General features: G+C 55.0%; 99 protein-coding genes, 2 tRNA genes and 3 pseudogenes (1 of these 104 only partly in view). 37 read left to right on the forward strand and 67 right to left on the reverse strand.

The genetic code is table 11. The annotated features are described in order from the left end of the window. Together FHC51_RS00445 and gutQ are read left to right on the forward strand one after the other, a co-directional pair. Nucleotides 1-372, forward strand: partial view of a DNA-binding transcriptional repressor gene (locus tag FHC51_RS00445; RefSeq protein ID WP_103180889.1) — the 3' end only. 402 nt of this gene lie to the left of the window's left edge; the window shows 372 of its 774 coding nt (coding positions 403-774); its start codon lies beyond the left edge, outside the window; it ends in the stop codon at nucleotides 370-372. Beyond that, complete coding sequence (gene gutQ, locus FHC51_RS00450; protein ID WP_220434664.1) at nucleotides 365-1,330, forward strand: arabinose-5-phosphate isomerase GutQ; 966 nt, start codon at nucleotides 365-367, stop codon at nucleotides 1,328-1,330. Before FHC51_RS00445 ends, gutQ begins: the two co-directional genes overlap by 8 nt. On the opposite strand, the gene norR is transcribed toward gutQ, so the two are convergent. Beyond that, on the reverse strand, nucleotides 1,327-2,841 hold the full coding sequence (gene norR / locus FHC51_RS00455; RefSeq protein ID WP_103822673.1) for a nitric oxide reductase transcriptional regulator NorR: 1,515 nt from the start codon (nucleotides 2,839-2,841) through the stop codon (nucleotides 1,327-1,329). The two genes, gutQ and norR, sit on opposite strands and share 4 nt — an antisense overlap. A gap of 189 nt (nucleotides 2,842-3,030) precedes the next feature. Between norR and norV the strand changes: the two genes are divergently transcribed. The 4 genes from norV (at nucleotide 3,031) to FHC51_RS00475 (ending at nucleotide 7,722) form a co-directional block, all read left to right on the forward strand. Then, nucleotides 3,031-4,479 (forward strand): anaerobic nitric oxide reductase flavorubredoxin, encoded by a 1,449-nt coding sequence (gene norV / locus FHC51_RS00460; RefSeq protein WP_220434665.1) that lies wholly within the window; start codon nucleotides 3,031-3,033, stop codon nucleotides 4,477-4,479. Next, nucleotides 4,476-5,609 carry an NADH:flavorubredoxin reductase NorW gene (norW, locus tag FHC51_RS00465; protein WP_220434666.1) on the forward strand — a complete coding sequence of 378 codons (1,134 nt, stop codon included), beginning with the start codon at nucleotides 4,476-4,478 and terminating at the stop codon, nucleotides 5,607-5,609. The genes norV and norW overlap by 4 nt, the downstream gene beginning before the upstream one ends. Before the next feature lie 164 nt (nucleotides 5,610-5,773). After that, nucleotides 5,774-5,926 (forward strand): hypothetical protein, encoded by a 153-nt coding sequence (locus FHC51_RS00470; protein WP_168194452.1) that lies wholly within the window; start codon nucleotides 5,774-5,776, stop codon nucleotides 5,924-5,926. Nucleotides 5,927-6,069: 143 nt separating this feature from the next. Continuing rightward, nucleotides 6,070-7,722, forward strand: a complete 1,653-nt coding sequence (locus FHC51_RS00475; RefSeq protein ID WP_220434667.1) for an SgrR family transcriptional regulator — start codon at nucleotides 6,070-6,072, stop codon at nucleotides 7,720-7,722. Here FHC51_RS00475 and FHC51_RS00480 read toward each other — a convergent pair whose 3' ends face one another. Beyond that, nucleotides 7,723-8,736 carry a LacI family DNA-binding transcriptional regulator gene (locus FHC51_RS00480; RefSeq protein WP_114385870.1) on the reverse strand — a complete coding sequence of 338 codons (1,014 nt, stop codon included), beginning with the start codon at nucleotides 8,734-8,736 and terminating at the stop codon, nucleotides 7,723-7,725. 244 nt (nucleotides 8,737-8,980) lie between these two features. Between FHC51_RS00480 and ascF the strand changes: the two genes are divergently transcribed. From ascF to FHC51_RS00510, 6 genes are all read left to right on the forward strand, one after another. Continuing rightward, nucleotides 8,981-10,432, forward strand: coding sequence for a PTS cellobiose/arbutin/salicin transporter subunit IIBC (gene ascF, locus FHC51_RS00485; RefSeq protein WP_220434668.1), 1,452 nt, complete (start codon nucleotides 8,981-8,983; stop codon nucleotides 10,430-10,432). A gap of 18 nt (nucleotides 10,433-10,450) precedes the next feature. Next, nucleotides 10,451-11,875: a 6-phospho-beta-glucosidase gene (locus FHC51_RS00490; protein WP_220434669.1), complete on the forward strand. Its 1,425-nt coding sequence runs from the start codon at nucleotides 10,451-10,453 to the stop codon at nucleotides 11,873-11,875. A gap of 195 nt (nucleotides 11,876-12,070) precedes the next feature. Beyond that, entirely contained in the window at nucleotides 12,071-13,069 is a 999-nt protein-coding gene (locus FHC51_RS00495) for an ABC transporter substrate-binding protein (RefSeq protein WP_220434670.1), read from the forward strand. Then, the gene (locus FHC51_RS00500) at nucleotides 13,069-14,106 is read left to right on the forward strand and encodes an iron ABC transporter permease (RefSeq protein ID WP_103822681.1); all 1,038 of its coding nucleotides are present in this window, start codon (nucleotides 13,069-13,071) and stop codon (nucleotides 14,104-14,106) included. Before FHC51_RS00495 ends, FHC51_RS00500 begins: the two co-directional genes overlap by 1 nt. Continuing rightward, the gene (locus FHC51_RS00505) at nucleotides 14,106-14,867 is read left to right on the forward strand and encodes an ABC transporter ATP-binding protein (protein WP_220434671.1); all 762 of its coding nucleotides are present in this window, start codon (nucleotides 14,106-14,108) and stop codon (nucleotides 14,865-14,867) included. The genes FHC51_RS00500 and FHC51_RS00505 overlap by 1 nt, the downstream gene beginning before the upstream one ends. 13 nt (nucleotides 14,868-14,880) lie before the next feature. Next, nucleotides 14,881-16,113 carry an MFS transporter gene (locus tag FHC51_RS00510; protein ID WP_220434672.1) on the forward strand — a complete coding sequence of 411 codons (1,233 nt, stop codon included), beginning with the start codon at nucleotides 14,881-14,883 and terminating at the stop codon, nucleotides 16,111-16,113. A 402-nt stretch (nucleotides 16,114-16,515) separates the two neighbouring features. Here the strand turns inward: FHC51_RS00510 and FHC51_RS00515 are convergent. Beyond that, nucleotides 16,516-16,611: pseudogene (locus FHC51_RS00515) on the reverse strand (IS1 family transposase); the annotation flags it as partial. Continuing rightward, nucleotides 16,605-16,670, reverse strand: a pseudogene (locus FHC51_RS23180) (IS1 family transposase); the annotation flags it as partial. The pseudogenes FHC51_RS00515 and FHC51_RS23180, both read right to left, overlap by 7 nt. 122 nt (nucleotides 16,671-16,792) lie before the next feature. Here FHC51_RS23180 and FHC51_RS00520 point away from each other — a divergent pair. Together FHC51_RS00520 and FHC51_RS00525 are read left to right on the forward strand one after the other, a co-directional pair. After that, a complete protein-coding gene (locus tag FHC51_RS00520; RefSeq protein ID WP_255584716.1) occupies nucleotides 16,793-17,851 on the forward strand; it encodes a bifunctional transcriptional activator/DNA repair enzyme AdaA in 1,059 nt (352 codons plus the stop codon). 8 nt (nucleotides 17,852-17,859) lie between these two features. Then, entirely contained in the window at nucleotides 17,860-18,618 is a 759-nt protein-coding gene (locus FHC51_RS00525; RefSeq protein WP_220434673.1) for an isocitrate lyase/phosphoenolpyruvate mutase family protein, read from the forward strand. A 203-nt stretch (nucleotides 18,619-18,821) separates the two neighbouring features. Here the strand turns inward: FHC51_RS00525 and FHC51_RS00530 are convergent, their stop codons facing one another. Beyond that, nucleotides 18,822-19,166 (reverse strand): nitrous oxide-stimulated promoter family protein, encoded by a 345-nt coding sequence (locus FHC51_RS00530; protein ID WP_103822686.1) that lies wholly within the window; start codon nucleotides 19,164-19,166, stop codon nucleotides 18,822-18,824. Between the two features lie 189 nt (nucleotides 19,167-19,355). On the opposite strand from FHC51_RS00530, the gene FHC51_RS00535 reads away from it, so the two are divergent. After that, a complete protein-coding gene (locus FHC51_RS00535) occupies nucleotides 19,356-19,586 on the forward strand; it encodes a SymE family type I addiction module toxin (protein WP_220434674.1) in 231 nt (76 codons plus the stop codon). Nucleotides 19,587-20,332: 746 nt separating this feature from the next. On the opposite strand, the gene FHC51_RS00540 is transcribed toward FHC51_RS00535, so the two are convergent. From FHC51_RS00540 to FHC51_RS00570, 7 genes are all read right to left on the reverse strand, one after another. Then, entirely contained in the window at nucleotides 20,333-20,695 is a 363-nt protein-coding gene (locus FHC51_RS00540) for a hypothetical protein (protein ID WP_220434675.1), read from the reverse strand. Further along, nucleotides 20,692-20,937 (reverse strand): hypothetical protein, encoded by a 246-nt coding sequence (locus FHC51_RS00545; RefSeq protein ID WP_220434676.1) that lies wholly within the window; start codon nucleotides 20,935-20,937, stop codon nucleotides 20,692-20,694. Before FHC51_RS00545 ends, FHC51_RS00540 begins: the two co-directional genes overlap by 4 nt. Further along, complete coding sequence (locus tag FHC51_RS00550; RefSeq protein ID WP_220434677.1) at nucleotides 20,930-21,157, reverse strand: hypothetical protein; 228 nt, start codon at nucleotides 21,155-21,157, stop codon at nucleotides 20,930-20,932. The genes FHC51_RS00545 and FHC51_RS00550 overlap by 8 nt, the downstream gene beginning before the upstream one ends. After that, complete coding sequence (locus tag FHC51_RS00555) at nucleotides 21,147-21,968, reverse strand: ATP-binding protein (protein ID WP_220434678.1); 822 nt, start codon at nucleotides 21,966-21,968, stop codon at nucleotides 21,147-21,149. The genes FHC51_RS00550 and FHC51_RS00555 overlap by 11 nt, the downstream gene beginning before the upstream one ends. Nucleotides 21,969-22,336: 368 nt before the next feature. Next, the gene (locus FHC51_RS00560; RefSeq protein ID WP_220434679.1) at nucleotides 22,337-23,005 is read right to left on the reverse strand and encodes a hypothetical protein; all 669 of its coding nucleotides are present in this window, start codon (nucleotides 23,003-23,005) and stop codon (nucleotides 22,337-22,339) included. Next, a complete protein-coding gene (locus tag FHC51_RS00565) occupies nucleotides 23,002-24,201 on the reverse strand; it encodes a hypothetical protein (RefSeq protein ID WP_220434680.1) in 1,200 nt (399 codons plus the stop codon). The genes FHC51_RS00560 and FHC51_RS00565 overlap by 4 nt, the downstream gene beginning before the upstream one ends. A 3-nt stretch (nucleotides 24,202-24,204) precedes the next feature. Then, nucleotides 24,205-25,227, reverse strand: a complete 1,023-nt coding sequence (locus FHC51_RS00570) for a hypothetical protein (protein ID WP_220434681.1) — start codon at nucleotides 25,225-25,227, stop codon at nucleotides 24,205-24,207. A 1,197-nt stretch (nucleotides 25,228-26,424) separates the two neighbouring features. Between FHC51_RS00570 and FHC51_RS00575 the strand changes: the two genes are divergently transcribed. Both FHC51_RS00575 and FHC51_RS00580 read left to right on the forward strand, forming a co-directional pair. Next, nucleotides 26,425-26,628: an AlpA family transcriptional regulator gene (locus tag FHC51_RS00575; RefSeq protein ID WP_220434682.1), complete on the forward strand. Its 204-nt coding sequence runs from the start codon at nucleotides 26,425-26,427 to the stop codon at nucleotides 26,626-26,628. A 150-nt stretch (nucleotides 26,629-26,778) separates the two neighbouring features. Further along, a complete protein-coding gene (locus FHC51_RS00580; protein WP_220434683.1) occupies nucleotides 26,779-27,819 on the forward strand; it encodes a hypothetical protein in 1,041 nt (346 codons plus the stop codon). Between the two features lie 163 nt (nucleotides 27,820-27,982). Here FHC51_RS00580 and FHC51_RS00585 read toward each other — a convergent pair whose 3' ends face one another. Next, nucleotides 27,983-29,263, reverse strand: a complete 1,281-nt coding sequence (locus FHC51_RS00585; RefSeq protein ID WP_220434684.1) for a site-specific integrase — start codon at nucleotides 29,261-29,263, stop codon at nucleotides 27,983-27,985. A 214-nt stretch (nucleotides 29,264-29,477) separates the two neighbouring features. Between FHC51_RS00585 and mutS the strand changes: the two genes are divergently transcribed. Continuing rightward, complete coding sequence (gene mutS / locus FHC51_RS00590; RefSeq protein WP_220434685.1) at nucleotides 29,478-32,039, forward strand: DNA mismatch repair protein MutS; 2,562 nt, start codon at nucleotides 29,478-29,480, stop codon at nucleotides 32,037-32,039. Nucleotides 32,040-32,192: 153 nt separating this feature from the next. Here the strand turns inward: mutS and FHC51_RS00595 are convergent, their stop codons facing one another. The 3 genes and pseudogenes from FHC51_RS00595 to FHC51_RS00605 all read right to left on the reverse strand — a co-directional run bounded on the left by FHC51_RS00595 (nucleotide 32,193) and on the right by FHC51_RS00605 (nucleotide 34,462). Then, nucleotides 32,193-32,432 carry a non-oxidative hydroxyarylic acid decarboxylases subunit D gene (locus FHC51_RS00595; protein WP_114316919.1) on the reverse strand — a complete coding sequence of 80 codons (240 nt, stop codon included), beginning with the start codon at nucleotides 32,430-32,432 and terminating at the stop codon, nucleotides 32,193-32,195. 10 nt (nucleotides 32,433-32,442) lie between these two features. Then, nucleotides 32,443-33,870 (reverse strand): annotated as a pseudogene (locus tag FHC51_RS00600) (non-oxidative hydroxyarylic acid decarboxylases subunit C). Further along, nucleotides 33,860-34,462, reverse strand: a complete 603-nt coding sequence (locus FHC51_RS00605; protein WP_220434686.1) for a non-oxidative hydroxyarylic acid decarboxylases subunit B — start codon at nucleotides 34,460-34,462, stop codon at nucleotides 33,860-33,862. Before FHC51_RS00605 ends, FHC51_RS00600 begins: the two are co-directional and overlap by 11 nt. A gap of 172 nt (nucleotides 34,463-34,634) precedes the next feature. On the opposite strand from FHC51_RS00605, the gene FHC51_RS00610 reads away from it, so the two are divergent. Then, on the forward strand, nucleotides 34,635-35,051 hold the full coding sequence (locus FHC51_RS00610) for a MarR family winged helix-turn-helix transcriptional regulator (protein ID WP_220434687.1): 417 nt from the start codon (nucleotides 34,635-34,637) through the stop codon (nucleotides 35,049-35,051). Next, entirely contained in the window at nucleotides 35,048-35,425 is a 378-nt protein-coding gene (locus FHC51_RS00615; RefSeq protein ID WP_220434688.1) for a DUF4440 domain-containing protein, read from the forward strand. Before FHC51_RS00610 ends, FHC51_RS00615 begins: the two co-directional genes overlap by 4 nt. A 51-nt stretch (nucleotides 35,426-35,476) precedes the next feature. On the opposite strand, the gene rpoS is transcribed toward FHC51_RS00615, so the two are convergent. Beyond that, nucleotides 35,477-36,469 carry an RNA polymerase sigma factor RpoS gene (rpoS, locus tag FHC51_RS00620; protein ID WP_103180911.1) on the reverse strand — a complete coding sequence of 331 codons (993 nt, stop codon included), beginning with the start codon at nucleotides 36,467-36,469 and terminating at the stop codon, nucleotides 35,477-35,479. 60 nt (nucleotides 36,470-36,529) lie between these two features. Further along, a complete protein-coding gene (gene nlpD, locus FHC51_RS00625) occupies nucleotides 36,530-37,594 on the reverse strand; it encodes a murein hydrolase activator NlpD (RefSeq protein WP_231604353.1) in 1,065 nt (354 codons plus the stop codon). Here nlpD and FHC51_RS23140 point away from each other — a divergent pair. Further along, nucleotides 37,500-37,703 carry a hypothetical protein gene (locus tag FHC51_RS23140; RefSeq protein WP_231604148.1) on the forward strand — a complete coding sequence of 68 codons (204 nt, stop codon included), beginning with the start codon at nucleotides 37,500-37,502 and terminating at the stop codon, nucleotides 37,701-37,703. The genes nlpD and FHC51_RS23140 overlap by 95 nt on opposite strands. 66 nt (nucleotides 37,704-37,769) lie before the next feature. On the opposite strand, the gene FHC51_RS00630 is transcribed toward FHC51_RS23140, so the two are convergent. The 11 genes from FHC51_RS00630 to cysG all read right to left on the reverse strand — a co-directional run bounded on the left by FHC51_RS00630 (nucleotide 37,770) and on the right by cysG (nucleotide 46,566). Further along, the gene (locus tag FHC51_RS00630; RefSeq protein ID WP_220434689.1) at nucleotides 37,770-38,396 is read right to left on the reverse strand and encodes a protein-L-isoaspartate(D-aspartate) O-methyltransferase; all 627 of its coding nucleotides are present in this window, start codon (nucleotides 38,394-38,396) and stop codon (nucleotides 37,770-37,772) included. Beyond that, entirely contained in the window at nucleotides 38,390-39,151 is a 762-nt protein-coding gene (gene surE / locus FHC51_RS00635) for a 5'/3'-nucleotidase SurE (protein WP_103180914.1), read from the reverse strand. The genes FHC51_RS00630 and surE overlap by 7 nt, the downstream gene beginning before the upstream one ends. Beyond that, nucleotides 39,126-40,181, reverse strand: coding sequence for a tRNA pseudouridine(13) synthase TruD (gene truD / locus FHC51_RS00640; RefSeq protein WP_220434690.1), 1,056 nt, complete (start codon nucleotides 40,179-40,181; stop codon nucleotides 39,126-39,128). Before truD ends, surE begins: the two co-directional genes overlap by 26 nt. Beyond that, nucleotides 40,178-40,657: a 2-C-methyl-D-erythritol 2,4-cyclodiphosphate synthase gene (ispF, locus tag FHC51_RS00645; protein WP_220434691.1), complete on the reverse strand. Its 480-nt coding sequence runs from the start codon at nucleotides 40,655-40,657 to the stop codon at nucleotides 40,178-40,180. The genes truD and ispF overlap by 4 nt, the downstream gene beginning before the upstream one ends. Then, nucleotides 40,657-41,367: a 2-C-methyl-D-erythritol 4-phosphate cytidylyltransferase gene (gene ispD, locus FHC51_RS00650; RefSeq protein WP_220434692.1), complete on the reverse strand. Its 711-nt coding sequence runs from the start codon at nucleotides 41,365-41,367 to the stop codon at nucleotides 40,657-40,659. Before ispD ends, ispF begins: the two co-directional genes overlap by 1 nt. A gap of 19 nt (nucleotides 41,368-41,386) precedes the next feature. Continuing rightward, nucleotides 41,387-41,698, reverse strand: coding sequence for a cell division protein FtsB (gene ftsB, locus FHC51_RS00655; RefSeq protein WP_032613637.1), 312 nt, complete (start codon nucleotides 41,696-41,698; stop codon nucleotides 41,387-41,389). Between the two features lie 167 nt (nucleotides 41,699-41,865). Further along, entirely contained in the window at nucleotides 41,866-42,189 is a 324-nt protein-coding gene (locus tag FHC51_RS00660) for a DUF3561 family protein (RefSeq protein ID WP_103822696.1), read from the reverse strand. A 58-nt stretch (nucleotides 42,190-42,247) separates the two neighbouring features. Next, nucleotides 42,248-42,853, reverse strand: a complete 606-nt coding sequence (cysC, locus tag FHC51_RS00665; protein WP_103822697.1) for an adenylyl-sulfate kinase — start codon at nucleotides 42,851-42,853, stop codon at nucleotides 42,248-42,250. Continuing rightward, nucleotides 42,853-44,280, reverse strand: coding sequence for a sulfate adenylyltransferase subunit CysN (cysN, locus tag FHC51_RS00670; RefSeq protein WP_220434693.1), 1,428 nt, complete (start codon nucleotides 44,278-44,280; stop codon nucleotides 42,853-42,855). Before cysN ends, cysC begins: the two co-directional genes overlap by 1 nt. Nucleotides 44,281-44,289: 9 nt before the next feature. Beyond that, nucleotides 44,290-45,198, reverse strand: coding sequence for a sulfate adenylyltransferase subunit CysD (gene cysD / locus FHC51_RS00675; RefSeq protein ID WP_015963247.1), 909 nt, complete (start codon nucleotides 45,196-45,198; stop codon nucleotides 44,290-44,292). 9 nt (nucleotides 45,199-45,207) lie between these two features. Next, a complete protein-coding gene (cysG, locus tag FHC51_RS00680; protein WP_114316909.1) occupies nucleotides 45,208-46,566 on the reverse strand; it encodes a siroheme synthase CysG in 1,359 nt (452 codons plus the stop codon). A gap of 240 nt (nucleotides 46,567-46,806) precedes the next feature. Between cysG and FHC51_RS00685 the strand changes: the two genes are divergently transcribed. Further along, complete coding sequence (locus tag FHC51_RS00685; RefSeq protein ID WP_220434694.1) at nucleotides 46,807-47,859, forward strand: aminopeptidase; 1,053 nt, start codon at nucleotides 46,807-46,809, stop codon at nucleotides 47,857-47,859. Between the two features lie 346 nt (nucleotides 47,860-48,205). Here FHC51_RS00685 and FHC51_RS00690 read toward each other — a convergent pair whose 3' ends face one another. The 4 genes from FHC51_RS00690 to cysJ form a co-directional block, all read right to left on the reverse strand. Further along, nucleotides 48,206-48,418 (reverse strand): DUF4177 domain-containing protein, encoded by a 213-nt coding sequence (locus FHC51_RS00690; protein WP_220434695.1) that lies wholly within the window; start codon nucleotides 48,416-48,418, stop codon nucleotides 48,206-48,208. A gap of 260 nt (nucleotides 48,419-48,678) precedes the next feature. Then, entirely contained in the window at nucleotides 48,679-49,413 is a 735-nt protein-coding gene (cysH, locus tag FHC51_RS00695) for a phosphoadenosine phosphosulfate reductase (RefSeq protein ID WP_220434696.1), read from the reverse strand. A 76-nt stretch (nucleotides 49,414-49,489) separates the two neighbouring features. Further along, nucleotides 49,490-51,202 (reverse strand): assimilatory sulfite reductase (NADPH) hemoprotein subunit, encoded by a 1,713-nt coding sequence (gene cysI, locus FHC51_RS00700; RefSeq protein WP_220434697.1) that lies wholly within the window; start codon nucleotides 51,200-51,202, stop codon nucleotides 49,490-49,492. Continuing rightward, complete coding sequence (gene cysJ / locus FHC51_RS00705; protein ID WP_220434698.1) at nucleotides 51,202-53,007, reverse strand: NADPH-dependent assimilatory sulfite reductase flavoprotein subunit; 1,806 nt, start codon at nucleotides 53,005-53,007, stop codon at nucleotides 51,202-51,204. The genes cysI and cysJ overlap by 1 nt, the downstream gene beginning before the upstream one ends. Nucleotides 53,008-53,314: 307 nt before the next feature. Between cysJ and queD the strand changes: the two genes are divergently transcribed. Next, a complete protein-coding gene (queD, locus tag FHC51_RS00710; protein ID WP_220434699.1) occupies nucleotides 53,315-53,677 on the forward strand; it encodes a 6-carboxytetrahydropterin synthase QueD in 363 nt (120 codons plus the stop codon). On the opposite strand, the gene FHC51_RS00715 is transcribed toward queD, so the two are convergent. Then, nucleotides 53,678-56,002, reverse strand: a complete 2,325-nt coding sequence (locus FHC51_RS00715) for a helix-turn-helix domain-containing protein (protein WP_220434700.1) — start codon at nucleotides 56,000-56,002, stop codon at nucleotides 53,678-53,680. A gap of 171 nt (nucleotides 56,003-56,173) precedes the next feature. Here FHC51_RS00715 and FHC51_RS00720 point away from each other — a divergent pair, with 171 nt between their 5' ends. Further along, on the forward strand, nucleotides 56,174-57,343 hold the full coding sequence (locus FHC51_RS00720; RefSeq protein WP_220434701.1) for a M20 aminoacylase family protein: 1,170 nt from the start codon (nucleotides 56,174-56,176) through the stop codon (nucleotides 57,341-57,343). 26 nt (nucleotides 57,344-57,369) lie between these two features. Next, complete coding sequence (locus FHC51_RS00725) at nucleotides 57,370-58,764, forward strand: MFS transporter (protein WP_114316903.1); 1,395 nt, start codon at nucleotides 57,370-57,372, stop codon at nucleotides 58,762-58,764. A 20-nt stretch (nucleotides 58,765-58,784) separates the two neighbouring features. Here FHC51_RS00725 and queE read toward each other — a convergent pair whose 3' ends face one another. After that, nucleotides 58,785-59,456: a 7-carboxy-7-deazaguanine synthase QueE gene (queE, locus tag FHC51_RS00730; protein WP_103822707.1), complete on the reverse strand. Its 672-nt coding sequence runs from the start codon at nucleotides 59,454-59,456 to the stop codon at nucleotides 58,785-58,787. Between the two features lie 249 nt (nucleotides 59,457-59,705). Between queE and FHC51_RS00735 the strand changes: the two genes are divergently transcribed. Continuing rightward, nucleotides 59,706-60,920, forward strand: coding sequence for a glycosyltransferase (locus tag FHC51_RS00735; protein ID WP_156239684.1), 1,215 nt, complete (start codon nucleotides 59,706-59,708; stop codon nucleotides 60,918-60,920). Nucleotides 60,921-60,976: 56 nt separating this feature from the next. Here FHC51_RS00735 and eno read toward each other — a convergent pair whose 3' ends face one another. From eno to rlmD, 5 genes are all read right to left on the reverse strand, one after another. Next, the gene (gene eno, locus FHC51_RS00740) at nucleotides 60,977-62,272 is read right to left on the reverse strand and encodes a phosphopyruvate hydratase (RefSeq protein WP_103822709.1); all 1,296 of its coding nucleotides are present in this window, start codon (nucleotides 62,270-62,272) and stop codon (nucleotides 60,977-60,979) included. Between the two features lie 82 nt (nucleotides 62,273-62,354). Beyond that, entirely contained in the window at nucleotides 62,355-63,992 is a 1,638-nt protein-coding gene (gene pyrG / locus FHC51_RS00745; RefSeq protein ID WP_103180932.1) for a glutamine hydrolyzing CTP synthase, read from the reverse strand. Between the two features lie 224 nt (nucleotides 63,993-64,216). Then, a complete protein-coding gene (gene mazG / locus FHC51_RS00750; RefSeq protein ID WP_220434702.1) occupies nucleotides 64,217-65,008 on the reverse strand; it encodes a nucleoside triphosphate pyrophosphohydrolase in 792 nt (263 codons plus the stop codon). Between the two features lie 69 nt (nucleotides 65,009-65,077). Beyond that, nucleotides 65,078-67,315 carry a GTP diphosphokinase gene (relA, locus tag FHC51_RS00755; RefSeq protein ID WP_103822711.1) on the reverse strand — a complete coding sequence of 746 codons (2,238 nt, stop codon included), beginning with the start codon at nucleotides 67,313-67,315 and terminating at the stop codon, nucleotides 65,078-65,080. Nucleotides 67,316-67,367: 52 nt separating this feature from the next. Beyond that, a complete protein-coding gene (gene rlmD / locus FHC51_RS00760; RefSeq protein WP_220434703.1) occupies nucleotides 67,368-68,666 on the reverse strand; it encodes a 23S rRNA (uracil(1939)-C(5))-methyltransferase RlmD in 1,299 nt (432 codons plus the stop codon). Between the two features lie 57 nt (nucleotides 68,667-68,723). On the opposite strand from rlmD, the gene barA reads away from it, so the two are divergent. After that, complete coding sequence (gene barA, locus FHC51_RS00765) at nucleotides 68,724-71,495, forward strand: two-component sensor histidine kinase BarA (RefSeq protein ID WP_220434704.1); 2,772 nt, start codon at nucleotides 68,724-68,726, stop codon at nucleotides 71,493-71,495. Nucleotides 71,496-71,533: 38 nt separating this feature from the next. Here the strand turns inward: barA and FHC51_RS00770 are convergent, their stop codons facing one another. The 8 genes from FHC51_RS00770 to syd all read right to left on the reverse strand — a co-directional run bounded on the left by FHC51_RS00770 (nucleotide 71,534) and on the right by syd (nucleotide 80,043). Further along, on the reverse strand, nucleotides 71,534-72,673 hold the full coding sequence (locus FHC51_RS00770; protein ID WP_114385846.1) for a glycerate kinase: 1,140 nt from the start codon (nucleotides 72,671-72,673) through the stop codon (nucleotides 71,534-71,536). 87 nt (nucleotides 72,674-72,760) lie between these two features. Beyond that, a complete protein-coding gene (gudD, locus tag FHC51_RS00775; RefSeq protein WP_168194507.1) occupies nucleotides 72,761-74,101 on the reverse strand; it encodes a glucarate dehydratase in 1,341 nt (446 codons plus the stop codon). A gap of 12 nt (nucleotides 74,102-74,113) precedes the next feature. Further along, entirely contained in the window at nucleotides 74,114-75,454 is a 1,341-nt protein-coding gene (locus FHC51_RS00780) for an enolase C-terminal domain-like protein (RefSeq protein WP_103822956.1), read from the reverse strand. A gap of 2 nt (nucleotides 75,455-75,456) precedes the next feature. After that, nucleotides 75,457-76,809, reverse strand: a complete 1,353-nt coding sequence (gudP, locus tag FHC51_RS00785) for a galactarate/glucarate/glycerate transporter GudP (RefSeq protein ID WP_103822716.1) — start codon at nucleotides 76,807-76,809, stop codon at nucleotides 75,457-75,459. Between the two features lie 484 nt (nucleotides 76,810-77,293). After that, on the reverse strand, nucleotides 77,294-77,743 hold the full coding sequence (locus FHC51_RS00790) for a flavodoxin (protein ID WP_220434705.1): 450 nt from the start codon (nucleotides 77,741-77,743) through the stop codon (nucleotides 77,294-77,296). A gap of 3 nt (nucleotides 77,744-77,746) precedes the next feature. Beyond that, the gene (gene truC, locus FHC51_RS00795) at nucleotides 77,747-78,541 is read right to left on the reverse strand and encodes a tRNA pseudouridine(65) synthase TruC (protein WP_114316896.1); all 795 of its coding nucleotides are present in this window, start codon (nucleotides 78,539-78,541) and stop codon (nucleotides 77,747-77,749) included. After that, on the reverse strand, nucleotides 78,538-78,864 hold the full coding sequence (locus tag FHC51_RS00800; protein ID WP_220434706.1) for a YqcC family protein: 327 nt from the start codon (nucleotides 78,862-78,864) through the stop codon (nucleotides 78,538-78,540). The genes truC and FHC51_RS00800 overlap by 4 nt, the downstream gene beginning before the upstream one ends. 633 nt (nucleotides 78,865-79,497) lie before the next feature. Next, the gene (gene syd / locus FHC51_RS00805; protein WP_220434707.1) at nucleotides 79,498-80,043 is read right to left on the reverse strand and encodes a SecY-interacting protein; all 546 of its coding nucleotides are present in this window, start codon (nucleotides 80,041-80,043) and stop codon (nucleotides 79,498-79,500) included. 68 nt (nucleotides 80,044-80,111) lie between these two features. On the opposite strand from syd, the gene queF reads away from it, so the two are divergent. The 5 genes from queF to xni all read left to right on the forward strand — a co-directional run bounded on the left by queF (nucleotide 80,112) and on the right by xni (nucleotide 86,576). Beyond that, nucleotides 80,112-80,954: an NADPH-dependent 7-cyano-7-deazaguanine reductase QueF gene (gene queF, locus FHC51_RS00810; protein WP_114385843.1), complete on the forward strand. Its 843-nt coding sequence runs from the start codon at nucleotides 80,112-80,114 to the stop codon at nucleotides 80,952-80,954. Nucleotides 80,955-81,070: 116 nt separating this feature from the next. Further along, nucleotides 81,071-82,435, forward strand: a complete 1,365-nt coding sequence (ppnN, locus tag FHC51_RS00815) for a nucleotide 5'-monophosphate nucleosidase PpnN (protein ID WP_103822722.1) — start codon at nucleotides 81,071-81,073, stop codon at nucleotides 82,433-82,435. Between the two features lie 549 nt (nucleotides 82,436-82,984). Next, a complete protein-coding gene (locus FHC51_RS00820) occupies nucleotides 82,985-84,274 on the forward strand; it encodes an HAAAP family serine/threonine permease (protein WP_220434708.1) in 1,290 nt (429 codons plus the stop codon). A 63-nt stretch (nucleotides 84,275-84,337) separates the two neighbouring features. Next, the gene (locus FHC51_RS00825; RefSeq protein WP_220434709.1) at nucleotides 84,338-85,705 is read left to right on the forward strand and encodes an L-serine ammonia-lyase; all 1,368 of its coding nucleotides are present in this window, start codon (nucleotides 84,338-84,340) and stop codon (nucleotides 85,703-85,705) included. A gap of 112 nt (nucleotides 85,706-85,817) precedes the next feature. Continuing rightward, the gene (gene xni / locus FHC51_RS00830; RefSeq protein WP_220434710.1) at nucleotides 85,818-86,576 is read left to right on the forward strand and encodes a flap endonuclease Xni; all 759 of its coding nucleotides are present in this window, start codon (nucleotides 85,818-85,820) and stop codon (nucleotides 86,574-86,576) included. Between the two features lie 91 nt (nucleotides 86,577-86,667). Here xni and rlmM read toward each other — a convergent pair whose 3' ends face one another. From rlmM to FHC51_RS00850, 4 genes are all read right to left on the reverse strand, one after another. After that, nucleotides 86,668-87,768: a 23S rRNA (cytidine(2498)-2'-O)-methyltransferase RlmM gene (gene rlmM, locus FHC51_RS00835; protein WP_114385840.1), complete on the reverse strand. Its 1,101-nt coding sequence runs from the start codon at nucleotides 87,766-87,768 to the stop codon at nucleotides 86,668-86,670. After that, nucleotides 87,761-88,156: a DUF423 domain-containing protein gene (locus FHC51_RS00840; RefSeq protein ID WP_039029918.1), complete on the reverse strand. Its 396-nt coding sequence runs from the start codon at nucleotides 88,154-88,156 to the stop codon at nucleotides 87,761-87,763. The genes rlmM and FHC51_RS00840 overlap by 8 nt, the downstream gene beginning before the upstream one ends. 45 nt (nucleotides 88,157-88,201) lie before the next feature. Continuing rightward, nucleotides 88,202-89,116: a glycine cleavage system transcriptional regulator GcvA gene (gene gcvA, locus FHC51_RS00845; RefSeq protein WP_103180950.1), complete on the reverse strand. Its 915-nt coding sequence runs from the start codon at nucleotides 89,114-89,116 to the stop codon at nucleotides 88,202-88,204. A 350-nt stretch (nucleotides 89,117-89,466) separates the two neighbouring features. Next, entirely contained in the window at nucleotides 89,467-89,694 is a 228-nt protein-coding gene (locus tag FHC51_RS00850) for a YgdI/YgdR family lipoprotein (RefSeq protein ID WP_032613722.1), read from the reverse strand. 192 nt (nucleotides 89,695-89,886) lie between these two features. Here FHC51_RS00850 and csdA point away from each other — a divergent pair, with 192 nt between their 5' ends. Together csdA and csdE are read left to right on the forward strand one after the other, a co-directional pair. Continuing rightward, complete coding sequence (gene csdA, locus FHC51_RS00855; protein ID WP_220434711.1) at nucleotides 89,887-91,092, forward strand: cysteine desulfurase CsdA; 1,206 nt, start codon at nucleotides 89,887-89,889, stop codon at nucleotides 91,090-91,092. After that, nucleotides 91,092-91,532: a cysteine desulfurase sulfur acceptor subunit CsdE gene (gene csdE / locus FHC51_RS00860; RefSeq protein ID WP_156239692.1), complete on the forward strand. Its 441-nt coding sequence runs from the start codon at nucleotides 91,092-91,094 to the stop codon at nucleotides 91,530-91,532. The genes csdA and csdE overlap by 1 nt, the downstream gene beginning before the upstream one ends. On the opposite strand, the gene tcdA is transcribed toward csdE, so the two are convergent. Then, the gene (tcdA, locus tag FHC51_RS00865) at nucleotides 91,523-92,329 is read right to left on the reverse strand and encodes a tRNA cyclic N6-threonylcarbamoyladenosine(37) synthase TcdA (RefSeq protein ID WP_103822728.1); all 807 of its coding nucleotides are present in this window, start codon (nucleotides 92,327-92,329) and stop codon (nucleotides 91,523-91,525) included. The genes csdE and tcdA overlap by 10 nt on opposite strands. Before the next feature lie 70 nt (nucleotides 92,330-92,399). After that, entirely contained in the window at nucleotides 92,400-93,497 is a 1,098-nt protein-coding gene (gene mltA, locus FHC51_RS00870; RefSeq protein WP_103822729.1) for a murein transglycosylase A, read from the reverse strand. 207 nt (nucleotides 93,498-93,704) lie between these two features. Between mltA and FHC51_RS00875 the strand changes: the two genes are divergently transcribed. Next, nucleotides 93,705-93,781: transfer RNA gene (locus FHC51_RS00875), tRNA-Met, on the forward strand. Between the two features lie 43 nt (nucleotides 93,782-93,824). Beyond that, nucleotides 93,825-93,901: transfer RNA gene (locus FHC51_RS00880), tRNA-Met, on the forward strand. 103 nt (nucleotides 93,902-94,004) lie between these two features. Here the strand turns inward: FHC51_RS00880 and amiC are convergent. Continuing rightward, complete coding sequence (gene amiC / locus FHC51_RS00885; RefSeq protein WP_103180955.1) at nucleotides 94,005-95,258, reverse strand: N-acetylmuramoyl-L-alanine amidase AmiC; 1,254 nt, start codon at nucleotides 95,256-95,258, stop codon at nucleotides 94,005-94,007. Nucleotides 95,259-95,487: 229 nt separating this feature from the next. Between amiC and argA the strand changes: the two genes are divergently transcribed. Next, nucleotides 95,488-96,819 carry an amino-acid N-acetyltransferase gene (argA, locus tag FHC51_RS00890; RefSeq protein ID WP_103180956.1) on the forward strand — a complete coding sequence of 444 codons (1,332 nt, stop codon included), beginning with the start codon at nucleotides 95,488-95,490 and terminating at the stop codon, nucleotides 96,817-96,819. Between the two features lie 48 nt (nucleotides 96,820-96,867). Here argA and recD read toward each other — a convergent pair whose 3' ends face one another. The 12 genes from recD to rppH all read right to left on the reverse strand — a co-directional run bounded on the left by recD (nucleotide 96,868) and on the right by rppH (nucleotide 115,196). After that, nucleotides 96,868-98,688: an exodeoxyribonuclease V subunit alpha gene (gene recD, locus FHC51_RS00895; RefSeq protein ID WP_220434712.1), complete on the reverse strand. Its 1,821-nt coding sequence runs from the start codon at nucleotides 98,686-98,688 to the stop codon at nucleotides 96,868-96,870. Then, complete coding sequence (gene recB / locus FHC51_RS00900; protein ID WP_220434713.1) at nucleotides 98,685-102,230, reverse strand: exodeoxyribonuclease V subunit beta; 3,546 nt, start codon at nucleotides 102,228-102,230, stop codon at nucleotides 98,685-98,687. The genes recD and recB overlap by 4 nt, the downstream gene beginning before the upstream one ends. Beyond that, nucleotides 102,227-105,109: a pitrilysin gene (gene ptrA / locus FHC51_RS00905; protein WP_220434714.1), complete on the reverse strand. Its 2,883-nt coding sequence runs from the start codon at nucleotides 105,107-105,109 to the stop codon at nucleotides 102,227-102,229. Before ptrA ends, recB begins: the two co-directional genes overlap by 4 nt. Before the next feature lie 141 nt (nucleotides 105,110-105,250). Further along, nucleotides 105,251-108,625: an exodeoxyribonuclease V subunit gamma gene (gene recC, locus FHC51_RS00910; protein ID WP_220434715.1), complete on the reverse strand. Its 3,375-nt coding sequence runs from the start codon at nucleotides 108,623-108,625 to the stop codon at nucleotides 105,251-105,253. A gap of 11 nt (nucleotides 108,626-108,636) precedes the next feature. Next, entirely contained in the window at nucleotides 108,637-108,960 is a 324-nt protein-coding gene (locus FHC51_RS00915) for a prepilin-type N-terminal cleavage/methylation domain-containing protein (RefSeq protein WP_220434716.1), read from the reverse strand. Further along, nucleotides 108,945-109,349 (reverse strand): DUF2509 family protein, encoded by a 405-nt coding sequence (locus FHC51_RS00920; RefSeq protein ID WP_220434717.1) that lies wholly within the window; start codon nucleotides 109,347-109,349, stop codon nucleotides 108,945-108,947. The genes FHC51_RS00915 and FHC51_RS00920 overlap by 16 nt, the downstream gene beginning before the upstream one ends. Next, complete coding sequence (locus FHC51_RS00925; RefSeq protein WP_220434718.1) at nucleotides 109,346-109,909, reverse strand: prepilin peptidase-dependent protein; 564 nt, start codon at nucleotides 109,907-109,909, stop codon at nucleotides 109,346-109,348. The genes FHC51_RS00920 and FHC51_RS00925 overlap by 4 nt, the downstream gene beginning before the upstream one ends. After that, nucleotides 109,900-110,364, reverse strand: coding sequence for a prepilin peptidase-dependent protein (locus FHC51_RS00930; RefSeq protein WP_220434719.1), 465 nt, complete (start codon nucleotides 110,362-110,364; stop codon nucleotides 109,900-109,902). The genes FHC51_RS00925 and FHC51_RS00930 overlap by 10 nt, the downstream gene beginning before the upstream one ends. A 183-nt stretch (nucleotides 110,365-110,547) precedes the next feature. Further along, nucleotides 110,548-111,342: a thymidylate synthase gene (thyA, locus tag FHC51_RS00935; protein ID WP_103180965.1), complete on the reverse strand. Its 795-nt coding sequence runs from the start codon at nucleotides 111,340-111,342 to the stop codon at nucleotides 110,548-110,550. A gap of 6 nt (nucleotides 111,343-111,348) precedes the next feature. Next, complete coding sequence (gene lgt / locus FHC51_RS00940; protein WP_103180966.1) at nucleotides 111,349-112,221, reverse strand: prolipoprotein diacylglyceryl transferase; 873 nt, start codon at nucleotides 112,219-112,221, stop codon at nucleotides 111,349-111,351. A gap of 185 nt (nucleotides 112,222-112,406) precedes the next feature. Beyond that, nucleotides 112,407-114,653: a phosphoenolpyruvate--protein phosphotransferase gene (gene ptsP / locus FHC51_RS00945; protein WP_103822738.1), complete on the reverse strand. Its 2,247-nt coding sequence runs from the start codon at nucleotides 114,651-114,653 to the stop codon at nucleotides 112,407-112,409. A gap of 12 nt (nucleotides 114,654-114,665) precedes the next feature. Next, a complete protein-coding gene (gene rppH / locus FHC51_RS00950; protein ID WP_103180968.1) occupies nucleotides 114,666-115,196 on the reverse strand; it encodes an RNA pyrophosphohydrolase in 531 nt (176 codons plus the stop codon). Nucleotides 115,197-115,343: the final 147 nt, after the last annotated feature.

Raw genomic sequence — 115,343 nt, forward strand, 5'->3', positions numbered from 1 at the left:
GAACAAACCATCCTGATGCCCGGCGGCACCTTCCGCAAAAAATCGGCCTCGTTTCACGGCCAGCTGGCGGAGAACGCCTTCGACCATTTCAGCTTCGACCGCCTGTTTATGGGCACCGACGGCATCGATCTCAACGCGGGCGTCACCACCTTCAACGAAGTGTTCAGCGTCAGTAAAGCGATGTGCAATGCCGCCAGGGAGGTGATCCTGATGGCGGACTCGTCAAAGTTTGGCCGTAAAAGCCCGAATATTGTCTGTAGCCTGGAGAGCGTCGATAAGCTGATTACCGACGCGGGCATCGATCCGGCGTTCAAAAAAGCGCTGGAAGAGAAAGGAATCGACGTGATTGTAACCGGAGAGCGTGATGAGTGATTTTCTGTTAAACGCGGGTCGCCAGACCCTGATGCTGGAACTGCAGGAGGCCAGCCGCCTGCCGGACCGTCTGGGGGAGGATTTTGTTCGCGCAGCCAATACCATTATTCACTGCGACGGGAAGGTGATCGTCTCGGGCATCGGCAAATCCGGACACATCGGCAAGAAGATTGCCGCGACCCTTGCCAGCACCGGCACCCCGGCCTTCTTTGTCCATCCTGCTGAGGCGCTGCACGGCGATCTGGGGATGATTGAGAGCCGCGATGTGCTGCTGTTTATCTCCTACTCCGGCTCGGCAAAAGAGCTGGATTTGATCCTCCCGCGTTTGCAGGAAAAATCGGTGGCGCTGCTGGCGATGACCGGCAAGTCCCGCTCGCCGCTGGCGCTGGCGGCCAACGCCACGCTGGATATTTCGGTGGAGCGCGAAGCCTGCCCGATGCACCTCGCCCCGACCTCCAGCACCGTCAACACCCTGATGATGGGCGATGCGCTGGCGATGGCGGTGATGCAGGCCCGCGGCTTTAATGAAGAAGATTTTGCCCGCTCTCACCCGGCAGGCGCCCTGGGGGCACGTTTGCTGAATAAGGTGCACCACCTGATGCGCACCGACGAGGCCATCCCGCAGGTCAAACTGAATACCAGCGTGATGGACGCGATGCTGGAGCTGAGCCGTACCGGGCTGGGGCTGGTGGCGGTCTGCGATGATGACCAGCAGGTGAAAGGGGTCTTCACCGACGGCGACCTGCGCCGCTGGCTGGTGAGCGGCGGCAAACTGGAGATTACCGTCAGCAACGCCATGACCGCCGGTGGCCTGACGCTGAATGCCGACAGCCGCGCCATTGAAGCCAAAGAGCTTTTGATGAAGCGCAAAATCACCGCCGCGCCGGTGGTGGATAGCCATGGCCGCCTCTGCGGTGCCATCAACCTCCAGGATTTCTACCAGGCAGGCATTCTCTAACCCTTAAGACCTAGACGTTTCGCCAGCCGGTGCAGGTTGGCGACGTCGGTCTCCAGCGCCCTCGCGCTCGCCGCCCAGTTGCGGCTGTTCTGCTCCAACGCCCGGACGATCATCTGGCGCTGAAACGCCTCCGTCGCCTCACGCAGGTTCTGATTCTCAACGCGCGGCGTCTCCGGCGTTACCACCGGCGTGCTCTCATCATGCAGGGCAAAGTGCTGCGCGTGGATCACCACTTCATCCCCTGCCCGCGCCGCCCGGGCCAGTACTACCGCCCGGTGAATGGCATGTTCCAGTTCGCGCACGTTACCCGGCCAGGCGTAGCTCAGCAGATGCGCCCGGGCGCCGGGGCTTAGCACCACCCGGGATAACCCCATCCGCAACCGGCACTGTTCACAGAAATAGCCTGCCAGCAGTACCACATCTTCGCCACGCTCGCGCAGCGGCGGCACCGAAAGCGGAAACACACTCAGGCGGTGGTACAGATCGGCGCGGAAATTCCCGGCTAACACCTCTTCGCGCAGATCGCGGTTGGTGGCGGCCAGCACCCGCACGTCGACCCGCAGGCTGCGGTCGTCACCCACCCGCTGGATATCGCCATACTGCAACACGCGCAGCAGCTTGGCCTGCAATGCCAGCGACAGCTCCCCAATCTCATCCAGGAACAGCGTGCCGTTATCGGCCATCTCAAACTTACCGCTGCGGTTGCTGATGGCCCCGGTAAACGCCCCTTTGACGTGACCAAAGAGCTCGCTCTCCGCCACGCTTTCCGGCAGCGCGGCGCAGTTGAGATAGACCAGCGGATTCACCGCCCGGGGAGAAGCCTGATGAATGGCTTTTGCCACCAGCTCTTTACCGGTGCCGGTCTCCCCTTCGATCAGCACGTTCAGGTCGGAGGCAGCGACAATCTCAATCTCTTTTTTCAGGCTCACCATGCCCGGCGAGAGGCCAATCATCTCGGTGCTTTGTACCTGCTCAAACCCCGTCGGGCGGGTGGAGAGGGTGTTCTGGCTCTCGAGCTGCTCAATCAGCAGGGCATTATTCAGCGCCCCGGCGGCCAGGGCGGCAATCAGCCTCAGCTCCTCGTCGCTAAAGGTATCGAACTGGTCCGGCGACATGCCGTCGAGGGTCAACGCGCCAATCAGGTTCTGCCCGGCAAACAGCGGCAGGCCGATACAGGCGTGTACCTTCAGGCTCTCCTGGCCGGGGATCAACCCGTCGTAGGGATCGGGCAGGTCGCTGTCGGCCGGGAAGCGCACCACATCCCCGGCGCGGGCGATGGTCTCCAGCCGCGGGTGGCCTTCAAGGGTGAAGCGCCGCCCCAGCACATCCTGCGCCAGCCCGTCGATGGCCAGCGGGATAAACTGCCGCCCTTCGTAGCGCAGCAGCGCCGACGCATCGCACTCCAGCACGTGGCGCAGGGTGGAGATCAGCCGCTGAAAGCGATCCTGATGGCCGATCCCGCTCTGCAATTCAATGGCGATTTTCGCCAGCACCTCTACAGAAAAACTCATTGTCGCCTCGTTGTCATTTTGACAATACGCAGTGTCATATTGACTATAGCAGACACAGTCAAATTGACTACCATGGAAGTGCCGTTATTTTTAAAACCATTATAAATCAAAGAATTAAAAAGTTGGCACGCCCCCTGCAATAGACATGACATCTTTCATTTAATTGCGCTGTATTAAGTTGAGGTTGCTATGTCTATTCTGGTTAAAAACAATATTCATTGGGTTGGTCAACGTGACTGGGAAGTACGTGATTTTCACGGAACGGAGTACAAGACGCTGCGCGGTAGCAGCTATAACAGCTATCTCATCCGGGAAGAGAAAAACGTCCTGATCGATACCGTCGATCATAAATTCAGCCGCGAATTTGTGCAGAACCTGCGCAGTGAAATTGATCTGGCCGATATTGACTACATCATCATTAACCATGCGGAAGAGGACCACGCCGGGGCGCTGACCGAGCTGATGTCCTGCATCCCGGACACCCCTATCTACTGCACCGCCAACGCCATCGACTCTATCACCGGCCATCACCACCATCCGGAGTGGAACTTCAACGTGGTGAAAACCGGTGACTCACTGGATATCGGCAACGGCAAACAGCTGATCTTCGTGGAAACCCCGATGCTGCACTGGCCGGACAGCATGATGACCTACATGACCGGCGACGCGGTGCTGTTCAGTAATGACGCCTTCGGCCAGCACTACTGCGACGAACGTCTGTTCAATGACGAAGTGGATCAGGCCGAGCTGTTTGAGCAGTGCCAGCGCTACTACGCCAACATCCTCACCCCGTTCAGCCGTCTGGTGACGCCAAAGATTACCGAGATCCTCGGCTTTAACCTGCCGGTGGATATGATTGCCACCTCCCACGGTGTGGTATGGCGTGATAACCCCACCCAGATCGTCGAGCTGTACCTGAAATGGGCGGCGGACTATCAGGAAGACCGCATCACCATTTTCTACGACACCATGTCCAACAACACCCGCATGATGGCCGACGCCATCGCCCAGGGCATCAATGAAGTTGACCCGAACGTGGCGGTGAAGATCTTTAACGTCGCCCGCAGCGATAAAAACGAAATTCTCACGAACGTCTTCCGCTCAAAAGGCGTGCTGGTGGGCACCTCCACCATGAACAACGTGATGATGCCGAAAATTGCCGGCCTGGTGGAAGAGATGACCGGCCTGCGCTTCCGTAACAAACGTGCCAGCGCCTTCGGCTCTCACGGCTGGAGCGGCGGCGCGGTAGACCGTCTCTCCACCCGTTTGCAGGATGCGGGCTTTGAAATGTCGATGAGCCTGAAGGCGAAATGGCGCCCGGATCTCGATGCGCTGGAAGTCTGCCGTCAGCATGGCCGCGATATTGCCCGTCAGTGGGCGCTCGCTCCGCTGCCGGAAGCCAGCGTGAAACCTGCCGCTCAGGTGGAAGAAAGCGCCAGCGTCGAAGAGTCCACCGCCGACCTCGGCCCCTGCATGCAGTGCAGCGTCTGCCAGTGGATCTACGATCCAACCCTTGGCGAGCCGCTGCAGGACGTCGCGCCAGGAACCCCGTGGAGCGACGTGCCGGACAACTTCCTCTGCCCGGAATGTTCCCTTGGTAAAGATGTATTTGAAGAACTGGCATCGGAGGCAAAATGAGCCACGGTATCGTCATCATCGGCTCGGGCTTCGCCGCCCGCCAGCTGGTGAAAAACATCCGTAAACAGGATGCGAACGTCCCGCTGACGCTTATTGCAGCTGACAGCATGGATGAGTACAACAAGCCAGACCTGAGCCACGTTATCAGCCAGAGTCAGCAGGCCGACGACCTCACCCGCCAGACGGCGGGAGAGTTTGCCGAACAGTTTAACCTGCGCCTGTTTCCTTACACCTGGGTCACCGACATCGACGCCGCCGCCCACGTGGTCAAAGGAAAAGACAAGCAGTGGTCCTATGACAAACTGGTGCTGGCAACCGGAGCCTCGGCCTTCGTGCCGCCGGTTGCAGGCCGCGAGCTGATGCTGACCCTCAACAGCCAGACGGAATACCGCGCCTGCGAAAGCACGTTGCGTGACGCCCGACGGGTGATGATTGTTGGCGCGGGTCTTATCGGCAGCGAACTGGCGATGGATTTTTGCCGGGCCGGGAAAGAGGTCACCCTGGTTGACCATTCCGCCAGCATTCTGTCAGCGCTGATGCCCGCCGAAGTGAGCAGTCGCTTACAACACCGGCTGACCGATATGGGGGTGCATCTGCTGCTGAAATCCCAGCTGCAAAGCCTGACGCAAACCGATACCGGGATCTGCGCCCTGCTGGATCGGGATCGCTGCATTGAGGTCGATGTGGTGATTGCCGCCACCGGCCTGCGCCCGGAGATCGGGCTGGCACAGCGGGCCGGTGCAGAAACAGCTCGCGGCGTGAAGGTCGACAGCTATCTGCAAACCACTCAGCCCGATATTTATGCTCTGGGTGACTGCGCCGAAATTAATGGTCAGGTACTGCCGTTCCTGCAGCCGATCCAGTTAAGCGCCATGTATCTGGCGAAGAATCTGCTCGGGGCCAGTACGCCACTGAAACTGCCTGCGATGCTGGTGAAGGTCAAAACCCCGGAACTGCCGCTGCACCTGGCAGGCGAAACCCAGCGCCAGGATTTGAACTGGCAGATCGCCATCGAAGCCCAGGGGATGGTGGCGAAAGGGGCCGACAACGAGGGCAATCTGCGCGCCTTTGTGGTCAGTGAAGATCGGATGAAGGAGGCCTTTGCCCTGCTGAAAGCATTACCCGTTTAACCCTCAAACTCTTGCTCTACTCGTTGTATGCTTGTCCGATTTTGCCTTTCGCAGCCCCGGTGCCCCGGGGCTTTTTTAATGCGGAACAGCTGTAAAACCGCGTCCTGTTTTAATCCTCTTTTCCGGCCTACTCTGTTGCGGTATTCCTTCACCGGAGACGACAAATGGCAAACTTCACCCAAGAAATAAACTGGCTTGCCGCCTGGTTCAGACAGGTCAGGAAGCATGAACGTATTTTATTTCGCTGGCTCTATCTCAGCCCGGAAGCGCGTATTGAACGGCTACGCGAACTGATGATGCCGGTCAGTAAACGCTGATTGCCTGGCAAATCAAACCGCACCCGATACGTAGGCCGGGTAAGCGAAGCGCCACCCGGCATAACAAACCGCACCCGGCAAAACAGTTATAATCGCGCAAAAAGCCCTACACTCTTCGCAATGCCTTCGTCAGGGATGTCGCCATGCGCCAGCTTCAGAAAATCCGCCAGTATCAACGCCTCTCAGCCCATTACGGCTCAACGCCGCAGCTCACCACCATCACCGAGGTCGCCGAGGTGGCGCTCTGCAGCGAACGCCACGCGCGCACGCTGCTCCGCCAGCTTGCTGAAAGCGGCTGGCTAAGCTGGAAGGCGCAGCCGGGGCGCGGGCATCGCGCTACGCTGCACTGCCTGGTAACCACCAGCGAACTCAGCGCCCCGCTGATGCATGCCTGTCTGGAGAAAGGGGATTATCAGAGCGCGCTACAGCTGGCGGACGGCGATCCGGCCAGTCTGCACCACATCATCACCCCGTTCCTTGGCGGTAAATGGCTCAAGCACCAGCCGACGCTGCGCATTCCCTGGTATCGTCCGCTCACGTCCCTGCATCCGGCGCTGCATCGACGGCGCGCCGAACAGCATATTATCTGCGCGGTACACGCCGGTTTAACCCGTTATGAACCGGGCAAGGCGCAGCCGGTGGCCGACCTGGCGCACCACTGGGCCTGTTCTGACGACGGCCTGCGCTGGCATTTTTACCTGCGCAGCGGCGCGCACTGGCATAACGGCCAGCCGGTAAGCGATGACGATATTTTGAGCGCGGTGCAGCAGCTACTAAGCGATCCGGCCCGCAACAGCGGGTTACTGCATATCGACGCGGTGACCCTTGCCGCCCCGTGGTGTCTGGCGGTTTATCTGCATGCGCCGGACGCTCTGCTGGCGCATCGTCTCGCCCATCCGGTCTGTCGGCTGCCGCATCCCCGTCAGCCAGACGTGGGCGCCGGGCCTTTCACTATTGCCCGCCACCACTCCCATTTTCTGCGCCTTGAACGCCAGCCGTGGTACTTTGGTGCCCATCCGTTGCTGCATGCTATTGAGTTCTGGCGGACCGGCATGGCGACCGATAAAGCGGCATGGATAACGGTAGGAAAAGGTAACACCCGGCAGGAAGCGGTCACCTCCACCAGCGGCGGTTTCGCCTGGCTGATGGTGAATGCGACGCTGCCCGCCGCGCTTGCTGCGTATCTGCGCCAGAGCTTACGCATTCTGAATGAAGAGTGCTTTGCCCGGCGTGAAGATCTGCAGACGCACACCGAAATTCTTCCCGGATTACAGGTTCCCGACCTGCCCGCCCGGCCCGACATCACGCTGCCAACGCGCCTGACGCTGGTGTGCTACAACACGCCGGAACTGCGTGAACTGGCCGGGATGTGGCGGATTCAGCTGCAACAGCGCGGCTGCGAGCTACACACCGACTGGAAAGATCGCGATGGCTGGTATGCCCCCGATACGCTGGCGGGTGCCGATCTGCTGCTGGGAGATCACCTGGCGACCGGGATGACCGGGTTTACGCTGGCGGAGTGGTTTATCTATGAACCGGCCTGGGCTACGGCGCTGGGAGAGGATCGCTGGCAGCAAGAGAAACAGCAGCTGATGCAGTACAGCGACAGCGAAGCGCGTTTTAACGCGCACCTGACGCCCTTTTTCCAGCGCCTGCTGGCGGAGGGCCGCTGCACGCCGCTGTTCCACTACCGCTACCGGATCAACGCCCTGGAAAACGTGCAGGATATGGTGCTGACCGCGGGCGGCTGGCTCGATTTTACCCGCGCCTGGCTGCCTCCGGCGGCCATATTGTGATCAGCGGTGCGGGCCGGGGATGACGGAATCACGCAGCATCAACTCTCCGGCAAAGGTCTGCCGGAAGGTGAAGTCCCCACCATCAAGCATAAAGATCAGGCGGCTGATGGTCTCTTTTACCATCTCTGTCACCGGGACGCGCACGCTGGAGAGGGCCGGTACCACGTAGGGCGCCATCGCAATGTCATCAAAACCCACCACCGACACCGCCTCCGGCACGGCGACCCCGCTGTCGTGGAGTTGCTTGATAGCGCCGATCGCCATATCGTCGTTACTCGCCACCAGCGCGGTAAAATGCTCGCCGCGCGCCAGCAGCGTCGCCACCCCTGCCGCGCCGCTGGCCGGGTGCCATTTACCCTCGACAATCAGCGACTCGCGTAGCGGAATACGGTGCGCAGCAAGGGCCTCTTTGTAGCCCGAAAGGCGTTCGATCCCGGTGGGGGAATCGAGCGATCCGGTGATAAACGCGATATCGCGGTGGCCCTGCTCGATAAGGGTCGATACCGCCGCCTGGCTGGAGGCTTTATGATCTGACCAGACGCAGTGGCTGCTGTTTTTACGCAGGCGTCGGTTGAGCACGATCACCGGCTGGGCGTGTTTCTGGATGATCTCGTCCATCTCATCAACGCTGAGAAAACGCGGGTAGATGATGATCGCATCGCAGCGCATATCCAGCAGGTACTGAATCGCCTCGCGCTCTTCATCGGCGCTGTGCTTACCGTCGGCGAGGATCAGCTGACGTCCCTTCTCTTCGGTCATTCTGGCGGCATGGAACAGCAGCTCGCTGAAATAGACCCCGTGGTAGAGGGTGTTGGTCACCACCAGCCCAAGGGTTTGCGTGCTTTTGGTCGCCAGGTTACGCGCCAGTAAATTAGGCCGATACCCGCTCTCTTCAATCGCCTGAAAAACCTTGTCTTTTGTCTCCTGGCTCACGTAGCCATTGCCCGAAAGCACCCGGGAAACCGTCGCCTTCGAGACCCCTGCCCGCTTCGCCACTTCCAGCATCGTGGTCATGCATCTGTTCCGTCTTAATCCCGTGAGCGGCAGTGTACTGCACCACGTGAAAATTGTCGCAGCGTCTGTCACACGCTTTTTATCACGTCAGGTGATCGCCATCACGAATTTAAAAAATGGCTAAAACGCGATCTTGTTAGATCCCAGGAAACTCTTCATGATTTTGTGGAACCGGTTTCCTATATAAGTTTCATCGCTCACCCCGATGAAGACGTACCTTACTGATAAAACAGGATACAACCCGATGGCCAAAAATTATGCTGCGCTGGCGAATGCCGTTGTCAGCGCGCTCGGCGGCAAAGAGAATATCGTCGCGGTCACCCACTGTATGACCCGACTGCGCTTCGTGGCAAAAGACGAAAGCCTGATCGACAGCGCGACGCTGAAAAGCATCAGCGGCGTGCTGGGCGTCGTGCGCAACGACAACCAGTGCCAGGTGATCATCGGCAATACCGTTTCCCAGGCGTACCGCGAGGTGGTCAACCTGCTGCCCGCCGACATGCAGCCTGCCGCACCCCAGGGGCCGCAAAAGCTGACCCTGAAACGCATTGGCGCGGGCATCCTTGATGCCCTGATCGGCACCATGTCACCGCTGATCCCGGCGATCATCGGCGGTTCAATGGTCAAGCTGCTGGCGATGATCCTCGAGATGACCGGCGTGCTGACCAAAGGCGATCCGACGCTGACGATCCTGACCGTAATCGGCGACGGCGCGTTCTTCTTCCTGCCGCTGATGGTAGCCGCCTCTGCGGCAGTGAAATTCAAGACCAACATGTCGCTGGCGATCGCCATTGCGGGCGTGCTGGTGCATCCGAGCTTTATTGAGCTGATGGCGAAAGCGGCGCAGGGCGAGCACGTTGAGTTCGCGTTTGTGCCGGTGACCGCGGTGAAATATACCTATACGGTGATCCCGGCGCTGGTGATGACCTGGTGCCTGTCCTATATCGAACGCTGGGTGGACAAAATCACCCCGGCGGTGACGAAAAACTTCCTCAAGCCAATGCTGATCGTGCTGATTGCCGCCCCGCTCGCCATCGTCCTGATTGGGCCGCTGGGGATCTGGATCGGTAGCGGCATCTCCGCGCTGGTTTACACCATTCACGGCTATCTGGGCTGGCTCTCCGTCGCCATCATGGGCGCGCTGTGGCCGCTGCTGGTGATGACCGGGATGCACCGCGTCTTTACGCCTACCATCATTCAGACCATTGCTGAAACGGGGAAAGAGGGGATGGTGATGCCGTCAGAAATCGGCGCCAACCTCTCCCTCGGCGGTTCATCGCTGGCGGTGGCGTGGAAAACCAAAAACCCGGAACTGCGCCAGACCGCGCTGGCGGCGGCAGCCTCAGCCATCATGGCCGGGATCTCTGAACCGGCGCTCTACGGCGTGGCGGTGCGCCTGAAACGTCCTTTAATTGCCAGCCTGATCAGCGGCTTTATCTGCGGCGCCGTCGCCGGGATTGCAGGGCTGGCCAGCCACTCGATGGCGGCACCGGGCCTGTTTACCAGCGTCCAGTTCTTCGACCCGGCCAACCCGATGTCCATCGTCTGGGTATTCGGGGTAATGGCCCTGGCCGTGGTGCTCTCTTTCGTGCTGACCCTGATTCTGGGCTTTGAAGATATCCCGGTAGAAGATGAAGCAGAAAAAGCGCGCGCGCTGCAATCCGCACCGGTTCAGGCCAAAGCAGCACAAGCATAAATTTATAGCGAGGTAAGAATGTCAGTTTTTCCACAAGGATTTTTATGGGGCGGCGCACTGGCCGCTAACCAGAGCGAAGGCGCATACCGCGAAGGCGGCAAGGGCCTGACTACCGTCGATATGATCCCCCACGGCGCAAACCGCCTGGCGGTGAAAGTCGGCAAGGAAAAACGCTTTTCGCTGCGTGACGACGAGTTCTATCCCAGCCACGACGCGATCGATTTTTACCATCGCTATAAAGAAGATATCGCCTTAATGGCCGAGATGGGCTTCACGGTATTCCGTACCTCCATTGCCTGGAGCCGTCTCTATCCGAACGGCGACGAGCCGCTGCCTAATAAAGAAGGGATTGCCTTTTACCGGGCGGTGTTCGAGGAGTGCAAAAAGTACAATATCGAACCACTGGTGACCCTCTGCCACTTTGACGTGCCGATGCATCTGGTGACCGAGTATGGCTCCTGGCGCAACCGCAAGATGGTCGATTTCTTTGCCCGCTACGCCCGCACCTGCTTCGAAGAATTTAACGGGCTGGTGAAATACTGGCTCACCTTCAACGAGATCAACATCATGCTGCACAGCCCCTTCTCCGGTGCCGGGCTGGTGTTTGAGGAAGGCGAAAACGAGGATCAGGTGAAGTATCAGGCCGCCCACCATGAGCTGGTCGCCAGTGCGCTGGCAACCAAAATTGCCCATGAGGTGAACCCGCAAAACCAGGTGGGCTGCATGCTGGCGGGCGGTAACTTCTACCCCTACTCCTGTAAACCGGAAGATGTGTGGACGGCATTAGAAAAAGATCGTGAGAACCTGTTCTTTATCGACGTCCAGGCCCGCGGCCGCTACCCGGCCTACTCTGCTCGCCTATTCCGCGAAAAGGGGGTGGTGATTGTCAAAGATCCGGGCGATGACGCACTGCTGACAAACACCGTCGATTTTGTGTCGTTCAGCTATTACGCCTCGCGCTGCGCCTCGGGGGATATGAATGCCAACAACACCAGCGCGGCCAATATCGTGAAATCCCTGCGTAACCCGCATATTGAAGTCAGCGAATGGGGCTGGGGCATCGACCCGCTGGGCCTGCGTATCACCATGAACATGATGTACGACCGCTACCAGAAGCCGCTCTTCCTGGTGGAGAACGGCCTCGGTGCGAAAGATGAGATTGATGCCAACGGTGAGATTAACGACGACTACCGCATCAGCTACCTGCGGGAGCATATTCGCGCGATGGGCGACGCCATAGAAGATGGCATTCCGCTGATCGGCTACACCAGCTGGGGCTGTATCGATCTGGTGGCCGCCTCCACCGGCGAGATGAGCAAGCGCTACGGCTTTATCTATGTTGATCGTGATGATGCGGGCAACGGTACCCTTGAACGCAAACGCAAAAAATCGTTCTGGTGGTACAAGAAAGTGATTGCCAGCAACGGTGCAGATTTAGATTAATCCCCCTTCGCCGGGCGGCGCTACGCTTGCCCGGCCTACAAATCCCCTCTTAAATTCAATAATTTCATAACGTTATTATCGTTCATTGACACCATGAATATATCATTGTATAAAACCCCGCCACAATAAAAATGATATTCATTCTCAGCCATGCTCCCGGGCTGTCATCAATAAATTAATGAAGGATAGCGTTTCATGAAAAAGATCATCAGTGCATTAGGCTTGCTGATCGCGACAGCCGGTTCTGCTTTTGCAACCACCTACCCTCTGACGATCGAGAACTGCGGCTATAAAGAGACTTTCACCAAAGCACCGGAGCGCGTGGTCGCACTGGGCCAGAACACCGTAGAAATTCTCCTACTGCTGGGCCTGCAGGATAAGGTTGCCGCCAGCGCCTTCTGGCCGACCAAAGTGCTGCCTGAACTCGCTGAAAAGAATGAAAAAGTTAAATTGCTGACCGTCGAGATCCCCACCCTGGAGTCTATCCTTGCGCAAAATCCGGACTTCGTTCCGGCCCAGCTGCCGCTGCTGCTGGGGCCAGAGAGTAAAGTCGCCAAACGCGAAGATCTGGCTACCGTCGGCGTGAACAGCTACATGTCGCCGGGCATGTGCGCCACCAAAAAAGATGTGGGCGATATGTACGGCAGCCGCCAGAAGCTGTGGGATATGACCTTCCTGTATAAAGAGATCGAAGATTTCGCCAAAATCTTTAACGTCGAAGATCGCGGCCAGGCGTTAATTGCCGATTTTAAAAAGCGTGAAGCCGACCTGCGGGCTGAATTCAGCAAAAACAAAAAAGACCTCTCATTCGTCTTCTGGTTCTCCAGCTCCTCCCCCTCTTCTGACGCCTACGTCGGCGGCAAAAACAGCGCCTCCGGCTTTATCGCTAACGTGCTGGGTGGCCACAACGCCATCACCTCTGAAACGGAATGGCCGACCGTCGGCTGGGAGAGCATTATCGCGGCCAACCCGGACGTGATCGTGGTCTCCAGCCTCGACCGTAACCGCTGGGCGCTGGATAACGCCGAGGAAAAAATCAAATTCCTGAAAAGCGATCCCGCCGTCAGCCAGCTCGATGCGGTGAAAAAAGGCCACATCGTGGTGATGGACGGCCAGGCGATGAACCCGACCATCCGCACCCTCTACGGCGCGGAGCAGACTGGTGAACAGCTCAGAAAAATGGAACTGAATTAATGACCGCAGTGGTACAACAGACCCGCCTGAACTGGCTGTTGCCAGCTTCGGGTTTCCTGGCGGTGGTCGCGCTGCTGCTGGTTATCGCTTTTGGCGTCAGCGTGGGGGAGCTGTCGATCCCCCTGCAGAGCGTGTTCTACGCCATTACCAATAAAATGGGCTTAACCGAGGTGCCGCTCAATCGCATCTATGAGAGCGTGATCTGGGACTTTCGTCTGAGCCGGGCGCTGGTGGCGGCCTGCTGCGGTGCGGGTCTGGCTATCTGCGGCGCGGTGCTGCAAAGCCTGCTGAAAAACGCCCTCGCCGAACCTTACGTCCTGGGGGTATCTGCCGGGGCGTCAACCGGTGCGGTCTCCGTGGTCGTGCTGGGTATTGGCAGCGGTACCGTGACACTTTCCGCCGGGGCCTTCGCTGGCGCGTTTACCGCCTTCGCGTTTGTGGCCCTGCTGACGAACGGTGCCCGCGGCGGCAGCGAACGCACCATCCTTGCCGGGGTGGCCGCCTCGCAGCTGTTTAACGCCATCACCGCCTGGACCGTCAGCACCTCAGCCAGCGCCCAGCAGGCGCGCGACGTGATGTTCTGGCTGCTGGGCAGCTTTAGCGGCGTGAGATGGCCCGAGTTCCAGATGGTGCTGGTCGCGGTGCTGGTCGGTCTGGCTGTCTGTCTTTGGTACGCCCGGGCGCTCGACGCCTTCACCTTTGGCGATGATGCTGCCGCCTCGCTGGGGATCGCCGTCCCTTGGGTGCGGCTGATCCTGTTCATCGTTACCGCACTGATGACCGCGACCATCGTCAGCATGGCGGGTTCCATCGGCTTTGTCGGCCTGGTGGTGCCACACATGATGCGCTTCTTCTTTGGTCCGCTGCACCGCACGCTGCTTATCGCCAGCGCGCTGGCGGGTGCCATCCTGATGGTGCTGGCGGATATCGCCTCGCGCCTGCTGATCGCCCCGCAAAGCCTGCCGGTCGGCGTCGTTACCGCGCTGGTGGGCGTCCCGTTCTTTGCTGTGATTATCTACCGTTCAAGGAATAAGTGATGAGCATCACTGCTGAAAATATCACCTGGAAGGTGGGTAAAAAGGTCATCGTCGATAATGTCTCGCTGGCAGTATCCCAAGGGCAGACCGTCGGCCTGCTGGGGCCAAACGGCTCAGGCAAATCCTCGCTGCTGCGGATCCTGGCTGGTTTACGCCGCCCCCATAGCGGCACCGTCGCGCTGGATGGCAAAAGCATCAATGGCATCCCGAAAAAGCAGCTCGCCCGGCGGGTAGCCTTTGTGGAACAGCACGGCATGACCGACGCCAACATGCGCGTGCGGGACGTGGTAAAGCTGGGACGTATTCCGCACCACTCCCCTTTCTCCGGCTGGACGGCGCAGGATGACGAAACGGTAAACCAGGCGCTGAAGACGGTGGATATGCTGCATCACAGCGAGCAGGGCTGGCTGAGTCTCTCCGGCGGCGAGCGCCAGCGGGTGCACATCGCCCGGGCGCTGGCGCAAATGCCAACCGAGATCCTGCTGGATGAGCCCACCAACCACCTGGATATTCATCATCAGATGCAATTGATGCGGTTGATTAGCCAGCTGCCGGTCACCAGCATTGTCGCCATTCACGATCTTAACCACGCCTCCATGTTCTGTGATGCGCTGATCGTGATGCAGAAAGGGCGCGTTGTCGCCAGCGGTACGCCGCAGGCGATCCTGACCGAAGAGCTGCTGTGGGAGATATTCCGGGTGAAAACCCGCATTGAGCTCTCCCCCGATCATGGCAAAAAACATATTCACTTCCTCGTCTGAGGCGAGGTAACAGGTGCTATCCATTCGCCCCGCGAAGCAACTCTGGCCGCCTGTCTTACTGGGCAGCCAGTTTGTTTTCAACATCGGTTTTTATGCCGTCGTCCCTTTCCTGGCGATTTTTTTACGCGACGATATGCTGCTCTCCGGCGGCGTTATCGGGCTGGTGCTTGGGCTGCGGACCTTCTCCCAGCAGGGGATGTTTATCGTTGGCGGCGCTCTCTCCGACCGCTACGGCGCGCGCATCATTATTCTTTGCGGCTGCGTTGTGCGGGTGGTGGGCTATCTGCTGCTGGCCTTCGGTTACAGTCTGCCGGTCATTATCGCCGGGGCGTGCCTCACCGGGATCGGCGGGGCGCTGTTTTCCCCTTCCATCGAAGCGTTACTGGCCAAAGCCGGAACCCGCAGCGAGGCGCAGGGAAAACGCAGCCGCGCCGAGTGGTTCGCCCTCTTTGCAGTGTGCGGCGAACTGGGGGCAGTCCTGGGCCCGGTCGCGGGTGCGCTGCTCACTGGTCTGGGCTTTCGTCAGGTGGCGCTGGCCGGGGCCGCGGTCTTCGTGGTGGCGCTGATTGTGCTGTTCTTCTGTTTACCTTCAGGCTCAGCAAAAAACCAGCCGCTGCATATCACTCCCTGGTGGACTACCTTTCGCCAGCCGCGGTTCGTGGCGTTTATCATCGCCTGGAGCAGCTGGCTGTTAAGCTATAACCAGCTCTATCTGGCGCTCCCGGTGGAGATCCAGCGTGCTGGCGGCAGCGAGAAAGATCTTGGCCCGCTGTTTATGCTGGCCTCGGGGCTGGTGATCCTCTTTCAACTCCCACTGGCGCGTTTTGCCCGTCGGGTGGGGGCTGTGCGGATCCTGCCGGTAGGCTTTCTGCTTATCGCCGCCGCGTTTCTGAGCGTCGCGCTTTTTGCACCCTCCGAACCGGCAACCGGCTGGCTGCGCCTGCTGCCTGCGGCCTGTTTTGTCACCCTGCTGACCACCGGCCAGATGCTGCTGGTACCGGCGGGCAAAGATGTGGTGCCGTGGTTTGCGAGTGAATCGACTTTAGGCGCGCACTATGGCGCACTGGCTACCGCTGGGGGCTGCGCGGTGCTGGCGGGAAATTTATTGCTCGGTAATCTGCTTGATCGGGCGCTGACGCCTTCCGCCGGGGCGATCGTTCCGTGGCTGGTGTTGGCGGTGTTTCCACTGTGCAGTGCAATTGCCATGGTCGTTATCTGCCGCCCGATGCGTAGGCCGCGAGGCTAATCGGCTGACGCCACAGCATGCGCGGCCCGGCGCATCACCTGCTCATCTTCTACATAAGACATCCATTCGCCAGATGCCCGAATAAATCGAAGGACAACAGTGAATGCTACTCGGTTTAATGAAAACCAGATTCTTGATGCAGTCTCGATTGTATTCACAGTATGATTACAACAAAACAAAATCCGAAAAAACATTGCAATTCAATAAGATAAAAATATGACTGGTGATTATTATCACAGAATTGCATGCTTTTAAAAAAATCAAATACGATTTTTTTGGTATTTATATCCGTTTAAAATTTAAATTTTATGTGAATAAACTATTAAAAAACTCATATTTAAATAAAAATTCAGTTTTACTCTTTGAACAAATAGATGCCCGTTTTTAGGTAATGACTCCAACTTACTGATAGTGTTTTATGTTCAGATAATGCCCGATGACCTTGTCATGCAGCTCCACCGATTTTGAGAACGACAGTGACTTCCGTCCCAGCCTTGCCTACGCACCACGCCTTCAGTAGCGGAGCAGGAAGGACATCTGATGGAAATGGAAGCCACGCAAGCACCTTAAAATCACCATCATACACTAAATCAGTAAGTTGGCAGCATTACCCGTTTTTAGTCGCTCCCCTCCCCAGCATTCCATTAACATTATTGGAACACCACCCAAACGAGGCATCATGATGCTATTCGATATTCCTTCAGATGACGTTCTTTATAAGGCATTGATTGAACGGGATCCTTCCTATGAAGGCTTTGCATATGTGGGGGTCAAAAGCACAGGTATCTTCTGCAAGCTGACCTGTCCTGCCAGAAAACCCAAAAAAGAAAATTCAACCTTTTATTCATCTATAGGTTCAGCGCTGGAAGCCGGGTTCAGACCTTGCAAACGCTGTAGGCCGATGGCTATCGGCCTGACTCGTGAGCCTATGATTGACCAGCTACTGGATGAGCTGGAAAGTAACACTGATAAAAAGTGGTCCGAAGGTGCCATTGCAGAAATGGGATTCGATCCGTCGACGGTCAGGCGGGCATTCAGACGTCAGTTTGGCATTACTTTTTTAGAAATTGCCCGGCAGAGAAGGATTGGGAAAAGTGTGGAGTCTCTGACTGACGGATCAAAAGTAATCGATGCACAATTAACAGCCAATTATGATTCAGGAAGCGGATTTCGTAATGCAATATCGCGGCATATCGGTGTTTCTCCCAAAAATGCTCATAATAGATTTTACCTTAAAGCAGACTGGATAGAGACCCCTATCGGAACAATGATCGCCATTGCGGATAAATACTCTCTTTATTTACTGGAATTTCTCGACAGAAAAGCGCTGCCAGGCGAAATGGAAAAACTTAAAAAAATCACCAACGCCGAAATTGTTATGGGCCGCGAAGCCCCCATCGATCTCGTTGAGAAAGAGCTTAACTTATACTTCGAGGGTAGAATTTTCCATTTTAATACACCCTTAGCAGAATTTGGCACAAGGTTTACAAGAGGAGTCTGGGATGCGCTGAGAAAAATTCCTATGGGCGAATTAAGAAGTTATTCAGATATTGCTAAAGAGATAGGCAATACCACGGCTTGTCGGGCAGTTGCCCGAGCTAATGGAGCAAATCAAATCTCCATTTTAATCCCATGCCATAGGGTAATTGGCGCAGACGGAACATTAACAGGATATGGTGGTGGACTGTGGCGTAAAAAATGGTTAATCGAACATGAACGCAGAATATCCAATAACTGAGAGGCACTATGAATAAGCACATCGAATCATTTCATCTATTGCACAAAAAGGATCGCCCTCTTTTTCTCTACAATATCTGGGACGCCGGTACAGCCAAAATTCTTGCCACTAATGGCGCAGAGGCGATTGCGACCAGCAGCTGGTCTGTTGCGGAGGCACAGGGATACACTGACGGGCAATCCATGCCTTTTGATGAGTTACTTGTAGTTGTAAAGAATATTGTTAAAGCGGTAAACCTTCCAGTCACTGTCGACTTCGAAAGCGGATACGCTCAGGAATTAAAAGAGGTTTGTGAAAACTTCTCTGCGTTGATTGATATCGGAGTCGCAGGCGTTAACTTTGAGGACCAAAATATCGCTCAGGGTGGTATATTCGGGATAGACAAACAATCTGAAAGAATAACAGCCCTGAGAAAAACAGCAGATAAAATGGGGGTTAATGTTTTCATTAATGCCAGAACAGATATTTTCTTGCAAGAAGATGACCAGAACAAACATATCAACTCACTAGAAGCCGTCATCCACAAAGGACGTGCATATCGTGAGGCTGGCGCAAATGGATTCTTTATTCCTGGTACCACAGACCATTATTTAATAAAACAAGTTTGTTCGGCAGTCGATTTACCAGTAAATATAATGGATTTAAGCAGTAAACCGGACCTTCAGGCTTACAGTAAATCTGGCGTTAGCCGTGTAAGTATCGGTCCAAAATCCTGGATTGAATTTTGTGGGCAACTGAAAGATAAAGCTATAGAAATTTATCGCTAAATTTACCTCACCTATTCATTTAGAAAATATTAATTTCAATTTTCAGAAAGTACTGTAAATAATATACATTAACTTTCTTCAAGCCTGATACATAGCAAGAAAAATGCATTCGGTTGATTTAATAATGGTCAACTATGAGCTATCTCATCTCGCAGTTAAAATGGCAATCTGCCGCCCGATGCGCAGGCCGCGCACCTGAGAGGTTACTTTTTCGGGCGGTACTTTTCCGGCAGCTCTGGCACCGGGCGGCGATCGTCAATCAAATGGCGAATCGTCAGAATCGGGTGACGCCAGAGCATGCGCGGCCCCGCCCAACGCATGACCTGCTTCATCTCTTCACGCTTAGCGGGCTGGTAGCAGTGGACCGGGCACTGCTTGCAGGCCGGTTTCTCTTCACCAAACACGCATTTATCCAGCCGCTTGTCGGCATACGCATTCAGCGCTGCGTAATGCCCCGCCTCTTTAGATGCCTGCGGGCACTGCTTTTCATAGAGCGCGATCATCTTACGGATGGTCTCTTTTTCGCGCGCGATCCGTTTTCCTGCCATAGCCTGATACTCACTGATAAGTTGTATGCATAATACCTTTTTAAATCGGGAAGTTCAGCCCGATTTCATATTTTACATTTCGTTTTCTGAAGACGCTTCGCAGTTCTGCGTTTGTCTCAGGTTCATTTTACTGGCATTTTATACAGGTGTTTATATCACCTGATCCTTGCCCGAGAAAAAGGAGTTTCTATGTCAGATATCAGCATTTCCAGACCCAGCCGCCAGCTCACCGTGGGGTATTTCAGAAAGCGCCATGAGGATCGCAAGACCAAGATCCCGACCCGCTACAGCGTACACGCCGCGCTGAGTTTAAAAGGCGACTGGCTGGAAGAGGCCGGTTTTAAAACCCATTCCCGGGTGCGGGTGCTGGTGGAACAGGGAAAACTGGTGATTGAACTGGTCAATGAAGAGGCGGATTAAGGTAGTGACATTTTGCTGCGCCGGGCCATTTTTTCATGCGACAATAGCGGCAATACACGACCCTAACGTCGCCTGAACAGCACTGTTTTCAAAGAAATGGACATCATCACTCCATGACCACTACTGACAATTCGACGCCCACACCCCCATGATGCATTGGTGTGTTATCACTGATTTTTAATGTTTTTTTAATAAAAAAAACAAAAAACCACACATTGACCTATAGTAACACCTATGTATGACAATTTTATTCAGCATCTCCTTTGAGAAACCGACCAAGGACACATCTTACATCGACTTAAACATGTGCAAAAAATAACATGTAAACTGATTATGCCTGTGTTTTTATAACCTTATCTTACAGGACAATCTAATAGCTATGCTTCATATCCCTATACATTTACCGGTTGTTGTTTTCCTCGCTGAATTACGGGCATTCGTATAAAACAACTCATCCATATCCGGGGTTGGTCAATCTCAAGAATGGGTTGATTAGATGGCTTCTTGATAGACCCAGTGTCACATCAGACCGGGTCGTTAGAAGGAACGATGATTTGAGGTGTTACGACCAGTTATTGCCAGTCAATATGACCAGCCCCCAATGAATGTACTACAAGACATTGGCACGTCCGTATTTGTCATGCATTGAATAAGTGCGTGGTATTGGGAATTTAATATGAGCAGAAGCTACTTCTAACACTAGCGCAGCAAAGCTGCGCCTGAGTATTAGACTCAATATGTCTTGCTTATTCGTATGAAAAATAGATGTTATTATCTGTTTTTAAATTCTTATAAATTTCAGTTAACTCTTTTATATAAGAAAGCTGACTTCTTACCTCCTTAACAGTAGGTTTTTCATCAATATGTTTGAATAGCTTCTCAAGTTCACTTTGCCTCTCACCTTCGACAATTTCAATCAAAATTTTGCGATTATTGCCAATAAGACTTACGGCTAATACAGTATAGTCTTCACCCTCGACAAAAAAACTTTTTTCTTGATATTCGACTTTTTTAGAAAACCCTAATATAGCTAACCTTTCAAAGCAGTAGTCGGATACAGAGATATTTTTGATTTCATTATCTTTATCAATAAATGTTAAATCCATCACTCACCTTCCTTTTTTTCTTTAGTTTCTAACTCTCTGGCAACGACTTCTCTTAAACGTTCAACTTCGTCAGGCTCTACACCTTCATACAATGTCACACCACCTTGCTCAAGTATATTTTTCGTTTTCGGTGATGCAGTTGCTTGAATTATAAGTATATCTATCGTACCCTTCCTTATGATTTCTTGGGCTTGAGAAGGGAGGATATTTCTTCTTGTTTTAATTTCTCCAAATTTTTTATTCATTATTAACACCCTTAATATACTTATACTTCCCAATATATTTATCCAGAGCTTTTATTAGCTCCTCCTTCTTATTAGATGGATACTCAAAGTCCCCTCTGGGATCATTGTTGACAGAAGGAATAACTATAATGTCATGTAATCTTGCAATTTCAACGACTAATTTTGTTGCATCCCTATGCTCTTCCAGTTTTTTTATCATTTTATCTTCATCAGTAATCATTGCAAGTGTCTCTATTATTATTTAGCGCTAATTCATGAAAACTTTTAAATTCAGAAAAATCATTATAACAAATACAACTTTTACCCCCATTAATTAAATTATTTATATAGCCTTTTGAGAAAATTGACTTTAGTTCTCCAAGCGTCATTCTTTTCTGCTTGTAATTTTTAAACATCTCACTAAGCGACCCTTCAACAGTGACATTTGCAAGGGTGGCCAATTCGGCCAGTAATATTTTAAAATCACTCTCGTCAATCTCAATATTAAATCCCTCTTGAAAGTAAAACCTTCTCAAAATAGATGTATCTATATATTCCTTAATATTGGTGGTTGCAATAATAATAAACCTGTAAATATCATTACTTCTAACTAATTCATCTATTATTGTGTTAAAAGTTAAAAGAATTCTTCTTATACTGTCATTGTCATTTTGATGTCTACTCACGGTAAATGAATCCAATTCATCCATAATAATGAAACAATATGAATTATTTTCTTCAATTTCTTTTTTTTTGTTATTAAAATAACTCCTTAAGTTAGATGAAGATTCCCCAAAATTGTGTGAAATAAGTTCATCTATATTCAACCTATTAAGATCAATGTTATATTCATTTTTAAGCCTTTCAAAGATAATACTTGCAACCGAGCTTTTCCCTGTCCCTGGATATCCATTAAATAAAAATGTCGGATATATTGATAGCTGGGATAGTTTTTTGATGTGTGTTTCATCTGAATTCAAAAAAACCTCACACAACTTGTAAAGTTGCTCGATTTTGTCATCTAAACCATATAGTTTATTAGAAGAAGCCAATTCCGTACCTCTTGAGCAAAGTATATTGTTGAGTATCTGTAATATATAATAAAACTAATTGTATCTACAGTATCACTTTTTAGTATTGATTTAAATACATTCCCACATAAAATATGATACATCGACTTATAGAGTTCGCATTAAAAGTTATCAGATAAAATCGAAAAACATGAAAGAAATACTGATTTTGTTACCTTTGGCCAAATTTAATTCTTACATAAGTAAATTTAATCAGGTATTCGTTTAGGTCAGTAAAAGAGGAGCATTTATAGTATTTATCAGATCTCTATAATTTTCATCTAAGTTGTACTGTCACTTAACTTTGATTAACAAAATTAAGCGCCATCATAAAGATGGCGAATATATATTCATTCATTATGGACATTGAACTGCTCTAATAAACTCAGAACTATTTCGATACTATCAACTTGAGTTTTAATTCTACCAAGTTTGGATATTTCAAATGGAATACCTCTAACAAATCCACTTAAAGAATCAATACATCCTGAATTATATTTATATTCTCCCCCGACAAAATCGCTAATATTAAAATTTGAAACCAATTTGATTTTTGCTAAAATATCATTATTCATTTTTAAATTAGAGATGCTTGCTGCATGTATTTTTATATTCTCTCCATTATTGGCACACCAAATAATTTTAGCCAAATCGAATTCAATCGATTTTAATTTAGCATCAGCAGTGACTAAACTTCTTATCATCTGTAACCCATACTTCGTGTTTCGCGGAGGATCAATAAGGCATAATGAAAAGAATGAATTAGCCCTAAAGATAAACTTCATTCTATAATAGTCAACATATTCTATTTTCTCCTCAACTCCATCTAAATTTTCATATGTACGCTCATTAACAATCTTTTCTATAAACTCGCATTCTATATGTGTCTGGCTGGTATATTTAACATCAAACCAAAAGTTATAGTTTACATTGCATCTACTTTCACTAACTGCAACTTGTATTTTATTTAAATCATCAATTGATAAAACTCCTATAGAGATTGTTTTTATTATATTCATTTTAAATCCCCTTGTTTACTATCTTCCCGGTTATCATTTTTTAATTTATCAAACGATTCATAAATCATATTTTCTATAACAGGGAATACTTTATCAAAATTCGCGGAATATATATTACAGTCATCATCCCCATCATCATTTACGATAACGGATTCAATACCTGCTATTCTAAATTTCAAATCGCGGCCATAATGTCTGTCATTAAATGCTAATTCAATTGTTAAAATGGGATTATTCTTGATGAATAAAGCCTTAGCCTGCCATTTTATTCTACTCCTATAAAACCCCTCTTTTATAAATTTCTCAATGTCTTCAGAGCTATCAAGAAACTCACCATCAAAATTGGCATTCAATATTTTTGCCCCAGTAGAATTCTCATCTAGATTTGAATTATCCTCAACTGTTTCTGAGCTAGCATCCTCATGTAAAATATCATTGTCAAGTTCATCTTCATACACTAATTCTGCTTCAGTGGGTTGTTGATCATCAATAATTGTTTTTGCTTTACTTATCCTTACTTTCTGTATACTTAAAAACATTATTTCAGAATTAGTTTTGCAAAGACCTTCAGTAAATGCATTACGCTCTAAAGCATCTGGAATAGCAGAAAGATCCACCTCATGAACTTCAAATTTGTCTTGAGCGTATATATTTTCATATAGACTAATTAGCTCATTTAAAATTTTCGCTATACGTATTGTGTACGTAAAGCGTATAGACAAATATTCACCGTGATTAATAAATTCGATCCAACCACCATATCGTTTCTTTTGTTGATATTTACCCCTACCAAAATCATACTCAGTATAATCAATCTCAATAGAATAACGATCGAGCTCGCGTGAACCACTTATGTTTTCTGTGGCTTTGTATCTAATCCTTTTCTCACTCAGTTTCAATAATACATCATTGAGTTTATTAATATCGAATGTACCAAATATCCTTTTAACTGAATACTGCTCTCTTCTTATTTTTGGAGTCAAGCGATCAGTTAAGTATTGCAACTGAGAATATGAAAAGGGTAGTTCTGAAATAGCATCAATAAGATCATCACGATCCATCATTGATGAAAAAATTATCCCTCGCCTCAAAGCAAGTTTCCTCAATGACAGTGATGTCATTTTTGCTTTATTGGATTGTAGAGCTGTGTATAAATCGCTTTCGTCAGAATAGATTGAAGATTTATATTTAAGCATTTATTAATCCTGGACTAAATGTCTTCTAGACTCACCATTTTGCATAGTGAAGGGAAATAAAGTAACTTTTACTACGGGCATAGAAAGATATTTAATTTTATTTATTTTTTCCAATTGACTATCAGTAAGAGCATAGTTCTCATATCCTCTTTTAGCTTGATTGAAATAGGACATCGCTTGTTGGCAAAAAGGAGTTATAACATAAACCAGATCAAACTGATTTAATAATTGGTAATGAAAAACAAACTCAAATAAGTATATGAATTCTTTACTAGATGTTATAGCTTCATCCCAATAAATATTTAAGACACTTTGTCCGTTGAGTGGATTTTTGTAATTAAAAAGCAGCATTCCAGACGTTATCATTTCTAACGTCGCAGAATGACTAACGCTTGTATCTGCAATGCGATTGTGCTTATCAGGATAGAAAAAACCACATTCATTTCTGGGCGCTATTTTTTCAAGTTGTCTATTTGAGCTATCTTCTTTATCAATATATCTTCTTTCTTTGATGTGCTCTACGACAGTCATCAAAAATCGAATGGTTCTTGGTGTTAAAATATTTAATGTTGAACCCAGTGGTATTTTATATTCTTTTTTAGCAACGTGATTGATAGTATCTAGTAAATCAGAGTCATAATGCTCATCATTGTTGTAGATGAACAACATTCCATGTAAACCATAACGAATTTCACCGCGCCTAAATTTTTCAGCCCATTCCCGGCTATCTCTAGAGCATTCAACTTGTGTTGCAAGACTCTCTATGGCTGAAGTTACTCTCACTTTACTAATAGAAGCCTTAGAATATGACTTCAAATCAGTCTGAACATATTGCATTTCAGCGCTATATGGATCTTTATATGAGAACACAACATCAGTAGGATGAGTTTTTTTATTGTGATGGATATTATTGCATAGCCAATTGATATCTTTGTACTCTTCATTCAACTCCCATTTCATCTCTTTGAAAATGGCATCGGAGATTATAGATGCCATTTCATCAATGTTTTTTGTCTCTCCAGACATATCAACTCCCCTACTGAATGCATTAAGGAAAATTCAAATCTTGAATAAAAAGTTTAATTTTAATTTCTTTATAAATGGTTATTAAATTTGAATGAAACATTTAAATTTGACTACCACTCAACAGAAACCACCTATTAAACTTCTCATTCATTGCCTCTACTTGTACTCAAACCATAGTGACATCTTAAAATAAAGAATTTTTTCATATATAATATAATACTGTTGTGATTTTTTTTCTACTTCTTTTTTAGTCATTTTATTTAATAATGACAAATATCGTGATTTATTCCACACTATTATCTTATGAATGTTTCAATTTTCACTCACGGTATTAAAATGGAGACGATGGGATAAGGATGTTTAAAGATACTCCTTAGTTTTATTTGAAACATTCGTCCATTTTAGGAATACACGTACTTTAACATAACCTGTAGAGCAACCTGCCTACTTATGAGTGCTTAATTTAGCAAGTTATAACGACATCCCTGGCACGCGTGGCTCAGTGTGAGAATGATTATATTCACAGGAGCCAGCTACATAAGGTACAACTCTGTACGGGAGATTAATTAATATTGAATTCATTATTCTAGTATTACACAGCTTAATTTCAGAGAATATTGCACACCCTAATATATACTCGTATAATTTTTAGCATTGTTTTTTCTAGTTTAAGATCCATATTTTAGATTATTAAGGTGTTGAGATTCCAGACTCACAAAAACCGTTAGATATTAAGCGTAAGCATTTACCTCGCCATTGTTAAATTTAGAAAGTATCAACCATCCAAAATAACCACCAGAATGCTCAGCTATAATTACATTTCTATAGTTACATTTATTTTATTTCGAAATAAAATTCAAGCATTATTTATAGGGAATATATTTTAGAACCGGATTTCGACACGTATAAAGTAAGCATAATAGAGATTATCAATCTTTTAATCATACGCGGTCAAGTTTCAAAGTTTCAAAGTTTCAAAGTTTCAAAGTTTCAAAGTTTCAAAGTTTCAAAGTTTCAAAGTTTCAAAGTTTCAAAGTTTCAAAGTTTCAAAGTTTCAAAGTTTCAAAGTTTAGCAAAATAAAATCATCATTTAAGTCATTGTTTTTAAAGCACTTACATGAGATTTTGATGATTAAAACCGGAATCTGTAAAGAGTCTAGGTACCAATTTGGTACGCTTAACTAGCGAATTCAGAACATGTCAAATGCACGTTTAATCAAAATCCGGGCAGTCCTAGAAGTATGCGTACTTTCCCGTGCAACACTTTACCGTCAAATCAAGGCAGGCTATTTTCCTGAACCAGTTCGTCTAACTGGTGGCAAGTCTTCACGTTCTGTTGCATGGAGGGAGGAAGATGTACAGAACTGGATAGCCGAGCGTCAAAAGGTCAATCTTAGATAAAACACATCACCTGTTTAATGGTCACCCTCATGCTTCGCTCTAATAGCACGCTATAGACATATAGCTATATACCATCATATTAGTACGTATATATAGTCAATACTTCATATAACCACGTTATTATATTCACATACTACATAGTGACAAAAAATGTATATAAACAAGAAAAATATAGATTTTAACTATTCACCAAAAGTTGGAAAAGACTTTAAAGGAAGACCAATTAGAATGAGAATTGACAAACTAACTTTAGTTGGTAATATCGATAATCTTTCGCAAGAAAATTTCGTTTATGAGAAACTTGATTCACTTAGCTCTCACAAATACAAAAAATATCGAGTGCAATCGATTCGAGGAATCGACGGAAAACCCTATAGAAAAGCAGTAATAATAAGAAATAAAGTGATACCATCTCCCTTACTGCTAAGAATCGATTATTTCCCCATAAATCATAAAACAGGGGATTTACGTTTAGAACTCCATCCACAACATCTACTCCCAGAAGAAATAGATCGTTTATTATGTTGGTTGAACAAAAAATTAAATATGAAATTAGATGATGTATTATTAAATTCATGGGTTACTCAAGTGGATGTAGCTGTAGATATTCACAGCGCACGACTTGAGTATTATATATGGGGGCTAAAACGTTCAGAGAAAGCTGAATACTTTAACGAAAATAATGGATTGCCTGGCCTAACATTAGGGAGTAGACGATCTCAACTGTATATTTACTGTTATGAAAAAATTGATGGGTATAACGACCCTATAATTCGGAGAATGAAAAGAAGAAGTTTGATGAATATTCAACATAACGATTATGATAGTTTTCTTCGTATTGAGGCACGCTTTAGGCCTAGGAAAAACATAGGAAATAAAAATAAAAGTATGCTACTGAAAAATCTTATGCAAATGGAAAACCCTTTTACTCGACTTACTGTCTACAAAAAAAACCTCAATTTAAAACTAGCTAAAAATGGATTTCTAAAATCATGCCCTTGTAATCCTAGTATGGTAAAACTAAAACATTGCATTAAATTGAGTACAAAAACGTTGCGCTTATCACACAAGCATCTCAATTTGATTTACGAAAGTCAATTACCCTTATTCGACATTAATATGGTATGGGGTTTTTGGCCAAGATGTATAACCAGACTCGGTAGTAGATTGAAAGTTATTATGAAAAAATAATCCATTTTTCTTACAATGTACTTTTACTTAGAATAATGCCTATCCTCAAGGTGAGGCCTTTAAGAAGGCCTCAATACATAAATGCTCACAACCATCGTGTAGTAGTGAGAGGATTTAATTTTGATTACTACGCATAAAATTTCATTTAAAAAACCGTATCAACTTAATTTATATCATCAAGGTAATTAGCCCAGATCTGCAGCCACTTCTTACATTCTGCATCATACTTATAAAGATTATAAACCCCTTCAACGCCCCCCTTGGTATGTCCCAATATTGCCTCCCCTACTTCATTAGGGCATTGCAACCGCGACAATCCAGTTCTCACTGTTCTTCGTAAATCGTGTGGCGTCCAGCTCGGAATATCTAACATTTGCCCTGCTTCACGCATACGCCACGCATTTTCTGTAAGATATTTTTGTAGTATCGGTTGCTTAGTTCGCGATGAGGGGAATAAATACTTGTCAGTATTAAGGCGAAGTATTTTCAGAAATTCTGTTGCCTGTTTAGATAGTTGGACATAACGCTCTACATTCGATTTAGTGTCGCGAAGATGTATAGTCCCTTTTTCCAGATCGACATCTTCCCACGCCATATTACAGACCTCACCTGTACGACACCCCGTCCAAAGCGTCATGCGGAGAACATTTTTTACTGTAGGTGAGTATGCAGATCCAGGCAACCATCGTAATAATTTGGTCAATTCATTTTCACTAAGAACACGTGTACCTCGGTCATTAGTTAATTTGAGGCGAGTCTGTCTGAGACTGGATTTTGCTAATACAGCGGGATTGGCAAAGCTCTCCTCAAATCGCCCAAGCCCAATGGCGAATTCATACGCAAGCGATAACTCCCGCAGCACATTCCCTGCCTGGACCTTTGCCCCGCGAGCGACAACGCTGTTTATCAGGTTCACGACATCATTTCTGGTGATCTCGGCTGCGCTTCGGCTACCCAATTTATCAACAGCATCCGCATAGAGTGTTCTGCGCACTTCCTCCTGTCCCTTCTTCTTTCTCGCCCCTAAAACTAGCTTCCCATCACTTGTTTTACGGTCTTCAATACGTTCTGACAAGTAAAGGTCAACAAGCCCCTTGATGGTTAATACTGGTACCTCCTCTTTCTCAGCTTCCATTTGCTTAAAGAGCTTTTGTTGTTTTAACTCTGTTGCCGGACATCGCCCATCCTGCCGGATTAATTTCAATTCATGTAATTTGGTACGAGCTACAGCGAGTGTGATTTGTGGAAAGTTGCCAATCTTAACTTGAACTAGCTTGCCCGTCAGGGGACTTGTATATCTATAGAAAAAGGATTTTACGCCAGTTTTACCACACGCCACCCTTAAGCCACGGTTTTCCCCCACATCGGCTTTATCATTATCTCCAGCCCTCATCATCTCGACAGCTTTAGATGAAAGTGGCTTCCCATCTTGTTTTCCTGCCACAAAGACTCCGTTATCATATCCTCATGTACTTATGAGAAAAGTGTAGGTTTCATTAGAACAACCTTACATGACTGAAATGTAGGTTTGCAAGCTACATTTCGACCTACACATTTGTGTAGGTTTTCATGAGATCTTATGAGACAAAGTGAGACTAAATGAGACCCAGAAATCACTTTAACTCATTAATTCATATACAGATGGACATCATAACCTGATGAGTACACTAGAAAATTTCGACGCCCACACCCCAATGATGCAGCAGTACCTCAAGCTGAAAGCTCAGCATCCCGAGATCCTGCTCTTTTACCGGATGGGCGACTTTTACGAGCTGTTTTATGACGATGCTAAACGCGCCTCGCAGCTGCTCGACATCTCCCTGACCAAACGTGGCGCCTCGGCAGGTGAACCCATCCCGATGGCCGGTATTCCACATCATGCGGTAGAGAACTACCTGGCGAAGCTGGTTAACCAGGGTGAATCGGTCGCCATCTGCGAACAGATTGGCGATCCGGCCACCTCGAAAGGCCCGGTTGAGCGCAAAGTGGTACGCATCGTCACGCCTGGTACCATCAGCGATGAAGCGCTGTTACAGGAGCGCCAGGATAACCTGCTCGCCGCCATCTGGCAGGAGAGCAAAGGTTTCGGTTACGCCACCCTGGATATCAGCTCCGGGCGTTTTCGCCTGAGCGAACCGGCCGACCGCGAAACCATGGCGGCCGAACTGCAACGCACTAATCCTGCGGAGCTGCTGTATGCCGAAGATTTCGCCGAGATGGGACTGCTTGAGGGGCGTCGCGGTCTGCGTCGCCGTCCGCTGTGGGAATTTGAAATCGACACCGCGCGCCAGCAGCTCAATCTGCAGTTTGGCACCCGCGATCTGACCGGCTTTGGCGTAGAAAACGCGCCGCGCGGCCTGTGCGCCGCGGGCTGTCTGCTGCAGTACGTAAAAGATACCCAGCGCACCGCCCTGCCACATATCTGCTCCATTACGATTGAACGCCAGCAGGACAGCATCATTATGGATGCCGCCACCCGCCGCAATCTGGAGATCACCCAGAATTTAGCCGGTGGTGTGGAGAACACCCTCGCCTCGGTGCTCGACAGTACCGTCACCCCGATGGGCAGCCGTATGCTGAAACGCTGGCTGCATATGCCGGTTCGCGATATTGCCACGCTCACCGCGCGCCAGCAGACCATTGACGCCCTGCAGGATCGGTACAGCGACATTCAGCCGGTATTACGTCAGGTGGGCGATCTGGAACGTATTCTGGCACGACTGGCGCTGCGCACGGCGCGTCCGCGCGATTTAGCCCGCATGCGCCATGCCTTCCAGCAACTGCCGGAACTGCGCAGCCAGCTGGCGGAGGTTGACTGCGCCCCGGTGCAAAAGCTGCGCGAGGCGATGGGCGAATTTAGCGAACTGCGCGAACTGCTGGAAAAAGCCATCATTGAAGCCCCACCGGTGCTGGTGCGTGATGGCGGCGTGATTGCTCCGGGCTACAACGAAGAGCTGGACGAGTGGCGCTCACTGGCCGATGGCGCGACAGATTATCTGGATAAGCTGGAGATTCGCGAGCGTGAGCGCCTTGGACTGGACACCCTGAAGGTCGGTTACAACGCGGTACACGGCTACTTTATTCAGATCAGCCGTGGACAGAGCCATCTGGCCCCTATTCACTACGTGCGCCGCCAGACGCTGAAAAACGCCGAGCGTTACATTATTCCGGAGCTGAAAGAGTACGAAGACAAAGTGCTCACCTCCAAAGGCAAAGCGCTGGCGCTGGAAAAACAGCTGTATGATGCCCTGTTCGACATCCTGATGCCGCACCTTGCGGATCTGCAGCAGAGCGCCGCGGCGCTGGCCGAGCTGGATGTACTGGTCAACCTGGCGGAACGTGCCGAGACGCTGAACTACTGCTGCCCAACCTTCACCGATAAGCCAGGCGTGCGCATTACCGAAGGGCGCCACCCGGTGGTGGAACAGGTGCTGAACGAACCGTTCATCGCCAACCCGCTGAACCTGTCGCCGCAGCGCCGGATGCTGATTATTACCGGGCCAAACATGGGCGGTAAAAGTACCTATATGCGCCAGACGGCACTGATTGCGCTGCTGGCCTACATCGGCAGCTACGTTCCGGCGCAAAAGGTAGAGATCGGCCCTATCGACCGTATCTTTACCCGCGTGGGCGCGGCGGACGATCTGGCGAGCGGTCGTTCGACCTTTATGGTCGAGATGACCGAAACCGCCAACATTCTGCACAACGCCACGGAGTACAGCCTGGTGCTGATGGATGAGATTGGCCGTGGCACCTCAACCTATGACGGGCTTTCGCTGGCCTGGGCCTGTGCCGAAAGCCTGGCCAATAAGATCAAAGCCCTGACCCTGTTTGCTACTCACTATTTCGAGCTGACCCAATTGCCGGAGAAGATGGAGGGCGTAGCGAACGTGCATCTGGATGCGCTGGAGCACGGGGATACCATCGCCTTTATGCACAGCGTGCAGGATGGCGCGGCGAGCAAAAGCTACGGTCTGGCCGTGGCGGCGCTGGCCGGGGTGCCGAAGGAGGTGATCAAGCGCGCGCGTCAGAAGCTGCGTGAGCTGGAAAGCCTGGCGCCAAACGCGGCGGCCACCCAGGTTGACGGAACGCAGATGTCATTGCTGGTGCCAGCCGAAGAGACCTCCCCGGCGCTGGAAGCGCTGGAGAACCTCGACCCGGATTCCCTGACGCCACGTCAGGCGCTGGAATGGATTTATCGTTTGAAGAATCTGGTGTAAAGCCCTGCGGTCTGTATCGCCCGGTGGCGCTATCGCTTACCGGGCCTACGGGGATTTCGTGCGGGCTTTACGCCCGGTGGCGTTATTGCTTACCGGGCCTACAAAAGACGCTGAATCCCAGGCCGGGTAAGGCGTTGCCGCCACCCGGCTTTTTTATCCGCGCTTATCTTCCGCCAGTAACGGCGGAATGGTCGGCACCTGTGGGGCATCGTCGATATCTTTCTGCGTCATGCGAAACGCTTCGGGATAGTGCTCACGGCTGGTGCGGCGCAGCGGCTCGGTATCACGCCAGGTATAGAGACAGTGCTGGCACTGATACACCGTCCAGACATCTTTAACTGGCGACGTCGCCATCACCTCAATATGTTCATCGGCACAACGTGGACAAATCATTTTCCCCTCCTTATTTACGTGCGGCCAGCATCGCAGTCAGTTTTTCAGCCCAGGCTTTGGTTTCAGGCAGATCCTGTACCGGCTGGCTGTAGTGTCCACGCATATCGGGTGCAACCGGTGTGGTGGCGTCGATAATCAATTTGTCGGTGATCCCCGCCGGGCTTGAACCTGGATCCAGCTCCAGCACCGACATATTCGGCAACTGCACCAGATCCCCTGCCGGGTTCACTTTCGACGACAGGGCCCACATCACCTGCGGCAGGTTGAACGGATCGACATCCTCATCCACCATGATCACCATCTTCACGTAGCCCAGACCGTGCGGTGTGGTCATTGCCCGCAGGCCAACGGCACGGGCAAAGCCGCCGTAGCGTTTTTTGGTGGAGATAATTGCCAGCAGGCCGTGGGTGTACATAGCGTTCACCGCCTGCACTTCCGGGAATTCAGCTTTCAGCTGCTGGTAGAGCGGCACACAGGTTGCCGGGCCCATCAGATAGTCGATTTCGGTCCACGGCATCCCAAGATAGAGCGACTCAAAAATCGGTTATGTGCGGTAAGAGACTTTATCGATGCGCACCACGGTCATGTTACGGCCACCGGAGTAGTGTCCGGTGAACTCCCCGAACGGCCCTTCGATTTCGCGTTTGCGGCCTTCAATCACCCCTTCGAGGATCACTTCCGAACCCCAGGGCACGTCAAAACCGGTGAGCGGCGCGGTGGCGATCGGATACGGTCTTTCGCGCAACGCTCCCGCCATCTCATATTCTGATTGATCGTACTTCAGCGGCGTCGCCCCCATCAGGGTGATGATCGGGTCATTGCCCAGGGTGATCGCAATCGGCAGATCCTGCCCGCGCTCTTCCGCTTTATGCAAATGCAGGGCGATGTCATGCATCGGCACCGGCTGCAGACCCAGCTTGCGTTTGCCCTTCACCTCCATGCGGTAGATGCCGACGTTCTGCTTGCCGAAGTGATCCGGATCGAGCGGATCGCGGGAGACCACACAGGCTTTATCGAGGTAGAAACCACCGTCACCGTCGTTCAGGCGGAACAGCGGCAAAATATCGAACAGGTTGATCGCGTCGCCATCCACCGTGTTCTCAGCCCAGGCCGGGTTGGCGCGACGCTCCGGCGCAACCGGGAAGTTATCCCAGCGGCGAATAAACTCGTCGATCTGCTTTTTCACTGGCGTATTTGGCGGCAGCCCCATCGAGATGGCGTGGTTTTGCCAGGATCCGATGGTGTTCATCGTCACGCGGGCGTCGGTAAAGCCGCGGATGTTATCAAACCAGAGCGCAGGTGCGCCATCGCCAATGCGCCCGGTGGCGTTGGCTGCCGCGGCCAGATCCGGCTCCGCATCGACCTGTTCCGTGATTTTCAGCAGTTGCCCTTGTTCATCGAGCGCCTGCAGGAAGCTTCTCAAATCATCAAATGCCATGTTTATTCTCCTGGGAAAAATGTCTGGCCGCCTGTAACCCCTCCCAGCGACGGGCTTTGTTATGCACCAGACCAAACTGATCGAGCACCCGGGTCACAATGTGTTGAGTAATGTCATCGGCGGTTTGCGGATGGTTGTAATAAGCGGGCATCGGCGGCACCATTGCCACGCCCATGCGGGAAAGCGCCAGCATATTTTCAAGATGGATAGTGCTGAGCGGCATTTCCCGCGGGACCAGCACCAGCTTGCGTCCCTCTTTTAACACCACGTCAGCGGCACGCCCCACCAGCCCTTCGGCGTAGCCTGCGCGGATGCCCGCCAGCGTTTTCATGCTGCAGGGAATGACGATCATGCCGTCGGTGCGAAAGGAGCCGGATGAGATAGTTGCCCCCTGATCCGCCGGGCTGTGAACCACATCCGCCAGTCCGGCAACATCCTGAGCGGTATACGGCGTTTCCAGTTCAATCGTTGTTTTCGCCCATTTCGACATCACCAGATGGGTTTCTACTTGCGGCATGTCGCGCAGCGCCTGCAGCAATGCCACGCCAAGCGGCGCACCGGTCGCCCCTGTCATCCCAACAATCAATCTCATCCAACACCTCATTTTATTTGTTCGTATACGAACTTGTTGCTTACCGTACGCCCGGAACTGGGCGCTGACAAGATCGTTCGTATACGATCACACGAAATGGTAAAACGGACCGCATTAAATTCACCGCTGATCGGGGCTATCATAAAGAGATCATTTTTATGCCGGAGAGTTCATGGAGCTAAAACAAGAAGCGTTCCACCTGTTACGTCAGCTTTTTCAGCAACATACTGCGCGCTGGCAGCAGGCCTTACCCGAGCTGACTAAGCCGCAATACGCGGTGCTGCGTTCTATCGCGGAACATCCCGGCATTGAGCAGGTGGCGCTCACCGAAGCGGCGGTAAGCACCAAAGCTACCCTCGCGGAGATGCTGAGCCGTATGGAATTACGTGGGCTGGTGAAGCGCGAAGCCGATGCTGCAGATAAGCGCCGCCGGTTTGTATTCTTAACTCCGGAAGGCGAAGCGTTGCTCGGCAACTGTAAACCGGTAGGGAATCATGTCGATGAGGCTTTTCTGGGGCGTTTAACGGCTGAGGAGCGTCGCCAGTTTAGGGAGTTGGTTCGCAAAATGATGGTAAAGGAGAGAGAATGACCCGCTATGAAACAGAAATTATTGATGCTCACATCGCATTAGAAAAGTGGTTAGGCCAGGGTGAAGGCGATTTTGCCCCCCTGCTCGCCCGTTTTCATCAGGACTTTTTGATGATTGCCCCAACCGGCGCACACATGGATCACCCCGCGCTCGCACGTTTCCTCGAGGCGCAGCGCGGAAGCCGTCCGGGGCTGAAGATCGTGATTGATGAATTAACAACGTTACAGACCTGGGATAACGGCGCGGTGCTTCACTATCGTGAAACACAAACCCGCCCGGATCAGCCGGTGAACGTGCGCTGGTCCAGCGCCATCCTGAACCAGGAGGGAGACAACCTCACCTGGCGTCTGCTACACGAAACCGCAGCGCCTTAAGCAAAAGAAAAAGGCCAGTCTTTCGACTGGCCTTTTTTGACGAAAAGGTGCTTACTCGCGGAACAGCGCTTCGATATTCAGCCCTTGCCCCTGCAGGATTTCACGCAGGCGACGCAGACCTTCTACCTGAATCTGACGAACACGTTCACGGGTCAGGCCGATTTCACGACCGACATCTTCCAGTGTCGCAGCTTCATACCCCAGCAGACCGAAACGACGTGCCAGCACTTCACGCTGTTTGGCGTTCAGTTCGAACAGCCATTTGACGATGCTCTGTTTCATATCATCGTCCTGTGTGGTGTCTTCCGGGCCGTTGTCTTTTTCATCGGCCAGGATGTCCAGCAGTGCTTTCTCGGAATCGCCACCCAGCGGGGTGTCGACAGAGGTAATACGCTCGTTGAGACGCAGCATACGGCTAACATCATCAACAGGTTTATCAAGCTGTTCGGCAATCTCTTCCGCGCTTGGCTCGTGGTCCAGCTTATGGGACAACTCGCGTGCGGTACGCAGATAGACGTTCAGCTCTTTCACGATGTGAATAGGCAGACGGATCGTACGGGTCTGGTTCATAATTGCCCGTTCGATGGTCTGTCGGATCCACCAGGTCGCATAAGTTGAGAAACGGAACCCACGTTCAGGGTCAAATTTCTCTACTGCGCGGATCAGGCCCAGGTTGCCCTCTTCAATCAGATCCAGCAGAGCCAGACCGCGATTGCTGTAACGACGGGCAATCTTAACCACCAGACGCAGGTTACTTTCAATCATGCGACGACGTGAAGCCACATCACCACGTAATGCCCGGCGCGCGAAGTAAACTTCTTCTTCGGCTGTTAACAGTGGGGAGTAACCAATCTCTCCAAGGTAAAGCTGAGTCGCGTCCAGCACACGTTGTGTGGCACCCTGCGATAACAGCTCTTCTTCAGCTAAATCGTTATCACTGGGTTCCTCTTCTACTAAGGCTTTTTCGTCAAAAGCCTCTACTCCGTTCTCATCAAATTCCGCGTCTTCATTTAAATCATGAACTTTCAGCGTATTCTGACTCATAAAGGTGGCTCCTACCCGTGATCCCTGGGCGCAACATACCAAAAGATATGTCCCGCCAAATTATCGCTGCGGTAAATACTGCAGCGGGTTTACGGATTTCCCCTTGTAACGAATTTCAAAATGCAAGCGTGTAGAACTGGTTCCGGTGCTACCCATGGTAGCTATTTTCTGCCCCGCCTTAACTTCTTGTTGTTCCCGGACCAGCATCGTATCGTTATGGGCGTAGGCACTCAGGTAATCATCGTTGTGTTTGATGATAATAAGATTACCGTAACCGCGCAGAGCGTTACCGGCGTATACCACGCGTCCATCAGCGGTCGCGATAATAGCCTGTCCCTTACTCCCTGCGATATCGACCCCTTTATTTCCCCCCTCGGAGGAAGAAAAGTTCTCGATAACCTTGCCTTCAGTCGGCCAGCGCCACGAAGAAATTGGCGAGCTGGACGTCTGACTACTGGCAACGGGTGCGGTAGAGCTAACCACAGGAGCCGTAACGGGTGCTGTAACAACAGTCGCAGTCCCCTTATTGTTCGGCAACATCTTGTTAGCACTCTGTTCACCTGAATCTTCAGAATACGTAATTGTCGGTTGCGACGCAACCACTGTGCTTGATTTTTGCGCAGGCGTCACACTGTTATTTTGCGCCGTGACGTCAGCCGCAGAAACGGTATTGCCTGGCGTTAACGGCGCGCCGGTCGCATTGCCTACTTGCAGCGTCTGACCGACATTCAGGCTATACGGGGCCGGAACGTTGTTTCGCTCTGCTAAATCACGGAAATCGTTCCCGGTGATCCAGGCAATATAGAAGAGGGTATCGCCGCGTTTCACGGTGTAAGTGCTGCCGCCGGTATAGCTACCTTTCGGAATGTTCCCATACTTGCGGTTATACACAATGCGGCCATTTTCCGTCTGGACAGGTTGTTCCACTGGCTGAATCTGTACTGGCTGGGTAACCGGACGCTGAACAGGCTGGATTTGCGGAGTTTGTTGCGCCGTTGAGGTGCCCATCTTAGGCGGAGGGGTGATCAGCATGCCACCGGATGAATTACCAGAACCGCTATCACCGCCGACCGAACTTACAGGCGCAGGGGCATTATTCGATGTTGAACAACCTGCCAACCAGATTGAAACCAGTGACAATGCCGCAACACGGCTGATGGTGAATTTTGGGCTTCCCGCGCTCATTTATCCCCCAGGATTATTTTTAATTACCAGTGACTTAAAATTACCGTAATGTCACGACGTTTTGCGCCACACCATACGCTGAATTTGCCTGAATAACCCTGGAAAAATCCGAGTCTCAGGCCAGCTCTCCTTTTACCAGAGGCACGAAACGTACGGCTTCTACGGTATCGATAATAAACTCGTTGCCCCGTCGACGAACACGCTTCAACAGCTGGTGTTCATCGCCCACCGGTAAAACGAGGATCCCGCCGTCGTCCAGTTGCGCCATCAGCGCAGCCGGGATCTCAGGCGGTGCAGCCGTCACGATAATGGCATCAAACGGGCCGCGAGCCTTCCAGCCCTGCCAGCCATCCCCGTGACGGGTAGAAACATTATGTAAATCGAGATGCTTCAGGCGGCGGCGTGCCTGCCATTGCAGCCCTTTAATGCGCTCAACCGAGCAGACATGATGCACCAGGTGCGCCAGAATGGCGGTCTGGTATCCAGAACCGGTGCCAATCTCCAGCACCCGCGAGTCCGGGGTCAGCTCCAGCAGCTCGGTCATGCGCGCCACCATATAGGGCTGGGAGATGGTTTGCCCCTGCCCTATCGGCAACGCGACGTTTTCCCACGCCTTGTGCTCAAACGCCTCATCCACGAACTTTTCCCGCGGTACCCGCGAGATGGCGTCCAGCACCCGCTCGTCAGCAATGCCCTGACTGCGTAATTGATTCAGAAGAGTTTGTACACGATTGCTTACCATTGCGAGCTCACCCCGGCGCGATCCAGCCAGCCTGAAACCACATCCTGCGCGTTATGCGCGGTCAAATCGACGTGCAACGGGGTGACGGAGACGTAGCCTTCATCTACGGCGGCGAAATCGGTATCCGGCCCGGCATCATGTTTTTCGCCCGGCGGACCAATCCAGTACAGCGTGTTGCCGCGCGGATCTTCCTGCGGGATCACTTTATCCGCCGGGTGGCGGCTGCCACAGCGCGTCACGCGGATACCTTTGATTTGATCCAGCGGCAGATCGGGCACGTTGATATTAAGGATGCGGCCAGTGCGTAGCGGCTCACGGCTCAGCGCCCGCAGAATGGCACAGGTGACCGCGGCGGCGGTGTCATAATGCTGATGGCCGTTAAGCGAGACCGCCAGGGCAGGAAAGCCGAGATGGCGTCCTTCCATGGCAGCCGCCACCGTACCGGAGTAGATCACGTCATCGCCCAGGTTGGGTCCGGCATTAATGCCGGAGACCACCACGTCCGGGCGGGGACGCATCAGCGCATTAACCCCCAGAAAGACACAGTCGGTCGGGGTGCCCATCTGCACGGCGATATCACCGTTATCGAAGGTAAAGGTGCGAAGAGACGACTCGAGGGTTAACGAGTTAGAGGCACCGCTGCGGTTACGATCGGGAGCCACCACCTGCACCTCGGCGAACTCACGTAGCGCTTTCGCCAGCGTCTGAATGCCTGGCGCATGGATCCCGTCATCGTTGCTCAGCAATATTCGCATAGTCACCCGAAGTGTTGATAAGTTCCCTGACAACACTGGTGGCAAAGCTGCCTGCCGGCAGCCAGAAACGTAGCTCGACGGTTACGTCATCCCACCAGTTCCAGCTCAACTGTTGCGGATAGAGCAGCATCGCCCGGCGTGCCGCTTCGACTTTTTCCCGCACCAGCAGTGAGCATAACTCTGTTTCATTGGCGATGGCAGACTGTTCAAAGCGCAGCGCATCACCCTGCGGACTCCAGTCGCCGGTACCCGGCAGGGCCGCAGTGATCATCAGCGTTTTTGCCTCGACGCGCGCCTGCACATCCTGTAGCTCTTCGTCAGTGGCGACAAACCAGCTGCCGCGTCCCGCTAATTGTAGCGCATCGCCGACAACAACTTGATTCGCGTCTGTTTTTTTCAGTCGCTCGCTGACGATTTGATTAAACAACGCGCTGCGGGCTGCCGACAACCAAAAACTGCGTTTATTGCGATCGCGCACCGGAGCATTGCTCTGCGCCCAGCGCAGCGCACCCTGTAAGTTACTGCCGCCAATACCGAAACGCTGGGCACCAAAGTAGTTCGGCACCCCCTGCGCCTGGATGGCCTTAAGACGTTGCTCCACCTCGTCGCGGTTGCTTACCTCGCGCAGCACCAGGGTAAAAGCATTGCCCTTTAACGCGCCGAGGCGCAGCTTGCGCTTATGGCGGGCGTATTCCAGTACCTGGCAGCCTTCGAGCTGAAACTGGCTTAAGTCAGGCATCCCATTACCCGGCACCCGCGCGCAGAGCCACTGTTCCGTCACAGCGTGTTTGTCTTTCTGCCCGGCGAAGCTCACTTCACGGGCGTGAATTTTCAGGAACTTTGCCAGCGCATCGGCCACAAAACGGGTGTTACAGCCATTCTTCAGGATCCGCACCAGAATGTGCTCACCCTCGCCATCCGGCTCGAAACCCAGATCCTCGACGACCCTAAAATCTTCCGGGTTGGCTTTCAGCAGCCCCGTACCCTGCGGTTTACCGTGCAGGTAGGTCAGGTTGTCGAAGTCCGTCATTTTACCGCCTTCACCAGCAGCGCCACGGCTTCGCAGGCGATGCCTTCACCACGGCCGGTAAAGCCGAGTTTCTCGGTGGTGGTCGCTTTGACGTTGACGTCGTCCATATGGCAGCCAAGATCTTCGGCGATAAAGACGCGCATCTGGGGAATATGCGGCAGCATTTTCGGCGCCTGGGCAATAATGGTCACATCCACGTTGCCGAGGGTATAGCCTTTGGCCTGAATACGGCGCCAGGCCTCGCGCAGCAGCTCGCGGCTGTCGGCCCCTTTGAAGGCCGGATCGGTGTCCGGGAACAGCTTGCCGATATCACCCAGCGTCGCGGCACCCAGCAGCGCATCGGTTAACGCGTGCAGTGCAACATCGCCATCAGAATGCGCGAGCAGTCCTTTTTCGTAAGGGATGCGTACGCCGCCAATGATAATTGGGCCCTCGCCGCCAAAGGCGTGTACGTCAAAACCATGTCCAATTCGCATTATGCCTTCTCCTGATGGGTCGAACGGGTAAGATAAAATTCTGCCAGCTGTAAATCTTCGGGGCGCGTCACCTTTATATTATCTGCGCGCCCTTCAATCAGTTCCGGGTGAAAACCGCAATACTCCAGCGCCGAGGCTTCGTCGGTGATGGTCGCGCCTTCGTTCAGCGCACGGGTTAAGCAGTGGTGCAACAGCTCGCGAGGGAAAAATTGCGGCGTGAGCGCATGCCAGAGGTCAACGCGCTCCACCGTATGGGCGATGGCCGGCAGGCCCGGCTCGCCGCGCTTCATGGTATCGCGGACCGGCGTGGCGAGAATGCCGCCAACGCGGCTGGTTTCGCTGATGGCCAGCAGCCGCGCCAGGTCATCCTGATGCAGGCATGGACGCGCGGCGTCATGTACCAGCACCCACTGCGCGTCACCGGCGGCTTTCAGTCCCGCCAGCACCGAATCGGCGCGCTCTGCGCCACCGTCCACTACGGTGATCTGCGGATGGCGGGCAAGCGGCAGCGCGGCGAAGCGGGCGTCGCCCGGGCTGATAGCGATAACGACCCGCGTCACGCGTGGGTTCGCCAGCAGCGCCGCCACGGTGTGCTCAAGGATCGTTTTATCACCAATTGAAAGGTATTGTTTAGGACATTCAGTCTGCATGCGCCGGCCAAACCCGGCGGCTGGCACAACGGCGCATACGTTGGAAAAAGTTACTGCCATGGCGTAATCCTGGGCCTGATTATCGAGTGTTTTGTACTGAGCCCTGGTTGCGTTTAGACGCATCCGGCACCAGACGATAGAAGGTTTCGCCCGGCTTAGTCATGCTGAGTTCGTTGCGCGCGCGCTCTTCAATGGCTTCCTGTCCGCCATTGAGATCGTCAATTTCCGCAAACAGCTGATCGTTTCGCGCTTTTAATTTGCTGTTTGTTGCCTGCTGCGCCGTCACGTCATCGCTGACGCGACTGTAATCGTGAAGGCCGTTCTTACCGAACCACAGCGAATACTGAAGCCAGACCAGCAGAGCCAGCAACAGCAGCGTAAGTTTACCCATCCTGCCCCCTGAAAAACGGCATCATCATCCCATAACTTTCCCCATGACTCTACATCGGGGCTACAGAGATGCCGCAACATTGCGGGCAAATGTACCACATTTTTTTTGCAGATTCGCGCAAGCCAACAATGTCTCATAGTTGGTTACGGTTTGAATTATGGCTGAACTTATCCCATGAGCCACAAAAATAACAGTCCGACCATGGCGACGACCGTCATAACCGTTATCAGGGCGCTGTAGAGCAGTTTGCCGTTAAGCAGAGAGTGCAGCGCGATCCCTACCACTACGGCAACGGGCATCAGCGCCAGAAAGAAAGGCCAGGTATAAAGGAAGAAAAACAGCGTATTGCTGCCGTAAAACAGGAAAGGGATCCCCAGTGCCATCAGCCATGACGCAAAGCCGACAATCGCCCCAGGAAAAGACCAGGTCGTCTCGTCATGTGCCGATACTGTGTCCGACCCGGTGATGATGTAGTTTTCACTGTTCCGCATAGCTGATCCTGTGACCGTGACATATTGATGGAGATTAAGCATCCCCATCAATACCATCTCAGGATCTGATAATATCGCCCTGCCGGAGCAGGTCTAATAATTGACCCACCAAATTTGTTACCAATTGTTGGCCTTCCAGGTGGATATCGGGGTTTTCCGGCGCTTCGTAAACCGCATCAATGCCGGTAAAATTCTTCAGCTCGCCAGCGCGCGCCTTTTTGTACAGTCCCTTCGGATCGCGCTGCTCGCATATTTCCAGCGGGGTATCGACAAACACTTCAATGAAGCGGCTGTTTCCTACCCGCTCACGCACCATCTGCCGCTCGGCGCGGTGCGGTGAGATAAAGGCGGTTAACACCACCAGCCCGGCATCGGCCATCAGGCTGGCCACTTCGCCCACCCGACGGATGTTCTCTTTGCGATCCGCATCGCTAAAGCCCAGATCGCTGCACAGCCCGTGGCGCACGTTGTCGCCATCCAGCAGATAGGTGCTGACGCCCGCTTTGTGCAGCGCCTCTTCCAGCGCACCCGCAACGGTGGACTTACCGGACCCCGAGAGCCCGGTAAACCACAGCACAACCCCACGGTGACCGTGGAGCTGTTCGCGTTCGGCCACCGTGACCGGATGAGGATGCCAGACGACGTTCTCATCATGCTGCGCCATTACTTGCCTCCCAGCAGATCGCGCGCGCCCCAGTGCGGGAAGTGTTTGCGCACCAGCGCGTTGAGCTCCAGCTCAAAGGCGCTGAATTCCGACGGCACCGCGCTCGCCTGCGCTTTAGGTTCGCGCACCATCCCTGCGCCAACGGTGACGTTGGTCAGACGGTCGATAATAATCAGCCCGCCGGTCACCGGGTTCTGTTGATACTCGTCCAGCACCAGCGGTTCGTCGAAGGTGAAATCCACCAGACCGATGCCGTTCAGCGGCAGTTCAGTCACGCTGTGCTGCGCCAGGTTGTTAATGTCGACCTGATACTGAATGCCGTCCACGCGGGCGCGGGTTTTCTTCCCGGCAATCTTGATGTCGTAGCTCTGGCCCGGGCTCAGCGGCTGCTCGGCCATCCACACCACATCCACCGCGGCGCTTTGTACCGCAGGCAGCGACTCCTGCGCATCCACCAGCAGATCGCCGCGGCTGATATCAATCTCATCTTTCAGCACCAGGGTGACCGCTTCGCCGGCACCCGCTTCCTGCAGATCGCCATCGAAGGTCACGATACGGGCAATGGCCGATTCCACGCCTGACGGCAGCACTTTCACGCGCTGGTCTACGCGCACGCTGCCGGAGGCAATCGTGCCGGAGAAGCCGCGGAAATCGAGGTTCGGGCGGTTGACGTACTGCACCGGGAAGCGCATCGGCTGCGTATCCACGTCGCGCTGGATCTCAACGGTCTCCAGCACTTCCAGTAGCGTTGGGCCGCTGTACCATGGCATGCTCACGCTCTGCGAAGCGACGTTATCCCCTTCCAGCGCCGAAAGCGGCACAAAGCGGATATCGAGGTTGCCCGGCAGCTGCTCGGCAAAGGTGAGATAGCTCTCGCGGATCTCGTTAAACTTCTCTTCGCTGAAGTTCACCAGATCCATCTTGTTAACCGCCACCACCAGATGCTTGATCCCCAGCAGCGTGGAGATAAAGCTGTGACGGCGGGTCTGATCCAGGACCCCTTTACGGGCGTCGATCAGCAGGATCGCCAGGTCGCAGGTTGAGGCCCCGGTCGCCATATTGCGGGTATACTGCTCATGCCCTGGGGTGTCGGCGATGATAAATTTGCGCTTCTCGGTGGAGAAATAGCGATAGGCCACGTCGATGGTGATGCCCTGCTCGCGCTCCGCCTGCAGGCCATCCACCAGCAGCGCCAGATCGAGTTTTTCACCCTGGGTACCGTGACGCTTGCTGTCGTTGTGCAGGGAAGAGAGCTGATCTTCATAGATCTGACGGGTATCGTGCAGCAGACGGCCAATCAAGGTGCTTTTTCCGTCGTCCACGCTGCCGCAGGTCAGAAAACGCAGCAAACTTTTGTGCTGCTGGGCGTGCAGGTAGGCTTCGACGCCGCCTTCATTGGCGATCTGTTGAGCAATAGTGGTATTCATGGCGGCTCCTTAGAAATAACCCTGACGTTTCTTCAGCTCCATCGAGCCTGCCTGGTCGCGGTCAATCACGCGCCCCTGTCGCTCGCTGGTGGTGGACACCAGCATCTCTTCGATGATCTCCGGCAGCGTTTGCGCGTCGGATTCCACCGCGCCGGTCAGCGGCCAGCAGCCGAGGGTACGGAAGCGCACCATCCGCTTTTTGATCACTTCGCCAGGCTGCAGGTCGATGCGATCGTCGTCGATCATCATCAGCATGCCGTCGCGCTCCAGCACCGGACGTTCAGCCGCCAGATACAGCGGAACGATCTCGATGTTTTCCAGATAGATGTACTGCCAGATATCCAGCTCGGTCCAGTTGGAGAGCGGGAAGACGCGGATGCTTTCGCCTTTATTGATCTGGCCGTTGTAGTTGTGCCACAGCTCCGGACGCTGGTTTTTAGGGTCCCAGCGGTGGAAGCGGTCACGGAAGGAGTAGATACGCTCCTTGGCGCGGGATTTCTCTTCATCCCGGCGGGCGCCGCCGAAAGCGGCATCAAAGCCGTATTTGTTCAGCGCCTGCTTCAGCCCTTCGGTCTTCATGATGTCGGTGTGCTTGGCGCTGCCGTGGACAAACGGGTTAATGCCCATCGCCACCCCTTCCGGGTTTTTATGCACCAGCAGTTCACAGCCGTAGGCTTTGGCGGTACGGTCACGGAACTCATACATTTCGCGGAATTTCCAGCCGGTATCCACGTGCAGCAGCGGGAACGGCAGCGTGCCTGGATAAAACGCTTTACGCGCCAGGTGCAGCATTACGCTGGAGTCTTTGCCGATGGAGTACATCATTACCGGATTTGCAAACTCAGCGGCCACTTCGCGGATAATATGAATACTCTCCGCTTCCAGTTGCCGCAGGTGCGTCAGTCGTTTTTGATCCATAACCGTTCCTTAAGCCAAATTGATAACAGAAGAACCAAAGCCTTCTGTGTCGGTTGTATGTTGGAACCAGGCGAGCGTGCTGTGCAGCTGCACCACTTCCCCCACCACAATCAGGGCGGGCATCGGGGCATCTTTCGCCAGGGTTGCAAGGTGTTGTAATGTGCCGGTCACCACGTGTTGATCGACGCGCGTGCCGCGGGATATCACTGCCACAGGCGTATCTGCATCGCGCCCGTGGCGAATAAGTTGTTCACTGATTTCCGCCGCTTTCATGGTGCCCATATAGATCGCCAGCGTCTGACGGCTCTGGGCCAGATGGGTCCAGTCAAACGGGGTGCTGTCGGCTTTATAGTGGCCGGTGACAAAGGTGACGCTCTGGGCATAATCCCGGTGCGTCAGTGGAATACCGGCGTAGGCCGTTACCGCGGAGGCTGCGGTGATCCCCGGCACCACCTGGAACGGCACGCCCGCTTCGGCTGCCGCCTGCAATTCTTCGCCACCACGACCAAAGATGAACGGATCGCCACCTTTGAGACGCACCACGGTTTTGCCTTCTTTCGCGGCGGCGATCAGCATCTGATTGGTTTCATGCTGCGGTACGGCGTGGCCGCCCGCGCGTTTGCCGACGCAGATTTGCTCGGCGTCGCGACGAATCAGCTCGCGCACCCCGTCGGTCACCAGATGGTCATAGAACACCACATCCGCATCCTGGAGTACCTGAAGGCCGCGAAGCGTCAACAATCCGGCATCACCCGGCCCCGCGCCAACGAGGATGATCTCCCCGCTGGTGCTGCCCGGGTTGTCCAGTTCGTCTTCGAGGATCTTCTGCGCCGCCGTCTCATTACCGGCCTGCATCAGGCTGGCAAAGCGGCCACGAAACACGCGCTCCCAGAAGCGTCGGCGTTCCGCCACGCTGGTCAGGCGGGTTTTCAGATGGTTGCGCCAGAAGCTGGCTTTTTCTGCCATCCGGCCAAGGCTGGTGGGCAGCAGCGCCTCGATTTTTTCCCGCAGGACGCGCGCCAGCACCGGCGCGGTGCCGCCGGAGGAGATCGCCACCAACAGCGGCGAGCGGTCAACAATCGACGGAAAAATAAAGGAGCAGAGCGGCTGGTCATCCACCACGTTCACCAGACGGTGACGGGCGTGGGCGGCATCGGAGATGCGCTGGTTGAGTGCCCGGTTTTCGGTGGCGGCAATCACCAGCACCACATTGTCGATTTGCGCTTCAGCAAAGTCCGCTTCGGCAACAACCTGCACGCGCGCGCCTGCCCGATGTAAAAAGGCAATTTTGCGCTCAGCGATTTCGCCGCTGCCGACAACCAGCACCGGGCGGTCTTTTACAGCAGCGAATAAAGGAAGGTAATCCACAATGCTACAACTCGCTAACAACAAGGAATAGGGGGACTATAGGGGGCGGCTACGAGCGAATGAAATTACGAATTGGAATGAGTAGTTACTCAATGGAATAACGCGCTGAAAAAGCTCATATCAAAAAGTGCTTAACGCGCGACATTCCGGGCATTTAAGAGCAAATCAAATTGTGTAAGCGCGGTCACAGTTTCATACTAAGCGCGTTAAAATTTTGCGTTATTTTTTTAAGGACTCACTATGTTTTCCGCAATGCGCCACCGATACGCTGCCCTGGCGCTCGGCGTTTGCTTAATCGGAACGGTTCAGGCTAAGACCTCGCCCCTGGGTGAGATGGCCGCGACGCAGGCACGTCATATTGCCACCTTTTTTCCGGGTCGGATGACCGGCACCCCCGCCGAAATGCTCTCCGCTGACTACGTGCGCCAGCAGTTCGCCGGGATGGGCTACCAGAGCGATATCCGCACATTTCAGAGCCGCTACATCTATACCTCACGCAATCTGAACAAGAACTGGCACAACGTCACCGGCAGCACCGTGATTGCGGCCCATGAAGGCAAAGCCGCGCAGCAGATTATTATTCTGGCGCACCTCGATACTTATGCCCCGATGAGCGACAGCGATGCCGACAACAATCTCGGCGGCCTCACGTTACAGGGCATTGATGATAATGCCGCCGGGGTCGGGGTGATGCTGGAGCTGGCCGATCAGCTAAAAGATATTCCCACCCAGTACAGCATCCGCTTTATCGCCACCAGCGGTGAGGAAGAGGGACGCCTGGGCGCCGAGAATGTCCTTAAACGCATGAGCGCGGCCGAGAAGAAAAACACCCTGCTGGTGATCAACCTCGATAATATGATTGTGGGGGATAAGCTCTATTTCAACAGCGGCAAAACCACCCCAGGTCCGGTACGCAAGTTAACCCGTGACCGCGCGCTGGCGATTGCCCGCGCCTACGGCATCTATGCGGCCACCAACCCGGGCGGCAATGCCGCGTATCCGAAAGGCACCGGCTGCTGCAATGATGGCGAGGTGTTCGATAAAGCCGGGATCCCGGTGCTCTACGTTGAAGCGACCAACTGGTCCCTGGGCAAGAAGGATGGTTATCAGCAGCAGGCAAAATCTAAAGCGTTTCCAGAGGGAACAAGCTGGCACGACGTCAGGCTGGATAATCTGCAGTATATCGACGAGGCATTGCCGAAGCGGATTGAACACCGCAGCCGGGATGTGGTACGGGTGATGCTGCCGCTGGTGAAGGAGCTGGCGAAAGCGGAAAATAAAACCATCAAATAATAGATTCGCTGACAGCAAGGATTGTCGTCAGCTCATTGATAAAATGACAAGAAGAGGGCTGAAAGGGTACAACGATTCTGCTGAGCAACTCCGCATTGCTCAGCAGAAAAAAATAAGACAAGCGTAGCTAAAGCAAATCAATCGAGATAACCGCCCTTTTTCATCTCTTTCTCGTCACAATATTCCCGCTTGCATAAACCTATTATCAAGATAACAACGTCCAGGATCCCGGCAGTGACAGAGAGCTTAATAAATGTCAGAGCACTCATTGGCGTAAACCATAACTGGATGAGGGCGCAAACACCCCAGGCCACCAGGATCAATAAACAGAGAATAGAGGTTATTTTCATACGTCTCTTTCAAGGATGACAACGTAGGCTTCACGCGCAAAAAATAGCAGCATACGACGGACATCTTTCTCCATTGTCACCACCCTCCAGCCCTCGCGGCCATTTTTATTGAGAAACTCGGTAAACTTTACAGGGTTAACTTTGGATGCGCCAAAAAACAAACTTCCTAGCATACCTTCCTGGTAAATAACGGTTTTATATTCCTTCATGCACAACTCCCTTATGTATATATCTCGTTCAATATTTAAAAACTACTACGCTTTATAAAGTAAATAATTCTATTGATAAATATTACCCATAATAATTCAGAATTTATTTAGTGATTAACAGAAGCAATTGGCTGGATAAATATTTTTGCGTAATAGACAAGTCCGTAACAGGACGTAAAATAAAATATTGTGATAAATTCCCTGCAATAAAAAACGCCTCCTGTTATTGAAACAGGAGGCGTAGTCTTTTTACCAAATAATTAGCCTTCGTGCAGCCCGCACTCGCGCTTGAGGCCAAAGAAACGGGTTTCTTCTTCTGCCATACCCGGCTCCCATTTACGGGTGGTATGGGTATCCCCCACCGACAGATAGCCCTGATCCCACAGCGGATGGTATCTCAGGCCATGCTGTTGCAGGTACTGGTATACGGTCCGGTTGTCCCAGTCGATGATCGGCAGCACCTTGAACACCCCGCGCTGGATCGCCAGCACCGGTAAGGACGCGCGGCTGCCGGACTGATCCCGGCGCAGGCCGGCGAACCAGGTTTTGGCGTTAAGTTCGGACAGCGCCCGGTTCATCGGCTCGACTTTGTTGATGGCATTATACTTCTCAATGCCCTCTACGCCCTGCTCCCACAGCTTGCCGTAGCGTGCTTCCTGCCAGGCCGCGCTCTGCTCTGCACGGTAGACCTTCAGGTTCAGCTTAAGCTTGTCCGTCAGCTCATCAATAAACTGGTAGGTTTCCGGGAACAGGTAGCCGGTATCGGTGAGGATCACCGGGATATCCGGGCGAATTTTATTCACCAGATGCAGGCTAACCGCCGCCTGAATACCGAAGCTCGACGACAGCACATATTCGCCCGGCAGATTTTCCAGCGCCCAGGCGACGCGGCCTTCGGCGTCCAGCTTCTCCAGCTCCGCGTTGGTTTCGGCCAGCGCCAGTATGCGTTCGACTTTTGGCAGATCGTTAAGGGCGTTTAGATCGAGTACGGACATAAGAACCTCGTTTGCCTGTTTTGCCGGGCGGCACTGCGTCTGCCCGGCCTGGAAAATCGGTAAAACCCGTGGGATGTTACTCCCAGAAATCCCTTGCGGGATCGAGCACCGGACGAATGATGCCCGCACGCACCGTAAAGTCGCCGAAGCCTTCACCCGCTTCGCGCTCTTTCGCCCAGCGCCCGATAAGCAGGTCGATGGAATCAAGGATTTCCGGCTCGGTGATGTTTTCCCGGAACATGCGCGGAATACGGGTGCCGATACGGTTGCCGCCCAGGTGCAGGTTGTAGCGCCCCGGCGCTTTACCCACCAGCCCCAGTTCGGCCAGCATCGCGCGGCCGCAGCCGTTCGGGCAGCCGGTCACGCGCATCACGATATGTTCGTTCGGGATGCCATGTTTTTCCAGAATCGCTTCGACCTTGTCGGTGAACGACGGCAGGAAACGTTCGGCCTCAGCCATTGCCAGCGGACAGGTAGGGAACGACACGCAAGCCATGGAGTTTTCGCGCTGCGGTTTAACTGCCTCCATCAGGGCATGATCCCGCGCCAGCTTCTCGATCTTCGCCTTCTGGCTTTCCGGCACGCCGGCAATGATCAGGTTCTGGTTGGCGGTGATACGGAACTCGCCCTGGTGTATCTTCGCGATCTCCAGCAGGCCGGTTTTCAGTGGACGGCCCGGATAATCCAGGATACGGCCATTTTCAATAAACAGCGTCAGGTGCCATTTATCGTCGATACCTTTTACCCAGCCAATACGATCCCCGCGACCGGTAAATTCGTACGGGCGGATCGGCTCAAACTTGATGCCCGCGCGGCGTTCCACTTCGGCTTTAAACGTCTCCACGCCTACGCGCTCAAGGGTATATTTGGTCTTGGCGTTTTTACGATCGGTACGGTTACCCCAGTCGCGCTGAGTTGTCACTACCGCTTCCGCCACCGCCAGGGTGTGCTCCAGCGGCAGATAGCCAAACTCGCTCGCGGTACGGGCGTAAGTCTTTTTGTTACCGTGCTCAATAGAGAGACCGCCGCCCACCAGCAGGTTAAAGCCCACCAGCTTGCCGTGCTCGGCGATTGCCACGAAGTTCATGTCGTTGGCGTGCAGATCGATATCGTTCTGCGGCGGGATCACCACCGTGGTTTTGAACTTACGCGGCAGGTAAGTCTGGCCCAGGATCGGCTCTTCGTCAGTGGTCGCCACTTTCTCCTGATCGAGCCAGATCTCGGCATAAGCGCGGGTACGCGGCAGCAGATGCTCGGAGATCTTCTTCGCCCACTCGTACGCTTCGGCATGCAGCTCGGACTCGTACGGGTTAGAGGTGCAGAGCACGTTACGGTTCATGTCGTTGGCGGTCGCCAGCGCGTCCAGCCCGACGGAGTGCAGCATCTGGTGTACCGGCTTCACGTTCTTCTTCAGAATGCCGTGGAACTGGAAGGTCTGACGGTTGGTCAGACGGATGCTGCCGTAAATTGTATTTTCACCGGCAAACTTGTCGATCGCCTGCCACTGTTTGGTGGTGATGATGCCACCCGGCAGGCGGCAGCGCAGCAGCATCGCATGACGCGGCTCCAGCTTCTGTTCAGCACGCTCGGCGCGGATATCGCGGTCGTCCTGCTGGTACATGCCGTGGAAACGGATCAGCAGGAAGTTGTCGCCTTTGAAACCGCCGGTCAGACCGTCATTTAAATCTTCGGCAATGGTGCCGCGCAGGTAGTTACTCTCAACCTTCATGCGCTCGGCATCAGACAGTTTGCCTTCGACCACCAGTGGGCCAGGATGTTTTTCGCTCATTAGTAGACATCTCGCTGATAACGGCGCTCGACGCGCAGCTCACTTAAATATTCATCCGCCGCTTCGGCATCCATACCGCCGAATTGGGCAATCACTTCCAGCAACGCCTGCTCAACGTCTTTCGCCATGCGATTGGCGTCGCCGCAGACATAAATGTGGGCACCGTCATTGATCCAGCGCCACAGCTCTGCGCCCTGTTCGCGCAGTTTGTCTTGTACGTAGATTTTTTCTTTCTGATCGCGGGACCAGGCCAGATCGATGCGGCTCAGTACGCCCTCTTTAACGTAGCGCTGCCACTCCACCTGATAGAGGAAATCTTCGGTGAAGTATGGGTTGCCGAAGAACAACCAGTTTTTACCCGGCGCTTCGTCGGCGGCGCGCTGCTGCATAAAGGCGCGGAACGGTGCAATACCGGTGCCCGGGCCAATCATGATCACCGGGGTTTCCGGGTTGGCAGGCAGACGGAAGTTGTCGTTGTGCTCGATAAAGACCCGCACCTCGCCCTCTTCTTCCACGCGATCCGCAAGGAAACTCGACGCGCCGCCGGCACGGGCGCGGCCTTCGATGTCGTAACGCACCACGCCCACGGTGACGTGGACTTCGTTCTCCACCTCAGCCTGGGCAGAGGCGATTGAGTAGAGGCGCGGCGTCAGCGGACGCAGCAGGCCGATTAACGCATCGGCTTCGAGCTGGGCTGGCGCGAAACGCACCATATCCACGATAGGCGTGGTGGCGGCGTAGTGTTGCAGTTTGGCTTTGTCGCCCACCAGCGGCAGCAGGGATTCGCTGCGGGTCAGGGTGGCGTAGTTTTCCACGATGTTCGCGGTATTAACGGTCAGCTCGAAATGCCACTGCAGCGCTTCAGAGAGCGGCAGCGTTTTGCCTTCCACGGTGACCGGTTCGTCACCCTTCAGCCACAGCAGCTCAACCAGCTCTTTCACCAGCGCCGGATCGTTCTGGTACCAGACGCCAAGAGCATCGCCCGGCTGGTAGCGCAAGCCGGAGTCGCCGAGATCGATTTCGATATGGCGTACATCTTTTTCTGAATCGCGACCGGTAATTTTCTGGTTCACCGAGAGGCTCGCCGTCAGCGGGGCTTCTTTGGTGTAGGGGCTGGTGTGAATGTCGTTGACTGCGCCAGCGGCGGTGGCTGCCGCCTGGGCTGGCGTCTCGGTCGGTACGCGGGCTTTCAGCACCTCGACAATGCGCGCGCGCCATTCGGCCGCCGCAGCCTGGTATTCAACGTCGGTATCGACGCGGTCCAGCAGGCGTTCTGCCCCCAGCTCGGCCAGTTTGCTGTCGAAATCTTTGCCCGACTGGCAGAAGAATTCATAGGAAGAGTCGCCCAGGCCGAAGACCGCAAAGGCGGTGCCCGCCAGTTTTGGCGCCTTTTTCGAGAACAGGAACTTATGCAGCGCAACCGCTTCTTCAGGCGGCTCACCTTCGCCCTGGGTTGAGGTTACAACGATAACCAGCTTCTCTGACGCGATTTGCTTAAATTTATAGTCCCCGGCGTTCACCAGGTTCACGTTCAGTTTGGCTGCAAGCAGATCGTCGCGCAGGGCTTCCGCCACGCGACGGGCGTTGCCGGTTTGCGAGGCGGAGATAAGCGTGATTGCCGGGATCTCAACAGCCGTAGCAGGCGCACTCGCCACAGCCCCCGGCTGTTGATTGAGCATTCCCCAGAAATAACCGGATACCCAGGCCAGCTGGGTGGGTGAAAAGTCAGTGGTGGCCGCCTGCAGGCGTGCCAGTTGCTCCGGGTTCAGGGGAAGCAAATTTGAAGGTGGGGCCTGTGTTGTCATGCGTCGTTATGTTCCAGTAGCAAAGCTGAATTTTTATCTGAAAGACAGAACAGAGTGTAAGGTTAACGGCGCGGATCATAACAATTAAAGACACGATAGAAATAATAAATAACCAAATGGACTAACCTCTTTTAGCTATTGTTCTTAACAATAAAAGTGATTAACCATCTCTTTGAAAATTAAACTAAAAAACAGCGCTAATTACGCTGTCTGGTGCCCCTGACTATAATGCCCGTTTTAGTTAATGATAAAAAATGTACTTTCCGGTACTCTACGGCGGTTTTTTCCGCATTTTTGAGAGTCCACGATGTCCACCACACTGTTTAAAGATTTCATCTTCGAAGCCGCCCACCATCTGCCTCACGTCCCGGAAGGGCATAAATGTGGTCGTCTGCACGGACACTCCTTTATGGTGCGTCTGGAGATCACGGGTGAAGTCGATCCGCATACCGGTTGGATCATGGATTTTGCCGAGCTGAAGGCCGCCTTCAAACCGACCTACGATCGCCTCGATCATTACTATCTGAACGATATTCCGGGACTTGAAAACCCGACCAGCGAAGTGCTGGCAAAATGGATCTGGAATGAGATCAAACCGCTGGTGCCGCTGCTGAGTGCGGTAATGATCAAAGAGACCTGCACCGCAGGCTGCATCTATCGCGGCGAATAATTACGTCTCATGAGAGAGCAACGGCGCGAGCTCAAAGAGCATCAGCGCGTTGCTTTCCAGCGACGCCGTAATCTGCCAGCCATCATGAAGCCGTTCATCACGCATTGACAGCGTTGGACGCGCTTTATGCTCCATCCAGCGCCACATCTCTTCGTCAGGTCCCCTTTCACTGCGCACGCCTTCAATCAAGGGGTACAGCGCGCCGTTGTGCTGATCAAACAGATGACACTTAATTCGCCACCTGCCGCTTAGCCCCTTCAGCTGAACATGGTACTGCTGGCGAAAACGCTGAATGAAAGCCTCTTCGCTGGAGAGTAACGGATTAAACACCACCGTATTGCGCAGCAGCAGTTGGTATCCGTTGTGGTGGCGCAATAGCAGAAGATTCTTTTCGTTGACCAATACCTCACCGCGCAGGCGTCGCCACAGCCAGACTACCCAATATATCGGGCGCGGCAGGCCGTGGTTGTACTGCAGCGCCAGGCTCGAGGTATCGATGGTATTGTTGGCCCGCGCTTCCCCCTGTAAGCCCGAGTTGAGCCAGAACCCGGCCAGCCACACCTGTTCCGACAGTCCGAGCAGGTTTTGCATCAGCAGTGCCCCACGAAAAAACCAGCCGTTGGTGGCCCGCGTGTTCCCGGTGAGGGTATTCCACGACAGCAGCCATACCGGAAGCGAGAGCTTTCGCTGACGAAGCGAGGTCAGGATCTGCCGGACCTTCTGCACCGGATAGTTTTCAGAGGAAGAGAGATGAGCCGGATCCAGCTGCGCCAGATCGAGAAGCTCATTGGCATCAGCCGGACAGGCCAAAAAATCGGCTTGGGTGATAAGAGTCGAGTCCAGCAGTGCTTCATCGTTATGCCCCGTGTGCCCGGGCGCAAAACGGTGCCAGACGCCGAACGTCGCCTGCGGCAGATATTCCCGCAGCGTCGCTCGCTGAGCCTGCCAGACCTGCGTTCTTGTCTCCTCGCTCGCCTGCGTTGACCAGTGCATCACAAATTGCCAGCGACCGGTAATCTCAGGCGAAAAGTGATTGACCGACTGCTGTAAGAAGCGCGCCAGCAGATCGGTGCGGGTTGTCAGGCCGGTATGCAGCAGCACCGTCCACTGTTTTTGCGCAAGCCAGCTGAAGACCTGATGAAGGTTGTACCAGCAGGCATAACCTGCCATCAGCGGATCGTCCCAGCCGCTGGCAAACAGGCGGCTACTGAGAAACGGCTCCGCGATATCAATTCCAAAAAGGGGCATCGCCTCCCCCAGCTTTTCCAGCTCCCGGCGCACATCCTCGCGCAGCAGATCGTCCAGCTCACGCACCGTCACCACCATTCGGGTATGACGCAGCGGCGCGGCGGGCTTGAGAAGATGCAGATCGAGCACTCTCTCCTGCACCGGATGCGGAGTTAATGGCAACGGCTCCCGACCGCGCGTTTCGGCTTCATTTAGCAGGCTGAAGAGCTTGTCTACCGCCACCGGATAACGCTGATCCCCATTGCCTGGACGTAGACGGGGCATCCCGGCGTGATGACGACGTTGTTTGCGATACGCTCCCGGGGCCATCTGGTGATGACGCCGGAACAGATCGCTCATCATCCGCGTACTGGCGAACCCCTGCTCCAGCGCAATCTGATGCAGCGGGCGGTTGGTCAGGCGAAGCGCGTCGGCCGCCTTCTCAAGGCGCAGGGTGGTAATGTACTGCATAAAACTGACGCCCATCTCTTTGCGAAAAAGACGGGAGAGCCAGGCTTCTGAAACAAATTCGCTTCCGGCGATTTCAGCAAGCGTAATGCGTCGGGTGTAGCTGGCGTTGATGCGTTCCACCACCCGGGCGATGCGTTTGCTTACGCCCGGATGATGTTCCCGCAGAAGCAGGCGGGCGGGTTGCTGAAACCGGCTGGTCAGCAGGAGCAGGATCTCGCTCAGCCAGCGGGTCGCCTCCAGCCGGTAGCGATGCTGATCGTTGATCAGGGTGCAGACCAGCAGTTGGCGCAGAAGATGGCGTAGCTCATCACCAGGAGGCCAGCTGCTCCCGGCTTCGGGCGGGATGGCGTAATCATGGGTAAAAAAGTCGCTACAGAGCTGCTGGATCCTGCGCCCGGAAAGCATGACACACATCGTCGTATTGCCGCTCTCGCTGGTGAGCTGCCAGCGTTGATTGCGATTAACGATCGTCAGGCTATCCGCTGTCAGGGTCATCTGCCGCTGGTCGGTGTGCAGGTCGGCGCTCCCTTCCAGCAGCCACAGCAGCGTCAGCGCGTCGTCCTCCTCCTGATGAAACTGACGAATATCCTGCACCTTCACCCAAAACTCGCTACCCCGTTGCTCCATGTGTTCCTCCAGGGAAGACAAATTATGAGGCGCTGTTTTTTGTCATAACGGAATTGTATGAAAAACAATCAGAAATAATGCGTCGCTTCACAACAAAAAAGTGCGTTTTCCGTCGCTGCGATCGGCATAAACTCGAAATTAGCATTGTTTGATAAAAAAAGGATAACAAAAATGACACATCCGATTGTTGAAGCACTGCAGGGCAACGAAGCGCAGTTTATTGAGCTGCGGCGGCATTTTCATCAGCATCCTGAGATCGGTTTTGAGGAGCAGCAAACCAGCCAGCGCGTTGCGGAACTGCTTCAGCAATGGGGATATGAGGTACATCGCGGGATGGCAAAAACCGGGGTGGTCGGCACCCTGAAAGTGGGCAACGGCAGCAAACGTCTTGGTCTTCGCGCCGACATGGATGCGTTGCCGATGCAGGAGGAGAGCGGCAAAGCGTGGAGCAGCACCGTTGAAGGCAAATTCCACGGCTGCGGTCACGACGGCCACACCACCACCCTGCTCTATGCCGCCGAGTACCTGGCGCGCACCCGCAACTTTAACGGTACGCTGCACCTGATTTTCCAGCCAGCGGAAGAGCTCCTGTATGGCGGACGGGTGATGGTCGAAGATGGCCTGTTTGAGACCTTCCCCTGCGACCATATTTTTGGCCTGCATAATATGCCGGGGCAGAAACTGGGCAAAATTGGCCTGCGCGATGGCGCCATGATGGCCTCCTCGGACACTATACACATTGAAGTTAATGGCGTGGGTGGGCACGGTGCCCTGCCGGAACATACCGTCGATGCTACGCTGGTGGCCTGCCATATTACCCTCGCTCTGCAGTCGATTGTGTCGCGCAATATCACTCCGTTTGAACCCGCCGTGGTGACGGTCGGCAGTATTCAGGCCGGTCATGCGCCCAACATCATCAATGACAAAGTTCTGATGAAACTGACCGTGCGCACCCTGAACGAAAAGGTGCGTCAAACCGTTCTGCAGCGCATCCACGATATCGCCGTTGCGCAGGCAGAGAGCTTCAACGCCACGGCCACCATCCGTCATATCAACGGCAGCCCGGTGCTCATCAATAATCCTGCGGCCAACGAGATGGTGCGTACCGTCGCCCAGGATCTGTTCGGACAGGATGCTGTGGCCGCTATCGGTTCATTCATGGGCAGTGAAGACTTCGCCTTTATGCTTGAAAAGAACCCTGATGGCTGTTACTTCACCATCGGCTCGGGCGATGAAGCGGATCGCTGCATGGTGCATAACCCGGGCTATGACTTTAACGACAAGATCCTGATCACCGGCGCCGCACTCTGGAGCGCCCTGACCGAACACTATCTGCGTTGATACCATATCCCCAGGAGGGCTGCACAATGAGTACCGTTCCCCTGACAGGCACCCCGGCTTTCGCAGGTAACGATCGACTGCTGGCGGGTATTGTTCTGAGCGTTCTGACATTCTGGTTATTTGCCCAGTCGGTGATTAACGTTGTGCCGGCCATGAAAAATAGCCTCGACATATCCCTGGAGACGCTCACGCTGGCAGTCAGTCTCAGCGCGTTATTCAGCGGCTGCTTTGTGGTTGCCAGCGGTGGCTTTGCCGATAAGTTTGGCCGCGTGCGCCTGACGGTTATCGGCCTGGTGCTGAGTATCATCGGCAGCGGCCTGCTGTTTCTGGCCCGGGAACCGGTGCTTTTCCTGCTGGGACGGGCGATCCAGGGGCTGTCGGCAGCCTGCATTATGCCCGCGACACTGGCGCTGATTAAAACCTGGTACGACGGTAAAGCGCGCCAGCGGGCGATCAGCTTCTGGGTCATTGGCTCCTGGGGCGGCAGTGGCCTGAGCTCGTTTGTTGGCGGCGCGATTGCCACCAGCCTGGGCTGGCGCTGGATTTTTGTTTTTTCCATCGCGATGGCCCTGGCTGCACTGCTGTTGATCCGCGGTACGCCGGAAAGCCGAAGCGCCAGTGCTGGTCAGCACAAGCTGGATATTGGCGGGTTGGTGAGTTTTGTCTGTATGCTGGTGCTGCTCAACCTGTTTATCAGCAAAGGGCATAGCTGGGGCTGGGGCAGCGGCCTGTCACTGACGGTGCTGGGGGCAACGATCCTCGCGGCACTCGGTTTTATCTATACCGGCCTGCGCAAAGGCGATGCGGCGCTGATTGATTTTGCGCTGTTTAAAAACCGGGCCTACAGCGCGGCGGTGCTCTCAAACTTCATGCTCAACGGCTGTATTGGCACCATGATGATCACCAGCATCTGGTTACAGCAGGGCCATCATCTGACGCCTTTGCAAACCGGAATGATGACGCTGGGGTATCTGGTGACGGTGCTCGCCATGATTCGCGTTGGAGAAAAGCTGCTTCAACGCTATGGCGCCCGCCTGCCGATGATGACCGGCCCGGTGTTGACCGCAATCGGCATCACCTTTATCTCCTGCACTTTCCTGAGCAAAGAGATCTATATCGTGACCGTCTTTTTCAGCAACGTCCTCTTTGGCCTCGGGCTGGGCTGTTATGCCACGCCATCCACAGACACGGCGGTGATGAACGCGCCAGAGAGCAAAGTTGGGGTAGCATCAGGGATCTATAAGATGGGCAGTTCGCTGGGCGGAGCAATGGGGATCGCCGTAACGGCTTCACTGTATGCCCTGCTGCTGCCGCTGGGCATGGCCAGCGCCGCCCAGTATGCGCTGCTGTTTAACAGTGCGATTTGTCTCGGTTCGGCGGTGGTGGCCTGGGCGTTATTACCCAAATTGCGGGCCCCTTAGTAACAGAGGCCGCAGGGCTATCAGGCGATGTTCAGGTATTTGTGCGTCTGCATCGACAGACGCCAGTTACGCGCAATACAAGTCTCAATACACAGACGGGTGGCATCCTCTTTCTGGCTGATGGGCTGCAGCGCAATAACGCGCTGTTTTTCGTCCGTCAGCGTTGCCAGCAGCTCGTCCAGCGCTTCGATATCGCGCGTGCGCCCGACCGGGTGTTTGATCTCATCGGCACGCTCCAGCGCCTGGGAGAGGATGTCGTAGCCGCCGCGCATATTTACTTTTGGTGATACCGTCACCCAGGTGGTGTGGGAGCAGCGCACTTCATGGGTGCCGCTGGTCTCAATCTGGCAGCTAAAGCCGTTCTTCTCCAGCAGCATGGTAAGCGGCATTAAGTCATGAATGCAGGGTTCGCCGCCGGTGATCACCACGTGGCGCGCGGTCCAGCCCTGGCGGCCAATGATCGCCAGCAGATCTTCCGGATTGGCTGCGCCCCATTTGTCGCTCTCTTTGGTTTTGGCCAGGATGCTAAACAGCGACACTTCCCGATCCGCGAGCTTATCCCAGGTATGTTTGGTGTCGCACCAGGCACAGCCAACCGGGCATCCCTGCAGACGAATAAAAATAGCGGGAACGCCGGTGAAGTAACCCTCGCCTTGCAGGGTCTGGAACATCTCGTTAATCGGGTACTGCATAGTTATCTCTGGTCAGATTTACGGGGGGGCATTATTGCAGATCGCACATAATCAGGCAAAACAACCCCGGCCACGATTTTATTCCTGTCAGTTTAAGGATAGCCAAGCTAACAGCCTTAGGGTGGAAAGCCGTTCAGAAGGCAATGTTAAAAACATTAAAACTTACGCTACGCTTTTAAGATATCGCTCACCCGGCTGTCGACGTTAACCCCTTTGACTGAGTAGCCATCAGAATACTGGACAAGCAGAATGAGCCATTTTGCGGTAATAACGCTACCGTTATACAGCCATATGCGCGCTATGGAAGCACTGGCAAAACACCTTATCGTGCGCGGCCATCGGGTCACTTTTTTTCAGCAGGAAGAGGCTCGCACGCTGCTCAGGGAACCGCAGGCGCGCTTCATCGCCGTGGGACACCCGACGCCGTCTGCGATGCACGAGCCAGGTTTTTTCCGCCTGATATCAGATATGGCAAGCGTTACCGATATGCTGTGCCGCGAACTGCCTCTCGCCTTCCGACAGCACAATATTGACGCCGTGATTGTTGATCAGATGGAGCCGGCAGGAGGGCTGGTTGCACAAGCGCTCAACCTGCCCTTTATCTCCATCTGCTGCGCCCTGCCGGTAAACCGGGATAACACCATCCCCTTGCCGGTGATGCCTTTTCGCTATGGCACCAGCAATCGCAGCCGGAAATTATACGCTTCCAGTGCGGATGTGTATGACTGGCTGATGTCGAGACAGGGGCGAGTGATTGCCCGTCATGCCCGGGCGTTTGGTCTGTCCTCGCGCAACAGGCTGGATCAATGCCTGTCGCCGTTGGCGCAAATCAGCCAGACCATCCCAGGCTTTGATTTTCCACGCACCTTGCCCGCCTGCTTCCATGCGGTAGGTCCGCTACGCTACGATCCGCCAACGGTCTCTTCCGGCAATAAGAAGCCGTTTGTTTTTGCGTCATTAGGTACGCTCCAGGGCTACCGCTACGGGCTGTTCCGCACAATTGCCCGCGCCTGCCGACAGGCTGGTGTGCCCTTGCTTATTGCCCACTGTGACAGACTGAATGCAAGTCAAACCGCCCGGCTGGCACGTGCCGGGGCGAAAACCGTAGGATTTACCGATCAGCTGGCGGTATTGCGCGATGCCAGCGCCGTCATCACCCACGCTGGGCTGAATACGGTTATGGATGCCATCGCCACCGCCACGCCGATCCTCGCCGTGCCTCTGGCGTTTGATCAGCCGGGCGTCGCCGCCCGAGTGGTCTTCAGCGGCATTGGCCTTAAGGCCTGCCGTTTTTCGCCGAGCCGCACGCTCAGCCAGCATCTTCTCGACCTGCTGGAAAATAAGCAGTACACGCAGCGCATCACCGCCCTCCAGACTCAGCTGATTAACGCCGGAGGGGCAGCGCGGGCTGCCGAAATTATTGAACAGGCGGTATGCACACGTCATAGCGTACCGACGGTGTGATGATAAAAAAAAACCCGCCGAAGCGGGTTTTTCTAAAGATGAAGGTTCAGCGTGAATTACTGACCTTTGATCTCTTTACGACCGTTGTAAGGTGCTTTTTCGCCCAGCGCTTCTTCGATACGAATCAGCTGGTTGTATTTAGCAACACGGTCAGAACGGCTCATAGAACCAGTTTTGATCTGGCCAGCAGCGGTACCAACAGCCAGGTCAGCGATGGTCGCGTCTTCAGTTTCGCCTGAACGGTGAGAGATAACGGCAGTGTAACCAGCGTCTTTCGCCATTTTGATCGCAGCCAGAGTTTCGGTCAGAGAACCGATCTGGTTGAATTTGATCAGGATGGAGTTAGCGATGCCTTTCTCGATACCTTCTTTCAGGATTTTGGTGTTGGTTACGAACAGGTCGTCACCAACCAGCTGGATTTTGTCGCCCAGTACTTTAGTCTGGTATGCGAAACCATCCCAGTCAGACTCGTCCAGACCATCTTCGATGGAGACGATTGGGTACTGTTTGGTCAGCTCTTCCAGGAAGTGAGTGAACTCTTCGGAAGTGAACGCTTTGTTGCCTTCGCCAGCCAGAACGTATTTACCGTCTTTGTAGAATTCAGATGCTGCGCAGTCCATCGCCAGGGTGATGTCGGTGCCCAGCTCGTAGCCTGCTGCTTTAACTGCTTCAGCGATTACGGCCAGTGCTTCGGCGTTAGAACCCAGGTTAGGTGCATAACCACCTTCGTCACCAACAGCGGTGTTCATGCCTTTGGCTTTCAGAACTTTTGCCAGGTGATGGAAAACTTCAGAACCCATACGGATGGCTTCTTTAACAGTTTTCGCGCCAACCGGCTGAATCATGAATTCCTGGATGTCGACGTTGTTGTCAGCGTGCTCACCGCCGTTGATGATGTTCATCATCGGAACTGGCATGGAGTATTTGCCTGGAGTGCCGTTCAGTTCAGCAATGTGTTCGAACAGTGGCTGACCTTTAGAAGCTGCTGCTGCTTTGGCGTTTGCCAGGGAAACAGCCAGGATTGCGTTCGCACCGAAGTTAGATTTGTTTTCAGTACCGTCCAGATCGATCATGATCTTGTCAATGCCAGCCTGATCTTTGGCATCTTTGCCAAGGATTGCCTGAGCAATAGGACCGTTTACTGCGCCAACCGCTTTGGTTACGCCTTTGCCCAGGAAGCGGGATTTGTCGCCATCGCGCAGTTCCAGCGCTTCGCGGGAACCAGTAGAAGCACCTGACGGCGCAGCAGCCATACCTACGAAACCACCTTCCAGGTGTACTTCGGCTTCAACAGTCGGGTTACCACGGGAGTCGATGATTTCACGACCGATGACTTTAACGATTTTGGACATTAGATTTTCCTCAGTACAAGTTAAACTAAAACTCCAGACAAACAGCGCGTACCCTTGGTACGCGCTGCCGTTCTAACTTTTCTTACTTCGCCTGACGCTTCTGGAACTCCGTCGCGGCTTTTACAAAGCCAGCAAACAGCGGATGTCCATCACGCGGCGTAGAAGTAAATTCCGGGTGGAACTGGCAGGCAACGAACCACGGGTGGTTCGGCACTTCGATGATCTCGACCAACTGATCATCCCCGGAGCGGCCCGCAATACGCAGACCCGCAGCTTCAATTTGTTTCAACAGCAGGTTGTTCACTTCATAACGGTGACGATGGCGTTCAGTGATGACTGGCGCACCGTACATCTGGCGTACCAGGCTGTCATCAGAGAGCTGGCAAGCCTGAGAACCCAGACGCATCGTGCCACCCAGATCGCTTTTCTCGGTACGGACTTCGACGTTACCTTCTTCGTCGCGCCATTCGGTAATCAGCGCCACAACAGGGTACTTACAGTCTGGCACAAATTCCGTAGAGTTCGCGTTTTCCATGCCCACCACATTACGGGCAAATTCAATCAGTGCAACCTGCATACCCAGGCAAATGCCGAGGTAAGGAATATTGTTTTCACGCGCATAGCGTGCGGTAGCGATCTTGCCTTCAACGCCACGGTAGCCGAAGCCGCCAGGGATCAGAATAGCATCCAGATCTTTCAGAATTTCTACACCGCGGGTTTCAACATCCTGCGAATCGATCAGCTTGATGTTGACGGTTACGCGGTTTTTCAGGCCACCGTGTTTCAGCGCTTCGATAACGGACTTATAGGCGTCCGGCAGTTCGATGTACTTGCCGACCATACCGATAGTCACTTCACCCGCCGGGTTCGCTTCTTCGTAAATAACCTGTTCCCATTCAGACAGGTTAGCTTCCGGACAGTTCAAGCTGAATCGTTTACAAATATAATCGTCCAGGCCCTGTGATTTCAACAGGCCCGGAATTTTATAAATGGAATCGACATCTTTCATTGAAATAACGGCTTTTTCTGGCACGTTACAGAACAATGCAATTTTTGCACGTTCGTTGGCCGGAACCGCACGATCGGAGCGACAGACCAGAATATCTGGCTGAATACCGATGGAGAGCAGCTCTTTAACGGAGTGCTGAGTCGGTTTGGTTTTCACTTCACCTGCGGCTGCCATGTACGGCACCAGAGTCAGGTGCATGAACAGCGCGTGTTCGCGACCAATGTCCACCGCCAGCTGACGGATCGCTTCCAGGAACGGCAGGGATTCGATATCGCCTACGGTACCGCCGATTTCTACCAGCACGACGTCGTGGCCTTCGCCACCGGCAATGATGCGCTCTTTAATGGCGTTGGTGATGTGTGGGATAACCTGAACGGTTGCGCCCAGGTAGTCACCGCGACGCTCTTTACGCAGAACGTCGGAGTAGATACGGCCAGTCGTAAAGTTGTTACGGCGGGTCATTTTGGTGCGAATGAAGCGCTCGTAGTGACCCAGGTCCAGGTCGGTTTCAGCGCCGTCTTCAGTAACGAACACTTCCCCGTGTTGGATCGGGCTCATGGTACCTGGATCGACGTTGATGTACGGATCCAGCTTCATCATGGTCACATTGAGGCCACGGGCTTCAAGAATGGCTGCGAGGGAGGCTGCGGCAATGCCTTTACCCAGAGAGGATACAACCCCGCCGGTCACAAAAATATAGTTCGTTGTCATGCTGAACCTGAGAAGTTAGGGTGAAACGATGGAATAACCAGGACGGGAAAGTAGTATACCCGAACACGGCGAGCGCCACAAACTTTCATTCTCCGTCTCCTGTCTCAGGCTTTGACTCATATTGGGAGTGAGAAAATAGCCCCTTTTGGGTAAATGTTTTTGACGCAAATCAAGCGCTTGTCATTTAAAAAATCACACAAATTGCGCTTGATTGCAAAAACCCGTTAGAGATCAGATTCCTGGCGTTTTACTTCCTGCCAGACTTCTTCCATCGCCTCGAGGTCCACGCCGGTCATTTCCAGGCCGCGCGCCGCGATAATGCGCTCCACTTCCCGGAAGCGGCGCTCGAATTTGAGGTTCGCTTTCTGCAGCGCCACTTCGGCTTTGACGCCCAGATGACGGGAAAGATTGACGGTGGCAAACAGCAGATCGCCCATCTCCTCTTCAAGCTTCTCCTGATCCACTACCGCCTGCTGCGCTTCGTGCATCACCTCGTCAATCTCTTCATGCACCTTGTCGAGCACCGGGCCTAAGGATGTCCAGTCAAACCCCACCGTCGAGCAGCGTTTCTGAATCTTGTGCGCGCGCATCAGCGCCGGCAGGCTTAACGGAATATCGTCCAGCGCGGAATGTTGCGATTTTTCAGCCCGTTCCGCGCTTTTAATCTGTTCCCAGCGGGCCAGAACCTCGGTACTGTTTTCGGCGGTGGCATCACCAAAGATGTGCGGATGGCGGCGCTCCAGCTTGTCGCTGATGGCGGCGCAGATATCATTGAAATCAAACCGCCCCTCTTCCTGGGCCATCTGCGCATAGAACACCACCTGGAACAGCAGGTCACCCAGCTCGCCACGCAGATCGTCAAAATCTTCCCGGGAGATGGCGTCCAGCACCTCGTAGGTCTCTTCCAGAGTGTAGGGGGCGATGGTGGCGAAAGTCTGCTCTTTGTCCCACGGACAGCCGTTTTCCGGGTCGCGCAGACGTTGCATAATGCCGAGCAGGCGGTCGATTTGGGTCATAGTTTTGTCCTGATAAAAAAATGCCGGGTGGCGGCTTGCGCCTTACCCGGCCTACAAAAGAAGGTGCGATTATCCGCCGTGCAGACGACGGGCGTCGATCACATCCGGTACCTGGTTCAGCTTGCCGAGCACGCGGCCCAGCACCTGCAGGTTATAGATTTCGATGGTCATATCAATGGTGGCGAGCTGCTGGCGCGTATCGCTGCGGCTGGCGACGCCCAGCACGTTCACCTTCTCGTTCGCCAGAATGGTGGTGATATCGCGCAGCAGGCCGCTGCGATCGTTGGCTGAGACTCGTACCACCAGTGAATAACCGGCGGAATAACTCTCGCCCCACACCGCATCCACGATGCGTTCCGGCGCGTGGGACTGTAAATCGTCCAGCTGATCGCAGTCCGCACGGTGAATGGAGATCCCGCGCCCCTGGGTGATAAAGCCGACAATCTCATCCCCCGGGATTGGCTGGCAGCAGCGGGCAATATGGTGCATCAGGTTGCCAACGCCCTCCACCACCACTCTGCCTTTGTCCTTTTCTTTGCCACGGTGCGAGGGGGCGTAGCTCTTCTGCTGAAGCTGCTTCAGCGCCGCCGCATCTTGCTCTTCCGCGCTCGGTTTGTTGAATTGTGCCTGCAGGAAATTCACCATCTGGTTAAGGCGAATATCCCCACCGCCAATGGCGGCCAGCAGCTCATCCAGCTCGTTAAAGTTGTAGCGCGGCAGGAGGAATTTCTCTGCCTCTTTCAGGTGGATGCCTAAATGCTCCAGCTCATCGTCAAGGATCTGGCGTCCGGCAAGAATATTCTTGTCGCGATCCTGCTTGCGGAACCAGGCATGAATTTTTGAGCGCCCGCGGCTGGTGGTGACATAGCCGAGGTTCGGGTTCAGCCAGTCGCGGCTCGGGTTCGGCTGTTTCTGGGTGATGATCTCAATCTGGTCGCCCATCTGCAGCTGATAGGTGAACGGCACGATACGCCCGCCGATTTTGGCGCCGATGCAGCGATGCCCCACATCGCTATGGATATGGTAGGCGAAGTCGAGCGGCGTTGAGCCTGCCGGCAGGTCAACCACGTCGCCTTTCGGCGTAAAGACGTAGACCCGGTCGTCAAAGACCTGGCTGCGCAATTCGTCGAGCATTTCACCGGAGTCGGCCATCTCCTCCTGCCACGCAATCAGCTTACGCAGCCAGGCGATACGATCTTCGTGGCCGGAGCGCGCCCCGCTTGTGGGCCCCTCTTTATACTTCCAGTGCGCGGCGACGCCCAGCTCGGACTCTTCATGCATCTGCTTGGTACGGATCTGGATTTCGACGGTTTTGCCGCCCGGCCCCAGCACCACGGTATGGATAGACTGGTAGCCGTTCGGTTTCGGATTGGCGACATAGTCGTCAAACTCATCCGGCAGGTGGCGGTAATGGGTGTGGACAATCCCCAGCGCGGCGTAGCAGTCCTGCAGCCGCTCGGCGACGATACGCACGGCGCGCACATCAAACAGCTCGTCAAAGGCGAGGTGCTTTTTCTGCATTTTGCGCCAGATGCTGTAGATATGCTTCGGACGGCCATAGACTTCGGCCTTCACGCCCTCTTCTTTCATCGACTTACGTAAGCCGCCGACAAACTCATCGATGTAGTGTTCCCGATCGATACGGCGCTCGTGCAGCAGCTTAGCAATGCGTTTGTATTCCGCCGGGTGCAGGTAGCGGAAGCAGTAATCCTCCAGCTCCCATTTCAGCTGGCCGATGCCCAGACGGTTCGCCAGCGGGGCATAGATGTTGGTGCACTCTTTCGCCGCCAGCACGCGTTCGTCTTCCGGCGCGTCTTTGACTTCCCGCAGATGGGCAACGCGTTCGGCAAGCTTAATGACCACGCAGCGGAAATCATCCACCATCGCCAGCAGCATACGGCGAACGTTATCCACCTGTTCAGAAGAGACCGAATCGGTGTGGGTGGCTTTCAGCTGACGGATGGCGGCCATATCGCGCACGCCGTGGATCAGCGCCACGATCGATTTCCCGACGCTTTCGCGCAGCACCTCTTCTGTGACCACCTCGGCGTCGGCCAGCGGGAAGAGCATAGCCGCACGGAGGGTGTCGATATCCATACTCAGCATGGAGAGGATCTCAACCATCTCTACGCCGCGCCACAGCAGCAGCTCGGCATCGGGATGCCCCTGTGTGGTGCGCAGACAGTAGGCCCATGTTTCGGTTAAGCGTTCACACGACTGCTGGCTGGCGATCCCCAGACTTGCGATCCATTTTTGTGGGTCAAACTCACCAGCTTTATTGAGATGTGCACTTCTTACCGCAACCATTGTCCTCTCCTTTAGGGACCCCTGCCTGTCGAATTCGACAAGCCGAAACTCATCAATTGTGTTCAAACAACGCCATTGATTCCAGATGCCCAGTGTGCGGGAACATATCAAGCATTGCCAGACGCTGAATCTGGTAACCCGCCGCTAATAACGCCTCGCTATCGCGGGCAAGCGTCGCCGGATTACAGGAAACATAGACCACACGTTTGGGGGCCAGTTTAATAATATGCTGCATCACGCCTGGCGCGCCCGCGCGTGCCGGATCAAGCAGGATTTTATCGAAACCGTGCGCCGCCCATGGCTGCTGTGTAACATCCTCTTCCAGATTCTCGTGAAAAAATGTCACGTTTTGCAGCGCATTGTGAACAGCGTTATCGCGCCCCTTTTCCACCAGCGCCGCCACCCCTTCAACGCCGACCACGCTTCGTGCCCGTTTTGCCAGCGGCAGGGTAAAGTTGCCCATCCCGCAAAACAGGTCGAGCACCCGGTCCTCCGGCTGAATATCCAGCCACGCCAGCGCAGTCGCGACCATCTGCTGGTTAACGCCGTCATTAACCTGGATGAAGTCGCGCGGGCTGAACGTTAAGCGTAGCCCGTCTGAATCATACCAGGGCGTTTCCCCGCTCAGTTGCTCAAGTATCTCGCTTTGCGGGGCGAGATAAAGGTCAAGCTCATGGGAATGCGAAAAGCGTTCCAGTTTTTCGCGATCTTTGGCCGAAAGCGGTGCAGTATGGCGCAGCACCATCAGCGGGCCGCTGTTCGCCAGCACCAGTTCAACGTGCCCAAGATGACGTACGCCCTGCAGGTCAGAGAGGCATTTGCGCACTTCTGGCAGCAATGCCTCAAGACGGGGCACCAGAATGGGGCACTCTCTGACATCAACGATGTCGCTGGAGTTGGCCTTGCGAAAGCCCATCTCCAGACGGGCGGTTTTCGGCTGATAATTGAGGCTCAGACGCGCCCGGCGGCGGTAGCCCCAGGGTTTATCTGCGATCACCTCATCGACGTCGTGCTTCAGCAAACGCGCCAGGGCGTTGCTTTTGCTGCGCTCCTGCAGCACGACGCTGGCGTGCTGCTGTTGGCAGCCGCCGCAGACGCCAAAGTGCGGGCAGCGGGGCGTTTCGCGTTCCGGGCTATCATTAAGACGGCGCTTTACCTGTCCGCGAGCGTACTGACGTTTCTCTTCCGTCAGGGTGATTTCCGCACGCTCCTGGGGCAGCAGGCCGGGAATAAATACGGTCTTGCCCTCGTGGCGCGCCACCCCCTGTCCGAACGGATCGAGGTCTGTCACTTCAACAGTTATGATCTGACGCGTCGTCACGCGTCGCTTTGCAGAGTAGAATTGCGCCATCGCCGGGAATTTTCTCAAATGAACATATTGACTCTAATTGTCCCATAACGGAACTCCATGACCAACTACAGCCTGCGTGCGCGCATGATGATTTTGATCCTCGCCCCTACCGTACTCATTGGTTTACTGCTGAGTACCTTCTTCGTGGTGCACCGTTATAACGACCTGCAACGTCAGCTCGAGGACGCCGGTGCCAGCATTATTGAGCCGCTCGCGGTCTCCAGCGAGTACGGCATGAACCTGCAAAATCGCGAGCCCATCGGCCAGCTCATCAGCATTCTGCACCGTCGGCATTCGGACATTGTGCGGGCGATTTCAGTGTATGACCAAAATAATCACCTGTTCGTGACCTCCAATATTCAGCTTGATCCGGACACCCTGAAGCTGCCGGATGGTACGGCGTTTCCAAAGCGGCTGAGCGTGATCCGCCAGGGTGAAAAAATGATCCTGCGCACCCCCATTATTTCGGAAAGCTATTCACCGGATGAATCTCCCGCGTCGGACGCTAAGCCCAATAACAACTTGCTGGGATATGTGGCGCTGGAGCTGGATCTCAAGTCCGTGCGGCTACAACAGTACCGGGAGATCTTTATCTCCACGGTGATGATGCTGTTTTGTATCGGCATTGCGCTGATCTTCGGCTGGCGTCTGATGCGGGATGTAACCAGCCCCATCCGCAACATGGTGAATACCGTCGACCGGATCCGCCGGGGCCAGCTCGACAGCCGCGTCGAAGGCTTTATGCTCGGCGAGCTGGATATGCTGAAAAATGGCATCAACTCGATGGCCATGTCGCTGGCGGCATACCATGAGGAGATGCAGCATAACGTCGATCAGGCCACTTCCGACCTGCGCGAAACGCTGGAGCAGATGGAGATCCAGAACGTTGAGCTGGATCTGGCTAAAAAACGCGCCCAGGAGGCGGCACGCATCAAGTCGGAGTTCCTGGCGAATATGTCCCACGAACTGCGCACCCCGCTGAATGGGGTGATTGGCTTTACCCGCCTGACCCTGAAAACCGAGCTCAACCCGACCCAGCGTGACCACCTGCATACCATTGAACGCTCCGCCAACAACCTGCTGGCGATCATCAATGACGTGCTGGACTTCTCCAAGCTCGAGGCAGGCAAGCTGATTCTGGAGAGTATTCCGTTCCCGCTGCGTAACACCCTGGATGAGGTGGTCACCTTGCTGGCGCACTCCTCCCACGACAAGGGGCTGGAGCTTACGCTGAACATTAAAAATGATGTGCCGGACAACGTCATTGGCGATCCGCTGCGCCTGCAACAGGTGATCACCAACCTGGTGGGTAACGCCATTAAGTTCACCGAGAGCGGGAACATCGACGTCCTGGTCGAAAAACGCTCCATCAGCAATACCAAAGTGCAGATTGAGGTGCAGATCCGCGACACGGGGATCGGTATTCCTGAGCGCGATCAGTCCCGGCTGTTCCAGGCCTTCCGCCAGGCCGACGCCAGCATTTCCCGCCGCCACGGCGGTACCGGGCTGGGGCTGGTCATCACGCAAAAACTGGTTAATGAGATGGGGGGCGATATCTCCTTCCACAGCCAGCCTAACCGGGGCTCGACCTTCTGGTTCCATATCAACCTCGACCTGAACCCGAACGTGCTCACCGATCGTCTGGCCATGGATTGTCTGCAGGGTAAACGGCTGGCGTACGTGGAGCCCAATACCGCCGCCGCGCAAAGCACCCTCGATGTGTTAAGCACGACACCGCTGGAGGTGGTCTACAGTCCGAACTTCTCCACGCTGCCGGTTGACCATTACGACATCCTGCTGCTGGGGATCCCGGTGACCTTTACCGGCGATCTGACCATGCAGGAGGAGCGGCTGGCGAAAGCGGCCTCGATGACCGATTACCTGCTGCTGGCTCTGCCCTGCCATGCCCAGATCAACGCCGAGGAGCTAAAACATGACGGGGCAGCCGCCTGCCTGCTGAAACCGCTGACGGCCACCCGCCTGTTGCCAACGCTGACGGAATATTGCCGTCTGAACCATCACATCGCACCGATTACCAGCGATGAGAGCAAACTGCCGATGACCGTGATGGCGGTGGATGACAACCCCGCCAACCTCAAGCTGATCGGGGCGCTGCTGGAAGATCAGGTTCAGCATGTCGAACTGTGCGAGAGCGGTTTGCAGGCCGTGGAGCGAGCGAAGGAGAAGCCGTTTGACCTGATCATGATGGATATCCAGATGCCCGGTATGGACGGCATCCGCGCCTGTGAACTGATTCGCCAGCTTCCCCATCAGCAGCAAACCCCGGTGATTGCCGTGACGGCGCATGCGATGGCGGGGCAAAAGGAGAAGCTGCTGAGCGCCGGGATGAACGACTATCTGGCGAAGCCGATTGAAGAAGAGAAACTGCACAGCCTGCTGCTGCGCTACAAACCCGGCCCTACCACAGGTCACTGGCTCCCCGCACCGGAGGTCCCGCCGGCGGTCCCGGAGATCGTAGTTAACGGCAGTGTCACCCTCGACTGGCAGCTGGCGCTGCGTCAGGCGGCGGGCAAAAACGACCTCGCGCGGGAGATTCTGCAGATGCTGGTCGCATTCCTGCCGGAGATCCGCAATAAAGTGGAAGAGCAGCTGGTGGGAGAAAACCCGGAAGATCTGGTCGGGGCGATCCACAAGCTGCACGGCAGCTGCGGGTACAGCGGGGTGCCGCGTCTTAAGAATCTCTGTCAGCTGCTGGAGCAGCAGTTACGTTCCGGCACGCCGGAAAGCGAGCTGGAGCCGGAGTTCCTGGAGTTGCTGGATGAGATGGATAACGTCACGCGGGAAGCGATGAAGGTGCTGGGGTCGTAAGGCCCCTCTCCCGACAGGAAGAGGGGGAACAGAAGGGATTACAGCCCCCTTCCCACTTTTAATACGGCGGCAATATTGCGGGCCGCCATCCGCACATTTTCTTCGGCATCTTCCAGCGCCTCTTCCAGCGTGCAGACGGTATAAATCACGCTGAATACCGCGTCGATGCCATGGTCGTGCACCACGCCGACATCCGCCGTCAGGCTGCCCGCCAGGCCAATGACCGGTTTATTGTAGCGTTTGGCAATCTTCGCCACCCCTACCGGCACTTTGCCATGAACGGTCTGGCTGTCGATCCGCCCTTCGCCGGTGATCACCAGATCGGCATCGGCCACCAGGCCGTCGAGATTGAGCGCATCGGTGACGATTTCAATACCCTGACGCAGCTGCGCACCGCAGAACGCGTACAACGCCGCGCCCATACCGCCCGCCGCGCCGCCACCCGCCAGCCCGAGGACGTCAACGTCAAGGTCGCGGGCGATGATCCGGGCATACTGCGTCAGCGCGCGATCGAGGCGCACGATCATCTCTGAGGTTGCCCCCTTCTGCGGACCAAACACGGCGGTAGCGCCGTTGTCGCCGGTCAGCGGGTTGGTGACGTCGCATGCCACCTCAATGCGGCACGACGTCAGCCGTTTATCCAGACCACTGATATCGATACGAGCCAGCCTTTCCAGTTCACCGCCGCCGGGACCGATGGCGTGACCCTGTTCGTCCAGCAGCTTCGCGCCAAGCGCCTGCACCATCCCTGCGCCGCCATCGTTGGTGGCGCTGCCGCCAATCCCAATGATGATATGTTTTACGCCTGCATCCAGGGCATGGCGGATCAGCTCCCCGGTTCCCCAGGAGGTGGTTTTCAGCGGATTGCGCTGGGCCGGGGGAACCAGCTCCAGACCGCTGGCCGCCGCCATCTCGATAAATGCGCTTTTTCCATCGCCGGAGCGGCCATAAAAACCGTCAACATGCTCGCCGAGCGGCCCCGTTACGCGTACCTGAATAATTTCACCCTGGGTGGCGGCGACCATCGCTTCCACGGTGCCCTCCCCACCATCGGCAACCGGCAGTTTCACGTACTCCGCCGTGGGGAAAATCTCGCAAAATCCTTGCTCTATCGCCGTTGCCACTGCCAGGGCACTCAGGCTCTCTTTGTAAGAGTCCGGTGCGATCACTATTTTCATAAGCCGTCCTTACGCATGTTGACTACCATAAGCATACACCCGTCACGCAAGAGAAAATGCCGACTCCCGCAGGAACCGGCACCGGACTTAACGCACCATGCAAGGGCGTTTGTTGTTGAAGGTCCACTCCGGAATCAGGTACTGCATCGCCATCGCGTCGTCGCGTGCGCCCAGACCGTGCTGCAGATAGAGCTCGTGCGCCTTCATCACCTGATCCATATCCAGCTCCACGCCCAGACCCGGCGTGGTTGGCACCTGCACCATACCGCCCTTGATTTCGTACGGCTGTTTGGTCAGGCGCTGGTTGCCCTCCTGCCAGATCCAGTGGGTGTCGATGGCGGTGATGTTGCCCGGCGCGGCCGCGGCCACGTGGGTGAACATCGCCAGCGAGATATCAAAGTGGTTATTGGAGTGCGAGCCCCAGGTCAGGCCGAACTCGTGACACATCTGCGCCACGCGCACCGAGCCCTGCATGGTCCAGAAGTGCGGATCCGCCAGCGGGATATCCACCGACTGCAACGACAGGGTATGACCCATCTGACGCCAGTCGGTGGCGATCATATTGGTGGCGGTTGGCAGACCGGTGGCACGGCGGAACTCGGCCATCACTTCACGTCCGGAGAAGCCCTGCTCGGCACCGCACGGATCTTCCGCATAGGCCAGCACACCCTTCAGACGTTTACCGATGCGGATCGCCTCATCCAGCGACCAGGCCCCGTTTGGATCGAGGGTGACGCGCGCCTGTGGGAAGCGTTTCGCCAGCGCAATGATCGATTCGGCTTCTTCTTCACCCGCCAGCACGCCGCCCTTCAGTTTGAAATCGTTAAAGCCGTACTTCTCGTAGGCCGCTTCCGCCAGACGGACCACCGCATCAGGGGTCATCGCCTCTTCATGGCGCAGGCGATACCAGTCGCACTGCTCATCCGGCTGGCTCTGGTACGGCAGCGGGGTCAGCTTGCGGTTGCCGACGAAGAACAGGTAGCCCAGCATCTCAACTTCTGTGCGCTGCTGCCCATCACCCAGCAGGGAGGCGACGTTAACGCCCAGATGCTGACCCAGCAGATCGAGCATCGCCGCTTCAATACCGGTCACCACGTGAATAGTGGTGCGCAGGTCGAAGGTCTGCAAACCGCGGCCACCCGCGTCACGGTCGGCAAATTCGTTACGTACGGCGTTAAGAACGTTTTTATAGGCGCCGAGGGTTTGCCCCACCACCAGCGGGATCGCCTCTTCCAGTGTTTTACGGATCTTCTCGCCACCCGGGATTTCACCTACCCCGGTGTGACCGGAGTTATCTTTGATGATCACAATATTACGGGTGAAGAACGGGGCATGGGCGCCGCTCAGGTTCATCAGCATGCTGTCATGGCCAGCAACCGGGATAACCTGCATGGAGGTCACAACAGGAGTAGTAAACGTGCTCATAATTCCATCCTTTAATCAGTGGCGACCGAACGCCGGGCGTTTACGGTCAAAGGTCCAGCCGGGGATAAGGTACTGCATTGGGCCTGCGTCATTACGCGCGCCGCCTGGCAGTTTCTTATACGCCTCATGCGCTTTGTGGATCTGATCCCAGTCAAGTTCCACGCCAAGCCCCGGTGCATCAGGTACGGCAATCTTGCCGTGTTTAATTTCGAGTGGATTTTTGGTCAGGCGCGCTTCGCCTTCCTGCCAGATCCAGTGGGTGTCGATAGCGGTCGGTGTGCCCGGTGCGGCAGCGCCAACATGGGTAAACATCGCCAGCGAAATATCAAAGTGGTTGTTGGAGTGGCAACCCCAGGTCAGGCCCCAGTCATCGCACAGCTGCGCCACCCGTACCGCGCCGGAAAGGGTCCAGAAGTGCGGGTCCGCCAGCGGAATATCGACCGCGTTGAGCATGACGGCGTGCCCCATCTCGCGCCAGTTGGTGGCGATCATGTTGGTCGCCACCGGCAGGCCCGTGGCGCGGCGGAACTCCGCCATCACCTCACGGCCAGAGAAGCCCTGCTCGGCGCCGCACGGATCTTCGGCGTAGGTCAGGACATCGCCCAGCCCTTTGCACAAGGAGATGGCCTCATCCAGCAGCCAGGCGCCGTTGGGATCCACAGTAATGCGGGCATCCGGGAAGCGTTTTTTCAGGGCACGGGCGCTCTCAATTTCTTGCTCGCCCGGCAGAACGCCGCCTTTCAGTTTGAAATCCTTAAAGCCGTAGCGATCCTGCGCGGCTTCCGCCAGACGCACCACCGCCTCACTGGAGAGCGCCTCCTGATGGCGCAGGTGATACCAGTCGTGGCTGCCCGGCGAACGTTCCAGGTAAGGGAGATCGGTTTTGGTGCGATCGCCCAGGTAGAAGAGATAGCCCAGCACGGTGACCGCATCGCGCTGTTTTCCAGGGCCGAGCAGTTCGCACACCGGCACGTTCAGCGCTTTGCCGAGCAGGTCCAGCAGCGCCGCTTCCAGCGCCGCCACCGCATTCACCCGCAGTTCAAAGGTCCATGCGCCTTTGCCGAAGGTATCGAAATCGGCAGACTGGTTGCCTTTGTGCACGCGCTGCACCACTTTGTTGAGGCGCGCCACCTCCTGACCCACCACCTGCGGAATGGCATCCACCAGGGTCTGGTAGATCACCTCGCCGCCTGGCGCTTCACCTACGCCGGTATTCCCGGCGTTATCGGTCAGTACCACGATATTGCGGGTAAACCAGGCGTTATGCGCGCCACCGATGTTCAGCAGCATACTGTCCTGGCCGGCAACCGGGATAACCTTCATTTCAGTGACGACAGGGCTGGATTGCATACTCATCATTAACGCTCCGTAACAGGTTTCAGCTCAATACGTTTGATATCACCCACCAGCACCAGGTAGCTCAGCACCGCCACCAGGGCATGGATACCGACGTAGATCAGCGCCCCGTTAAACGAGCCGGTGGTACCGACGATGTAGCCAATAGCAATCGGAGTCACGATGCCGGAGATGTTGCCGAACATATTGAACAGACCGCCGCTCAGGCCGCTGATCTCTTTCGGCGCGGTATCTGCCATCACCGCCCAGCCCAGCGCACCGATACCTTTACCGAAGAAGGCCATCGCCATAAAGCCGATAATCATCCACTCGGCGTTCACGTAGTTACACATCACCATCGTCATGGAGAGCAGCATACCCAGCACGATTGGCGTTTTACGGGCGATATTCAAAGAGCCAGTACGACGCATCAGCCAGTCGGAAATTACCCCGCCCAGTACGCCGCCGACAAAGCCGCAGATTGCCGGAACGGAGGCGACAAACCCGGCTTTCAGAATTGACATGCCGCGCGCCTGCACCAGATAGACCGGGAACCAGGTGATAAAGAAGTAGGTTAAAGCGTTGATGCAGTACTGGCCGAGATAGATCCCGAGCATCATGCGGGAACCCACCAGCTGTTTGATTTGGCCCAGTTTCTGGCTGAACGGGACTTTCGCTTTGCTGCTCGCCTGATCCATGTTGATCAGCGCGCCGCCTGCGGCGATGTAGTCCAGCTCTTTCTGGTTTACGCCGGGATGCTGGTTCGGTTCGTGGATCACTTTCAACCAGATAAAGCTGATCACAATACCCAGACCGCCCATAAAGAAGAACACGTGCGACCAGCCCACCTCGTGCGTCAACCAGCCCATGATAGGTGCGAAGATGACGGTGGCAAAGTATTGTGCGGAGTTGAAAATGGAGACCGCCGTTCCCCTCTCCTGCGCCGGGAACCAGGCAGCCACGATTCGGCTGTTGCCCGGGAAGGATGGGGCTTCTGCCAGCCCGACGAGGAAGCGCAGGGTAAAGAGCGCGACAATGATGCCAAAGCCGTTAAAGATATCTACAAAGCCCTGCAGCAGGGTAAACATGGACCAGATGAAAATGGACCAGAAATAGACGCGTTTTGAACCGAAGCGATCGAGCAGCCAACCGCCTGGAATTTGGCCGATAACATAGGCCCATGAAAATGCGGAGAAAACATACCCCATACCGACCGGATCCAGCCCGATATCTTTTGCCATTTCTGAACCAGCAATCGACAGGGTGGCGCGGTCGCCATAGTTGAAGGATGTGACGATAAACAGCATCACCACTATCCAGTAGCGGGCGTTAGTACGCTTTTCAGCGCTGCTCGCCGCTTGGCTTAATGAACTCATTCTTGCACTCCTGAATCATAGCGTTTTCGCTACGTTCATTCTGAACAGCTCAACCGTAGGGTAATCAGAATGACGTGTATGTGTTTTTGCAGTTCGAACATGTAGGTCGTTTCGCCTTACTGACTGCATTTTTATTAACTGGCGGAAAAAGTATAAGAAAGGAACCAGGCCCCTCTCACCGTGCAACAACACAACATTGGCAAGGCTCTGTGCGGTTGTTTGTGGCAAAAGCCCAGGACAATGGAAGAGACTTCACGGAAATGAAAACTGCCTGCCCGTAAGGGGGAGGCCAAAGTCAGGGAATAACGGGATTGTGAAACAGGTCGCTTGACGCAGTGAAAATGCCTGCTAATAACCGTGCTTCAGGTGAGGATTTACGGGCGATTGCCCAAAGCTTACTCGATTCAGTTAACTTATACTGGCTGCATGGTCGCTTTGTTAACTGGCAAAGGGTTCTGGCCCTCCGCTCAGGGAGGGCAGGAACTTATTTTAGCAATGTGCCCCACTGTTCAACCCAGGGATTGGATTCGCCTTCCGGCTCAGGGTGTTCAGAGGCGTCAATCATCAGCATCTCACCCACGCGCTGCGCGCTTTGCTCCTGTAACAGAGCGTCGAACAGCTTGCCGCCACCGCAGAAATTCGCGTAAGTGCTGTCACCGAGCGCAATAATGCCGTAACGCATTTCCGGCTGATAACCCAGCTTATCTTTAATTCCCTGGTACAACGGAACAATGCTGTCCGGGAGATCGCCCTGCCCGGTTGTCGAGGTGACCACCAGCGCATACTGGCCCAGGTATTTTTCCCAGTCGGCCAGATCGGGATCTTCATAGACCGTGGCTTTATGGCCCATACCCGCCAGAATCGCTTCGGCCTCTTCTGCCACCAGCAGCGAGTTACCGTACATCGTGCCGACAAAAATTCCGATTACCGCCATGTTTTACTCCCTGATTGAACGCTCGTTCCGATCATCCTGAACGTTGGTTACGTCAAACTCAACCCTTTCATTTTCGGGGAGTTGTCCGCGCCATCCAAACTGTGACAACGCCTGCATCCACACCTCGTCCAGCCCGGCCCGGATCGTCAGCGGCTCGCCGGTAAACGGATGGATAAGTTGCAGCTGGCTGGCGTGTAACATCAGACGATGACAGCCGAAATGCTCTGCGGCGCTGCGGTTTTGCCGCAAGTCGCCATGCTTGCTGTCGCCGATGATCGGATGGCGGAGATGCGCAAGGTGACGTCGCAGCTGGTGCTTACGCCCGGTTTTCGGCTCCAGTTCAATCAGACTATAGCGCGTGGTGGGAAACTTACTGGTGGCAACCGGCATTTCAGTGGTCGCCATGCCGCGATAGTCGGTTACCGCGGGCTGCGGGCCTTTGTCGTCGCGGGCATACTTATCGGCAATTTTATCCAGCTCTTCCGTCAGGGGATAATCGAGCGTGGCGCACTCTGTCAGCCAGCCCCGGACAATCGCATGGTAGCGTTTCTGGATCTGATGCTGCTCAAACTGCTGCGCCAGACGTCGACCGGCCTCGCTGGAGAGTCCCATCAGCAGAACGCCGGAAGTGGGTCTGTCCAGACGGTGGGCAGTGAAGACATGCTGACCGATCTGATCGCGCACCGTCTGCATCACTACCACTTTTTCATCCCGGTCCAGCCAGCTACGGTGCACCAGCCAGCCGGAGGGCTTATTAACGGCAACCAGCCACTCATCCTGATAGAGGATCTCGATCATGCTTCGTCGCCGAAGAGCGTATCCAGCGCCAGCAGCGCGGCCAGCACCGCGTCGCGTGACGGATGGGCAGCGTCCAGCGCCATTTCATAATAGGGCGCTACGGCAAAGCTCTGGGGTAGCGGATGGCCACTATCGAGCAGGGCATGCATGCGGGGAATGAGGACCCATTGCAGCCACTCAAACGGCTCCAGGGTATCCATACAAAAAGGTTGCGTACTCTCAAACACGTCTGGCTGCGGCGCCGTCTCCTGCCACAGCTGATGATCGCGCAGTAAAGCTTCAATGGCGTGCAGTTGCGCGCGCACGTTGTCGTGATGGGTCATGAAAACCTCAACTGAAAATGTGAACGGCGCGCAGCATAGCAAAGACCACGCAGAAATAAAAAAAAGGGAGCACTGTAAAAACAGTGCTCCCGGTTCGTTTCGCAGCAATCCAGCTACTTTTAGTGCTCCCTGCTCATCCGTGACAACTTTTCCTCTGACCCTAAGGTCTGGTCTTCCCTTGACCGCTGCATCCTGCGCACATCGTCCTGATGTGACTGCTTCTTCCTGAAGCGTCCTGGTCTTCCTGACCCACCGGACATCTGTACCGGCTCTCATTCTCCTTCCTGGAGGTGTCCTTCAACGCGTCCTGCATGATCCTCTTGCTTCATCCTGAAGCCTTCCTTGTAGCGTCTTCCTGACGTGTCCTTGTTAAGAAACGTCATCATCCTGATGTTCGTTTCTTGTGTCGGCTTCCTGTCGACGGAGATAGAATCCATGATTCCGCTTCGTCTTACAAGGCACTGCGTAAGCCACATTAAAGAGTTTACGTATCTGTACCAAGCGTTATGAAAGCGCAACAAGATGATAATAAAGTGTTTTTTAAATGACCTGATGTTTTAAACATTCAAGTAATAAGGGCGATCTCTCACAAACTCTGTAAGAGATCTCTCACACGCGCAGTAGTATGCAGGATTACACGACGGGATGAAGGTGATTAAGAAAATCCGCAAGGGAAGCGGAGAGGATCTGACGTTTCTGCGTACCCAGCGTCTCTTTTACCACGTTGCCCGTGAGGTTGCAGACAGAGATAATGTCCATCTCACTGTCGAGCGTGGCGATAAACAACGTTGGCGATAGCTTCAGGCGCTTCTGGGTAACGAGGTGCCCTATCAGGTTCTCCTGCACGCGCAGCAGGTCTTCTTCGCTCCAGGTTTGCAGCAGCGTCATCGCTTCATTATCAAAGCGAGCGCACATATCCCCGGCGAACTGTGTGGTATAGAACGCGTGAACCGGAGGTTGTACCACAATGTCCATGGCACGTTCAATGGCATTTACACTCTGCTCAGCGGTAAAGGGCTGCGGCTGCCAGGTCACGGTATCCCCGGAAGAGGTAATAATGCAGGGTGAAGGTACGCCGTACAGCTCTTCGCTTTGCGGCCATGACGCTTTCTGTTCATGCCAGGCGTCACAGTAACGCGTAGTAAATGCGGTTAACGCAGCAGCAGTCTCTTTATCCACCGGTTTCTCTCTTCATATAAGCCAGGATACACTCAGCCCATAGTTTACCTTTAAAGTGACAATGAAACATGTCTTACGAAAATCATGATGCCTTATCGGGCCTGACGCTGGGCAAAAGCACAGCCTATCGCGACATCTACGATGCCAGCCTGCTACAGGGCGTGCCGCGCAGCCTTAACCGCGATCCGCTGGGCCTGAAGGCCGATGCCCTGCCCTTCCACGGCGGCGATATCTGGACGCTCTATGAGCTCTCCTGGCTTAACGCCCGCGGTTTGCCGCAGGTGGCCGTGGGTCACGTTGAGCTGGATTACACCAGCGTCAATCTGGTGGAGTCCAAAAGCTTTAAGCTCTACCTCAACAGCTTTAACCAGACCCGCTTTGAGAGCTGGGAAGCGGTACAGCGCACTCTGGAGAGGGATTTAAGCGCCTGTGCCCAGGGCAAGGTCACGGTGGCGCTCTACCGGATTGATGAGCTTGAAGGCCAGCCTATCGCCCACTTCCACGGCACCTGCATCGACGATCAAGACATTGAGATCGACAACTATCAGTTTGACACCGCGTGGCTGGAAAAGAGTGCCAGCGGCAAAGTGGTGGAAGAGACGCTGGTCAGTCACCTGCTCAAATCCAACTGCCTGATTACCCATCAGCCTGACTGGGGTTCGGTGCAGATCCAGTATCGCGGGGCAAAAATCGATCGTGAGAAGCTGCTGCGCTACCTGGTCTCCTTCCGTAACCATAACGAGTTCCACGAACAGTGCGTGGAGCGCATCTTCAACGACATTCTTCGTTTCTGCCAGCCGGAGTCGCTCAGCGTCTATGCCCGCTATACCCGACGCGGCGGACTGGATATCAACCCGTGGCGCAGCAATACCGATTTTGTTCCCGCCATTGGTCGGTTAGTGCGTCAGTAAAATAAATAAATTCGCAATCTGCGCGGTATGTTCCGCGCTTTAGGTTGTGAAAGGTCATAAGCCAGGGCTATTGTAATCAACGGGGAAAGACGATAAACGTCCCGTAAGGAGCTCACTTGATTACACATATTAGCCCGCTTGGCTCAATGGATATGTTGTCGCAGCTGGAAGTGGACATGCTCAAGAGCACGGCCAGCAGCGATCTTTATCAATTGTTTCGCAACTGTTCACTTGCCGTTCTGAACTCCGGTAGCCTCACCGACAACAGCAAAGAGCTGCTGTCCCGCTTTGAAAGCTTTGATATCAACGTCCTGCGCCGCGAACGTGGCGTAAAGCTGGAACTGATTAACCCGCCAGAAGAGGCCTTTGTTGACGGGCGCATCATTCGTGCGCTGCAGGCCAACCTGTTTGCGGTGCTGCGCGACATCCTGTTCGTGAACGGCCAGATCAGTAACGCCGGTCGTTTCCAGCATCTGAACCTGGAAAGCTCCGTTCATATCACCAACCTGGTCTTCTCTATCCTGCGTAACGCCCGTGCCCTGCACGTGGGCGAAGCCCCAAGTATGGTGGTGTGCTGGGGTGGTCACTCCATTAACGAAACCGAATATCTCTATGCCCGTCGTGTGGGTACCCAGTTGGGTCTGCGCGAGCTGAACATCTGCACAGGCTGTGGCCCGGGTGCGATGGAAGCGCCGATGAAAGGTGCGGCAGTGGGTCATGCGCAGCAGCGCTACAAAGAGGGGCGCTTCATCGGTATGACCGAGCCATCGATCATCGCCGCTGAACCACCGAATCCGCTGGTTAACGAACTGATCATCATGCCGGACATTGAGAAACGTCTGGAGGCGTTTGTCCGCATCGCCCACGGGATTATCATCTTCCCGGGCGGCGTAGGTACGGCAGAAGAGTTGCTCTATCTGCTGGGCATTCTGATGCATCCGGCTAACCAGGATCAGGTGCTGCCGCTGATCCTTACCGGCCCGAAAGAGAGCGCCGACTACTTCCGCGTACTGGATGAATTCATTGTGCATACGCTGGGCGAAACGGCGCGTCGTCACTATCGCATTATTATTGACGATGCCGCAGAAGTGGCACGCCTGATGAAAAAGGCCATGCCGCTGGTGAAAGAGAACCGCCGTGATACCGGAGATGCCTACAGCTTTAACTGGTCGATCCGTATTTCGCCGGATCTACAGATCCCGTTTGAGCCGTCACATGAAAATATGGCTAACCTGAAGCTCTACCCCGATCAGCCGGTTGAAACACTGGCCGCCGACCTGCGTCGCGCCTTCTCGGGCATCGTGGCCGGTAACGTGAAAGAGGTGGGTATCCAGGCCATTGAGGAGTTTGGTCCCTATAAAATCCATGGCGACCGCGAAATGATGCGCCGCATGGACGATCTGCTGCAGGGCTTTGTCGCCCAGCACCGTATGAAACTTCCGGGCAGCGCCTATATCCCCTGCTACGAGATTTGCGCATAACGCCCCTGCCCGGCTGCGTGTCGGGCACCTTCTCACTCTCTCCCGCCGGGAATGGCCTTCAGCCGCCCGGCTTTTTTATTGCCTTCAGTTACATGGCGTGGCGTCAGACATCACCATAACTTATCTTTTTGCGTTTACGTTATGGCACGCAAACGATTACGTAGATTTTCTAAGCGTGATTTATTAGGTACAAATGCTTTAAATCACGAAAAAATCCTCTAAAACGCCACTTATACAGCGTATGACACCTATATTGCTGGGCTCTCTATCACGCTACATATCGTTAATGATAGCCTTCGCGCCCAGAAATTCGCTGTGATGTTTTCTTAGCAGATAAATGGTCTAAAGATATCCACCTCAAAAGTAGATTATTGCATTTGAGATCGGGATCACTGATAGATCCATTATGAAAATGTATCTTTCCGCCCGCCGATAGTTACGGAGAAAAATTATATAAAAACCGTCACTGAGCGAATTTCATATTACGATTTGTCCTTTTTGCATCGAATTTGACCAGAAACCTGACATTAGCTACTCCTGGAGACACAGATGGAAACCACTCAAACCAGCACCGTTGCTTCGATTGAAACCCGAAGCGGATGGCGTAAAACCGATACCATGTGGATGCTTGGCCTGTACGGCACAGCAATCGGCGCTGGTGTTCTCTTCCTGCCTATTAACGCGGGTGTTGGCGGCTTAATTCCGCTGATCATCATGGCAATCATTGCGTTCCCGATGACCTACTTTGCACACCGCGGCCTGACCCGTTTTGTGCTCTCCGGTAAAAACCCGGGCGAAGACATCACTGAAGTGGTTGAAGAGCACTTCGGGATTGGCGCAGGTAAGCTGATTACCCTGCTCTACTTCTTCGCGATCTACCCAATCCTGCTGGTTTATAGCGTGGCTATCACCAACACCGTTGACAGCTTTATGACCCACCAGCTGGGCATGACGCCGCCACCGCGCGCCATTCTGTCGCTGATCCTGATTGTCGGTATGATGACTATCGTGCGCTTCGGTGAGCAGATGATTGTAAAAGCGATGAGCGTACTGGTGTTCCCGTTCGTTATCGCACTGATGGTGCTGGCCTGCTACCTGATCCCTCAGTGGAACGGCGCAGCGCTGGAAACCCTCTCCCTGAACAGCGCGTCTGCTACCGGTAATGGCCTGTGGATGACCCTGTGGCTGGCAATTCCGGTAATGGTCTTCTCCTTTAACCACTCGCCGATCATCTCCTCCTTCGCCGTGGCGAAGCGTGAAGAGTACGGCCAGGGCGCCGAGAAGAAGTGCTCCAGCATCCTGGCTCGCGCTCACGTGATGATGGTGCTGACCGTTATGTTCTTCGTCTTCAGCTGCGTACTGAGCCTCTCCCCGGCGGATCTGGCGGCCGCGAAAGAGCAGAACATCTCGATTCTCTCTTACCTGGCGAACCACTTTAATGCCCCAGTGATTGCCTGGATGGCGCCAATCATCGCGATTATCGCTATCACTAAATCTTTCCTCGGCCACTACCTGGGCGCGCGTGAAGGTTTTAACGGTATGGTGATTAAATCTCTGCGCGGTAAAGGTAAGAGCATTGAAATCAACAAGCTGAACAAAATCACTGCCCTGTTCATGCTGCTGACCACCTGGGCGGTTGCGACCCTGAACCCAAGCATCCTCGGCATGATCGAAACCCTGGGTGGCCCGGTCATCGCGATGATCCTGTTCCTGATGCCGATGTACGCCATTCAGAAAGTGCCAGCGATGCGTAAATACAGCGGCCAGATCAGCAACGTCTTCGTTGTGGTTATGGGTCTGATTGCTATCTCCGCTATCTTCTACTCGCTGTTCGCGTAATGCCTCCCGCGCCATCTTCGGATGGCGCAATCTACTCCTCTGACGTAAAGCAACGGACGCATCATGATTAGCGTTTTCGATATTTTTAAAATTGGTATTGGTCCTTCCAGCTCGCACACCGTCGGGCCAATGAAAGCAGGTAAACAGTTCACGGACGATCTTATTGCGCGCGGAATACTGCACGACACCACTCGCGTGGTTGTAGATGTCTATGGCTCCCTGTCGCTGACCGGCAAAGGTCACCATACCGATATCGCCATCATTATGGGCCTGGCGGGGAACCTGCCGGATAGTGTTGATATTGACGCCATCCCGGGCTTTATCCAGGACGTTAACACCCATGGCCGACTGCTGCTGGCCAACGGTGAGCATGAAGTTGAATTTCCGGTTGATCGCTGCATGAATTTCCACGCCGACAACCTGTCGCTGCACGAAAATGGTATGCGCATCACCGCGCTGGCAGGCGACAAGGCGATTTACAGCCAAACCTATTACTCTATCGGCGGCGGTTTTATCGTCGACGAAGACCATTTTGGGCAGCCAGAGAGCGCACCTGTCGCGGTGCCGTATCCGTATAAAACGGCTGCCGACCTTCAGCGTCATTGCCAGGAGAGTGGCCTCTCCCTCTCCGGACTGATGATGCAAAACGAGCTGGCGCTACACAGCAAAGAAGAACTGGAACAGCACTTTGCTAACGTCTGGGAAGTGATGCGCGGCGGTATTGAGCGCGGTATCACCACCGAGGGCGTGCTGCCGGGTAAACTGCGTGTTCCGCGCCGTGCTGCGGCCCTGCGTCGTATGCTGGTGAGCAGCGATAAAACCACCAGCGATCCGATGGCGGTGGTGGACTGGATCAACATGTTCGCGCTGGCGGTGAACGAAGAGAACGCCGCGGGAGGCCGCGTGGTAACGGCCCCAACGAACGGTGCCTGCGGTATCGTTCCTGCAGTGCTGGCTTATTACGACAAGTTTATCCGCGAAGTAAACGCTAACTCACTGGCCCGCTATCTGCTGGTGACCAGCGCCATTGGCTCGCTGTATAAGATGAACGCCTCGATCTCTGGCGCCGAAGTGGGCTGTCAGGGCGAAGTGGGCGTGGCTTGCTCCATGGCGGCGGCGGGTCTGGCTGAGCTGCTGGGCGGCAGTCCGACGCAGGTGTGCATTGCGGCAGAAATTGGCATGGAACATAACCTCGGTCTGACCTGCGATCCGGTTGCCGGCCAGGTGCAGGTGCCCTGTATCGAGCGTAACGCGATTGCCTCCGTGAAGGCGGTGAACGCCGCACGTATGGCGCTGCGCCGCACCAGCGAGCCGCGCGTCTGCCTCGATAAAGTGATCGAGACAATGTATGAAACCGGGAAAGATATGAACGCCAAATACCGTGAAACCTCCCGCGGTGGTCTGGCGATGAAGATTGTTACCTGCGACTAAGCCTGAAAAGGAGCCTTGTTTTGCGAGGCTCCTTCCCGTTCTTCCCGCCTCTCGTAGTTTCATGCCGCCGACGGTGTTACCCTTAATCCACTGGATATAAGAGGGATTATCTGTGGCTGTTCATTTGCTTATTGTCGACGCGCTTAATCTTATCCGCCGCATTCATGCGGTACAGGGCACTCCCTGCAAGGATACCTGCCTGCATGCTCTGGAGCAGCTTATTCGTCACAGCCAGCCCAGCCATGCGGTTGCCGTTTTTGATGATGAAGCCCGCAACAGCGGCTGGCGTCACCAGCGCCTGCCGGATTACAAAGCCGGCCGCGCGCCGATGCCGGACGATCTGCACGCCGAAATGCCCGCCATCCGCGCCGCCTTTGAGCAGCGCGGTGTCCCCTGCTGGGGCGCCCAGGGCAACGAAGCCGACGATCTCGCGGCTACCCTGGCGGTAAAAGTGGCCAGCGCAGGCCATCAGGCTACCATTGTCTCGACGGACAAAGGCTATTGTCAGCTCCTCTCCCCCACCATTCGCATTCGTGACTATTTCCAGAAACGCTGGCTCGATGCGCCCTTTATCGCCAGTGAGTTTGGCGTATCCCCCCAGCAGCTGCCGGATTACTGGGGACTGGCGGGGATCAGCAGCTCCAGGGTGCCGGGCGTAGCGGGCATTGGCCCGAAAAGCGCCGCCCAACTGCTGAGTGACTTTCAGGATCTGGAAGGGATCTATGCCCGTCTGGATGAGGTGCCGGAGAAGTGGCGCAAAAAGCTGGAGGCGCACAAAGAGATGGCCTTTATCTGTCGGGACGTGGCGAGATTGCAGACGGATTTACAGCTAGACGGGAATTTGCAGCAGCTCAGGTTAGAGCGAGTGTGACGTCATGCCCGGTGGCGCTGCGCTTACCGGGCCTACGGGACGAGGGTTGTTGTAGGCCCGGTAAGCGTAGCACCACCGGGCGTTGTACAGATTACCGCTCGTCGCGACGACCACCCACGGCAGCCCACCAGCGGCGCACATGCACGGTAACCTCTTCGCGGTCGTGGTACAGCTGACGCGCCTGGATCTCCGCATTGATGCCATGTTCATCAAGCTGGGTCTGGATGTATGCCAGGTTCTGGGAAACCTCTTCGTAGCGCTTTTTCATCGGCAGCTTGAGGTTAAAAATCGCCTCGCGACACCAGCCGTTGACCAGCCAGGTTGCCATCAGCGCGGCCACCTTAGCCGGCTTTTCTACCATATCGCACACCAGCCACGAGATGTTATTGCGGTTCGGACGGTAGCGGAAACCATCCTCGCGCAGCCAGGTCACCTGGCCTGTGTCCATCAGGCTTTGCGCAATCGGGCCGTTATCAATGGAGTAGACCCACATGTTGCGTTTCACCAGCTGATAGGTCCAGCCACCCGGACAGGCCCCCAGATCCACCGCATACATCCCGTTTGCCAGACGCTCATCCCACTCGTCGGCCGGAATAAAGATATGGAACGCCTCTTCCAGCTTGAGGGTGGAACGGCTCGGCGCGTCGGACGGGAACTTAAGACGCGGGATCCCCATGTAAAACGGCGAATTGTTGGTGGTATAGGAATACCCGGCATAACAACAGCCCGGGGCGATAAAGAAGACATGCACCACCGGACGCTTTGGCGTCTCGTAGTTGGTGAGCACGCCGCTGTCACGCAGTGCGGCGCGCAGCGGCACGGTGAATTTGCGGCAGAACTTCATCAGCTCTTTGCTTTCGTTAGTATCGGCCACCTCAACGCGCAGCTCACCGCCCTTCTCCACGACACCCTGCAGCATACCGGCAATAGGGGTAATACGATCCTCTGGCGGCAGATCCTGCAGCAGCTCGCCGGCCACAAACATCTGACGAGCGAAAATCAGCGAACTGAACGGCAGTTCGCGAACCAGTTTATCGGCATCTTCTGGCTGATAGCATTCGAAAACAACGTAGCCCGCATTCTCTTTCACGCGAGCGAAACCAAAGACTTCACGCTTCGCGGCTTTATCAGTAATTTCCGCGGCACACTCTTTTTCAAAGCCCGGGCGACAATATAAGACAACTTTATTCATGAACAACGCCCTTGCGTTTCAGACGGAACGAACCGATTAACATTAAAACCCACCCGACCAGGAAGCTGACGCCGCCCACCGGGGTAACAAACGCCCACAGGCGTAAATGCGACAGCGCAAGGCAATAGAGGCTACCGCTGAACAACACGGTACCCAGCGCCATAAATACGCTGCTCCAGTAAAACCAGATACTGATGCGACGCTGCATCGCCACGGCCAGTCCGAAGATTGCCAGGGTATGAAACGCCTGATATTCCAGACCGGTATGGATCCAGCCCATCTCCACCACACCCAGGGATTTGCGTAATACATGTGCGCCAAAGGCGCCCAGCGCAACAAAAATGAAGCCACTCACCGCGGCAAAAATCAGCATAAAACGGCTGGTCATGTTTCTGTCCTGAAGTTATGCGCGCCCTGCACGCAAAAGAAAGTGTTACTCGTACCGAAAGCGGAATTTTTCTTGCTCGTTGGCCGCCTTTGCCAGGATCCACTGGCGAAACGCGGCTATTTTACCCAGTTCTGCCTGACTGTCATGACAAACCAGATAAAATGCGTTCTTACTGACCAAAACATCATTAAAGGGGCAGACCAGGCGGCCAGCCTCAATTTCGGACTGCGCCATCACGTTGTTAGCCAACGCCACGCCCTGTCCGTGGATGGCAGCCTGTAACACCATCGCACTGTGGCTAAAGATGGGTCCCTGCTGCACATTGATATGGTTAAGACCGAGCTGGCGGGTATAAGTTTGCCAGTCGCGGCGAGAAGCATCATGCAAAAGCGTGTGTTGCGCCAGATTGTCCGGCGTTTTTAACGCTTTTTCGCCCGTTAAGAGTAGTGGCGAGCAGACCGGCAGCAAATATTCCGCGTACAATTTTTCAACACGCAGCCCTGGCCAGTTGCCCCGGCCATAAAAAATCGCTACGTCGACATCGTCTGCCAGCTTCTCTTCCTGACGGTCGACCGCCTGGATTCGAACGTCGATTCCCGGATAAGCTGAGTTAAAGCTTGAGAGTCTCGGCACCAGCCATTGAATAGCAAAACTTGGCAATAAACTGACCGTCAGTGCCCCTTTGGCACTGCGCGCCTGCAGCTTACGGGTGGCCTCGGTGAGCTGGGAAAATATCTCTTTGATATCCTGAAAATAGCTCTGCCCCTCTTCCGTCAGAAGCAGGGAACGGTTGCGGCGGCGGAACAGCTTGAGGCCCAGAAAATCCTCAAGAGACTTGATTTGATGACTGACTGCGGCCTGAGTCACAAAAAGCTCATCGGCCGCGCGCGTGAAGCTCAGATGGCGCGCAGCAGCATCAAATACACGTAATGCATTAAGTGGTGGTAATCGCTTGGACATGGTTATCTGGCTTAGATGTTAACGGCTTTTAACAAACAGGAAACAACGTTTAACCTATTAGTTTTTTTTATCTGAGCCATTATAAATTGTCCGTTGAGGAACTACCAGCAAATACCTATAGTGGCGGCACTTCCTGAGCCGGAACGAAAAGCTTTTTTTGGAATGCGTGTTCTGATGGGCTTTTGGCTTACGGTTGTGATGTTGTGTTGTTGTGTTTGCAATTGGTCTGCGATTCAGACCACGGTAGGAAAACTACCACCTTTTCACTTCCTGTACATTTACCCTGTCTGTCCATAGTGATTAATGTAGCACCGCCCAATTGCGGTGCTTTTTTTTTGTCTGCAATTCCGTTAGTGGTCCAGTTCAACCATCTCTTTCACATCACTGCGGTTGATCTGCTGTTTATTCCCGTTGGCGTCCTTATACGAGATCATGCCGGTATCATTATCAGTCTGCGGCTTACCCTCTGAGACGATGGAGCGGCCATCGTTAGTGTGCATAACATAGTTGTTGCCAGAACAGGCGCTCAGGGCAAAGGTAAGCATACAGGCAGAGGCGATTGCGATAGTCTTTTTCATTTTCTTCTCCTTCAGCAATTAATGCTATTTCAAGCGTGTTTATTAACAGGCTAAGACATTCTCCTGACTCTATTTCAGCATAACCTGCTTCGTCTGCTGCGCCAGGATAAACAGACAATTCCGATAGAGATCAACCTTCTTGCCCTGCTGCGGAATTTGCGCGACGATCTCATCATCACGAAGAGGAATTCCATGAACGCATTCAGCCCTGCCCATTTTCGCGCGCAGTTTCCGGCCCTGGCCGATGCCGGTGTCTATCTTGATAGCGCTGCGACAGCCCTTAAGCCTCAGGCAGTGATTGAGGCCACCAACCAGTTTTACAGCCTGAGCGCCGGCAATGTGCATCGCAGCCAGTTTGCCGAAGCCCAGCGCTTAACCGCGCGCTATGAAGCGGCGCGCGATCAGGTTGCCCGCCTGCTTAACGCTGAAAGCGGCAAAAATATTGTCTGGACGCGGGGCACCACCGAAGCCATCAACATGGTGGCGCAATGTTATGCCCGCCCGCGCCTGCAACCGGGTGATGAGATTATCGTCAGCGAGGCGGAGCACCACGCTAACCTCGTGCCGTGGCTGATGGTAGCCGAACAGGCCGGCGCGAAGGTGGTTAAGCTTCCGATTGGCACAGACTGCCTGGCGGATGTGGCTCGCCTGCCTGAGTTGATCACCCCGCGTAGCCGCATTCTCGCGCTGGGGCAGATGTCCAACGTCACCGGCGGCTGCCCGGATCTGGCCCGCGCTATTCAGCTCGCCCATGCCAGCGGGATGGTAGTGATGGTGGATGGCGCCCAGGGCGTGGTCCACTTCCCGGCGGACGTGCAGGCGCTGGATATCGATTTCTATGCCTTCTCCGCACATAAGCTGTACGGCCCTACCGGGATTGGCGCACTGTACGGCAAAGCGGCGCTGCTGGAGGAGATGTCCCCGTGGCTCGGCGGCGGCAAGATGATCACCGAGGTGACTTTCGACGGCTTTAAAACCCAGCAGGTGCCTTATCGTCTGGAAGCCGGGACGCCAAATGTCGCGGGGGTCATTGGTCTGAGCGCGGCGCTGGAGTGGCTGGCGGATATCGATCTGCAACAGGCAGAGAGCTGGAGTCGCGGGCTGGCAACGCTGGCGGAAGAGGCGCTGAAACAACGTCCCGGTTTTCGCTCCTTCCGGGTACAGGATTCGAGCCTGCTGGCATTCGATTTTGCCGGGGTACATCACAGCGACATGGTGACGCTGCTGGCGGAGTATGGCATTGCCCTGCGCGCCGGCCAGCATTGCGCCCAGCCGCTGCTGGCGGCGCTGGGCGTCAACGGCACGCTGCGCGCCTCGTTTGCTCCCTATAACACCCAAAGCGATGTCGACGCGCTGGTTGCCGCCGTCGATCGCGCTCTTGCTTTACTGGTGGATTAATGACAAGCCCAACCCTGGCCGGACATCCGTTCGGCACCGTCATCACTGAAGAGACGTTAAAACAGACCTTTGCCCCGCTGACCCAGTGGGAAGACAAATATCGCCAGCTGATCCTGCTGGGCAAGCAGCTCCCTGCGCTGTCCGATGAACTCAAAGCGCAGGCGAAAGAGATCCCCGGCTGTGAGAACCGCGTCTGGCTTGGGGTTACACAAATTGGGGATAAGCTGCATTTTTATGGCGACAGCGAAGGGCGGATTGTTCGCGGCTTGCTGGCCGTGCTGCTGACGGCCATTGAGGGGAAAAGCGCCGCGCAGATCCTGGAGGAGAACCCGCTGGCGCTGTTCGATGCGCTGGGGCTACGCGGCCAGCTTAGCGCCTCGCGCAGCCAGGGGCTGGCTGCGCTCAGTGACGCGGTACTGGAAGCGGCGCGTCAGGCCTGACGTTCCGCCTTCGCCATCATCTTTTTCAGGGCATGAGAGACGGCGATAAATCCAAAGCTCGCGGTCACCATCGTGGCCGCGCCAAACCCGGAGGCACAGTCCATCCGTTTTGGTCCTTCCGCAGTGCTTTTCATGGCGCAGACTGAACCGTCTGCCTGCGGATAGACCAGCGCTTCCGTTGAAAAGACGCAGTCGATGCCCAGCTTGCCTTTGCTGTTTTTCACCACGCCAAAATCGCTTTTCAGACGCTCGCGCAGCTTGGCCGCCAGCGGATCCTGAATGGTTTTCGCCAGGTCCGTCACCTGGATCTGCGTCGGGTCGATCTGCCCGCCCGCGCCGCCGGTGGTCACCAGCGGCACTTTATTGCGGCGACACCAGGCGATCAGCGCCGCTTTCGGGCGCACGCTGTCGATGGCGTCGATCACATAGCTGTAGCCAGCTCCCATATACTGCGCCACATTATCGGCGGTCACAAAATCATCGATGACGGTGACGCGACACTCCGGGTTGATCTGGCGAATGCGATCCGCCATCACCTCTGACTTCGCCAGCCCGACGCTGTCGCGCAGGGCGTGGATCTGCCGGTTAGTGTTAGTGACGCAGACATCGTCCATGTCGATAAGCGTAATGGCGCCGATCCCGGTTCGTGCCAGCGCTTCCGCTGCCCATGAGCCGACGCCGCCAATGCCTACCACGCAGATGTGCGCATCAGCAAACAGTTGCAGGGCTTTTTCACCATATAAACGTGCGGTGCCACCAAAACGCTGGCGCCAGGCTTCGCTCATTACCACAGACATAAGACCTCAGATGTAAAAAGGGTGAGAGTTACCCCTCACCCCGGAAAACATAGCGTCAATATTATCACACTCAGCCGCTAAAGACGTTGCCCGTACTTGCGGCGGTTTTCAGCACCCACACGCGGCCGTAATGGTTATACCAGCCCGCGCGGTGGCCAGCATCGGCGCCAATGCCCTGATAGATATCAAAGTGCTGGCCTTTAATCGCGCCACCCACATCCAGCGCCACCATCAGGCGCAGCTCGTACTGGCCGCTGAATTTGCCTTCGTTATTCAACAGCGGGACTTCGGCCAGCAGCGTGGTTCCCGGCGGGATCACTGTCTTGTCAGAGGCGACCGACGCGCGGCCAATCAGCGGCACCGCGCTGGCGCCTTTCACCGGGGCAAAGTTTTGTGGTTTAAAGAAGACAAACGACGGGTTCTGCTCAAGCAGCTCACGCACTTCATATTCGCTGTGCTTCTCGCCCCACTCGCGGATCGCCTGCATCGACATATCTTCGCGTTTCACTTCTCCGCGATCGATCAGTACTTTACCGATACTGCGGTAGGCATGGCCGTTTTTACCCGCATAGCTGAAGAAGTTAAGCGGGCTGCCGTCGCCAAAATCGATATAGCCGCTGCCCTGCACATCCATGATGAAGTTATCCATCAGCGAGTTGCTGTAAGCGAGAACATAGTTGTCGCTCAGCGCGCCCGAGTAGATTTCGGCGCGGGACGGCAGGCGGCCACGTTTTGGCGGCATGCGGTAGATAGGGTATTTGAACTCACCCTGCGCGGTATGGCGAGCCTGTACCACCGGGGTGTAGTAGCCGGTAAACTGGACGTTACCGTAGTTATCGGTGCCCTCCATCTGCCAGGCATCAATGCCGAACTGGCGCATGGTGCGGGTATCGCCCCCGGCGCGTAACCAGTCCTGCACGGCGTTATAGACGGCGTTCTGCGAGCTATACAGCCGCGGCGATGCGGTGCGGATCTGGCTCACCTGCTCGGCGAAATCCCCGCCATTAATGGGCGCGCCCACGGCGTCCGGCTGGTTTACTAAAGAGAAAGGCTGGGTCAGTTTCCCGTCTTTATATTGCTGACCGCGATCGGTCGGTTTGGAGGAACAGGCGGCGAGAATTGCTACCAGTGCGCCTGTCATCAGATACTTCGCCCAACGTCCTTTCATATATCCCATCTTCAAGTTGCCCCATTCTGCGCAACGAAGATAACAAACCGGCAAAGGTATTGAAATGCGATTGCCTTCCCTTAGGTAAATTTTGCGCAAAAAATATTCAAATCGACGACAGAGCGGACAAATCAACGTCTAATTTGGTGATTTTTACGAAAAAGGGTTGCATCAAAAAGTCAGCAGAGTATAGTGCGCATCCACGGACGCGGGGTGGAGCAGCCTGGTAGCTCGTCGGGCTCATAACCCGAAGGTCGTCGGTTCAAATCCGGCCCCCGCAACCAATTAAAATTTGATGAAGTATCTTCTGCAAAGCAGAAAGACGGACGCGGGGTGGAGCAGCCTGGTAGCTCGTCGGGCTCATAACCCGAAGGTCGTCGGTTCAAATCCGGCCCCCGCAACCAACACTTCTAAAAACAATAAACACCCTTCCGGGTGTTTTTTTGTTTTTGTCGTCAGCCCACCCGTAGGCCCGCTCAAGCGCAGCGCCGCCGGGCAGTGTTGATTTTATCCGCGTCTCGCCAGCGTCGCCCCGTCAGAGAAATAGGCCTTAATCCCCGCCAGTATCGACTCCGCCACTTCCTGCTGGAACTTGGCCGTTTTGAGTTTGCGCTCCTCTTCCACGTTACTGATAAACGCGGTTTCCACCAGAATCGACGGGATGTCCGGCGCTTTTAACACCGCAAATCCGGCCTGCTCGACGCTGTTCTTATGCAGTTTGTTCACATGCCCGAGCCTGCCCAGCACCGCTTTACCAAACTTCAGGCTGTCGGTGATGGTCAGCGACTGGACCATATCGAACATGGTGTGGTCGACGTAGCGATCGCCGCTCCGCCCTACCCCACCGATAAGGTCGGAGGCGTTCTGGGTATCGGCAAGATAGCGTGCTGCGGTACTGGTCGCCCCTTTGGTGGAGAGGGCAAACACTGATGACCCGCTGGGCTGACGACTGGTAAAGGCGTCCGCATGGATAGAGATGAAGAGATCCGCACGCTGCTTTTGCGCTTTCGCCACACGCACCTTCAGCGGAATAAAGACATCTTCGTTGCGCGTCATGTAGGCGCGCATGTTGCCTTCTCTGTCGATCATCGCCTTCAGGCGACGGGCGATTTGCAGCACCACATCTTTTTCCCGGGTCCGGTATTTGCCTACCGCGCCGGAGTCCTCGCCGCCGTGCCCCGGATCAAGCATGATCACAATCGGGCGATCGCGTCCCGCTTTGCCGGGCTGCGGGCCGCTTTGCGCAGGCGGTACCTGTTTTTCCAGATCGCCTTTGTTGTAATCCTCCAGCAGGGCCAGCAGCGGATCCTGAATATCGGTCGCGTTGGCAGGATAGAGGTCCATAACCAGACGTTCTTTGAAACCGGCCACCGGCGCGAGAGCAAACAGCTGCGGTTTGACGTTCTGCTTGAGTTCAAACACCATGCGCACGGTTTTCGGATCAAACTGCCCTACCCGCGCGGACTTGATAAAGGGATCGTCGCCGCGGATCTGGGCGCTCATTCCTTTCAGCACCGAGTTAAGATTTACGCCTTCGATATCCACCACCACCCGCTCCGGGTTGCTCAACGCGAATTGCTTATAGTTCAGCACCCGGTTTGACTCGACCGTCACGCGCGTATAGGTCGAAGACGGCCAGACGCGCACCGCAACAACCTGACTGACGGCGGCAAACCCGACCTGACTAACGCTAAGCAACCACATTGCCCCAGCCCCTTGTAACAGGCGACGGCGACTTAATGCTTTACTGGATCCCGACATGCTTCTCCCGAGCAAAGATATCGAATAACTTTTCATAACGTCCAAATTGACCGAAAACTTTAACGAATGATGCATAACCTGTCATCCCTAAAAGGGTAAACAATCATGCGTTAACGATAACTTAACTGAATCTTTTCTTTGCTTCGCAGAAAAGTTTGGCTTGCGCACAGCGCGATATTCGAATAAAAATACAAAAATTACGAATAAACATTCATTGAGGGGTTGTGCCGTGGTGAAGGAACGTAGAATCGAACTGGTCCAGGGATTCCGCCATTCTGTTCCCTATATCAACGCCCACCGGGGAAAGACGTTTGTCGTCATGCTGGGTGGCGAAGCCATTGAGCATGAGAATTTCTCCAGTATTGTCAATGACATCGGCCTGCTGCATAGCCTGGGTATTCGCCTGGTCGTCGTGTATGGCGCTCGCCCGCAGATCGAGGCGAATCTGGCCGCGCATCATCACGAGCCGATCTACCACAAACATACCCGCGTCACCGACGCTAAAACGCTGGAGCTGGTTAAGCAGGCCGCCGGTCTGCTGCAGCTGGACATTACCGCGCGTCTGTCGATGAGCCTTAACAACACCCCGCTGCAGGGGGCGCATATTAACGTGGTCAGCGGTAATTTTATTATCGCCCAGCCGCTCGGCGTGGATGATGGCGTGGATTACTGCCACAGCGGACGTATTCGTCGTATTGATGAAGAGGCGATCCACCGTCAGCTCGACGGCGGCGCGATTGTGCTGACCGGCCCGGTTGCCGTCTCTGTTACGGGCGAAAGCTTCAATCTCACCTCTGAAGAGATTGCCACCCAGTTGGCGATCAAGCTGAAAGCAGAAAAAATGATTGGCTTCTGCTCCTCACAGGGGGTGATGAACGAGCTCGGGAACATTGTCTCTGAGCTGTTCCCTAACGAGGCTCAGGCGCGCGTCGATGCCCTTGAGGCGCAGGGGGATTACTACTCCGGTACCGTACGTTTCCTGCGGGGTGCAATCAAAGCCTGCCGCAGCGGCGTGCGTCGCAGCCACCTGATCAGCTATCAGGAAGATGGCGCCCTGCTGCAGGAGCTCTTCTCCCGCGACGGTATCGGGACGCAGATTGTGATGGAGAGCGCCGAGCAGATCCGTCGCGCCACTATCAACGACATCGGCGGCATTCTGGAACTCATCCGCCCGCTGGAGCAGCAGGGGATCCTGGTGCGCCGCTCCCGCGAACAGCTGGAGATGGAGATCGACAAGTTCACCATTATTCAGCGCGATAACCTCACCATCGCCTGTGCAGCGCTCTACCCCTTCCCGGAAGAGAAGATCGGTGAAATGGCCTGCGTGGCGGTGCATCCGGATTATCGCAGCTCATCGCGCGGCGAAGTGTTGCTGGAGCGCATCGCCCTCCAGGCGCGGCAGATGGGGCTGAGCAAGCTGTTTGTGCTGACGACCCGCAGCATTCACTGGTTCCAGGAGCGGGGTTTCACGCCGGTGGACATTGATTCCCTGCCGGAAACCAAGAAAGAGATGTACAACTATCAGCGCCGTTCAAAAGTGCTGATGGCAGACCTGGGATAACGGTCATCACCTACAGGCCGGGCAAGCGCTGCCCGGCTTTTCACACGCTTATAAGGCCTCAAAAATCGCACTCAGCCCGCTGCGTCGCTCTGTACGGGTAGTGACAGCCTGGGTCAGCACCCCTTCATCCGCATACAACGACAACCGCCGACGGGCGCGGGTAATGGCGGTATAGACCAGCTCGCGGGTCACGACGGGCGACATCTGGATAGGTAAAATCAGCGCCGCGTGATCGAACTCAGAGCCCTGGGATTTATGCACCGTCATGGCCCAGGCGGTTTCATGCTCCGGCAGGCGGCTGGGCTGCACGGACTTCACGCTGCCATCCGGCATCTGGAACCAGACGCGTAGCCCCTGACCACGATCCAGCGCAATCCCGATATCGCCGTTAAACAGGCCCAGCGCGCTGTCGTTGCGTGAAATCATCACCGGCCTGCCTTCATACCAGCGTGAATGGGGCTGACGGCCGATACGGCGTTTCTGCGCCAGCACCTGCTCAAGCCTTTCGTTAAGCCCGGCGACGCCAAAGGGGCCATCCCGTAAGGCGCAAAGCAGCTGGTAGCGGCCAAATGCCGCCAGGATCTCCGCTTCGGAGGCCTGCTGCTGCACGCTGTCGAGAAAATGTTGATACCCCTTGAGGGCATCTTCCAGCATCGCCAGATACTCTTCCCCGCTCTGGAGCTGCTTTTTCTCAATATCACTGAATTTGCCATCAAACACCGAGCGGATAGCGTGGCGATCGCCCCGGTTGACCGCGGCCGCCAGTTGCCCGATGCCAGAATCGCTGCCAAAACGGTAGCTTTTTTGCAGCAGACACAGGCTGTCGCGTAGCGCACCCGCGACCGGGCTGACGTTGCCCTGCATCTCGCATCCCGTCATGCTGGCAAGCTCCTGTGCGCGCCGGACCGTAAAGCCAGCGCTGGCCCAGGTACAGATATCACCCAGCACCGCGCCCGCTTCGACGGAGGCCAGCTGGTCGCGATCGCCGAGGAAGATCACCCGGGCATGAGGCGGCAGGGCGTCAATCAGACGCGACATCATCGTCAGGTCAATCATCGACGCCTCATCCACCACCAGCACATCCAGGTGCAGCGGATTACCTGCATGGTAACGCAGGCGCTGGCTGCCCGGCTGCGCGCCAAGCAAACGGTGCAGCGTGCTCGCTTCCGTCGGGAATCGCGCGCGCTGGGCCTCGGTCAGGGGCAGTTTTTGCAGCGCGCCGCCCAGCGATTCGGTCAGACGAGCGGCCGCTTTGCCGGTGGGTGCCGCCAGCCGGATCCGGCATTTCTCTTCTCCCGCCATCTGGATCAGCGCCGCCAGCAGGCGGGCAACGGTGGTGGTTTTGCCGGTCCCCGGCCCGCCGGAGATCACGGAAATACGCCGCGTTAACGCGACTGCCGCAGCCACCTTTTGCCAGTTGACGGCTTCATCAGAGGTGAACAGCGCGTTCAGCGTGCGCTGAACGTCGGCGCTGTCATGGGGCAAAGGCTGGTTGGCTTCGCTAAAGAAGCGGGCCACTGCCCGCTCATAGCGCCACATCCGGTTGAGGTAGAGCCGCTCGCCGGTGAGCACCAGCGGCGTCGGTTCATCCCCTGCACTCACCGCGCGGGAGCGCAGCAGCGTAGCGGTCCAGTCCGGCTCCTGGTCAAACAGCGCAAAACAGGCCTGCAGCGCGGCGCTTTTCGCCTCGGCACGCAGCCGGGACAACGGCAGGCAAACGTGCCCTTCTCCCGCATCACGGCTTAAGATTGCCGCCGCCAGCATCACCGCCGGTTCATCGTTCCCTGCTACCATCATCGCAAACTGTACATCCAGACGACGAAGCACGCGCTGCTCTACGGCTTCCAGCAAGTGTTCCTGCATCGTCATTGTATTAGCTCCTCGTTGCTGGCGGAAAACAGGCTATCCATTTGTTCGATTAATGCTTCATCCGGACGGGTGGCAAAGCAACCGGCGCCCGGCGAGCTGCCATCCACGCCACGTAAAAACAGGTAGATCACCCCACCGAAATGGTGTTGATAGTCATAGTCGGCAATACGGTGACGTAAATATCGGTGCAGCGCCAGGGTATAGAGCTGGTACTGCAGATCGTAGCGGTGCGACTGCATTGCCCGGGCCATAGCCTGCGGGGTATAGGCCTCGCTGTTTTCACCCAGCCAGTTGGATTTATAGTCCAGCAGGTAATAGCGGCCATTATGGCGGAAGACCAGGTCGATAAAGCCTTTCAGCATGCCGCGCACCTGACGAAAATCGAGCGGCGGGCAGCCCCGGGAGAGCGGATCGTACTCGCGGATCAACGCATCCAGCGCCCCGGCGGTGAGCGGCCCGGCGATGGGCAGATAAAATTCCATCTCAACCTGCTTATCAGCGGCTGTCAGCTGGCTCAGTGAGATCCCCTCCTCATTGAGCGGAGTCTCCAGCACCTGCGCGATCCAGCGGGTTAACACCGGCTCCCAGCGGGCATCGTATCCCCCTTTTTGCAGCATCTCCAGCACCCACTCCGGGGAGACGGGCTGCGTAAAATCGAGTGCTTCAAACAGGCTGTGTAAAAAGGTGCCCGGCGAGGCGCCGCGCGGAAACTGGTGCGGCGTCAGCTCTGGCTCCTGCGGCACTTCGCCGGTGCCTGCGGCATCAACATCGAGGCGTGGCATCAGATCCTGGGCGATACTGTGCCCGTGCTGCTGAAGCCCGGAATAGCTGGTGACCCGCCAGTCGTCATACAGCATGCGGGCCACCTGCCGCGCCTGCAGATCCGGCAACACCGGATCTGGCATATGCCAGCGGGCGGCGTCTGCCACACCGGCAACCTGCAATGCAATATGGTCGTTGCACAACGCCTCCAGACACTGGCGCAGACCGGCAGCATCTTTCGGCTCGCCGCGCTGGATCAGGCGTCCAAGCGCGCTCAGGTGGAAATCGCTGTCACCCGATTTTTCGCCACGCCGACGGAACAGCGGCGCCACGCCTAAGCTGCAGTGCCACACCGAACGGGTCAATGCCACATAGAGCAGGCGTAAATCTTCCGCCAGCCGTTCAGCCTCGGCCAGCTCCACGCTGTCGTCGGCCTTGCTGAGGTCGAGCACCGCTTCAAAGGTCTTACGATCGTGATAAAAGGCCTGATCCTGAACCCGGTAGTTGGCAATAAAGGGCAGCCAGACCAGCGGATACTCCAGCCCTTTCGATTTGTGAATGGTGACGATTTTAACCAGATGCTTGTCACTTTCGAGACGCATTTGCTGGCTTGAGGCGTTGCTGTTCGGCTCGGCAATGTGCTGCGCCAGCCAGCGCACGAGGGCATATTCACTCTCAAGCTGGGCCCCCGCCTCCTGCAACAGTTCGCTGATGTGCAGAATATCGGTCAGGCGGCGTTCCCCTCCGGCAGTTGCCAGCATATTTTCGGCGATGTTGCGCTGGGTCATGAGGTCGCGCAGCATCGCCATTACGCCCCGCTTCTGCCAGCGCTCACGGTAGCGGGTAAACTCTTCTACCGCCTCATCCCAGAGTGTCTCACTGTTATTCAGCGTATCGATATCCTGGGCGTTAAGGCCGAGCATGGCGCTTGCCAGGGCGCTGCGCAGGGTACTTTCACGCTCCGGCGCCAGCACCGCCTGCAACAGCCAGAGCATCTCCTGGGCTTCCAGCGTTTCAAATACGCTGTCGCGGTTGGAGAGATAGACCGAAGGAATGCCAAGCAGGGTCAGCGCATCACGGATCAACGCCGCCTCCTGACGGCTGCGCACCAGCACCGTAATGTCTGACGCCTTCACCGGTTGGGCATCCTCGCCCCGGTGCAAAATGGCTTCGCCGCGTACGCCAGCGCTCAGCCAGTCGCGGATTTGCGCCGCGCAGTGCTGGGCCATAAAGGTCTGGTAATCTCCGACGCCACACCCTTCGCCCTCCATCAGCCAGATGCGCATCGCGGGCTGGAAATCGCCTTTATACTCGAAACGCAGCGTGGCGTTTCTCGGGGCAGATTTGACCGGTAAGAAGGGGATCTCACGGAACATGAAGGCATCGTTCATCTGTGAAAAGAGCGTGTTCACGCTCTCCACCATGCCGGGGGCCGAGCGCCAGTTGGTATCCAGCGTATAGTGCGCGGCCACTTCGCCACGCGCTTTCATGTAGGTGAAAATATCCGCCCCACGGAAGGCGTAGATCGCCTGTTTCGGGTCGCCAATCAGCAGCAGAGCGGTATCCGGCTGCTGGCGCCAGATGCGGCGGAAAATCCGGTACTGCTGGGGATCGGTATCCTGAAATTCATCGATCATCGCCACCGGAAAACGGGTCCGGATGGCGGCAGCCAGCGCCTCGCCATTGTCGCTGTTGAGGGCATCATCGAGACGACTGAGCATATCGTCGAAGCCCAGCTCACCGCGACGGCGCTTTTCCCGCGCCACCGCTTCGCGGATCTCTGACAGCGCACGGGTGATCATCAGATCGTTAAGGGTTAACGGCTCTGCCAGCAGGTTATCGATGGCGGAAAAGAGCGGGTGTTCCGGCACTTCGCCGCCCGCTTTCGTGCGCTCGGCAAGGAATGACTGGGAGAACTTTTCCAGCGCGTCAGGCAGCTGATAGCTGTGCTTCTCTTCCTGAGCCCAGGCCGTAACGCGCTCGATATATTTTGCCTGGTTGCCGCGGTTGAATTTACGCCGGTCGATGCCGGAGCGCTCAATCACCGCCTCGATTTCCGCCACGCTGTCAGACCACTGCTGTTTCATGGCGGCGATCAGGCCGACAATCTTCTCATGGCGTGAAGCCAGCGTTTCGTCCGCAGGCGGGGCAGATTTAATGACCGGGGCTTCCCCCTGCAGATAACGATCGATGGTCCGCAGTAGCTCGTCCGGGCCTTTCCAGAGATTATGTACCGCTTCGGCGATATCACGTGGCAGAGGGTAGCAATGGCGACGCCAGAAGTCGGCGCACGCCTGGTAGCGCAGCTGGGATTCATCTTCGATGAGTTGCTGCTCAAAAAGCATGCCTGATTCAAAGGCATTCAGGCTGAGCATGCGCTGGCAGAAGCCGTGGATAGTAAACACGGCAGCCTCATCCATCTGCCGTTCCGCCAGCAGCAGCCACTGTGCCGCCTGCTGTTTATCGTCAATCTCATCCAGCAGGCTGGCATACAGCGGGTTATCTGTACTCTGTCGCAGGCAGGCGATGCGCAGCTCATGAATGTTGGCGCGGATACGTCCGCGCAGCTCTTCCGTCGCGGCTTCGGTGAAGGTCACCACCAGTAGCTCTTCCACATTGAGCGGGCGGCTAAACGCCGCGCTGCCGCCCAGACCGAGCAGCAGTCGCAGATAGAGTGCAGCGATGGTGAAGGTTTTTCCGGTTCCCGCTGAGGCCTCTATCAGTCGCTCCCCCTGTAACGGTAAACGTAAGGGGTTAAGGGACTCAGCGGTATCGGTCATTCGTTCTTACTCCTGGGCAAAGATTGCTGCAATGCGCTCACGCTCTTCCATACCGTCCAGCCTACTGGCGGGGTGACATCGGCTTTCTTACTCTGGCTACCGGAAACCTGTGACAGGATAGCCATCCCCTGCGGGGCGACCACGGCCTGGTGGAAGAAGTCGGCCACTTTCTGTGGCGTGAGCTGTTTTATCTCGGCCACTACTTTATCATGCGAATCGAAGCGCATATTACCCCGATCAAAATCTTTGCTGATTTTTGACGCTTCTTCAGCCAGCGTCTGCGGCGGCTGCATAATCTGGGCAATCACCGCCTGCTGAATCTGGGCAAACTCTTCCGGCTTCATCGCACGCAGCTTCGCTTCTGCCTGCGGGAAGAAGGCCTGGAAACGCTGCCAGAGATAATCTGGCTGTTTATCACTGCTTTGCAGCAGGAAGCCCATCCCCCACTGGCGACCAACGTTCATCGAAAAGGCAAAGACGGCATAGCCCAGCTGCTCTTCGGTACGTAACTGGGTGTAGAACCAGGGCTGCACGATCTGTCCGAGTACGGCGCTGTATGCTGAACTGGCGTATTCGTCATAGCCGGTCGGGACAAAGACCGCTGCCAGAGCGGAATCCGTACTGCTGCCCGCTTTTTCGAAAATCACGTTCTGCTGTTTTTCGACCAGCACGTCCTGGTTACGACACCATTCGGTCCCCTTTGCACCCAGCTGAGTACGCACATCCTGCGCCAGGGTTTTCGCCTGATCTTCACTCATGTTGCCCACCACCAGAAACTCCGGTCGGGCATTGGTTTTCAGCGCGGCACGGTAGGCCATCACCTCGTCCAGCGTGATGGATGGCAACAATTCCCGGCGCTCCTCGCGCTGGAAGTAGGGAACCTGCGAGAGCATCTGCACCGGCATAATAGCCTGATCGAAGGCTTTGCCCTTTTCTGCGGAATCCATCATCTGCGCGTACCAGGACTTAGCCTGCTCCAGCTGCTCCTCGGTGGCGGTGTAGCTGAAATAGCCTTCCAGCAGCGCTTTAAAGAGCTGTGGCAGACGCTGGGTGTAACCGTTGGCGTTGAGCATCAGGCCATTATTGGCGTTGGTCGAGAAACCGATCCCGCCTACTGCGGCCTGGTTGCTGAGCTGATCCAGCGCGATACCGGCCAGATAGTCATTCAGCGCAAACATCACCTGATTTTTAGCGGTATTCATCGCCGCAGGGTTACGCAGCACCATGCTGACGTTGGCTTTAGGCTCGCTGGCGAAGTAGCGGCTCGGGGTATAGACCACGCGCAGGTCAGGCTCATCCACAATCAGCTGCGGCTGTGGATAATCTTTAGTCGGTTTGATGAGGGTAAAGTCGTCCGGGATGTAAGGGTTCACCTCCGGCAGCTTAAGGGCGATCCCGGCGGCTCGCTTCTGCCAGTCGGCAAAAGTTTGCTCGCTGATTTTGTCCACCTGATATTCGGCGTTCACAAAGTAAGCGGTCTTGTTATGCGGCTCGTTCGGGCTGATATACCAGATACGGGCGTTCTGCGGCGTCATCATCGCCAGTCGGGCTTTGACGGCGTCGGCATCGTATTGATCGGCGATATTGACCGCATCCAGCGTGTGCTCAACCGGCACGCGGATCATGGTATCGGCCAGCCACTCGACATAGTCCATATCGCGGGTAATGGAAGGATAACGGAAGTCGAGATCCAGCACGTGCGCCAGCTCGTCAAAGTAGCGTTTATCCACCCCTTTTTCACGCAGCAGCGAAAGGTAGCTGAAAATCGCGGCGACAACGTCATCACGATGGGCCAGACCTTTATCGGTTAAGGTGGCGGAGATCGCCAGCACACCGCTGTTGCCATTGACGACGGGATCGGAGTCGGCGCGAATACCTTCCACCAGCCCCTGCTTTTGCAGCCAGTCGGAGAGGGTGTCCGGGCTACGGTTGCCAATCAGGTAGTTAACCAGCTCGTCGGTTTTACTGCGAAACTGCGGCGTATTGTTATCAATACGGAACTCCACGCGCAGCACCTTGCGGGGCATCGCGGGAACATAGTGAATGATCAGGCCTTTCTGCGCGTCGGTGACCACCGGCACGGTGATTTCCGGGCGGGTGATATTTTTATTCGGCACCCGGCCATAGGTCTGGGCAGCCAGCTGCGCCAGTTCCGGCAGCGGCTTATTGCTGTAGACCACGGCCTTCATCAGGTTAGCGGAGTAGTATTTGTCGCGAAACGCGTGCAGCGCATCAAGCACCGGGCTACCCGGCTTGTCGCTCAGCGTCTCAAGATTTCCGCCGGAGAAGCGCGATCCAGGGTGCGCGGGGTTGATGGTTTCGGCGCTGACCTGCGCCATCCGCATCCCGTCCCGGGTACGCGCCAGCGTCAGCTCCGCATTCACGGCGTTGCGCTCACGATCGGCATATTTTTTATCCAGCAGCGGGGCAGCAATGGCATCCGCCAGACGATCGACGGCACCTTCCAGCGCATCGTTTTCCACTTCAAGATAAAAAGCCGTACGGTACGGCGCGGTGCTGGCGTTATGGCTGCCACCGTGCATTTTCAAGAATTCGGCCAGGCTGTCAGGCTGCGGATAGTTCTTTGAGCCCATCAGGGTCATATGTTCAAGATAGTGTGCGAGCCCTGGATGGGATTCAGGATCTTCCAGCGAGCCCACCGGCACCACCAGCGCCGACAGTGACTTTACGGCCTGAGGATCGGAAACCAGCAGCACGACCATCCCGTTATCAAGGCGGATCGCCTGATATTCACGGGTATCTTTATCACTTTTGCGGATCGTTTCCTGAACGGGTTGCCAACCGGTATTTGCCTGACTGAGGGGGGCCCAAAGAGCGACGAACAAAACTAACGTTTTCAACAAGGTGCTGCCTGGCATTCACTACCTCTTCATCACGGACATCATCATTAACAAGCTTCGTGCCGGACACGCCAGCATCTCTTTGTTTTGGTACATCAGTCCATGACAAGTTGCGCATCATAAATGAATGCCCAAATCCGTGCAATTTTTATACAGGCGTCAGGACTGATTAAATTTATACAGCGGTAACAGGTAGCGTCGGGCCTCGTCGGTGATGGCCTCGAAGTACTCAGGTTCAAGGGTTCGCCACAGGCGTTGATACCAGACGTCGTCACCTTCCCCGCGGACGATCATGTTGCCTTCGTAGGCCTGCAAAAATTTGCTGCGCGCTTTTTGCAGGGTCGCCTCATCCGTTAACATGGCATCATTTGTGGCGTCATAACAGGTTTTAATCCATGCCCCCCCACTTTCTGGCAGCAGCAGCAACGGCGTGTTCATCCCCTGCTGGTAACCCTCAACCAGCTGCGACAGATAGTTCATGGCCTGTTCAGCAGACAACGCTGGGAAGCGCCATTCACCCTCTTTGCGGACAAATAACCGGCTCTCACCTTCGCCACCGCTCGCACAGTAGACAAGGTGTTCCAGCCAAAGTTGCAAACCTTGCGAAACGCTGAGCATTGACGGTCGCCAGCGCAGCAGCCCGTCGGGCTGCACGTGCTGTAGCCACCCCGTCAAATTCACACCGTTGCAGTTGAGATCGATCTCCATGCTCGTACCCGGCTGACGGCACTCAATCACCCGACCAGCCAGGGCCTGCATTTCCTGACACTGAGCCTCCCAGACGATCTCGCCGAAGGCGCCATAGGGCAGTTGACCTGCCGCGCGATATTGACGGAACAGCTTCTGCGCATCTTCCTGCTCTACCAGCGCATTCAGCAGTTGCTGATTGAGCTGGTAGCGGCTTAAGCCATCCAGCGTAAACGGCTCGGCATCCGGGATCTCGCTCTCTTCGGAGCGGAAGTTAACCTGCAACCGCATCTGGAAAAACGCCCGCACCGGGTGCGCCCAGAAACGCTGAAGCTGTTCAAAGGGAACGGTATCAAGCGCTAACGGCTTCAGCGTCTGGATAAAGTCGCCATGGGCTACGCCCTCCCGTTTCGCGGCGGGCAGCCATTCCCGGGCATAGCTCTGCTGCTCGTTAGCCTTGTAGTTCTCCGCATCAAACGGCATACGGCTGTGACAACAGGTGATATGCGCTTTTACGCGCTTTTCGCTCTCATCACAGTTGAGCGCCTCATCACCCGGCAGGTAGTGGCTTTGCCCGATGTAGTCCACCAGTTCCTGCACCAGCACGGAGGGGAACCGTTCGCTGTTGTCCTGGATAGAGCGGCCGATATAGCTGATATAGAGCTGCTGTTGCGCGGAGATCAACGCCTCAAGGAACAGATAGCGGTCATCATCGCGACGACTGCGGTCGCCGCGCTGCGCATTCTGACTCATTAAATCAAAGCCCAGCGGCGCCAGCGCGCGTGGGTAAATGCCGTCGTTCATGCCCAGCAGGCAGACGACCTTAAACGGAATGGATCGCATCGGCATCAGGGTGCAGATGTTTACCGGCCCGGCGAGAAAACGCTGGCTGATACGCTCCTGGTCGAGACGCAGGGTTAATTCATCCCGCAACAACGACAGGGGGATCGCTTCACCATAGTGCGAGGAGATCCCCTCATCGATGATCGCCTGCCACTGCTGCTCGATTAACGCCATCGCCGCTTCGGTTTCCTGATCCGGCAGGAAGAAATCATTGAGCATCTCACGACATACCGGCATCCACTCGTCGAGCGGGCGGGCTTTCATCAGCTCCCGACGCCAGCGGTTAAGCTGCATCAGCAGTGACGCCAGATGCCCCACCAACTCGGCAATTAAGCCGCTGGACTCATCATAAGGCAGCACGGCATTCCATTCCCCCTGACTACTCTCCATGGCGTACCCGAGCAGCATACGCGTCAGGCCAAACTGCCAGGTGTGCTGGCCGGTGACGGGCAGCTCAAACTCCTGCACGTTGTCATCGTCCATGCCCCAGCGCACGCCCGACTCGTTAACCCACTGACGCAGGTAGCGCAGCGCCTCCTCGTCAATATCAAAACGAGCCGCCAGGACCGGGACATCCAGCAGGGCCAGCACATCTTCCGGGACGAAGCGGCTGTCCGGTAGAGAGAGCAGGCTGACAAACGCCTGCAGGGCCGGGTGCGATTGACGCGCACGACGGTCTGATATCGCAAACGGCAGGTAGCGGTCGCCCGTCGCACTCCCAAAAACGGCCTGGATATAGGGGCTGTAGCTGTCGATATCCGCCACCATTACCACGATATCGCGCGGCGTCAGCTGCGGATCCTCCTCCAGCATCGCCAGCAGTTTGTCGTGTAGCACCTCCACTTCGCGCTGCGGGCTATGGCACAGGTGAACGGTCACGCTGCGATCGTCAGGATCGAGCCGGCATTTGCTGTCACTGCGGGCAAACTCCGTAGCGGTGATGCCTGTCACCGCGCGGTTATCCAGCTCCAGAATGTCCCGCTGTATGTTATGCAGCAGGCTGTCCGGGGTGATATCCGCAAAGGCGTCGACATCCCCTTCCCCGGAGGCGGTCAGCTCCGAGAGCATATAGATATAGTCGCGCCCCAGCTTGCCCCAGGAAGCGAGCAGCGGGTTCGGCAAGTGCTGGATCCCCTGTTCGTCAAAGAGTTCAGAGGCCGTCTCGCTGTCTTTAAACAGCGGCACCGTGCCGTCGTCAAACAGGCGACGACGCTGGCGCGTCACCATGCGGGCCAGCCAGCGGGCATCCTGAATATCTCCCCAGTAATGGCGGCAGGGGTTGGTGAAGAGAATATGAATGTCGATATGCCTGCCCAGGGCATTCAACGCTTTCAGGTAGACCGGCGGCAGTGCGGATATTCCGCAGATAAAGATCCGGGACGGCAAACCGGCAGGCGTCTCAGAGGCGGACTCCAGGGTCGCGATAAAACGCTCATATAAATTTGCGCGGTGCCACTGCGGCTGGCCCAGCGCCTCAGTATGGGCGACCAACGCTTTCCACAGCGGCGCCTGCCAGATTTGCGCCTGGTCAAGACCGTCGACAAGCTCGCCCGCCTCCCAGCGCGTTAACCACTCCGGCCGATAGACCAGATACTGGTCATAGAGATCCGCCGTACGTGACGCCAGCTGGAACAGCTTCCGTTTATCGGTATCGTCATTCAGGTAGTGCCGCAGCATGACAAACTCATCATGGGTCAGCATCTCAGGCAGCAGCGACATCAGCTTCCAGCTCATGCTCTGTTTGCTGAATGCGCTCTGTTTTGGGATCTCCGGCAGTACGCGGACGAACATATCCCAGATAAAGCTGGCCGGCAGCGGGAAATCAATATTGGCGGCGATACCAAACTTCTGTGAAAGGGACATCTGTAACCACTGCGCCATACCGGTGCTCTGAACCATGATCATCTCCGGTTCAAAGGGATCGTCGAGCCGCTGCTGCTCGACAATAAATTCCATCAGTGCTTCCAGCACATCAAGACGGTTTGAGTGGTAGACCCTTAACATTGCTGCTCCAACTACTGGCTAACCGGGCAGTGCAGGCGTGTCATTTGACCCTGCCGACCCAGACGAGAAATAAGTTTGACCGAGATGCTGACACATCCAGCCTGTGTTGTCTGCATCCTGTTTACCTGCCAGCCGCCAGGCGCATCCCCGGCGCTCAACTGGGACAGCGTCTGAGCATGACGCCAGAGCTGGCGATACTGCTCAAGCGCGACAAACCGACTGGCTAAAACACGATGGTAACCCGCCAGCGCGGTAACGACCATGACCATCAGCACCATTGCCAGCAGGACCTCCACGATGCTGAACCCTTTCTGTCTGGCTACTGTGGCTGACATAACGCCCTCTCCTTCAGGGGACAAAAATCGCTCCAGCCGTGGGGCAAAAAATGTACGCCGTCTGCCTTTACCTCGCCCAGACGCCACAACGTGATGTTGTCGCTGCTGGCGATAAGCAGTGCGCGCTCGCCGGTCAGACGTAAACAGACTCGCCAGGGCTGCAGAGGGTGCTGCTGGCACGCGTAGTCCACCTGCGTTTGCCAGTCGAGCGTTCTTCCCCACTCCAGCGCCGACTGGGCGGCAGCCTGATGCTGTATCGCCTGCCGTTCTGTACTGACGATACGCAACAGCGCGTCAAGCTGCTGGTTAAGTCCGGCCAGCATCAGGCTACCCAGAATTAACAGCAGGAGCACCAGCGCCAGCGATGACATTCCCCGTTCGCGGCTCATAAATTAAACCCGGTAACGATGTGGCGCACCTCAACGCCGCCGTCACGCTGCCCGTTGACGGCGGCCGCCAGCATCAGACTCAGCTCCGGCGCAAAGCCTGCGCGGGCAATGCGCTGCACCTGAAAACGCAGGACCGTGATCCGGTCGGGATCGGTTATTCTCTCCCACCCCTTACCTTCACACTGTGTCGCGCCACGCACTGTTTCCAGCGCACCATTGTTCAGGCGAAACCCAGTCTGTTCCGCCGCGGCAGGCGGAGAGGTTTCCCAGCGGCCATTGCTGTTTTCGTCCCACTGCACAATGACACATTCACCACCCTGCCCCACTTTTAACGCCTCGCCAGCGCACTCGCCCGCGCAATACCCCGCCCGTTGCAGATGTTTACCGATAGTGGTTATGCGTAGCCAAAGCTCTTCTTCAAGCTCCTGCTGTTTCGTGAGCCGCGTGACTGACTGCTGGAGCGCGGGCAAAAACCGCGCTGCGCTTAACAGCAGCACGCTGCTTATCGCCATCGCGATCAGCACTTCCGTGAGGGAAAATCCCCGCTGCTTTACCGGCATGCGAACGCTCCCTTGCCGTTGCACATCCGAATACGTCCCCATGAGGAGATAAGAATAAGCCACTCACCGGCCTGGCTTTGCAGACGCACCCTTCCGGCCCAGGCGGTATCCCGCAAACCGTAAAATCCCAACCCCGGCGTTAACTCGGTAAGGCTGATATCCGACCACTGCGGGATTAGCACAAAGGCATTGTCCGCCTCACACGCAGGAATCCCCGCCTTTAACAGGCACCACCGCGTGCCGTCCTGTTTGAGTGTGACGATATGGTCGCGGTTATTTCGCCAGGCATCATTACGTAGCACCACCAGAAAATCGCGCACCTGGCGCGCCGTCTGCCATAGCTGTTGTTGCTGCTGCCAGGATCGCCAGCCGTACAGCCCCGCAGCGCTCAGCGTCATGATGAGCGAGAGGGCGATCAGCATTTCCATGAGGGTAAACCCTTTTTCCTTTTTCATGGCGGCAGTGTGCCGGGGGGAAAGAAACAGGTCGAGGCGACATTAGGCGAATTACGAGGCGCTTTCCGCGCTTTATGAGGGATTGCAGCCCGTTACAATCCTTGCGGAAGCAGGCTCGCAAAAGACAACGACAGGCATAAAAAAACCGGCGCAGAGTGCGCCGGTTGTGTCAGGATTGCAGCATCAGACCGCTACAGGCGCTTTGATCCCCGGGTGCGGGTCGTAGCCTTCGATTTCGAAATCTTCAAAGCGATAGTCGAAAATGGAGTCCGGCTTACGTTTGATAATCAGCTTCGGCAGCGCGCGCGGCTCGCGAGTCAGCTGCAAGTGGGTCTGCTCCATATGGTTGCTGTAGAGGTGGGTATCCCCCCCGGTCCAGACAAAATCACCCACTTCCAGGTCGCACTGCTGGGCCATCATATGCACCAGCAGCGCATAGCTGGCGATGTTGAACGGCAGGCCGAGGAAGACATCGCAGGAGCGCTGATAGAGCTGACAGGAGAGTTTGCCATCCGCCACGTAGAACTGGAAAAACGCATGGCACGGAGCCAGGGCCATCTTGTCCAGTTCGCCCACGTTCCAGGCCGACACAATGATACGGCGTGAATCGGGATCGTTTTTCAGCTGGTTCATCACGGTGGTGATCTGGTCAATGTGGCGGCCATCCGGCGTCGGCCAGGCGCGCCACTGCTTGCCGTATACCGGACCCAGGTCGCCGTTCTCGTCTGCCCATTCGTCCCAGATAGAGACATTGTTCTCGCGCAGATAAGCGATGTTGGTGTCGCCCTGCAGGAACCAGAGCAGCTCGTGAATAATTGAGCGTAAGTGGCAGCGCTTGGTTGTGACCAGCGGAAAGCCTTCCTGCAGGTTGAAGCGCATCTGGTGCCCAAAAATGGAGAGGGTGCCGGTACCGGTACGATCGTTTTTTGGCGTGCCCTCATCGAGCACTTTTTGCATCAGTTCAAGATACTGTTTCATGATTCCTCAGGAGACCTGTTGCTGTGGACGACGGTACGCCCAGACCATCATTGCGATACCCGCGACGATCATCGGAATGGAGAGGATCTGCCCCATGCTGATGTACTGGACCCATGTCCCGGTAAATTGCGCATCCGGCTGGCGGAAGAATTCCACGATAATGCGGAACGCGCCATAACCAATCAGGAACAGGCCAGAGACGGAGCCCGTCGGGCGCGGTTTACGGATGAACAGGTTCAGAATGATAAACAGCACCACCCCTTCCAGCGCCATTTCATACAGCTGCGACATATGGCGCGGCAGGACGCCGTAGGTGTCGAAAATCGACTGCCATTCCGGGTGCGACGGCAGCAGAGCCATATCTTCGGCACGGGACTGCGGGAACAGCATAGTAAACGGTACGCTCGGGTCGACACGGCCCCACAGCTCGCCGTTGATAAAGTTACCGAGACGGCCTGCGCCCAGACCGAACGGGATCAGCGGCGCAATAAAGTCAGAGACCTGGAAGAAGCTGCGTTTGGTGCGCTTCGCGAAAATGACCATCACCAGAATGACGCCAATCAGGCCACCGTGGAAGGACATGCCGCCGTCCCAGACGCGGAACAGGTAGAGCGGATCGTTCAGGAAGACCGGGAAGTTGTAAAACAGCACATAGCCGATACGTCCACCGAGGAAAACGCCGAGGAAACCGGCATACAGCAGGTTTTCCACTTCGTCTTTGGTCCAGCCGCTGCCCGGGCGTTTGGCGCGACGGCCAGCCAGCCACATGGCAAAGACGAAACCGACCAGATACATTAATCCGTACCAGTGCAGCGCGACGGGTCCTACTGAGAAAATGACCGGATCAAACTCCGGAAAATGCAGATAGCCACTGTTCATCTGTCACCACAAGATGTTGTTATTCCGCTGAAAGTGGACAGCGGTAGAGAAGCGCGCAGAGGAGTACCCTGCGCTCCAAAGTTGCGAATCATAGCACAAGCGAGCGTGGAGGTTGCGCCAGAGATGTAAAAGATGTGTATAGGGGTTTGTATCCCCCGGCGCAGACGCTGAGGGATACCTGGTGCCTAACGTCCGCCGCGGATCAGCCCGCCCATGCCGCGACGCTCCATAAAGGCCGCCACCTGATGCCGCACCTCCGTTGCCAGCTGGGCTTCAAGGCTGCGTTTCGCCAGCTGCTGAGCCTCTTCAAAGTCGATATGGCGCAGCAGATACTTCACGCGGGCAACGGAACGTCCGTTCATGGACAAGTGGCGGAAGCCGAGACCAATCAGGATCGCTACACACATTGAGTCGCCCGCCATCTCACCGCATAAACGCAGATCAATACCGTTGGCGTCCGCCTCGCGGGCAATCATCGCCAGCGCGCGCAGCATCGCCGGATGCAGGCTGTCGTAAATACTCGCCACCCGGGTGTTATTGCGATCCACCGCCAGCATGTACTGGGTCAGGTCGTTGGTGCCCACCGAAACAAAGTCGACGCGCGTGGCCAGCTGCGGGAGCATAAAGACCATCGACGGGACTTCCAGCATCACGCCAATCCGCGGCTTCGGTATTTCGTAGCCGATCATCTCTTCGACTTCGCGTCCGGCACGCTCGATCAGGCGGCGGGCTTCGTCGATTTCGTCAATGCTGGTGACCATTGGCAGCAAAATGCTGAGGTTGCCGGTCGCCGCATTGGCGCGCAGCATGGCGCGCACCTGGATCAGGAAGATCTCCGGCTGATCGAGAGTAATGCGGATCCCGCGCCAGCCCAGGCAAGGGTTCTCTTCGCTGATAGGCATGTACGGCAGTTGCTTATCTGCGCCAACGTCCAGCGTACGTAGCGTCACCGGCTTGTCGTTGAACATCTGCAGCATGCCCTGATACTGCGCCACCTGCTCTTCTTCGGAGGGGAAGCCGCTTTGCAGCATGAACGGGATCTCGGTGCGGTAGAGACCGATACCATCAATACGGCTGCCGAGCTTCTCTTCATGTTCCGGGCTTAACCCGGCATTGAGCATTACCTTAATGCGCTCACCGCTTTTCAGCGCCGCAGGCTGGTTGACGTCGTCTTCCGCCAGACGGCTCAGCTCGTTCTCTTCGCTGATAAGGCGCTGATATTCCTGCAACAGTACCGGTTCAGGATCGACCAGCAGCTCGCCGCGATAACCGTCCACCACCAGCGTGCGCCGGTGCAGCGCAGAGGGCTGAATATCGGCCCCCATTACCGTCGGGATCCCGAGCGCCCGCACCATAATGGCGGCATGGGAGTTGGCGGCGCCGTCACGAACCACGATCCCGGCCAGTCTGTCCTGCGGCAACTCCGCGAGCGTGGTGGCGGAAAGCTCATCCGCCACCAGCACAAAGCGCGGCGGCCAGGTATTGGCAGCCTGAATGGTGTCATCGAGATGGAACAGCAGACGCTGACCTAAGGTACGCAGATCCCCGGCACGCTCTTTCAGATAGCCATCGGTCAGGGCGGCAAACTGTTCGGCGAATTTTTCGACGACCTTTTTGACGGCCCACTCCGCCACCGAGCCCCTGTCGACCTCATCAAACAGCTCACGACGCAGCCGGGCATCAGACAACAGGTGTGAATAAAGATCGAAGATCGCCGCCGTCTCTTTTTGTGCACCTGCGGCATAGCGCTTGCTGTAGCGGCGAAACTCGTTGGCAGCCTCCTCCAGCGCGCCGGTCAGACGTTCGCGCTCAAGGGCGGTGTCCAGCGTGGAGGCTTCGTAAACCTGCTCCATGAGCGGCAGCGTGGCGTCCATCCAGCCTTCGGCGATCGCGACGCCGGGCGAGGCCGGCAAGGCGCGAATGCGCGTCTGCCGGTACTGACCAAACAGTGCCGCGAGCTGGGACTGGGAAAGAATAGCCGCCATTTGCGTGGCCAGCGTAACGAGGAATGACTCCTCGCTTTCGTCGTACTGACGCAGTTCGCGCTGCTGCACAACCAGCACGCCCAGCAGCTGGCGACGCTGGATGATCGGTACGCCCAGGAAGGCGCGAAAACGCTCCTCTTTTACGGAGGGGATATATTTGAAGCTGGGGTGTTTTTGCGCATCGGCAAGGTTGATGGGTTCGGCCAGACGCCCGACCAGACCCACTACGCCTTCATCAAACGCCAGCGCAACGGTACGACCACGCGGTTTTTTCAATCCGCGCGTGGCCATAAGGTAGTAACACCTGCGGTCGTGGTCGGCCAGGTAGACCGAACAGACCTCGGTTTCCATCGCAAGGCAGATATCAGTGACCAGAATATCCAGCGCCTCGTTGAGCCGTGGGGCACTGGCCACCTTCTCGACTATTTCGCGCAGGCGGGTGAGCATAATGTGCGTAGCTTAACCTCTTTTACGTCGCCAGGCAGGTGCGCTCTGGGGCTTAGGAGGAACCTCCTGAAGCATCATCACGGCACTTGCGAACTCTTTCATCACCCTGCGGTAAACATCGCGCTTAAACGACACGACCTGCCGAACGGGATACCAGTAGCTGACCCAGCGCCAGCCATCAAACTCAGGCGTGCTGCTGGTTTGCATATTGATATCCGCATCGCTGCTCACCAATTGCAGAAGAAACCATTTCTGTTTCTGGCCGATACATACCGGCTTTGTGTCCCAACGCACCAAACGCTTCGGTAACTTGTAACGCAACCAGTTGCGGGTCGAAGCCAGAATGCGAACATCCTTGCGGCTTAAGCCAACTTCTTCGAACAGCTCCCGATACATCGCTTGCTCTGCGGACTCTCCAGGGTTAATCCCGCCTTGGGGAAATTGCCAGGAGTGCTGACCATATCGCCGGGCCCACATGACCTGCCCCTGGCGATTACAAATTACGATACCTACATTCGGGCGGTAGCCATCGTCATCAATCACCGGACTACCCCAAACTAAACCTTATATATAAATGATTGTTTCACACTCCAGTGAGGCGGTAAACCACTCTCTTTCGGGCCTGGAGCCGAATAACATTTGAATAACTCACAATTATCATCGGAGTTATAAACAGATGACCGCCAGGAA

The sequence above is a fragment of the Leclercia sp. EC_58 genome (assembly GCF_019584355.1).
Taxonomy (GTDB): Bacteria; Pseudomonadota; Gammaproteobacteria; order Enterobacterales; family Enterobacteriaceae; genus Enterobacter.

Coding starts and splice junctions, on each gene's coding strand:
- gutQ (WP_220434664.1), top strand. CDS start 365: ATGAGTGATTTTCTGTTAAACGCGGGTCGCCAGACCCTGATGCTGGAA.
- norR (WP_103822673.1), bottom strand. CDS start 2,841: ATGAGTTTTTCTGTAGAGGTGCTGGCGAAAATCGCCATTGAATTGCAG.
- norV (WP_220434665.1), top strand. CDS start 3,031: ATGTCTATTCTGGTTAAAAACAATATTCATTGGGTTGGTCAACGTGAC.
- norW (WP_220434666.1), top strand. CDS start 4,476: ATGAGCCACGGTATCGTCATCATCGGCTCGGGCTTCGCCGCCCGCCAG.
- FHC51_RS00470 (WP_168194452.1), top strand. CDS start 5,774: ATGGCAAACTTCACCCAAGAAATAAACTGGCTTGCCGCCTGGTTCAGA.
- FHC51_RS00475 (WP_220434667.1), top strand. CDS start 6,070: ATGCGCCAGCTTCAGAAAATCCGCCAGTATCAACGCCTCTCAGCCCAT.
- FHC51_RS00480 (WP_114385870.1), bottom strand. CDS start 8,736: ATGACCACGATGCTGGAAGTGGCGAAGCGGGCAGGGGTCTCGAAGGCG.
- ascF (WP_220434668.1), top strand. CDS start 8,981: ATGGCCAAAAATTATGCTGCGCTGGCGAATGCCGTTGTCAGCGCGCTC.
- FHC51_RS00490 (WP_220434669.1), top strand. CDS start 10,451: ATGTCAGTTTTTCCACAAGGATTTTTATGGGGCGGCGCACTGGCCGCT.
- FHC51_RS00495 (WP_220434670.1), top strand. CDS start 12,071: ATGAAAAAGATCATCAGTGCATTAGGCTTGCTGATCGCGACAGCCGGT.
- FHC51_RS00500 (WP_103822681.1), top strand. CDS start 13,069: ATGACCGCAGTGGTACAACAGACCCGCCTGAACTGGCTGTTGCCAGCT.
- FHC51_RS00505 (WP_220434671.1), top strand. CDS start 14,106: ATGAGCATCACTGCTGAAAATATCACCTGGAAGGTGGGTAAAAAGGTC.
- FHC51_RS00520 (WP_255584716.1), top strand. CDS start 16,793: ATGATGCTATTCGATATTCCTTCAGATGACGTTCTTTATAAGGCATTG.
- FHC51_RS00525 (WP_220434673.1), top strand. CDS start 17,860: ATGAATAAGCACATCGAATCATTTCATCTATTGCACAAAAAGGATCGC.
- FHC51_RS00530 (WP_103822686.1), bottom strand. CDS start 19,166: ATGGCAGGAAAACGGATCGCGCGCGAAAAAGAGACCATCCGTAAGATG.
- FHC51_RS00535 (WP_220434674.1), top strand. CDS start 19,356: ATGTCAGATATCAGCATTTCCAGACCCAGCCGCCAGCTCACCGTGGGG.
- FHC51_RS00545 (WP_220434676.1), bottom strand. CDS start 20,937: ATGAATAAAAAATTTGGAGAAATTAAAACAAGAAGAAATATCCTCCCT.
- FHC51_RS00550 (WP_220434677.1), bottom strand. CDS start 21,157: ATGATTACTGATGAAGATAAAATGATAAAAAAACTGGAAGAGCATAGG.
- FHC51_RS00560 (WP_220434679.1), bottom strand. CDS start 23,005: ATGAATATAATAAAAACAATCTCTATAGGAGTTTTATCAATTGATGAT.
- FHC51_RS00565 (WP_220434680.1), bottom strand. CDS start 24,201: ATGCTTAAATATAAATCTTCAATCTATTCTGACGAAAGCGATTTATAC.
- FHC51_RS00570 (WP_220434681.1), bottom strand. CDS start 25,227: ATGTCTGGAGAGACAAAAAACATTGATGAAATGGCATCTATAATCTCC.
- FHC51_RS00575 (WP_220434682.1), top strand. CDS start 26,425: ATGTCAAATGCACGTTTAATCAAAATCCGGGCAGTCCTAGAAGTATGC.
- FHC51_RS00580 (WP_220434683.1), top strand. CDS start 26,779: ATGTATATAAACAAGAAAAATATAGATTTTAACTATTCACCAAAAGTT.
- mutS (WP_220434685.1), top strand. CDS start 29,478: ATGAGTACACTAGAAAATTTCGACGCCCACACCCCAATGATGCAGCAG.
- FHC51_RS00595 (WP_114316919.1), bottom strand. CDS start 32,432: ATGATTTGTCCACGTTGTGCCGATGAACATATTGAGGTGATGGCGACG.
- FHC51_RS00605 (WP_220434686.1), bottom strand. CDS start 34,462: ATGAGATTGATTGTTGGGATGACAGGGGCGACCGGTGCGCCGCTTGGC.
- FHC51_RS00610 (WP_220434687.1), top strand. CDS start 34,635: ATGGAGCTAAAACAAGAAGCGTTCCACCTGTTACGTCAGCTTTTTCAG.
- FHC51_RS00615 (WP_220434688.1), top strand. CDS start 35,048: ATGACCCGCTATGAAACAGAAATTATTGATGCTCACATCGCATTAGAA.
- rpoS (WP_103180911.1), bottom strand. CDS start 36,469: ATGAGTCAGAATACGCTGAAAGTTCATGATTTAAATGAAGACGCGGAA.
- FHC51_RS23140 (WP_231604148.1), top strand. CDS start 37,500: ATGCCACCGGATGAATTACCAGAACCGCTATCACCGCCGACCGAACTT.
- FHC51_RS00630 (WP_220434689.1), bottom strand. CDS start 38,396: ATGGTAAGCAATCGTGTACAAACTCTTCTGAATCAATTACGCAGTCAG.
- surE (WP_103180914.1), bottom strand. CDS start 39,151: ATGCGAATATTGCTGAGCAACGATGACGGGATCCATGCGCCAGGCATT.
- truD (WP_220434690.1), bottom strand. CDS start 40,181: ATGACGGACTTCGACAACCTGACCTACCTGCACGGTAAACCGCAGGGT.
- ispF (WP_220434691.1), bottom strand. CDS start 40,657: ATGCGAATTGGACATGGTTTTGACGTACACGCCTTTGGCGGCGAGGGC.
- ispD (WP_220434692.1), bottom strand. CDS start 41,367: ATGGCAGTAACTTTTTCCAACGTATGCGCCGTTGTGCCAGCCGCCGGG.
- ftsB (WP_032613637.1), bottom strand. CDS start 41,698: ATGGGTAAACTTACGCTGCTGTTGCTGGCTCTGCTGGTCTGGCTTCAG.
- FHC51_RS00660 (WP_103822696.1), bottom strand. CDS start 42,189: ATGCGGAACAGTGAAAACTACATCATCACCGGGTCGGACACAGTATCG.
- cysC (WP_103822697.1), bottom strand. CDS start 42,853: ATGGCGCAGCATGATGAGAACGTCGTCTGGCATCCTCATCCGGTCACG.
- cysN (WP_220434693.1), bottom strand. CDS start 44,280: ATGAATACCACTATTGCTCAACAGATCGCCAATGAAGGCGGCGTCGAA.
- cysD (WP_015963247.1), bottom strand. CDS start 45,198: ATGGATCAAAAACGACTGACGCACCTGCGGCAACTGGAAGCGGAGAGT.
- FHC51_RS00685 (WP_220434694.1), top strand. CDS start 46,807: ATGTTTTCCGCAATGCGCCACCGATACGCTGCCCTGGCGCTCGGCGTT.
- FHC51_RS00690 (WP_220434695.1), bottom strand. CDS start 48,418: ATGAAGGAATATAAAACCGTTATTTACCAGGAAGGTATGCTAGGAAGT.
- cysH (WP_220434696.1), bottom strand. CDS start 49,413: ATGTCCGTACTCGATCTAAACGCCCTTAACGATCTGCCAAAAGTCGAA.
- cysI (WP_220434697.1), bottom strand. CDS start 51,202: ATGAGCGAAAAACATCCTGGCCCACTGGTGGTCGAAGGCAAACTGTCT.
- cysJ (WP_220434698.1), bottom strand. CDS start 53,007: ATGACAACACAGGCCCCACCTTCAAATTTGCTTCCCCTGAACCCGGAG.
- queD (WP_220434699.1), top strand. CDS start 53,315: ATGTCCACCACACTGTTTAAAGATTTCATCTTCGAAGCCGCCCACCAT.
- FHC51_RS00715 (WP_220434700.1), bottom strand. CDS start 56,002: ATGGAGCAACGGGGTAGCGAGTTTTGGGTGAAGGTGCAGGATATTCGT.
- FHC51_RS00720 (WP_220434701.1), top strand. CDS start 56,174: ATGACACATCCGATTGTTGAAGCACTGCAGGGCAACGAAGCGCAGTTT.
- FHC51_RS00725 (WP_114316903.1), top strand. CDS start 57,370: ATGAGTACCGTTCCCCTGACAGGCACCCCGGCTTTCGCAGGTAACGAT.
- queE (WP_103822707.1), bottom strand. CDS start 59,456: ATGCAGTACCCGATTAACGAGATGTTCCAGACCCTGCAAGGCGAGGGT.
- FHC51_RS00735 (WP_156239684.1), top strand. CDS start 59,706: ATGAGCCATTTTGCGGTAATAACGCTACCGTTATACAGCCATATGCGC.
- eno (WP_103822709.1), bottom strand. CDS start 62,272: ATGTCCAAAATCGTTAAAGTCATCGGTCGTGAAATCATCGACTCCCGT.
- pyrG (WP_103180932.1), bottom strand. CDS start 63,992: ATGACAACGAACTATATTTTTGTGACCGGCGGGGTTGTATCCTCTCTG.
- mazG (WP_220434702.1), bottom strand. CDS start 65,008: ATGACCCAAATCGACCGCCTGCTCGGCATTATGCAACGTCTGCGCGAC.
- relA (WP_103822711.1), bottom strand. CDS start 67,315: ATGGTTGCGGTAAGAAGTGCACATCTCAATAAAGCTGGTGAGTTTGAC.
- rlmD (WP_220434703.1), bottom strand. CDS start 68,666: ATGGCGCAATTCTACTCTGCAAAGCGACGCGTGACGACGCGTCAGATC.
- barA (WP_220434704.1), top strand. CDS start 68,724: ATGACCAACTACAGCCTGCGTGCGCGCATGATGATTTTGATCCTCGCC.
- FHC51_RS00770 (WP_114385846.1), bottom strand. CDS start 72,673: ATGAAAATAGTGATCGCACCGGACTCTTACAAAGAGAGCCTGAGTGCC.
- FHC51_RS00780 (WP_103822956.1), bottom strand. CDS start 75,454: ATGAGTATGCAATCCAGCCCTGTCGTCACTGAAATGAAGGTTATCCCG.
- gudP (WP_103822716.1), bottom strand. CDS start 76,809: ATGAGTTCATTAAGCCAAGCGGCGAGCAGCGCTGAAAAGCGTACTAAC.
- FHC51_RS00790 (WP_220434705.1), bottom strand. CDS start 77,743: ATGGCGGTAATCGGAATTTTTGTCGGCACGATGTACGGTAACTCGCTG.
- truC (WP_114316896.1), bottom strand. CDS start 78,541: ATGATCGAGATCCTCTATCAGGATGAGTGGCTGGTTGCCGTTAATAAG.
- FHC51_RS00800 (WP_220434706.1), bottom strand. CDS start 78,864: ATGACCCATCACGACAACGTGCGCGCGCAACTGCACGCCATTGAAGCT.
- queF (WP_114385843.1), top strand. CDS start 80,112: ATGTCTTACGAAAATCATGATGCCTTATCGGGCCTGACGCTGGGCAAA.
- FHC51_RS00820 (WP_220434708.1), top strand. CDS start 82,985: ATGGAAACCACTCAAACCAGCACCGTTGCTTCGATTGAAACCCGAAGC.
- FHC51_RS00825 (WP_220434709.1), top strand. CDS start 84,338: ATGATTAGCGTTTTCGATATTTTTAAAATTGGTATTGGTCCTTCCAGC.
- rlmM (WP_114385840.1), bottom strand. CDS start 87,768: ATGAATAAAGTTGTCTTATATTGTCGCCCGGGCTTTGAAAAAGAGTGT.
- FHC51_RS00840 (WP_039029918.1), bottom strand. CDS start 88,156: ATGACCAGCCGTTTTATGCTGATTTTTGCCGCGGTGAGTGGCTTCATT.
- gcvA (WP_103180950.1), bottom strand. CDS start 89,116: ATGTCCAAGCGATTACCACCACTTAATGCATTACGTGTATTTGATGCT.
- FHC51_RS00850 (WP_032613722.1), bottom strand. CDS start 89,694: ATGAAAAAGACTATCGCAATCGCCTCTGCCTGTATGCTTACCTTTGCC.
- csdA (WP_220434711.1), top strand. CDS start 89,887: ATGAACGCATTCAGCCCTGCCCATTTTCGCGCGCAGTTTCCGGCCCTG.
- csdE (WP_156239692.1), top strand. CDS start 91,092: ATGACAAGCCCAACCCTGGCCGGACATCCGTTCGGCACCGTCATCACT.
- tcdA (WP_103822728.1), bottom strand. CDS start 92,329: ATGTCTGTGGTAATGAGCGAAGCCTGGCGCCAGCGTTTTGGTGGCACC.
- mltA (WP_103822729.1), bottom strand. CDS start 93,497: ATGAAAGGACGTTGGGCGAAGTATCTGATGACAGGCGCACTGGTAGCA.
- amiC (WP_103180955.1), bottom strand. CDS start 95,258: ATGTCGGGATCCAGTAAAGCATTAAGTCGCCGTCGCCTGTTACAAGGG.
- recD (WP_220434712.1), bottom strand. CDS start 98,688: ATGACGATGCAGGAACACTTGCTGGAAGCCGTAGAGCAGCGCGTGCTT.
- recB (WP_220434713.1), bottom strand. CDS start 102,230: ATGACCGATACCGCTGAGTCCCTTAACCCCTTACGTTTACCGTTACAG.
- ptrA (WP_220434714.1), bottom strand. CDS start 105,109: ATGCCAGGCAGCACCTTGTTGAAAACGTTAGTTTTGTTCGTCGCTCTT.
- recC (WP_220434715.1), bottom strand. CDS start 108,625: ATGTTAAGGGTCTACCACTCAAACCGTCTTGATGTGCTGGAAGCACTG.
- FHC51_RS00915 (WP_220434716.1), bottom strand. CDS start 108,960: ATGTCAGCCACAGTAGCCAGACAGAAAGGGTTCAGCATCGTGGAGGTC.
- FHC51_RS00920 (WP_220434717.1), bottom strand. CDS start 109,349: ATGAGCCGCGAACGGGGAATGTCATCGCTGGCGCTGGTGCTCCTGCTG.
- FHC51_RS00925 (WP_220434718.1), bottom strand. CDS start 109,909: ATGCCGGTAAAGCAGCGGGGATTTTCCCTCACGGAAGTGCTGATCGCG.
- FHC51_RS00930 (WP_220434719.1), bottom strand. CDS start 110,364: ATGAAAAAGGAAAAAGGGTTTACCCTCATGGAAATGCTGATCGCCCTC.
- thyA (WP_103180965.1), bottom strand. CDS start 111,342: ATGAAACAGTATCTTGAACTGATGCAAAAAGTGCTCGATGAGGGCACG.
- lgt (WP_103180966.1), bottom strand. CDS start 112,221: ATGAACAGTGGCTATCTGCATTTTCCGGAGTTTGATCCGGTCATTTTC.
- ptsP (WP_103822738.1), bottom strand. CDS start 114,653: ATGCTCACCCGCCTGCGCGAAATAGTCGAGAAGGTGGCCAGTGCCCCA.